101 protein-coding genes, 3 rRNA genes, 4 pseudogenes and 1 riboswitch (2 of these 109 running past the window's edge) are annotated in these 115,343 nt (G+C 70.5%); of the genes and pseudogenes, 83 read left to right on the top strand and 25 right to left on the bottom strand.

All coding sequences use genetic code 11. The features are described 5' to 3' along the window. The 8 genes from argB to rrf all read left to right on the top strand — a co-directional run. On the top strand, positions 1-2 hold a 2-nt sliver of the coding sequence (argB, locus tag EGX94_RS02000) for an acetylglutamate kinase (RefSeq protein ID WP_021796672.1). The gene continues 907 nt to the left of window position 1, outside the view; only 2 of the gene's 909 nt are visible here; the start codon falls outside the window, past its left edge; only part of the stop codon is in view: it crosses the left edge, with 2 bases visible at positions 1-2. Between the two features lie 80 nt (positions 3-82). Then, positions 83-1,237 carry an acetylornithine transaminase gene (locus EGX94_RS01995; protein WP_081707305.1) on the top strand — a complete coding sequence of 385 codons (1,155 nt, stop codon included), beginning with the start codon at positions 83-85 and terminating at the stop codon, positions 1,235-1,237. Positions 1,238-1,247: 10 nt separating this feature from the next. Continuing rightward, positions 1,248-1,769, top strand: coding sequence for an arginine repressor (locus EGX94_RS01990; RefSeq protein ID WP_021796670.1), 522 nt, complete (start codon positions 1,248-1,250; stop codon positions 1,767-1,769). 308 nt (positions 1,770-2,077) lie between these two features. Beyond that, complete coding sequence (gene argH, locus EGX94_RS01985) at positions 2,078-3,499, top strand: argininosuccinate lyase (RefSeq protein WP_123825825.1); 1,422 nt, start codon at positions 2,078-2,080, stop codon at positions 3,497-3,499. A gap of 72 nt (positions 3,500-3,571) precedes the next feature. Then, positions 3,572-4,837, top strand: coding sequence for a tyrosine--tRNA ligase (gene tyrS, locus EGX94_RS01980; protein ID WP_021797382.1), 1,266 nt, complete (start codon positions 3,572-3,574; stop codon positions 4,835-4,837). 568 nt (positions 4,838-5,405) lie between these two features. Further along, positions 5,406-6,925 (top strand): 16S ribosomal RNA (locus tag EGX94_RS01975). 276 nt (positions 6,926-7,201) lie between these two features. After that, positions 7,202-10,334 (top strand): 23S ribosomal RNA (locus tag EGX94_RS01970). A 124-nt stretch (positions 10,335-10,458) separates the two neighbouring features. After that, a 5S ribosomal RNA gene (rrf, locus tag EGX94_RS01965) occupies positions 10,459-10,575 on the top strand. Together the 16S, 23S and 5S rRNA genes form the textbook arrangement of a ribosomal RNA operon. 1,097 nt (positions 10,576-11,672) lie before the next feature. On the opposite strand, the gene EGX94_RS01960 is transcribed toward rrf, so the two are convergent. Continuing rightward, positions 11,673-11,984 carry a hypothetical protein gene (locus EGX94_RS01960; RefSeq protein WP_081707401.1) on the bottom strand — a complete coding sequence of 104 codons (312 nt, stop codon included), beginning with the start codon at positions 11,982-11,984 and terminating at the stop codon, positions 11,673-11,675. Between EGX94_RS01960 and EGX94_RS01955 the strand changes: the two genes are divergently transcribed. The 6 genes from EGX94_RS01955 to EGX94_RS13255 all read left to right on the top strand — a co-directional run bounded on the left by EGX94_RS01955 (position 11,976) and on the right by EGX94_RS13255 (position 16,470). Next, the gene (locus EGX94_RS01955) at positions 11,976-13,061 is read left to right on the top strand and encodes a tetratricopeptide repeat protein (protein WP_081660804.1); all 1,086 of its coding nucleotides are present in this window, start codon (positions 11,976-11,978) and stop codon (positions 13,059-13,061) included. The two genes, EGX94_RS01960 and EGX94_RS01955, sit on opposite strands and share 9 nt — an antisense overlap. After that, positions 13,058-14,071 carry an HAD-IIA family hydrolase gene (locus EGX94_RS01950; RefSeq protein ID WP_021797652.1) on the top strand — a complete coding sequence of 338 codons (1,014 nt, stop codon included), beginning with the start codon at positions 13,058-13,060 and terminating at the stop codon, positions 14,069-14,071. Before EGX94_RS01955 ends, EGX94_RS01950 begins: the two co-directional genes overlap by 4 nt. A gap of 233 nt (positions 14,072-14,304) precedes the next feature. Beyond that, positions 14,305-14,916: a biotin transporter BioY gene (locus EGX94_RS01945; RefSeq protein ID WP_021797657.1), complete on the top strand. Its 612-nt coding sequence runs from the start codon at positions 14,305-14,307 to the stop codon at positions 14,914-14,916. A gap of 7 nt (positions 14,917-14,923) precedes the next feature. Next, a complete protein-coding gene (locus EGX94_RS01940) occupies positions 14,924-15,658 on the top strand; it encodes an energy-coupling factor ABC transporter ATP-binding protein (protein ID WP_021797653.1) in 735 nt (244 codons plus the stop codon). Further along, positions 15,655-16,272, top strand: coding sequence for an energy-coupling factor transporter transmembrane component T (locus tag EGX94_RS01935; protein WP_021797655.1), 618 nt, complete (start codon positions 15,655-15,657; stop codon positions 16,270-16,272). The genes EGX94_RS01940 and EGX94_RS01935 overlap by 4 nt, the downstream gene beginning before the upstream one ends. A gap of 48 nt (positions 16,273-16,320) precedes the next feature. Continuing rightward, complete coding sequence (locus tag EGX94_RS13255; protein ID WP_155945087.1) at positions 16,321-16,470, top strand: hypothetical protein; 150 nt, start codon at positions 16,321-16,323, stop codon at positions 16,468-16,470. A gap of 130 nt (positions 16,471-16,600) precedes the next feature. Here EGX94_RS13255 and EGX94_RS01930 read toward each other — a convergent pair whose 3' ends face one another. The 3 genes from EGX94_RS01930 to EGX94_RS01920 are packed head-to-tail and all read right to left on the bottom strand — an operon-like array spanning position 16,601 to position 18,070. Next, complete coding sequence (locus tag EGX94_RS01930) at positions 16,601-17,032, bottom strand: hypothetical protein (protein ID WP_021797659.1); 432 nt, start codon at positions 17,030-17,032, stop codon at positions 16,601-16,603. A gap of 6 nt (positions 17,033-17,038) precedes the next feature. Next, on the bottom strand, positions 17,039-17,290 hold the full coding sequence (locus EGX94_RS01925; RefSeq protein ID WP_021797648.1) for a hypothetical protein: 252 nt from the start codon (positions 17,288-17,290) through the stop codon (positions 17,039-17,041). Between the two features lie 15 nt (positions 17,291-17,305). Continuing rightward, complete coding sequence (locus tag EGX94_RS01920) at positions 17,306-18,070, bottom strand: VWA domain-containing protein (protein ID WP_028707088.1); 765 nt, start codon at positions 18,068-18,070, stop codon at positions 17,306-17,308. Between the two features lie 476 nt (positions 18,071-18,546). On the opposite strand from EGX94_RS01920, the gene EGX94_RS01915 reads away from it, so the two are divergent. The 9 genes from EGX94_RS01915 (at position 18,547) to EGX94_RS01875 (ending at position 28,102) form a co-directional block, all read left to right on the top strand. After that, positions 18,547-19,737: a helix-turn-helix domain-containing protein gene (locus EGX94_RS01915; protein ID WP_021797649.1), complete on the top strand. Its 1,191-nt coding sequence runs from the start codon at positions 18,547-18,549 to the stop codon at positions 19,735-19,737. Between the two features lie 10 nt (positions 19,738-19,747). Beyond that, complete coding sequence (locus EGX94_RS01910; RefSeq protein WP_021797645.1) at positions 19,748-19,984, top strand: hypothetical protein; 237 nt, start codon at positions 19,748-19,750, stop codon at positions 19,982-19,984. After that, positions 19,981-20,721, top strand: a complete 741-nt coding sequence (locus tag EGX94_RS01905; RefSeq protein ID WP_021797650.1) for a TlyA family RNA methyltransferase — start codon at positions 19,981-19,983, stop codon at positions 20,719-20,721. The genes EGX94_RS01910 and EGX94_RS01905 overlap by 4 nt, the downstream gene beginning before the upstream one ends. Positions 20,722-20,759: 38 nt before the next feature. Next, on the top strand, positions 20,760-21,674 hold the full coding sequence (locus EGX94_RS01900) for an NAD kinase (RefSeq protein ID WP_021797651.1): 915 nt from the start codon (positions 20,760-20,762) through the stop codon (positions 21,672-21,674). Between the two features lies 1 nt (position 21,675). Continuing rightward, complete coding sequence (gene recN / locus EGX94_RS01895; protein WP_021797646.1) at positions 21,676-23,361, top strand: DNA repair protein RecN; 1,686 nt, start codon at positions 21,676-21,678, stop codon at positions 23,359-23,361. 212 nt (positions 23,362-23,573) lie between these two features. Then, on the top strand, positions 23,574-25,334 hold the full coding sequence (locus tag EGX94_RS01890) for a CTP synthase (RefSeq protein WP_021797647.1): 1,761 nt from the start codon (positions 23,574-23,576) through the stop codon (positions 25,332-25,334). Continuing rightward, a complete protein-coding gene (locus EGX94_RS01885; protein WP_028707085.1) occupies positions 25,331-25,993 on the top strand; it encodes an NUDIX domain-containing protein in 663 nt (220 codons plus the stop codon). Before EGX94_RS01890 ends, EGX94_RS01885 begins: the two co-directional genes overlap by 4 nt. Next, on the top strand, positions 25,986-26,930 hold the full coding sequence (locus tag EGX94_RS01880; RefSeq protein ID WP_377173071.1) for a tyrosine recombinase: 945 nt from the start codon (positions 25,986-25,988) through the stop codon (positions 26,928-26,930). Before EGX94_RS01885 ends, EGX94_RS01880 begins: the two co-directional genes overlap by 8 nt. A gap of 185 nt (positions 26,931-27,115) precedes the next feature. Continuing rightward, entirely contained in the window at positions 27,116-28,102 is a 987-nt protein-coding gene (locus EGX94_RS01875; protein ID WP_123825823.1) for an IS630 family transposase, read from the top strand. On the opposite strand, the gene EGX94_RS01870 is transcribed toward EGX94_RS01875, so the two are convergent. Beyond that, positions 28,048-28,413: a type I-G CRISPR-associated protein Cas7 gene (locus EGX94_RS01870; RefSeq protein ID WP_043120434.1), complete on the bottom strand. Its 366-nt coding sequence runs from the start codon at positions 28,411-28,413 to the stop codon at positions 28,048-28,050. The genes EGX94_RS01875 and EGX94_RS01870 overlap by 55 nt on opposite strands. Positions 28,414-28,668: 255 nt before the next feature. On the opposite strand from EGX94_RS01870, the gene EGX94_RS01865 reads away from it, so the two are divergent. Together EGX94_RS01865 and EGX94_RS01860 are read left to right on the top strand one after the other, a co-directional pair. After that, positions 28,669-30,111 (top strand): mannitol dehydrogenase family protein, encoded by a 1,443-nt coding sequence (locus tag EGX94_RS01865; RefSeq protein ID WP_028706948.1) that lies wholly within the window; start codon positions 28,669-28,671, stop codon positions 30,109-30,111. A gap of 40 nt (positions 30,112-30,151) precedes the next feature. Beyond that, entirely contained in the window at positions 30,152-31,183 is a 1,032-nt protein-coding gene (locus EGX94_RS01860; RefSeq protein WP_021798957.1) for a LacI family DNA-binding transcriptional regulator, read from the top strand. Between the two features lie 6 nt (positions 31,184-31,189). Here EGX94_RS01860 and EGX94_RS01855 read toward each other — a convergent pair whose 3' ends face one another. From EGX94_RS01855 to EGX94_RS01840, 4 genes are read right to left on the bottom strand one after another with little or no spacing between them, the layout of a single operon-like run. Then, entirely contained in the window at positions 31,190-32,362 is a 1,173-nt protein-coding gene (locus tag EGX94_RS01855; protein WP_192962675.1) for a glycoside hydrolase family 32 protein, read from the bottom strand. Positions 32,363-32,409: 47 nt separating this feature from the next. Further along, on the bottom strand, positions 32,410-33,249 hold the full coding sequence (locus EGX94_RS01850; RefSeq protein WP_043123605.1) for a carbohydrate ABC transporter permease: 840 nt from the start codon (positions 33,247-33,249) through the stop codon (positions 32,410-32,412). 9 nt (positions 33,250-33,258) lie between these two features. Continuing rightward, complete coding sequence (locus EGX94_RS01845) at positions 33,259-34,167, bottom strand: carbohydrate ABC transporter permease (RefSeq protein ID WP_043123617.1); 909 nt, start codon at positions 34,165-34,167, stop codon at positions 33,259-33,261. A 2-nt stretch (positions 34,168-34,169) separates the two neighbouring features. Continuing rightward, a complete protein-coding gene (locus EGX94_RS01840; RefSeq protein ID WP_021798955.1) occupies positions 34,170-35,549 on the bottom strand; it encodes an ABC transporter substrate-binding protein in 1,380 nt (459 codons plus the stop codon). 154 nt (positions 35,550-35,703) lie between these two features. Between EGX94_RS01840 and EGX94_RS01835 the strand changes: the two genes are divergently transcribed. Genes EGX94_RS01835 through EGX94_RS01810 form a run of 6 tightly spaced genes read left to right on the top strand, consistent with a single transcriptional unit; the run spans position 35,704 to position 40,364 of the window. Continuing rightward, complete coding sequence (locus tag EGX94_RS01835) at positions 35,704-36,591, top strand: ParA family protein (RefSeq protein WP_021798954.1); 888 nt, start codon at positions 35,704-35,706, stop codon at positions 36,589-36,591. After that, positions 36,576-36,911, top strand: a complete 336-nt coding sequence (locus EGX94_RS01830) for a hypothetical protein (RefSeq protein WP_021798966.1) — start codon at positions 36,576-36,578, stop codon at positions 36,909-36,911. Before EGX94_RS01835 ends, EGX94_RS01830 begins: the two co-directional genes overlap by 16 nt. 1 nt (position 36,912) lies before the next feature. Beyond that, positions 36,913-37,785 carry a segregation and condensation protein A gene (locus EGX94_RS01825; protein WP_021798949.1) on the top strand — a complete coding sequence of 291 codons (873 nt, stop codon included), beginning with the start codon at positions 36,913-36,915 and terminating at the stop codon, positions 37,783-37,785. Beyond that, positions 37,778-38,506, top strand: coding sequence for an SMC-Scp complex subunit ScpB (gene scpB, locus EGX94_RS01820; protein ID WP_021798950.1), 729 nt, complete (start codon positions 37,778-37,780; stop codon positions 38,504-38,506). The genes EGX94_RS01825 and scpB overlap by 8 nt, the downstream gene beginning before the upstream one ends. Further along, complete coding sequence (locus EGX94_RS01815; RefSeq protein WP_021798964.1) at positions 38,484-39,233, top strand: pseudouridine synthase; 750 nt, start codon at positions 38,484-38,486, stop codon at positions 39,231-39,233. Before scpB ends, EGX94_RS01815 begins: the two co-directional genes overlap by 23 nt. A gap of 60 nt (positions 39,234-39,293) precedes the next feature. Further along, complete coding sequence (locus EGX94_RS01810; RefSeq protein WP_021798963.1) at positions 39,294-40,364, top strand: FKBP-type peptidyl-prolyl cis-trans isomerase; 1,071 nt, start codon at positions 39,294-39,296, stop codon at positions 40,362-40,364. Positions 40,365-40,404: 40 nt separating this feature from the next. Here the strand turns inward: EGX94_RS01810 and gluQRS are convergent, their stop codons facing one another. Beyond that, a complete protein-coding gene (gene gluQRS / locus EGX94_RS01805; protein WP_021798951.1) occupies positions 40,405-41,343 on the bottom strand; it encodes a tRNA glutamyl-Q(34) synthetase GluQRS in 939 nt (312 codons plus the stop codon). Positions 41,344-41,380: 37 nt separating this feature from the next. Here gluQRS and EGX94_RS01800 point away from each other — a divergent pair, with 37 nt between their 5' ends. The 4 genes from EGX94_RS01800 (at position 41,381) to tatC (ending at position 44,655) form a co-directional block, all read left to right on the top strand. Further along, entirely contained in the window at positions 41,381-42,346 is a 966-nt protein-coding gene (locus tag EGX94_RS01800) for a helix-turn-helix transcriptional regulator (RefSeq protein ID WP_021798961.1), read from the top strand. After that, the gene (locus tag EGX94_RS01795; protein WP_021798958.1) at positions 42,343-43,356 is read left to right on the top strand and encodes a helix-turn-helix transcriptional regulator; all 1,014 of its coding nucleotides are present in this window, start codon (positions 42,343-42,345) and stop codon (positions 43,354-43,356) included. The genes EGX94_RS01800 and EGX94_RS01795 overlap by 4 nt, the downstream gene beginning before the upstream one ends. A 122-nt stretch (positions 43,357-43,478) precedes the next feature. Next, positions 43,479-43,754 (top strand): twin-arginine translocase TatA/TatE family subunit, encoded by a 276-nt coding sequence (locus EGX94_RS01790; protein WP_021798953.1) that lies wholly within the window; start codon positions 43,479-43,481, stop codon positions 43,752-43,754. Between the two features lie 16 nt (positions 43,755-43,770). Continuing rightward, the gene (gene tatC / locus EGX94_RS01785; RefSeq protein WP_021798962.1) at positions 43,771-44,655 is read left to right on the top strand and encodes a twin-arginine translocase subunit TatC; all 885 of its coding nucleotides are present in this window, start codon (positions 43,771-43,773) and stop codon (positions 44,653-44,655) included. A 16-nt stretch (positions 44,656-44,671) separates the two neighbouring features. Here tatC and EGX94_RS01780 read toward each other — a convergent pair whose 3' ends face one another. Further along, positions 44,672-45,544: an HAD-IIB family hydrolase gene (locus tag EGX94_RS01780; protein WP_123825821.1), complete on the bottom strand. Its 873-nt coding sequence runs from the start codon at positions 45,542-45,544 to the stop codon at positions 44,672-44,674. A gap of 208 nt (positions 45,545-45,752) precedes the next feature. Here EGX94_RS01780 and EGX94_RS01775 point away from each other — a divergent pair, with 208 nt between their 5' ends. From EGX94_RS01775 to ilvC, 7 genes are all read left to right on the top strand, one after another. Next, positions 45,753-48,494, top strand: a complete 2,742-nt coding sequence (locus tag EGX94_RS01775; protein ID WP_123826419.1) for a DEAD/DEAH box helicase — start codon at positions 45,753-45,755, stop codon at positions 48,492-48,494. 51 nt (positions 48,495-48,545) lie between these two features. After that, on the top strand, positions 48,546-48,875 hold the full coding sequence (locus tag EGX94_RS01770; protein WP_021798065.1) for a putative quinol monooxygenase: 330 nt from the start codon (positions 48,546-48,548) through the stop codon (positions 48,873-48,875). A 59-nt stretch (positions 48,876-48,934) separates the two neighbouring features. Then, positions 48,935-49,699, top strand: coding sequence for an imidazole glycerol phosphate synthase subunit HisF (gene hisF, locus EGX94_RS01765; RefSeq protein WP_043122317.1), 765 nt, complete (start codon positions 48,935-48,937; stop codon positions 49,697-49,699). A gap of 10 nt (positions 49,700-49,709) precedes the next feature. Then, on the top strand, positions 49,710-51,041 hold the full coding sequence (locus EGX94_RS01760; RefSeq protein ID WP_123825819.1) for a glycosyltransferase 87 family protein: 1,332 nt from the start codon (positions 49,710-49,712) through the stop codon (positions 51,039-51,041). A 241-nt stretch (positions 51,042-51,282) separates the two neighbouring features. Continuing rightward, positions 51,283-53,043, top strand: coding sequence for an acetolactate synthase large subunit (locus EGX94_RS01755; RefSeq protein WP_021796440.1), 1,761 nt, complete (start codon positions 51,283-51,285; stop codon positions 53,041-53,043). Continuing rightward, entirely contained in the window at positions 53,040-53,567 is a 528-nt protein-coding gene (gene ilvN, locus EGX94_RS01750) for an acetolactate synthase small subunit (protein WP_021796434.1), read from the top strand. Before EGX94_RS01755 ends, ilvN begins: the two co-directional genes overlap by 4 nt. Before the next feature lie 31 nt (positions 53,568-53,598). Next, the gene (ilvC, locus tag EGX94_RS01745) at positions 53,599-54,627 is read left to right on the top strand and encodes a ketol-acid reductoisomerase (protein WP_021796457.1); all 1,029 of its coding nucleotides are present in this window, start codon (positions 53,599-53,601) and stop codon (positions 54,625-54,627) included. A gap of 118 nt (positions 54,628-54,745) precedes the next feature. On the opposite strand, the gene EGX94_RS01740 is transcribed toward ilvC, so the two are convergent. Next, positions 54,746-55,693, bottom strand: coding sequence for a sugar-binding transcriptional regulator (locus tag EGX94_RS01740; RefSeq protein WP_043120244.1), 948 nt, complete (start codon positions 55,691-55,693; stop codon positions 54,746-54,748). Positions 55,694-55,981: 288 nt separating this feature from the next. Continuing rightward, a pseudogene (locus EGX94_RS01735) lies at positions 55,982-57,313 on the bottom strand (ISL3 family transposase). Positions 57,314-57,503: 190 nt separating this feature from the next. Here EGX94_RS01735 and EGX94_RS01730 point away from each other — a divergent pair. The 15 genes from EGX94_RS01730 (at position 57,504) to EGX94_RS01665 (ending at position 70,709) form a co-directional block, all read left to right on the top strand. Further along, the gene (locus EGX94_RS01730; RefSeq protein WP_021796444.1) at positions 57,504-58,874 is read left to right on the top strand and encodes an acyl-CoA reductase; all 1,371 of its coding nucleotides are present in this window, start codon (positions 57,504-57,506) and stop codon (positions 58,872-58,874) included. A gap of 126 nt (positions 58,875-59,000) precedes the next feature. After that, positions 59,001-59,732 (top strand): IS5/IS1182 family transposase, encoded by a 732-nt coding sequence (locus EGX94_RS01725; RefSeq protein ID WP_021797142.1) that lies wholly within the window; start codon positions 59,001-59,003, stop codon positions 59,730-59,732. Between the two features lie 10 nt (positions 59,733-59,742). After that, positions 59,743-59,916, top strand: coding sequence for a hypothetical protein (locus tag EGX94_RS13250; protein ID WP_155948304.1), 174 nt, complete (start codon positions 59,743-59,745; stop codon positions 59,914-59,916). Then, the gene (locus EGX94_RS01720; protein WP_021796439.1) at positions 59,913-61,013 is read left to right on the top strand and encodes a LuxE/PaaK family acyltransferase; all 1,101 of its coding nucleotides are present in this window, start codon (positions 59,913-59,915) and stop codon (positions 61,011-61,013) included. The genes EGX94_RS13250 and EGX94_RS01720 overlap by 4 nt, the downstream gene beginning before the upstream one ends. A 4-nt stretch (positions 61,014-61,017) precedes the next feature. Continuing rightward, entirely contained in the window at positions 61,018-61,962 is a 945-nt protein-coding gene (locus EGX94_RS01715; protein WP_021796441.1) for an ATP-binding cassette domain-containing protein, read from the top strand. Next, positions 61,959-62,747, top strand: a complete 789-nt coding sequence (locus EGX94_RS01710) for an ABC transporter permease (RefSeq protein ID WP_043120235.1) — start codon at positions 61,959-61,961, stop codon at positions 62,745-62,747. Before EGX94_RS01715 ends, EGX94_RS01710 begins: the two co-directional genes overlap by 4 nt. Before the next feature lie 295 nt (positions 62,748-63,042). Further along, positions 63,043-63,645 (top strand): alpha/beta fold hydrolase, encoded by a 603-nt coding sequence (locus EGX94_RS01705; RefSeq protein ID WP_123825817.1) that lies wholly within the window; start codon positions 63,043-63,045, stop codon positions 63,643-63,645. 10 nt (positions 63,646-63,655) lie between these two features. Further along, the gene (locus EGX94_RS01700) at positions 63,656-64,300 is read left to right on the top strand and encodes a transaldolase family protein (protein ID WP_021796437.1); all 645 of its coding nucleotides are present in this window, start codon (positions 63,656-63,658) and stop codon (positions 64,298-64,300) included. After that, a complete protein-coding gene (locus EGX94_RS01695) occupies positions 64,300-65,268 on the top strand; it encodes an NAD-dependent epimerase/dehydratase family protein (RefSeq protein WP_021796430.1) in 969 nt (322 codons plus the stop codon). The genes EGX94_RS01700 and EGX94_RS01695 overlap by 1 nt, the downstream gene beginning before the upstream one ends. Further along, positions 65,265-66,524 (top strand): UDP binding domain-containing protein, encoded by a 1,260-nt coding sequence (locus EGX94_RS01690; protein WP_021796438.1) that lies wholly within the window; start codon positions 65,265-65,267, stop codon positions 66,522-66,524. The genes EGX94_RS01695 and EGX94_RS01690 overlap by 4 nt, the downstream gene beginning before the upstream one ends. Continuing rightward, positions 66,422-67,537, top strand: a complete 1,116-nt coding sequence (locus EGX94_RS01685) for a Gfo/Idh/MocA family protein (protein ID WP_081707282.1) — start codon at positions 66,422-66,424, stop codon at positions 67,535-67,537. Before EGX94_RS01690 ends, EGX94_RS01685 begins: the two co-directional genes overlap by 103 nt. Beyond that, a complete protein-coding gene (locus EGX94_RS01680) occupies positions 67,537-68,481 on the top strand; it encodes an aminotransferase class IV (RefSeq protein WP_021796447.1) in 945 nt (314 codons plus the stop codon). Before EGX94_RS01685 ends, EGX94_RS01680 begins: the two co-directional genes overlap by 1 nt. Then, entirely contained in the window at positions 68,468-69,412 is a 945-nt protein-coding gene (locus EGX94_RS01675; protein ID WP_021796451.1) for a GHMP family kinase ATP-binding protein, read from the top strand. The genes EGX94_RS01680 and EGX94_RS01675 overlap by 14 nt, the downstream gene beginning before the upstream one ends. Continuing rightward, positions 69,409-69,999, top strand: coding sequence for an SIS domain-containing protein (locus EGX94_RS01670; protein ID WP_021796442.1), 591 nt, complete (start codon positions 69,409-69,411; stop codon positions 69,997-69,999). Before EGX94_RS01675 ends, EGX94_RS01670 begins: the two co-directional genes overlap by 4 nt. Before the next feature lie 2 nt (positions 70,000-70,001). Further along, entirely contained in the window at positions 70,002-70,709 is a 708-nt protein-coding gene (locus tag EGX94_RS01665) for a glycosyltransferase family protein (RefSeq protein WP_021796431.1), read from the top strand. Here the strand turns inward: EGX94_RS01665 and EGX94_RS01660 are convergent. Then, a complete protein-coding gene (locus EGX94_RS01660) occupies positions 70,706-72,049 on the bottom strand; it encodes a wax ester/triacylglycerol synthase domain-containing protein (protein WP_192962673.1) in 1,344 nt (447 codons plus the stop codon). The genes EGX94_RS01665 and EGX94_RS01660 overlap by 4 nt on opposite strands. A gap of 1,325 nt (positions 72,050-73,374) precedes the next feature. Next, positions 73,375-74,701, bottom strand: a pseudogene (locus EGX94_RS01655) (IS256 family transposase). Between the two features lie 65 nt (positions 74,702-74,766). Here EGX94_RS01655 and EGX94_RS01650 point away from each other — a divergent pair. After that, positions 74,767-75,222: pseudogene (locus tag EGX94_RS01650) on the top strand (IS30 family transposase); the annotation flags it as partial. Positions 75,223-75,717: 495 nt separating this feature from the next. Here the strand turns inward: EGX94_RS01650 and EGX94_RS01645 are convergent. Beyond that, complete coding sequence (locus EGX94_RS01645) at positions 75,718-75,945, bottom strand: hypothetical protein (RefSeq protein ID WP_021796433.1); 228 nt, start codon at positions 75,943-75,945, stop codon at positions 75,718-75,720. Positions 75,946-75,978: 33 nt separating this feature from the next. After that, positions 75,979-82,071, bottom strand: coding sequence for a DUF6531 domain-containing protein (locus EGX94_RS01640; RefSeq protein WP_123825815.1), 6,093 nt, complete (start codon positions 82,069-82,071; stop codon positions 75,979-75,981). Between the two features lie 1,001 nt (positions 82,072-83,072). Here EGX94_RS01640 and EGX94_RS01635 point away from each other — a divergent pair. The 9 genes from EGX94_RS01635 to EGX94_RS01595 all read left to right on the top strand — a co-directional run bounded on the left by EGX94_RS01635 (position 83,073) and on the right by EGX94_RS01595 (position 92,198). Further along, positions 83,073-84,065 (top strand): phosphotriesterase family protein, encoded by a 993-nt coding sequence (locus tag EGX94_RS01635; RefSeq protein ID WP_021796902.1) that lies wholly within the window; start codon positions 83,073-83,075, stop codon positions 84,063-84,065. 4 nt (positions 84,066-84,069) lie between these two features. Continuing rightward, entirely contained in the window at positions 84,070-84,726 is a 657-nt protein-coding gene (locus EGX94_RS01630) for a 3-dehydro-L-gulonate-6-phosphate decarboxylase (protein ID WP_021796903.1), read from the top strand. Beyond that, complete coding sequence (locus EGX94_RS01625) at positions 84,723-85,595, top strand: L-ribulose-5-phosphate 3-epimerase (RefSeq protein WP_043120651.1); 873 nt, start codon at positions 84,723-84,725, stop codon at positions 85,593-85,595. Before EGX94_RS01630 ends, EGX94_RS01625 begins: the two co-directional genes overlap by 4 nt. Before the next feature lie 136 nt (positions 85,596-85,731). Beyond that, positions 85,732-86,397 (top strand): L-ribulose-5-phosphate 4-epimerase, encoded by a 666-nt coding sequence (locus tag EGX94_RS01620; protein WP_021796904.1) that lies wholly within the window; start codon positions 85,732-85,734, stop codon positions 86,395-86,397. Continuing rightward, entirely contained in the window at positions 86,397-87,350 is a 954-nt protein-coding gene (locus EGX94_RS01615; protein WP_043120650.1) for a sugar kinase, read from the top strand. Before EGX94_RS01620 ends, EGX94_RS01615 begins: the two co-directional genes overlap by 1 nt. A gap of 80 nt (positions 87,351-87,430) precedes the next feature. Next, complete coding sequence (locus EGX94_RS01610; protein WP_021796905.1) at positions 87,431-88,786, top strand: MFS transporter; 1,356 nt, start codon at positions 87,431-87,433, stop codon at positions 88,784-88,786. 121 nt (positions 88,787-88,907) lie between these two features. Next, positions 88,908-89,450, top strand: coding sequence for an NfeD family protein (locus tag EGX94_RS13985; RefSeq protein ID WP_021796911.1), 543 nt, complete (start codon positions 88,908-88,910; stop codon positions 89,448-89,450). A gap of 94 nt (positions 89,451-89,544) precedes the next feature. Continuing rightward, positions 89,545-91,038: a flotillin family protein gene (locus EGX94_RS01600; protein ID WP_021796907.1), complete on the top strand. Its 1,494-nt coding sequence runs from the start codon at positions 89,545-89,547 to the stop codon at positions 91,036-91,038. Positions 91,039-91,241: 203 nt separating this feature from the next. Continuing rightward, positions 91,242-92,198, top strand: a complete 957-nt coding sequence (locus EGX94_RS01595) for a DUF3152 domain-containing protein (RefSeq protein WP_021796906.1) — start codon at positions 91,242-91,244, stop codon at positions 92,196-92,198. Here EGX94_RS01595 and EGX94_RS01590 read toward each other — a convergent pair. The 4 genes from EGX94_RS01590 to EGX94_RS01575 form a co-directional block, all read right to left on the bottom strand. Then, positions 92,189-92,812, bottom strand: coding sequence for an isochorismatase family protein (locus EGX94_RS01590; RefSeq protein WP_021796910.1), 624 nt, complete (start codon positions 92,810-92,812; stop codon positions 92,189-92,191). The two genes, EGX94_RS01595 and EGX94_RS01590, sit on opposite strands and share 10 nt — an antisense overlap. A 135-nt stretch (positions 92,813-92,947) precedes the next feature. After that, positions 92,948-94,186: an AMP-binding protein gene (locus tag EGX94_RS01585; RefSeq protein ID WP_123825813.1), complete on the bottom strand. Its 1,239-nt coding sequence runs from the start codon at positions 94,184-94,186 to the stop codon at positions 92,948-92,950. 13 nt (positions 94,187-94,199) lie between these two features. Further along, on the bottom strand, positions 94,200-95,207 hold the full coding sequence (locus EGX94_RS01580; RefSeq protein ID WP_021798549.1) for a 1,4-dihydroxy-2-naphthoyl-CoA synthase: 1,008 nt from the start codon (positions 95,205-95,207) through the stop codon (positions 94,200-94,202). Positions 95,208-95,255: 48 nt separating this feature from the next. After that, the gene (locus EGX94_RS01575; RefSeq protein WP_021798550.1) at positions 95,256-96,611 is read right to left on the bottom strand and encodes a nicotinate phosphoribosyltransferase; all 1,356 of its coding nucleotides are present in this window, start codon (positions 96,609-96,611) and stop codon (positions 95,256-95,258) included. A 157-nt stretch (positions 96,612-96,768) separates the two neighbouring features. Between EGX94_RS01575 and clpS the strand changes: the two genes are divergently transcribed. From clpS to EGX94_RS01505, 14 genes and pseudogenes are all read left to right on the top strand, one after another. After that, positions 96,769-97,077 (top strand): ATP-dependent Clp protease adapter ClpS, encoded by a 309-nt coding sequence (clpS, locus tag EGX94_RS01570; RefSeq protein ID WP_028706849.1) that lies wholly within the window; start codon positions 96,769-96,771, stop codon positions 97,075-97,077. Then, a complete protein-coding gene (locus tag EGX94_RS01565) occupies positions 97,077-97,664 on the top strand; it encodes a DUF2017 domain-containing protein (RefSeq protein ID WP_021798548.1) in 588 nt (195 codons plus the stop codon). Before clpS ends, EGX94_RS01565 begins: the two co-directional genes overlap by 1 nt. Before the next feature lie 260 nt (positions 97,665-97,924). Beyond that, positions 97,925-98,758 carry a glutamate racemase gene (gene murI / locus EGX94_RS01560; protein ID WP_043121332.1) on the top strand — a complete coding sequence of 278 codons (834 nt, stop codon included), beginning with the start codon at positions 97,925-97,927 and terminating at the stop codon, positions 98,756-98,758. A gap of 90 nt (positions 98,759-98,848) precedes the next feature. Then, complete coding sequence (rph, locus tag EGX94_RS01555; RefSeq protein WP_021797365.1) at positions 98,849-99,610, top strand: ribonuclease PH; 762 nt, start codon at positions 98,849-98,851, stop codon at positions 99,608-99,610. Further along, positions 99,607-100,227 (top strand): annotated as a pseudogene (gene rdgB, locus EGX94_RS01550) (RdgB/HAM1 family non-canonical purine NTP pyrophosphatase); the annotation flags it as partial. The gene rph and the pseudogene rdgB, both read left to right, overlap by 4 nt. Before the next feature lie 333 nt (positions 100,228-100,560). After that, the gene (locus EGX94_RS01545) at positions 100,561-101,373 is read left to right on the top strand and encodes a thymidylate synthase (RefSeq protein ID WP_021797368.1); all 813 of its coding nucleotides are present in this window, start codon (positions 100,561-100,563) and stop codon (positions 101,371-101,373) included. Beyond that, a complete protein-coding gene (locus tag EGX94_RS01540; protein WP_021797370.1) occupies positions 101,370-101,939 on the top strand; it encodes a dihydrofolate reductase in 570 nt (189 codons plus the stop codon). The genes EGX94_RS01545 and EGX94_RS01540 overlap by 4 nt, the downstream gene beginning before the upstream one ends. A 3-nt stretch (positions 101,940-101,942) precedes the next feature. After that, the gene (locus tag EGX94_RS01535; protein WP_081660729.1) at positions 101,943-103,409 is read left to right on the top strand and encodes a DNA polymerase IV; all 1,467 of its coding nucleotides are present in this window, start codon (positions 101,943-101,945) and stop codon (positions 103,407-103,409) included. A 121-nt stretch (positions 103,410-103,530) separates the two neighbouring features. Beyond that, positions 103,531-103,660, top strand: a riboswitch (cobalamin riboswitch). 29 nt (positions 103,661-103,689) lie between these two features. Continuing rightward, positions 103,690-104,487 (top strand): precorrin-2 C(20)-methyltransferase, encoded by a 798-nt coding sequence (gene cobI, locus EGX94_RS01530; protein WP_377173231.1) that lies wholly within the window; start codon positions 103,690-103,692, stop codon positions 104,485-104,487. Beyond that, the gene (gene cobM / locus EGX94_RS01525; RefSeq protein WP_021797320.1) at positions 104,484-105,491 is read left to right on the top strand and encodes a precorrin-4 C(11)-methyltransferase; all 1,008 of its coding nucleotides are present in this window, start codon (positions 104,484-104,486) and stop codon (positions 105,489-105,491) included. Before cobI ends, cobM begins: the two co-directional genes overlap by 4 nt. After that, on the top strand, positions 105,488-108,064 hold the full coding sequence (gene cobJ, locus EGX94_RS01520; protein WP_021797323.1) for a precorrin-3B C(17)-methyltransferase: 2,577 nt from the start codon (positions 105,488-105,490) through the stop codon (positions 108,062-108,064). Before cobM ends, cobJ begins: the two co-directional genes overlap by 4 nt. Before the next feature lie 2 nt (positions 108,065-108,066). Further along, entirely contained in the window at positions 108,067-109,311 is a 1,245-nt protein-coding gene (locus tag EGX94_RS01515; protein ID WP_021797324.1) for a CbiX/SirB N-terminal domain-containing protein, read from the top strand. Between the two features lie 312 nt (positions 109,312-109,623). Next, a complete protein-coding gene (locus EGX94_RS14210) occupies positions 109,624-109,989 on the top strand; it encodes a type II toxin-antitoxin system RelE/ParE family toxin (RefSeq protein WP_043121230.1) in 366 nt (121 codons plus the stop codon). Then, a complete protein-coding gene (locus EGX94_RS01505) occupies positions 109,986-110,297 on the top strand; it encodes a helix-turn-helix domain-containing protein (protein ID WP_021797318.1) in 312 nt (103 codons plus the stop codon). Before EGX94_RS14210 ends, EGX94_RS01505 begins: the two co-directional genes overlap by 4 nt. A gap of 378 nt (positions 110,298-110,675) precedes the next feature. Here EGX94_RS01505 and EGX94_RS01500 read toward each other — a convergent pair whose 3' ends face one another. Genes EGX94_RS01500 through EGX94_RS01485 form a run of 4 tightly spaced genes read right to left on the bottom strand, consistent with a single transcriptional unit; the run spans position 110,676 to position 114,120 of the window. Then, positions 110,676-112,049, bottom strand: coding sequence for a cobalt-precorrin-5B (C(1))-methyltransferase (locus tag EGX94_RS01500; RefSeq protein WP_123825809.1), 1,374 nt, complete (start codon positions 112,047-112,049; stop codon positions 110,676-110,678). Then, entirely contained in the window at positions 112,049-112,699 is a 651-nt protein-coding gene (locus tag EGX94_RS01495; RefSeq protein WP_021796104.1) for a precorrin-8X methylmutase, read from the bottom strand. The genes EGX94_RS01500 and EGX94_RS01495 overlap by 1 nt, the downstream gene beginning before the upstream one ends. Continuing rightward, positions 112,696-113,307 carry a precorrin-6Y C5,15-methyltransferase (decarboxylating) subunit CbiT gene (gene cbiT, locus EGX94_RS01490; RefSeq protein ID WP_021796101.1) on the bottom strand — a complete coding sequence of 204 codons (612 nt, stop codon included), beginning with the start codon at positions 113,305-113,307 and terminating at the stop codon, positions 112,696-112,698. The genes EGX94_RS01495 and cbiT overlap by 4 nt, the downstream gene beginning before the upstream one ends. Before the next feature lie 57 nt (positions 113,308-113,364). Beyond that, positions 113,365-114,120 (bottom strand): cobalt-precorrin-6A reductase, encoded by a 756-nt coding sequence (locus EGX94_RS01485; RefSeq protein ID WP_123825807.1) that lies wholly within the window; start codon positions 114,118-114,120, stop codon positions 113,365-113,367. A 454-nt stretch (positions 114,121-114,574) separates the two neighbouring features. On the opposite strand from EGX94_RS01485, the gene EGX94_RS01475 reads away from it, so the two are divergent. Both EGX94_RS01475 and EGX94_RS01470 read left to right on the top strand, forming a co-directional pair. Continuing rightward, positions 114,575-115,321, top strand: a complete 747-nt coding sequence (locus EGX94_RS01475; RefSeq protein WP_123825805.1) for an AlbA family DNA-binding domain-containing protein — start codon at positions 114,575-114,577, stop codon at positions 115,319-115,321. Beyond that, positions 115,282-115,343, top strand: partial view of an IS630 family transposase gene (locus EGX94_RS01470; RefSeq protein WP_081707440.1) — the start only. The gene runs 1,006 nt beyond the window's last position; the window shows 62 of its 1,068 coding nt (coding positions 1-62); its start codon is at positions 115,282-115,284; its stop codon lies beyond the right edge, outside the window. The genes EGX94_RS01475 and EGX94_RS01470 overlap by 40 nt, the downstream gene beginning before the upstream one ends.

Below are 115,343 nucleotides of genomic sequence, written 5' to 3'. Positions count from 1 at the left end.
GAACGATGAGGTCACCGGGAGGGGCTCCGACGCCCCGGCCACCAGCCAGCGGGCCTGGGGCGAGCGCTACGACAGGACCCTCATGAACACCTTCGGCCATCCCCGGCGCGTCTTCGTGCGCGGGCGGGGCGCCGACGTGTGGGACGCCGACGGCAGGCACTACACCGACCTGCTCGCCGGGCTCGCCGTGCACGCGCTCGGCCACGCCCACCCGGCCGTCCTCGAGGCGATCTCCGGGCAGGCCGCCACGCTCGGGCACATCTCGAACCTCTTCGCCTCCCCGCCCCAGATCGAGCTGGGGGAGCGGCTCGTCGGGCTGGCGACCCTCGATGCGCCCGGGACGCCCGCCCGCGTCTTCTTCGCGAACTCCGGCACCGAGGCCAACGAGGCGGCCTTCAAGCTGAGCCGCCGCACCGGCCGCGGCAGGATCGTCGCGATGGAGGGCTCCTTCCACGGGCGCACGATGGGCGCCCTGGCGATCACCCACAACGAGCACTACCGCGAGCCCTTCGAGCCACTGCCGGGCGAGATCGTCTGGGTCCCCTACGGCGACGTCCCCGCTCTCGAACGGGCCGTCGACGAGACGGTCGCCGCCGTCGTCCTCGAGCCCGTCCAGGGCGAGAACGGCGTCGTCGAGCCGGGCCCGGACTTCCTGCCCGCGGCCCGGCGCATCACGGCCGCCCACGGCGCCCTGCTGTGGATCGACGAGGTCCAGACGGGGCTGTGCCGCTGCGGCCGGTGGTTCGCCCACCAGCGCGCCGGCATCGCGCCCGACGTCATCACCGTCGCCAAGGGCCTCGCCAACGGCTACCCGATCGGCGCCTGCATCGCTCTCGGCGACGCGGCGGGCCTGTTCGGCCCGGGCCAGCACGGCACGACCTTCGGAGGCAACCCGATCGCCTGCGCGGTCGGGTGCGCCGTCCTCGGGGTCATGGCGGATGAGCGGCTCGCCGACCGGTCCGAGGAGCTGGGCGCCCACTTCGCCGGGGCGGTCATGGCCCTCGGCGATCCCCGCATCGACCTGGTGCGCGGACAGGGGCTGCTGCGCGGCATCGTCCTCAACCGGCCGATCGCCGCCGGGGCGGCCGATGCCGCCCTCGACGCCGGCTGGATCATCAACGCGCCGCGCCCCTCGGTGCTGCGCCTCGCCCCGCCGCTCATCGTCACCGCCGGGCAGCTGGACGCCTTCGTCGCCGCTCTGCCGGGTCTGCTCGACACGGTCCAGGAGCGCTCATGAGGGGGCGACCGTGAGCGCGAGCGCCTCGGAACGGGCGGGATCCAGCAGGGTCGCGCGCCAGGGCCTCATCCTGGAGCTGATCCAGGCCCATGAGATCGGCTCCCAGAACGAGCTGGCCGACATGCTGGCCGAGCACGGGATCAGGGTCAGCCAGGGCACCCTCAGCAAGGACCTGCTCGACATCGGCGCGGTGCGCGTCCGCTCGTCGGCGGGCGTCCTCGTGTACGCCCCGCCGGGCCTCGACGTCGCCTCGGACCGGACGCTGCGCGAGCAGCGGCTGGCCCGGGTCTGCGCCGAGGTGCTCGTCTCGGCGGAGGCCTCGGCCAATCTGCTCGTCATCAAGACGCCGCCGGGCGCCGCCCAGTACGTCGCCTCGGCCATCGACCGCGTGAGCCGGCCTGCGATCCTCGGCACCATCGCCGGGGACGACACCGTCGTGGTCGTCACCCGGAGCCCGGACGGCGGCCAGGCGGTCGCCCAGTACTTCCTCGCGATGGCCCGGACCGGCCGTCCGCCCGCGTACCGGGGGTGAGTCGTCGGCACCGACGACGCCCGCGCGCCGGGGCGGGCCGCCGGGCCGACGACGGGCGGCGCGCACCCGTGCCCGAAGGGGCTGCGGCCCGTCCGGGCACGGCGTTCCCACGGCGCCCGGTCGATGGCGCCGCCTCTTGGAGGAGCGCGTGCCTGCGGACGGGCGGTGCGGGCCCGGGCGGCGTCCTCGGACGTCCGCTCCGCCGGACCCGCCTCCGGGCGAGCGCGTGCGGGGCCGGGGCGCCGGCCCCGTAGAATCCACTGCGGTGCGACGGGACGCGCCGTACGACGAGCACGAGAGGCGAGGGCATGAGCGAGGGTCATCAGCAGGGTTTTCTGTGGGGCGGGCGTTTCTCCGGCGGTCCGGCCGAGGCGATGTTCGCCCTGTCGGTCTCCACCCGGTTCGACTGGCGCCTCGCCCCCGATGACATCGCCGGCTCCCGCGCCCATGCCCGCGCCCTGCACGCCGCCGGCCTGCTGACCGATGCCGAGCACGCCACGATGGACGCCGCCCTGGCGGGGATGGCCGAGGAGCTGGCCGACGGGCGGCTGCACCCGGCCCCCACCGACGAGGACGTCCACGGGGCCCTCGAGCGGATCCTCACCGAGCGGGTCGGGCCCGAGCTCGGCGGCCGGCTTCGGGCCGGCCGCAGCCGCAACGACCAGATCGCCACGCTCATCCGCAGCTACCTGCGCCGCGAGATCCGCTCCCTCGCCCTCGACGTCTGCGGGGTCGTCTCCGCCCTGTGCGCCCAGGCGCACGCCCATCCGTCGGCGATCATGCCGGGTCGCACCCACATGCAGACCGCCCAGCCCGTCCTGCTCGCCCACCAGCTGCTCGCCCACGCCTGGCCGCTGCTGCGCGACGTCGACCGTTTCCGGGACCTCGACCGCCGGTTGGCCGTCAGCCCCTACGGCTCCGCCGCCCTCGCCGGCAGCTCGCTCGGACTCGATCCCGAGCAGGTCGCCCACGACCTCGGCTTCGAGGACTCCGTGCTCAACTCCATCGACGGCACCTCGGCCCGCGACCTGGTGAGCGAGACCGCCTACGTCCTGGCGCAGATCGGCGTCGATCTCTCGCGCCTGTCCGAGGACGTCATCGCCTGGACGACCCCGGAGTTCGGCTTCGCCCGGCTCGACGACGCCTGGAGCACCGGCTCGAGCATCATGCCGCAGAAGAAGAACCCTGACGTGGCCGAACTGGCCAGGGGCAAGGCCGGCCGGCTGATCGGCAATCTCACCGGCCTCCTGGCCACCTTCAAGGGCCTCCCCACCGCTTACGACCGCGACCTCCAGGAGGACAAGGAGCCGTTGTTCGACGACATCGACCAGCTCCACGTCCTGCTCCCGGCCGTCGCCGGTCTGGTCGGCACCCTCGCCTTCGACGAGGGGCGTCTGGCGCTCGCCGCCCCGCGCGGCTTCTCCCTCGCCACCGACATGGCCGACTGGCTCGTCCGTCGCGGCGTCCCCTTCGCCCGCGCCCACGACATCACCGGTCGGGCCGTCCAGTTCTGCGAGGCTCACTCGTCGGAGCTGTCCGAGCTGAGCGACGAGCAGCTGGCCGGCATCGACCCGCACCTCGAGCCGTCCGTTCGCGACGTCCTGACGATCACCGGCTCGGTCGCCTCGCGCTCCGGCCGCGGCGGCACGGCCCCGCAGCGGGTCGCCGAGCAGCTCGCCGCCGTCGAGGACGCCGTCCGCGACGCCGCCGCATGGGGCGGGCGGGCCTGAGCCCCGCCCGGGCGGGGCTCAGGCCCGCCCGCCCCGTCCGCCCGGCCCGACGCCCTGGCATAGGCTGACCGGGTGAATGCGCTCCTCGACGACCTGGCATGGCGTGGCCTCATCTCGACGACCACGGACGAAGCGGCACTCGCCGCCCACCTCGACGAGGGGATGGTCACGAGTTATGTGGGCTTCGACCCCACCGCGCCGAGCCTGCACATCGGCCATCTCATGCAGCTCATCCTCGCCCGCCGGCTCCAGGAGGCCGGCCACCGCCCGCTCCTGCTCGTGGGCGGCGCCACCGGCCTCATCGGCGATCCCAAGATGACCGGCGAGCGCGTCATGAACACCAAGGAGACGGTGGCGGGCTGGGTCGAGTCGCTGCGCGACCAGGTGAGCCGCTACGTGAGCTTCGAGGGGGCCAACGCCGCCCAGATCGTCAACAACCTCGACTGGACGGCTGAGATGTCGGCCCTCGACTTCCTGCGCGACGTCGGCAAGCACTTCAGCGTCAACAGGATGCTGGCCCGCGACGTCGTGGCCCGCCGGCTCGACGAGGGCATCAGCTACACGGAGTTCAGCTACGTCCTGCTCCAGTCCCTCGACTACGCCGCCCTGCACGAGCGCTGCGGGTGCACCCTCCAGACCGGAGCCCAGGACCAGTGGGGCAACATCACCGCCGGCATCGACTACATCCGCCGCACCACCGGGGACGTCGTCCACGGCCTCGTGACGCCCCTTCTCACGAAGGCCGACGGCACCAAGTTCGGCAAGACCGAGAGTGGAGCCGTCTGGCTCGACCCCGAGCGAACCTCCCCGTACGCCTTCCACCAGTTCTGGCTGAACGCCGAGGACGCCAAGGTGGTCGACTACCTCAAGATCTTCTCCTCGCGCAGCCGCGACGAGATCGGCGAGCTCGAGGCGCTCACCCGGGAGGCGCCCTTCAAGAGGGCGGCCCAGCACGCCCTGGCCGACGACGTCACCGACCTGGTCCACGGCGTCCGGGCCCGCGAGGCCGCCGAGGCCGCCGCCGCGGCGCTCTTCGGCCGCGGCGAGCTGCGGGCCCTCGACGAGGGGACCCTCGCCATGGTCATGGCCGAGCTCGGGGCCGTCGAGCTCGGCCCGGTCGACGGCCGGCTGCCGCTCGTCACCGAGGCGCTCGCCGCCAGCGGAGTGGTGCCCTCGAGGTCCGCCGCCCGCCGGGCCGTCGCCGAGGGCGGCGCCTATCTGAACAACCGGCGGATCACCGACGTCGACGCGCGCCTGGACGAGGACGACCTGCTCGTCGGCAGGTACGTCCTGGTGCGCCGCGGCAAGCGCACCGTTGGGGGCCTCATCGTGCCCTGACAAGGCACGACGGATCCCTTCCGAGGTCCATGACCCATGGACTTGCACGGTGCCACGCTCGAGGGTATCATTCTCTCTCGCCCCTCGCGAGGCGGTCTTTCCCGAGACCCGCCGAGCAGGGGCCGTCCGACCGGATGACCGACGGCCATGAGTCATCGGTTCCGGTGGGGTGGGAGGTCGACAACGACATCCGAACTCCGTGCGGCCGACGGTGTCGGTCCCCGGGGCAGGAGTCGACTTGACTTCCACCGGTCGGTTCCCTAGAATTGATTGAGCTGCCGCAGGGCGGTGGTGTGAAGTGGGGATTCGGGTGGCCTGCTTTTTGGTGGGTTGTTCGGGCCGTGTGCGTGGCTGGGGCTTGTGTGGTTCTGGTTGTGTTGTGCGGTTGTTTCTTGATAACTCAACAGCGTGTTTTTCAGTCAGTGTTTTCTGTGTTGGCCTGTTGTGGGCCGGCATGGTTTTTCTTTGAGTGGACTTTTCTGTCCTGTCCGTTTTTCTGGATGGGGTCGGGGTTGTTCTCTTGTTGTTTTTGTCGGGCCGGGTTCTTCGTGGGTCTGGTCCGGTGGTTTTTACGGAGAGTTTGATCCTGGCTCAGGACGAACGCTGGCGGCGTGCTTAACACATGCAAGTCGAACGGTAAGGCGCTTTCGGGCGTACACGAGTGGCGAACGGGTGAGTAACACGTGAGGAACGTGCCCTTGACTTTGGTATAGCACTTGGAAACAGGTGGTAATCCCGAATATTCAGTTTCCCGGGCATCCGGGTTGTTGGAAAGCTTTTTGCGGTCAGGGATCGTCTCGCGGCCTATCAGCTTGTTGGTGGGGTAGTGGCCCACCAAGGCCTTGACGGGTAGCCGGCCTGAGAGGGCGACCGGCCACATTGGGACTGAGATACGGCCCAGACTCCTGCGGGAGGCAGCAGTGGGGAATATTGCACAATGGGCGGAAGCCTGATGCAGCAACGCCGCGTGCGGGATGACGGCCTTCGGGTTGTAAACCGCTTTCACCCATGACGAAGCGCGAGTGACGGTAGTGGGGGAAGAAGCACCGGCCAACTACGTGCCAGCAGCCGCGGTGATACGTAGGGTGCGAGCGTTGTCCGGAATTATTGGGCGTAAAGAGCTTGTAGGCGGTTGATCGCGTCGATAGTGAAATCCCGGGGCTCAACCTCGGGCTTGCTGTCGATACGGGTTGACTTGAGGAAGGTAGGGGAGAATGGAACTCCCGGTGGAGCGGTGGAATGCGCAGATATCGGGAAGAACACCGGTGGCGAAGGCGGTTCTCTGGACCTTTCCTGACGCTGAGAAGCGAAAGCGTGGGGAGCAAACAGGCTTAGATACCCTGGTAGTCCACGCTGTAAACGGTGGGTACTAGGTGTGGGTCGCATTCCACGTGATCCGTGCCGTAGCCAACGCATTAAGTACCCCGCCTGGGGAGTACGGCCGCAAGGCTAAAACTCAAAGGAATTGACGGGGCCCCGCACAAGCGGCGGAGCATGCGGATTAATTCGATGCAACGCGAAGAACCTTACCTGGGTTTGACATGTACTGGAAGCGCTCAGAGATGGGCGTGCCTTTTCGGCCGGTTCACAGGTGGTGCATGGCTGTCGTCAGCTCGTGTCGTGAGATGTTGGGTTAAGTCCCGCAACGAGCGCAACCCTCGTCCAATGTTGCCAGCAGTTCGGCTGGGGACTCGTTGGAGACCGCCGGGGTCAACTCGGAGGAAGGTGGGGATGAGGTCAAGTCATCATGCCCCTCATGTCCAGGGCTTCACGCATGCTACAATGGCCGGTACAAAGAGTTGCGAGCCTGTGAGGGTGAGCGAATCTCGGAAAGCCGGTCTCAGTTCGGATTGGGGTCTGCAACTCGACCCCATGAAGTCGGAGTCGCTAGTAATCGCAGATCAGCAACGCTGCGGTGAATACGTTCCCGGGGCTTGTACACACCGCCCGTCAAGTCATGAAAGTCGGTAACACCCGAAGCCGGTGGCCTGTCCCTTGTGGGGGGAGCCGTCGAAGGTGGGACTGGTGATTAGGACTAAGTCGTAACAAGGTAGCCGTACCGGAAGGTGCGGCTGGATCACCTCCTTTCTAAGGATGCCTGTCTTCTCGTGTCTGCTGGGGTTTCCTGGTGGGTGCGGGGCCCGTGCGCCGGCTCGTGCCGGTGGTGCGGGTCGGGCTTGTTTTTTTGTGGAGGGCTGGCTGGGGGCACGCTGTTGGGTTGTGAGGGAGCGGCCGTGCGGTGGCTTCTTCGTCGGCGGTCGTGTGTCGGGCGGGTTCGTCCCGTGCGGCGTGCGGTTCCGTGCGTGTGTTGAGAACTTCATAGTGGACGCGAGCATCTTTGTAGTTTCGATTGACATGTGTGTTCGACAAGCTACTGAGTGCGATCGGTGGATGCCTAGGCACCAAGAGCCGATGAAGGACGTTGTGACCTGCGATAAGCCCCGGGGAGCTGGTGGACGAGCTTTGATCCGGGGATTTCCGAATGGGGGAACCTCGAAGGTGACCGGTCGTGAGGCCGGCGACTGCTCCCTGAATGTATAGGGGGGTGTGAGGGAACGTGGGGAAGTGAAACATCTCAGTACCCACAGGAGAAGAAGACAACAGTGATTCCGTGAGTAGTGGCGAGCGAAAGCGGAGGAGGCCAAACCGTGCGTGTGTGGACAGCTGGCAGGCGTTGCACGTGCGGGGTTGTGGGAGTGTTCTTGCCCGAGCTGTCAGGAGGGCGGGGAGTGACAAAGCGGTGTTGAAGTGGAAGCGGCTGGGAAGCCGTACCGGAGTGGGTGACAGTCCCGTACACGTATGACATCGTCTTCCTTGGGCACGTCCCAAGTAGCGCGGGACCCCTGAAATTCCGCGTGAATCCGGCGGGACCACCCGTCAAGCCTAAATACTCCTTGGTGACCGATAGCGGACCAGTACCGTGAGGGAACGGTGAAAAGTACCCCGGGAGGGGAGTGAAATAGTACCTGAAACCGGTCGCATACAATCCGTCGGAGCCCTCTTCGTGGGGGTGACGGCGTGCCTTTTGAAGAATGAGCCTGCGAGTTAGTGGTGTGTGGCGAGGTTAACCTGTGTGGGGTAGCCGTAGCGAAAGCGAGTCCGAACAGGGCGGTCCAGTCGCATGCTCTAGACCCGAAGCGGTGTGATCTACCCATGGCCAGGGTGAAGCGACGGTAAGACGTCGTGGAGGCCCGAACCCACCAGGGTTGCAAACCTGGGGGATGAGCTGTGGGTAGGGGTGAAAGGCCAATCAAACACTGTGATAGCTGGTTCTCCCCGAAATGCATTTGGGTGCAGCGTCGTGTGTTCCTTGTCGGAGGTAGAGCACTGGATGGTCTAGGGGGCCCATCAGCTTACTGAAATCAGCCAAACTCCGAATGCCGGCAAGTTGGAGCACGGCAGTGAGACGGCGGGGGATAAGCTTCGTCGTCGAGAGGGAAACAGCCCAGACCATCAGCTAAGGCCCCCAAGGGGCGGCTAAGTGGAAAAGGATGTGGAGTTGCGGTGACAACCAGGAGGTTGGCTTGGAAGCAGCCATCCTTGAAAGAGTGCGTAATAGCTCACTGGTCAAGTGATTCCGCGCCGACAATTCAGCGGGGCTCAAGCCGTCCGCCGAAGCTGTGGCGTCCGCGCGTGTGCCGGGTGCCGGGCCTTGTGTCCGGTGCCGGGCGTGTGGATGGGTAGGGGAGCGTTGTGCGTGCCGTGAAGCGTCGGGGTGACCCGGCGTGGAGTGCGCGCGAGTGAGAATGCAGGCATGAGTAGCGTTTTGACGGGTGGGAAACCCGTCCGCCGAATATCCAAGGGTTCCGGGGTCAAGTTGATCTGCCCCGGGTGAGTCGGGTCCTAAGGCGAGGCCGACAGGCGTAGTCGATGGTTGACGGGTTGATATTCCCGTACCGGCCCAGCAACGGTCCTGTCGAATCGGGTGATGCTAAGCACGCGAGATGTCTCCGGCGCTTTCGGGTGCCGGTGGCGTCGAGTCTGTGAACCGAGTCTGTAGTAGACAAGCTGCGGAGGGACGCAGGAAGGTAGCTCGACAGCCGTCATGGTAAGGCTGTCAAGTCTGTAGGGTGACTGGTAGGCAAATCCGCTGGTCGTGTGCCTGAGAGATGATGAGAGGGGCCCTGTCAGCAGGGTCCGTGTTCGAGTGATCCTATGCTGCCTAGAAAAGCTTCGTGAGCGAGTTGTTGTGCCGCCCGTACCCCAAACCGACACTGGTGGATAGGTAGAGAATACCGAGGCGATCGAGATAATCGTGGTGAAGGAACTCGGCAAAATCCTCCCGTAACTTCGGGACAAGGGAGACTTGAGGCGTGAGGGGCCCGCGCGGCCCTCAGCGCCGGGAGTCGCAGTGAATTGACCCAAGCGACTGCTTACTAAAAGCACAGGTCCGTGCGAAGTCGTAAGACGATGTATACGGACTGACTCCTGCCCGGTGCTGGAAGGTCAAGGGGAACCGTCAGCCTCTCGGCGAAGCGGTGAACTTAAGCCCCAGTAAACGGCGGTGGTAACTATAACCATCCTAAGGTAGCGAAATTCCTTGTCGGGTAAGTTCCGACCTGCACGAATGGAGTAACGACTTGGGTACTGTCTCCACCACGAGCTCGGTGAAATTGCATTACGAGTAAAGATGCTCGTTACGCGCAGCAGGACGGAAAGACCCCGGGACCTTCACTACAGTTTGGTATTGGTGATCGGTGCGGCTTGTGTAGGATAGGTGGGAGACTGTGAAGCGGCCACGCCAGTGGCCGTGGAGTCGTCGTTGAAATACCACTCTGGTCGTTCTGGTTGTCTAACCTCGGACCGTGACCCGGTTCAGGGACAGTGCCTGACGGGTAGTTTGACTGGGGCGGTCGCCTCCCAAAGAGTAACGGAGGCGCCCAAAGGTCCCCTCAGCCTGGTCGGCAACCAGGTGTCGAGTGCAAGTGCACAAGGGGGCTTGACTGTGAGACGGACACGTCGAGCAGGGACGAGAGTCGGGACTAGTGATCTTCTGGTGGCGTGTGGAAGCGCCAGAACTCAACGGATAAAAGGTACCCCGGGGATAACAGGCTGATCTTGCCCGAGCGCTCACAGCGACGGCATGGTTTGGCACCTCGATGTCGGCTCGTCGCATCCTGGGGCTGGAGTCGGTCCCAAGGGTTGGGCTGTTCGCCCATTAAAGCGGCACGCGAGCTGGGTTAAGAACGTCGTGAGACAGTTCGGTCCCTATCCGCTGCGCGCGTAGGAATCTTGAGAAGGGCTGTCCTCAGTACGAGAGGACCGGGACGGACCAACCTCTGGTGTGCCAGTTGTTCCTCCAGGAGCATGGCTGGTTGGCCACGTTGGGAAGTGATAACCGCTGAAAGCATCTAAGTGGGAAGCACGCTTCAAGATGAGGATTCCCCAGCCTCGTGCTGGTAAGGCCCCCGGCAGACCACCGGGTTGATGGGTCGGACGTGGAAGCGCCGCGAGGCGTGGAGCTGACCGATCCCAAACGGCCGAGAGGCTTGCCACACACACCCGCCCCACGAAGAGGGGGTGGGCCCGTGACTGCTGGTGCTCGCGTCCACTGTGTTGTTCTGGACACACGGACAGGAAACCCCGGCCAGGGGGCTCCGCCGTCCGGTGTCAGAGACCGTGCCGGTGGCCATGGCGGAAGGGAAACACCCGGTCCCATACCGAACCCGGAAGTTAAGCCTTCCAGCGCCGATGGTACTGCACGCGGGAGCGTGTGGGAGAGTAGGAGACCGCCGGACCACACACCATCCCCCGCAGGGGGCCGGGAACCCCACCAAGGGCCCCCCACCCCCTGCGGGGGACAACCATTCAACAACCACACCAGCACCAGACACCCCACCAGACAACCGGGCAGCCGACCGGCAGGACCCCCACCCCCGACCGAACCACAGACAACACCACCCGACCAGACCCCGCACCAGCCACCCGAACACGACAACACCACCAACCACCAACCAAACCCACAGGCCGGACGGCGCCGATCCGCTCGTTCACCTGTGCTCTTCATCTCACTCGTCAATAGGGTCGCTTCGTAGCCGGGCAGGACGGAAACATGAACAGGTCATCGGATCATTCGAACGCTCGGGGGCCTCATCGTGACCGCGGTGACGGATGGGGCGGTTCCCAAGGCGGCTCCTCCGGTCGTCGTCGTTCCGGTGGTGGCGGTCCCGCCCGCGAGCGTGGCTTCGGCTCCTGGGGCGACCGTGACGGTTCCGCCCCGCGGGGCGACCGCGGTCGGAGTCGTGGCGGTCAGGAGCGCCGCGTGTACCGCGGCGGCCGGGGCTCCCGGCGGGACGACTCGCCCCGCGGCGACGGGGGCTGGGGCTCCCGGTACACCGGTGACCGCCGGGAGGGGCAGGATCGCCGTGACGGCGGGCCCTGGGCCGGTCGTGGACGGCGTCCCGATCCCGTCAGGGGCTCGGGAAGCTCCCGTGATCGTCGCTGGGGCGACGACCGGCGGAGCGCGGAGCGCGGAGCCCGGGACGATCGGCGAGGTCAGGGGCGCGGTCGCTGGGACGATCGCGGGGACCGGGCCCGCCGTGACGGCGGCCGCGGTCGCGGTGAGGATCGATACGAGTCCCGACGCGATGGGGGCCGTCGTGAGGGCCGTACCGGGGCCGGCCGTCATGATGACCGAGGGGGCCGAGGCGCACGCGACTGGCGCGACGAGCGGCGCACCGGTCACGGCCGGGATGACCGGTGGCGGACCGCCGGCTCCGAGCGCGAGGACCGCAACGGCCTCCGCCGGCCCAGGGACGCGGGGGCCGGTGGCGGCCGTGATGACCGCTGTCGGGGATCCTCGGGGCGTCCGGCGCGCGACGACCGCTGGGGCCGCTCAGGCGAGGGCCGTGGAGGTTCCCGCGGGTACTCCGCCGGGCGCGGCGGCGACCGTCGGGGTGGTCGTGACGGGTCCCGGTCCGGGCGCGCCGATCGCCCGGGGCGCCGGTCCTGGCAGGACGACCGCGGAGACCGGCGTCGTGACGACGATCGCGTCCGCCGTGACGAACGCGTCGCACCCCCCGGTCTGGAGCGTCCCGACGACGAGCCCGAGGTCGATCTCGACTTCGACGAACGGCTGCTGCCGCGGGCGGTGCGCGCCGAACTCCGCGGTCTTCCTCTCGACTTGGCCCGCGAGGTCATGGCCCACCTCATCGCCGCGGGCGAACTGATCGACGAGGATCCCGCGCTGGCGAACCGGCATGCCCGGGCCGCCCGTCGGCGCGCGGCCCGTCTGCCCGTGATCCGTGAGGCGTCCGCGGAGGCCGCCTACGCGGCGGAGGACTACGCCACAGCGCTCACCGAGTACCGGGCCGTGGCCCGCATGACCGGCAGCGACGAGTACCTGCCCGTCATCGCCGACTGCGAGCGCGCCATGGGCCGCCACGACCAGGCGTTGCGGACCATTCGTCAGGGCCATGCGGCCCCGCTGGGGGCGGCGCAGCACGTCGAACTGGTCCTCGTCGAGGCCGGCCTCCGGCACGACGTGGGTCAGGACGAGGAGGCCCTGCGCGTGCTTCGCAGGGCCATCGAGGCCAAGCTCGGCAGGCCCTCGTCGCAGGCCCGCCTGCGCTACGCCTATGCGGACATCCTCGCCCAGCGCGGTGACGTCCACCATGCCGTCACATGGTTCACGGCCGCCGGCAGGCTCGACGGGGAGCACGCCCTCGACGTCGCCGACCGTCTGGAGGCCCTGGGCGCAGAGGTGCCCGATGCCTTCCGGCCCCCGATCGACGAGACCGACGAGGATCTCTACGTCGAGGAGCAGGAGCCCGAGGACGTCCGACCCGAGGACGGGCGCACGACGGGTGCGGGCGATTCCGAACGGCCTTCCGAGGAGGCCCCCGACCCCCGCGAGGGCGACGAACCCGACGGCTCCCGACCGGTCGGTGCGGTGATCCCCGTCGATGCGACGGCCCTTGGTGGACCCGTCGTCGACGGTCCGGACGTCGCCGTTGCCGGCGGGGGCGGCGCTGCCGATCCGTCCGGGCGGGACGACGCCGGAGCCGGCCTCGGGGGAACCGGCCCGACCGACGAGGACGGCGCCGGGGCGCCGCGCCCAGACGAGGAGGACCGGCCCTGCGCGGGCGAGGTCGTGGAGGTCGCCGTTGCCGGCGGGGACGGTGCGGCCGATCCGTCCGGGCGGGACGACGCCGGAGCCGGTCCGAGCGACGAGGCGGCGTCCGAAGCGGTGGCCGATGATGGTGAGACCGAGGAGAATCGGTGAGCGAGAAGCTGTGCGCCCGGTACGACGCTGCGCTGTTCGACCTGGACGGTGTGATCTACCTCGGTCCACGGGCCGTCGAGGGAGCCCCCGAGGGGGTCGACGGTCTGCGCGCCGAGGGCGTCAGGGTCGGTTTCGTCACGAACAACGCCGCCCGCACCCCGCGAACGGTCGCCGAGCACCTCACGCGGATCGGCGTCCGTTGCGATGTCGCCGATGTTGTCACGAGCGCCCAGGCGTCGGCCAGGATGCTCGCCGAGACCCTGCCCGCGGGTTCCCGGGTCCTCATCAGCGGCACCAGCGCGCTCGCCGCCGAGATCGAGGCCGCCGGTCTGACCCCCGTGTGGTGCAGCCGCGACGAGCCAGCCGCCGTGATCCAGGGCTATGACCCCGAGATGACCTGGCCGCGCGTCACGGACGCTGCGCACGCAGTGCAGGCCGGTGCCCGCTGGTTCGCCACGAACCCCGACATGACCCGTCCCACCGACCTCGGCCTGGAGCCCGGTGTCGGCACTCAGATCGCCACCCTGCGGGTCTGCCTGGGTCCCGGTGCCGAGCCCGAGATGGCGGGGAAGCCGTACCCGCCGCTGCTGCGGGAGACCGTCCGCCGGCTGTCCGCCGAGCGCCCGATCTTCGTGGGGGACCGCCTCGACACCGACATCGAGGGCGCCCACAACGTCGACATGGACTCGCTCTTCGTCTTCACGGGGGCCCACGGCGTGCGCGATCTGCTCGCCGCCGACGCCCCCTGGCGGCCCACCCGCATCGGGTACGACATCCGTGCGCTGCTGGAACCGGTCCGCAGCGCCGAGGTTGTCGAGGACTCGGCGAGATGCGGCTCGTCGGTCGCCACCGTCGTCGACGGCAAGCTGTGGGTCGACGGCGTCGGGACCGACCGGCGGGGCCAGCTCGATGCGTTGTGGGCGGCACTGCAGCTGGCCTGGCGCGCAGCCGACGAGGGCGTCGTGGTCGACACCGAGGAGCTCGCCCGCGCGCTCGACCTACTGCACTGAGCCCAGCCCCGCCCGCCTCTGTCGGGGGTGCGGCTCGCAGCGGGCTCCTCCGCCGCGTCGAGGGGGCGCGGGGCGGTGCGGTGACGCGTGCTCGTCCGGGGCGGTGCCGTCCGGGCGCCGGCGCGGAGCGGGTGCCCACGGCACGAGCTGGTTGAACACTGTTCAGGAGTGTCTGTACGATGGGTGTGCGCCACCGCAGTGGGGCGCCCGGAACGACACACAGGAGCTCGCCGATGATCACCGAGGATGAGAAGAACACCGCGTCACGGAGCGGCCTCACCGCCTCCGACTTGGCCCTCATCGCGGTCTTCGCCGCCCTCATCGCGGTCTTCGCCCTCATTCCGGCCGTTTTCACGGTGGGGGCGGTTCCCTTCGCCTTCCACATGATCATCATCGTCCTCGCGCCCTTGGTGCTCGGCGCCTGGCGCTCGGTCTGCTCGGTGCTCCTGTACCTGCTCGTCGGGGTGGCCGGTCTGCCGGTCTTCAGCGGCGGCCGCTCGGGCCCGAGCATCTTCGTGAGCGCCAGCGGGGGCTATGTGATCGGCTGGGTCGTCGCCGTCCTCGTCGCGGGGGCCCTCCGCACCGCGCTGCTGCGCAGGCGCCCCCGCAAGGGCCTGCTCGCCGTCTGGCTGACCGTGGCAGGTGTCGTCTGCGTCGTCATCACCCATCTGTTCGGCGTCGCATGGTTCATGGTGGCGCCCAATCTGCACATGGGTCTCGGCGCGGCCCTGCTGACCACGGCCCCCTTCTTCCCGCTGGACCTCCTCAAGGTCGTCATCGCCGCTCTGCTCGCGGTGGCGGTGCTGTCGGCCTTCCCGCGGCTCATGCCCGCCAGGAAGGCGTGAACCGTCGATGATCGAGTACCGGCAGGCGGGTGTGGAGGTCGACGGTTACGACCTCGACGGACGCGCGGTGACGACGCGGATCCTGCGCGACGTCACGCTCAGCCTGCCGCAGCGGCGCATCGCCGTCATCGGCGCCAACGGCTCCGGCAAGTCGACACTCCTCAAGCTCGTCAACGGCCTGATCAGGGCGACCAGCGGGCAGGTGCTCGTCGAGGGGCTCGACCCCGCCCGTGAGGGCAGGGCCGTGCGCCGGAGAGTGGGCCATGTCTTCACCGATCCTGCCGCCCAGCTCGTCATGGCGACCCCGCTGGAGGAGATCGAGCTCAGCCTGCGCGCGAGCATCAGGAACCGGGTCGAGCGCCAGCGCCGGGCCCTGGAGGTGCTGGCCTCGCACGGCCTCGAGCATGTCGCCAATCGTTCCGTGCACACCCTCTCGGGTGGTGAGCGCCAGCTCGTCGCGCTGGCCGCGGTGCTGGCGGTGGGGCCCTCGATCGTCATCGCCGACGAGCCCACGACCCTGCTCGACCTGAGGAACAGGATCATCCTCGGCCGCGCCTTCGACGGGCTCGACCAGCAGCTCGTGTGCTCCACGCACGACCTGGAGCTGGCCGCCCGCATGGACCGGGTCCTCCTCGTCGATGCCGGGCGCGTCATGGGAGACGGCTCCCCCCAGGAGATCATCGCCCGGTACCGCGAGCAGATGGCCGTGCGAGCGGATGAACCCGCGGGCGGGCGTCGATGAGGCTCGAGAACTACCTGGGCGCCTACCGGGCCGGTGACTCGCTGATGCACCGGGCCCCGGTGGTGGTGAAGTACCTGCTGCTCGTCGTGCTGGGCGTGGTGCCCTTCTTCGCCGGGCGCTGGCCCGTCTCGGCGGCGACGCTCGTGCTCTCGGCGCTCGTGCTCGTCGTGGGCGCCCGGCGCAGCCCGCGCGAGCTCGACCCGATGCTCGGCGTGCTCGTCATGAGCGCGCTCATCCTCGTCTACGACTCCTTCTTCCTGAGCTGGCGCAACGGCGTCGTCTTCGTCTGCGGCACGCTCTCGTGCCTGTGGCTGGCCCGCGTGCTCACCTGCACGACGCCCGCCTCGGTGCTCATGGACGCCATCGCCTCGCTCGCCAGGCCCTTCAAACCGCTCGGGGCCAGTCCGGAGAGGTTCGCGCTGACGATCAACATCATGTGGAACTCGATCCCGGGTCTGCTGCTGAGCGTGCGCCAGGTGCGCGACGCCGCCCGGGCCCGCGGGATCGAGCGGGCCGGTTGGCGCTTCGTCGCGCCCGTGATCGTCGGCGCCGTCGGCCGTGCCCTCGAGATGGGCGAGGCCCTCCAGGCGCGGGGCCTGGCCGACAACGACTGAGTCGACCAGGCCCCGCGGCGCGCCCGTGCGTGGCAACGGCGTCGGCGCGTGGTGAACCAGATGCCGAGGCTGCCGCCGACGACGAGCAGGATGTGCTTCACCGACGTGGCGGAGGAGGGGCCCTTCGCGGTCGGGCCGGCGGTTGCGGTCGTCCTGCTGTCGGAGGGCGACGGGGTGGCCGTGAGGGACTCCTCGTAGGTCCGGTAGTTCGGCGGCGGCAGGATGTCGCCGACGGCCTGCACGTAGAGCCGGTAGCCGAACTCCGAGCCGGCGAGGGCCTCGTCGTCGGACATCGCGACGGTCACCGTGTGGTCGCCGGCCTGGTCGGTCAGCGCACTGCTCCCCGGGGCGTGGACGATGGGATCGGTGACCATGGGGTCTCCGTGTCGGAGCCCGTCTTGTCCACGGCGCGGCTGGTCACGCTGTGCGGTTCGCCGTCCGCCCCGATGAGGCTCGTGGCGATGCGGGGAAGGCTGTCGGTCTTGCGATTGAGCTTGCCCGCCTGGTCGTTCGTGACGGGCATGACGTTGATGCTGCTCGCGATGGACTGGCCCCAGCGGGCCGGCACGGTGAAGGTCTGCATCTCGCCGGGCACGATCGTGCTCTGGTAGAGCTTGTTCGTCTCGAGCCGGGGGCCGGAGGCCGGGGAGCTGCCGCCCTGGATCTGGGTTGTGGCGCCGCCGAACTTGCTCGTCGTGTCCTGGAAGTCGCCCTCGTCGGCGTTCTCGGCGGCGGCCCCCTGGGCGTCGGCGTCGGCCACCCGCGGCTACTCGCCGACCTTGAGCTGGAGCGAGCGGTTCGTGGTGAGGTCGAGGTCGCTCAGGTCGACCTTGAGGATCATCTGGTCGGCGTCGCGGCAGTCGGTCTGGTAGTCGTCCCTGATCGACATGGCACCGGCGGTGAGGTAGGGATCGTAGGAGGAGCCGCTGATGCTGTCCCAGCTCGAGCTGGCGCGGGAGTCGTTTCCCACCAGGAGCTCGGCCTTGACGATTCTTGCCCGATTCGGTCTCCTGCTCATGGGAGGTGCTGGGGATCAGCGCCGTGGCGGCGATGTCGGTCTGCTTGGCGCTGCGCTTGACGACGTAGTAGCGGGTGAGGGTGTCGGACTCGTTGCCGGTGGCGGGGATCGTGTCCTTCCAGTAGCCAGCCGGAGCCCACCGTGGGGGCGCTGCCCGCATTGGCGGTGCCGGTGACCTCGGCCCCGTCGTAGTCGAAGGGGCGCACGTCGCGGTCCTGGACGGCCTGCTGCAGCGCCTTGGTCAGGTCCCGGTGTCCCGTAGTACTTGCCCTTGTCGGCCACGCACTGGAGCTGCTGGCGCGTCGTCTCGTCGACTGACAGGCCCACGACGTCGATCGTGAGGTCGACGCCGGTGAAGGCCAGCGACTCGGCCGTGGGGCAGGGATCGCCGCAGGTCGACTCGCCGTCGGAGACGAGCACGTTGGAGCGCTTGCCGCTGCCGCCCCGGTCGGTGCCGGCCTGCTCGAGCGCCTTGGGGATCGGCGTCCAGCCGTTGGGGGAGTACTTGCCGATGGCCGAGATGAGCTGGGCCCGGTTGCCGGAGGCGATGTCGACGGTCCGCTGGGTGTCGTCGCAGGCCTCGGCGGGCATCGGGTCGGTGTTCACGGTGGCGCCGAGCACGCGCATGCCGACCTTCGCGTCGGTGGGCAGCGAGTTGACGAGCGAGGTGAGTGACTTGCGGGCGGCGTCGATCGTGGGCGTTCCAGTGCCGTCCTCGGAGGCCATCGAGCCCGAGGCGTCGAGGACGACCGCATCATCTTCGCCATGCCGCTCGTGCACGGCGGCTCCGCGTCGGGGCTGCTGCGCGACTACGGCTCGTTGCCGCAGGCCTGGGTGCTGCCGGCCATCGGCCAACTGCTCGAGGCCCTCCACGTCATCCACTCGGCAGGGCTCGTCCACTGCGACGGAAGCCCGCCGACATCCTGCTGCGCCCGGGCTGCGCGCCGGACATCGTCCTCTCGGACTCCGGCACGGCGGCACCCATCGCGGAGCCCCGGCTCGCGCGGGCGACCCGTCTTCTTGTCCCTGGAGCCCGGCTGCCAAGAAGCGGAGCCCCGGCTCGCGCGGGTGACCCAGGTGATCGGCACGCCCGACCACGTGTCCCCCGGGGCCAGGTACGGGGCGGACCCCGAACCCGCCCAGGACCTGTACGCGGTGGGCGTCGTCCTCATCGAGCTGCTCACGGGGCCCGCCCGGGCCAGGACGGCCCGGCCCTTGTCCCGGACCGGTTCGCGGGCACCCCGCTGGGGACCTTCATGGCGCATCTTCTGGCCGACGTCCCCCGGCGCACCGCCAGCGCGGCCCAGGCCTGGCAGGAGCTCGCCGCCGTCGTGCCGGCGCCCGCCGTCGACGAGCCCGTCGAGGTCTTCGACCAGATCGGACCCCTGCTGGGGGGGTCGGACGGGCTCCTGCCCGCGGGCAGGAGCGGCGCCGAGGAGCGCCACGTGCCAGTCCGGGCCGCCGACGGCGTCGTGACCGGGGTCAGCCCCCGGCCGGTCCTCGCGCAGACCAGCCCCTCGCCCGGCCCGTGGTCCGCAGCCCCCGGATGGGAGATCGGCGCCATGGCCCCGCCCGGGCACGCCTCGCCCGTCCCCGTCGTGGCCCATGCTCTCGCCGCGCCGGTCCAGGGCGGTCCCGCCGCGCCCGGTCGCGGTGCGTCGGCCCAGGCCGTCCCGGCCGCTCCGGTCCACGGCGCCTCAGGCGCGGGGCGGAACCGCGGGCGCGTGGCCTCCCCGCTGGTGGTCGGGGGCGGTGCGCTGTGCATCCTCGTGGCGGTCGTCCTGATCCTGGGAGGGGCACCGCCCGATGTCGAGACTTGCTGCAAATCGGCGTCGAGTGGCTCGCATGGTCGCTCCCGAGGAAGTCCGCATGCAGCAGACCGCTCTCTACGGGCCCCGCTGTCCGATGTGTTCAAGCGGTGCGGGCAGGCGCTGGGGCTGAACCAGTCCGAGCTGGCCCGCCTGCTCGGCATTTCGGCGCCCATGCTCTCCCAGCTCATCAACGCCCGCCGCATCAAGATCGCGAACCCCGTCGCCGCGGCTCGCCTGACCCGGATGGTCTCGCTCGCGGACGAGGTGAGGACGGGGCTGCTCACCGCCGCGGACGCCATCGGCCGCGAGGCCGACGGGGTCTCCGAGATCCCCGTCGCGACGCTCATCAGGAGCCTGCCGAGGACGACCGCGAGCCAGGTGCAGGAAGCTCTTCCGTGCGACGGCCGCAGCCCCGGACTACTTGCGCGCCGCCGAGCTCATCCGTCCGGTCAGCCCCGAGATCGCCGAACTGCTCCAGGTCTTCGGCGCGGAACGGCTCGACCGGGCGGAGGCCTTCGTCCGCGCCCGCGGGCTCGCCTGAGCGGCCGCCGCGGCGCCTGGAGCAGGCCGAGCGCTGCTCGCAGAACTCCTCGCCTGAGCGGCCGCCTCTTGGACCCCGCCCCGCCGGTGGCCTAGGCTCGGCGCCATGAGCGCATCCCCGCAGGACGACCCCGCCGAGCCCGAGGCCGTGCCCGGGCCGCGGGCCGGAGAGCCCCCGGTCACCGGGAACCGCCTCGTCGACGGGGTGCTCGCCGAGCTGGCCGGCGTCGACGCCCTGCCCGTCGGGGAACGGCTCGAACGCCTCACCGCGGCCCAGCAGGGCCTCGCCGAGATCCTCGACGGAACCCGCGCCGAGTCCCCCGATCCCGGCCGCCGCCCGTGACCCCGGGTCCCGGGCGCCGCCGGCTCGACCTCGAACTGCCCGCCAGGGGGCTGGCGCGTTCACGCTCCCATGCGCTCGAACTCATCAGATCGGGACGGGTGCGCGTCGCCGGCGACGTCGTCACGAGGGCGTCGACACCGGTCGGGCCCGACGACGCGCTCCTCGTCGAGACCGACCCGTGGGTCTCGCGCGCCGCTCACAAGCTCCTCGGCGCGCTCGACGAGTCCGGCGTGACGGTGCCCGCCAGGGTTCTCGACGCCGGGGCCTCCACCGGGGGATTCACCCAGGTGCTCCTGTCGCGCGGCGCCCGGCGGGTCTACGCCGTCGACGTCGGCCACGGACAGCTGGCCCCGCCGCTGCGCGCCGACCCGCGCGTGCGGAACCTGGAGGGGGTCAACCTGCGCGGGCTCGGCCTCGACCACGTGGACGGGGCGCCCGTCGACCTGGCCGTCGGCGACGTCTCGTTCATCTCGCTCCGCCTCGTCATGGCGCCCGTCCTCGGCGTCCTCGCTCCCGGAGCCACGGCGCTGCTCCTCGTCAAACCCCAGTTCGAGGTGGGGCGGCAGCGGCTGGGCGCCGGGGGAGTGGTGACCGATGAGACGGAGCGGGCTGGGGCCGTGGACCGGGTGCTCGACGAGGCCGCCCGGCTGGGCTGGGAGTGCTTCTGGCGGGCCCCGAGCCGGCTGCCCGGGCCGGCGGGCAACGTCGAGTTCTTCATCGGACTGCGCCGGGCCTGAGCAGGCCCGGCACGGCGGCGGCCGCTAGGCTTGCCGCCGTGGAAGAAACCCGTCGCGTCGCCGTCGTCATCCATCCGACCCGTCCGGAGGCGGTCACCGCCGCCGTCCGTTTCATCGACGGCATGCGGCGCCACACCATCGAGTGCGTGGTCGAGGCGAACCACGTCGATCAGGTGCGGGAGCAGCTGCCCGACGCCTACATCAGCCCGCTTGCCGTCGGCTCCCGGGTCGAGCTCATCGTCGTCTTCGGCGGCGACGGCTCCATGCTGCGCGCCTCCGAGTGGGCGCTGCCGCGCGGTATCCCGCTGCTCGGCGTCAACCTGGGCCACGTCGGCTTCCTCGCGGAACTGGAGGCCTCCGAGATCCGCGAGCTCATCGAGAAGGTCGCGGCGCGCGACTACACGATCGAGCGGCGCCTCACGCTCGGCGCGCACGTCTTCGACACCGACGGCACGACCCTGTGGAACTCCTTCGCGGTCAACGAGGTGAGCACCGAGAAGGCCTCGCGCCGCAGGATGGCCGACCTCATGGTCTCCATCGACGGGCGGCCGCTCTCGCGCTGGGCGTGCGACGGCGTGCTCGTCGCGTCCGCGTCCGGCTCCACCGCCTACGGATTCAGTGCCGGCGGGCCCGTCATCTGGCCGAACACCGAGGCCTTCGAGGTCGTCCCGATCGCCGCCCACGCCCTCTTCGCGCAGGCCTGCGTCGTCGCCCCCAGCTCCCAGGTGGAGCTCCAGCTCATGGGCGGCGATCTGGGGCCCGACGCCGTCGTGTGGTGCGACGGGCGGCGCAGCGCCGACCTGCGCTCCGGCTGCTCGATCGTCATCGAGCGCTACCCTCAGGACCTGCAGATCGCCCGCCTGTCCGAGCAGCCCTTCACCACCCGGCTCGTCAAGAAGTTCGGGCTCGACGTCGAGGGCTGGCGCGCCCCAAGGCGCAATCCGAGGTTCTGACGTGCTCACCGGCCTGCGCCTCTCCTCGCTGGGCGTCATCGGCTCCGCAGAGATCGAGCCCGCCGCCGGCCTCACCGCCGTCACGGGCGAGACCGGGGCGGGCAAGACGATGATCGTCACCGGCCTCGGCCTCCTGCTCGGCGGCCGCGCTGACGCCGGCGCCGTCCGTCGCGGCGCCGACCGCGCGCAGGTCGAGGGCGTCTTCACCGGCCTCGGCCCGGTCGCCGGACGTCTCGACGAGCTCGGCGCCGAGACCGACGACGGCGAGCTCATCGTCACCCGCCGGGTCCGCTCGACCGGAGGCTCCCGCGCCTGGCTCGGCGGAGTGCCCGTGCCGCTCGGAGTCCTGGGCCCGATCACCGGCGAGCTCGCCACCATCCACGGCCAGTCGGAGCAGATCCGTCTGGGCACCCCCGAGCGCCAGCGCGAGGTGCTCGACGCCGCGGGCGGGCCCGAGCTGGCCCGGGCCCTCGCCCGCTACCGCGTCGACTTCGAGGAGCGCCGGCGGGTCGTCGCCGAGCTCGACGAACGCACCCGGCACGCCCGCGAGCGCGCCCAGGAGCACGACATGCTCGCCCTCGGCCTCGAGGAGATCGCGGCGGTCGACCCGCAGCCCGGTGAGGACGCCCGGCTCGCCGTCCAGGCCGAGCGTCTCCAAGGGCTCGACGACCTGCGGATGCTCGCCGCGAGCGCCGGGCACGCCCTGTCGGGCGCCGATGACGGCGATGACGACGACCCCGGCGCGCTGGGCCTCATCGGGCGGGCGCGCACGCAGGTGCACCGCATGGCCGACACTGACGCCCAGGCGGGGCCCCTGGCGGCTCAGCTCGACCAGCTGGCGGCCCTCGTGCAGGACGCCGCCGTCGACCTGGCCGGCTACCTGGCGGACCTCGACGCAGACCCCGCCCTGCTGGAGACCGTCACCGGCCGTCGCGCGGCCCTGGCCGGACTCACCCGCAAGTACGGCGCCGACGTCGACGGGGTGCTCGCCTGGGCCCGAGACGCCGCCGAGCGCCTGCGCGACCTGTCCGGGGACGACGAGCGGATCGAGCAGCTGCGCGCCCGCCGCGCCGAGCTCGACGCGGCCCTGGCCGAGCGGGCCGGGCGCATCCACGCGCTGCGGGCGGCGGCCGCCGAGCGCCTCATGCGGGACGCCGGCGCCGAGCTCGCCGCCCTCGCCATGCCGAACGCGCGCCTGCTCCTCGAGCTCGAGCCGCTGCCCGAACCGGGCCCGTACGGCGCCGACCAGGTGCGCCTGCTGTTCAGCGCCAACCCGGGCCAGAGCCCCGCGCCGCTCTCCCGGGTCGCGTCCGGCGGTGAGCTCTCCCGCGTGCGTCTGGCCCTCGAGGTCGTCCTGGCCGGCGGCGAGGAGGGGCACACCTTCGTCTTCGACGAGGTCGACGCGGGCATCGGCGGCCAGGTGGCCCTCGAGGTCGGGCGGCGCCTCAAGCGCCTCGCCGCCCATGCGCAGGTCATCGTCGTCACCCATCTCGCGCAGGTGGCGGCCTTCGCCGACTCCCACCTCGTGGTGACCAAGTCGACGGACGGGCGGGTCACCAGCTCCGACGTGCGCCGCGTCGAGGGCGCCGAGCGCGAGGCCGAGATCGCCCGGCTCATGGCCGGGACGGCGTCGGAGGTGGCGCTGCGGCACGCCCGCGAGCTCCTGGCCCGGGCGGCGGAGGGGTGAGTGGGCCGGTCGGGTCGTGGGGCTCGCGGCCGGGGCGTTCCCCGTGTCGCGGTCATGGCGTCCTGTCCGTGGATGGTGCGCGGTTGACGTCCCAGGGCTGCATTCATCAGGGGCCGGCTGGACCAGCCGCCCGCGGTCTGATCCTGCTGATCCTGGCCCGGACGCCGCGGCCGCTCGCGTGCGGGGCCGCTCGTCCTCTATGCTGAAGGCCCGTGGGGAACGCCAAGCAGACAAAGCACATCTTCGTCACCGGAGGCGTTGCCTCCTCCCTCGGCAAGGGCCTGACGGCATCGAGCCTCGGCAGCCTCCTCGTCGCGCGCGGGCTGTCCGTGACGATGCAGAAGCTCGACCCGTATCTCAACGTCGACCCCGGGACGATGAACCCGTTCCAGCACGGCGAGGTCTTCGTCACCGACGACGGCGCCGAGACCGACCTCGACATCGGTCATTACGAGCGCTTCCTCGACCGCTCCCTGTCGGCCCGCGCCAATGTGACGACCGGTCAGGTCTACTCGACGGTCATCGCCAAGGAGCGCCGCGGCGACTACTTGGGCGAGTGCGTGCAGGTCATCCCGCACATCACCGACGAGATCAAGCAGCGCATGCTCGGCGTGGCCCAGCCGGGCGACGACATCGTCATCCACGAGATCGGCGGCACCGTCGGCGACATCGAGTCGCAGCCCTTCCTGGAGGCGGCCCGTCAGGTCCGCCACGACATCGGCCGCGACAACACCTTCTACATCCACGTCTCGCTCGTGCCCTACATCGGCCCCAGCCACGAGCTGAAGACCAAGCCGACCCAGCACTCCGTCGCGGCGCTGCGCAGCGTCGGCATCCAGCCCGACGCCCTCGTGTGCCGCTCGTCGATGGACCTGCCCGAGGCCATCAAGCGCAAGATCGCCTTCAGCTGCGACGTCGACGCCGAGGGCGTCGTGGCCTGCCCCGATGCCCCGAGCATCTACGCCATCCCCAAGGTGCTCCACCACGAGGGCCTCGACGCCTACGTCGTGCGCATGCTCAACCTGCCCTTCCACGACGTCGACTGGACCTCCTGGGACGACCTGCTCGCGCGTGTCAACCGGCCCCATGAGGAGATCACCATCGCCCTGGTCGGCAAGTACATCGACCTGCCCGACGCCTATCTGTCGGTCGTCGAGGCCATCCGCGCCGGCGGCTTCGCCAACTGGGCGCGCGTGCGCATCCGCTGGGTCGCCTCCGACGGCTGCGAGACCGACGAGGGCGCGGCCGACCAGCTCGGCGACGCCGACGGCGTCGTCGTGCCCGGCGGCTTCGGCATCCGCGGCGTCGAGGGCAAGCTCGGCGCCATCCGGTACGCCCGCGAGAACCGGATCCCGATCCTCGGCCTGTGCCTGGGCCTGCAGTGCATGGTCATCGAGGTGGCCCGCGACGTGGCCGGCATCGCCGACGCCGCCTCCAGCGAGTTCGAGCCCGACAGTCCTGACCCCGTCATCGCCACGATGGCCGAGCAGAAGTCCATCGTCTCCGGCGAGGGCGACATGGGCGGCTCGATGCGTCTCGGCGCCTATCCGGCCGAGCTCCGGCGCGGCTCGATCGTCGCCGGCCTGTACGGCCGGACGAGGGTCTCCGAGCGCCACCGGCACCGCTACGAGGTGAACAACGCCTACCGCGAGCGGCTCGAGGAGGCGGGCATCATCTTCTCCGGGCTGTCCCCGGACCGCAACCTCGTCGAGTTCCTCGAGCTGCCCGCCGACCAGCACCCGTTCTTCGTGGCCACCCAGGCGCACCCCGAGTTCACCTCCCGCCCGACCCGGGCGAACCCGCTGTTCCGCGGCCTCGTCGAGGCGGCCATCGAGCGCCACAAGGCCACCCACCGGCCGGTGCGCACCGGATCCGCCAGCAAGAAGACCGGCACCCGCCGCTCCCGCGCCACCAAGGCGCGGACGACGACCCGCCGCGCCGGCACCCGCCGCAGCGCTGGTGAGCAGCAGTGAGCGGGCCCGTCGACACCGTCGAGCACTGGCCGATCGTGCACCACGAGGTGGAGGCCGTCGGGAAGGTCTGCTCCTTCGTCGAGGACGAGGTGCGCCTGCCCGACGGCGGCACGATGCGGCGCCAGTGGGTCACCCATCCGGGGGCCGTCGCCATCATGGCCCTCGACGAGCGCGGCCGGGTCGCCGTCGTGGACCAGTACCGCCACCCGGTGGCCGCCCGGCTCGTCGAGCCGCCCGCCGGCCTGCTCGACGTCGCCGGCGAGGACCCGCTCGCCGCCGCCCGGCGCGAGCTGGCCGAGGAGGCCATGCTCGCGGCCGACGACTGGCGTGTGCTCGTCGACCCGTTCACCTCGCCCGGCGGCCTCCAGGAGGCCGTCCGCGTCTACCTGGCGCGCGGCCTCCACCGGGCCCCGCACCCCGACGGCTTCGTCGCCGAGGACGAGGAGGTCGACATGGGCGTCAGCTGGCGGCCCCTCGACGAGCTCGTCGAGGACGTCTACGCGGGCCGCCTCCACAACCCATCGATGGTCTCCGGGACCCTCGCACTGGCCCTGGCCATCGCGCAGGACCGGCTCGACTCGCTGCGCCCCGCCGATGCGCCGTGGCCGGCCCGCGCCAACCAGCTCGCCCGCGACGCGGAGCTCGATGGGCTTGGCTGAGCCGGATGCCCTGCGGGACTGGGTCGAGGGCTACCTCGACCACCTGAGCGTGGAGCGCGGACTGTCGGCCAACACCCTCGCCGCCTACCATCGCGACTTGGAGCGCTACACCGGCCATCTGCGCGCCCGCGGCATCACGGACCCGGCCCGGGTGGACCGGGCCGTGCTGGCCGACTACGAGCAGACCCTGGCCGCCGGTGACGAGGAGCACGGGCCGCTGGCCCCCGCGAGCGTGGCCCGCGCCGTCGTGGCCGTGCGCAGCCTGCACGCCTTCGCCGCCGCCGAGGGCCTCGCCCCCGACGACGCAGCGGCCTCCCTCCGTCCGCCCAGGCCCGGCCGGAGGCTGCCGCGCACCCTCACCGTCGACCAGGTGTCGACCCTCATCGACTCCGTCGAGCGCGAGACCCCCGTCGGGCTGCGCGACGGGGCGCTGCTGGAGCTGCTGTACGGCACCGGCGCGCGTATCAGCGAGGCGCTCGCCTGGGACGTCGACGACCTCACCCGCGTCCTGGACGATCCCGACGCCGGGCTGCGCGTCATCGGCAAGGGCAACAAGGAGCGCCTCGTCCCGCTCGGTGGCTACGCCCGGCGGGCCGTCGAGGCCTGGCTCGTGCGCGGGCGCCCCGTGTTCGCGGCCCGGGCCGCCGGGGCGACGCCGGCGCTGCTCCTCAACACCCGCGGGGCCAGGCTCAGCCGCCAGAGCGCCTGGGAGATTCTCCAGCGCCGCGCGCGGGCGGCCGGCATCACCGAGCGGATCGGCCCGCACAGCCTGCGCCACTCCTTCGCCACCCACCTGCTCGAGGGCGGCGCCGACGTGCGCGTCGTCCAGGAGCTGCTCGGCCACGCCTCCGTGACGACGACCCAGATCTACACCGAGGTCACCGTCGGCCACCTGCGGGAGGTGTATGCGAGCGCGCACCCGCGGGCGCGCGGCTGAGGGCGACGCGAAGAGAATTTTATTCATCCACAAAGCGATGGCTGACATGAAACGAAACCGTATTTTTCGTGGATTTCCTGTGCCGTTTCGGATATGATTGGAACATGTAGGTCGGGGTCACCCCGGAAGAAACCGCCGTCCTGATCAGGTGGAAGAAGCGTTCCGACAATCATGTGCTGGTCCGGATGAAAGCAGAAGCGATCCTGTACGCCTCTGAAGGAGTCGGAATCGACATCATCGCGAAGATGGTTGAGCGGGCCGAGAGGACAGTGCAGGAATGGCTGGCCGACTGGCAGGCCACCAGGATGTGCTCGGTCCTGACCGGCCATGCGGGGAACCAGAACGCGGCAAAACTCACCCGCGACCAGAAACAAGAACTCAAGAAAATCCTCGCCCAGCCGCCCTCCCAGACGGGCATCCACGCCGGGTTCTGGGACGTCCCAGCGATACGTGACGTCGTGAAGATCATGTTCGACGTGGAATACCAGTCGGACTCCTCGTACCAGCTGCTCCTGCGCTTCTGCGGGCCGAGCTTCGAACTGCCCGACCCGTTCGACAAGCACCGCAACGAGAAAGCCGTCACCAGACGCATGACCGAGGTGAAAACCCAAGTCAAAGTCCTATTGGACGCCGGCTGGGAGGTCTACACGGCAGACGAGGCCCGCTTGGAGCACGAGGCCTGGACCCGCCGCATGCAGCCCCCGAAAGGACAACGCACCAAACTGTCCGTGGACCGGCAGAGGACGTCCCAGTCCTTCTTCGGCGCCCTCTCGCTGACCAGCAAGAAGGTCAAACTGTACCCGATCGAGGGCAACCAGAACACCGAGCAGACGATCCTCGCGCTGGAACGACTCCAACGCGAAACCGAGACAGAGAAGATCGCGGTCGTCCTGGACAACGCCCGATTCCACCACGCGAAAGCGTTGACCGCCCTCTACGAGCCCGGCCGGCTGCTGGAGCGCATCACCCCTGTTTTCCTGCCGCCGTACGCGCCCGATCACAACCCGGTCGAGCACATCTGGAACGCGGCCAGGAACAACATCGCGAACATTCAGCACGAGACCCCCGAAGAAACCCTCGGCGCGTCCGCCTCATACATCGCCGGCCGAACATTCGACTACGACTTCGAGCACCTCCCACCCCGCGAAACCAGAAACGATTTTGTTTCATGACGGCCGTAGTCGACGCGCATGCGGGGCATCCTGCTCAGCGCGGGGTCGCCCTCGTGGACGGCCAGCGCGATGGCATCCTCCACGCGATTGAGCTGGCTGGCCTTGCCGTCGACGACAACCGCGCTCTGGGGCCGCCCGTCGATGAAACGCGTCTCGTAGGCGTAGGTTCCGTTCCGCCCCCGCGTGTACCGGGCCGGGGCGATCCCCGCATGCGGGCCCGCTGCGGGAGCGAGCTCGGTGACCGAGGTGAGCACGCTCGCCCCGCCGGCGTGGCAGGCGGAGACCAGATCTTCGTAGGTGAGGGCATCCATGGTGGTGGTTCCTTCCGACAGTGAGCTGTGTGAATCCTGATTCCGATCATGGCAGTCGGCACTGACATTTCCTGGATGACGGGGCTGGCCTCGGGTGAGAGTTCGCAGGGCAACGCATGGCACGGCATGGGCAGGCGGGGCCGGCGTGCGTCATCCTCGACTGGGGCCGCGGCATCGCCTGCCACGGCGGCCACGGCGGCCACCGGCCCGATGCGGTCGGGGGATCATGATGCGGTTCGGGAGGACGGGGACGCGATGGAACGACTCTCCAGGGCGACACTGACGAACGCGAACACCGAGGGCGTCACGCTGCCGCCCCCCGGCTGGGACGGCCAGCGCACCGGCATCGTCCACCTGGGCATCGGCGCCTTCCACCGCGCCCACCAGGCCGTCTACACCCAGGACGCCTTCGCCGCCACCGGCGACGACCGCTGGGGCATCTGCGGCGTCACGCAGCGCTCCGACCGCGTCAAGCGCCAGCTCGCCGACCAGGACGGCCTCTACGGCGTCCTCGAGCGGGCCGTCGACCACACCGGCGTGCGGGTCGTCGGACAGGTCCGCGAGGTGCTCTACCCGGCCGAGCAGAACGCCGAGCTCATGGCCCGCATCGCCGACCCGGCCACCCGGGTCGTCACCCTCACCGTCACCGAGAAGGGCTACCGCCGCGACGGCTCCGGCCGCCTCGACCTGGCCGACGAGGGCGTCGCCGCCGACCTCGCCGGCGGCGAGCCGGTCACCGCCGTCGGCCGTCTCGTCCGCGGCCTCCAGGCCCGCCAGCGCGCCGGCGCCGAGCCCGTCACCGTCGTGTGCTGCGACAACCTCACGAGCAACGGCCGCGTCCTCGAGCGCCTCGTCGGCGGCTTCTGCACCGCCCTCGGCGACGACGAACTCACCGGCTACCTCGCCTCGAACGTGTCCTTCCCGTGCACGATGGTCGACCGCATCGCGCCGGCCACCACCGACGCCGACCGCGCCCTGGGCCGGGAGATCCTCGGCCTGCGCGACGAGGGCCTCGTGACCGCCGAGCTCTTCACGCAGTGGGTCATCGAGGACCGCTTCAGCGCCGAACGACCCGCCTGGGAGCGCGCGGGCGCCCAGCTCACCGACGACGTCGAGCCCTTCGAGAACATGAAGCTGCGCATCCTCAACGGCACGCACTCCACGCTGGCCTACGCAGGCGCCCTGCGCGGCTACCCGACGATCACCCGCACCATGGCCGACCCCGAGCTGGCCGAGCTGGCCCGCGAGCTCATCACCGAGGACGTCATCCCGGTGCTCGCCTGCCCGCCCGGCGAGGACCTGGCCGCCTACGGCGCCGAGGTGCTCAAGCGCTTCTCCAACCCGGCGCTGGCCCACCGCACCACCCAGATCGCCATGGACGGCTCGCAGAAGATCCCGCTGCGCCTGCTCGGCACGATCCGCGACAACCTGGCCGCCGGCCGCACCCCCCGCCACGCCCTCGCCGGCGTCGCCGCCTGGATGGCCTATCTCGCCACCGGCGAGGCCCACGGCCTGGCCTTGCCCATCGACGACCCCATGGCCGACCGGCTGGCCGTCGTCCGCGGCTCGAAGGACGCCCGGGGCATCGTCGGAACCCTTCTGGGCATCGAGGAGGTCTTCGGCACCGACCTGCCCGGCAACGCCCTCGTGCACGACCTGCTCGTCGACGACGTCGCGGAGCTGCTCGCCCGGATCTGATGCCCCGTCGGCGCCCGGCGGCATGGCATCATGACAGGTGATGCGCACGACACCGGGAACCGGGCGGGCCGCGCCGACGAACCGCAGGATCACCTCCTACGACGTGGCCCGGGCCGCCGGCGTCTCGCGCAGCGCGGTCTCGCTCGTGCTCAACGGCAGGGCCGACGGCGTGATCTCCGCGGAGAACCAGCACGCGGTGCGGGCGGCCGCGAAGAGGCTGGGCTACCGGCCCAACCGGGTCGCCCGCAGCCTGCGCGACCGGCGGACCCATCTGCTCGGCGTCGTCACCGACGTGACCTCGGGCCCCTACGGCGGCGGCATGATCACGGGCGCGACGATCAGGGCCGCGGAATCGGACCACCTGCTGCTCGTCATGGACGCCCGGGGGCGCCAGCAGGACGAGGAGGCCATCGGGGCGCTGCTCGCACGGCAGGTCGACGGCCTCATCATCGCGCCGGGCAGCCTGTGCGAGTGGCGTCCGGGCGAGGCCTTCGGCCAGGTGCCCGGGATCCTGCTCGACGCGACCGACCCGGACGGGCGCGCCACGTGCGTCGTGAGCGACGAGGTCGGCGGCGGCCATGCGGCGACCCGCCTGCTGCTGGACGCCGGCCACCGCGACATCGCCCTGCTCACCGGCCTGCCCGCCCAGGTGGCGACCGGGCGCCGGCTGGCCGGTCACGAGCTGGCCATGAGCGAGGTCGGCGGGGCCTGCCGGGTCATCACCTGCGGCTGGGACATCGACGACGGGCTGCGCGAGGGCGCCCGCCTGCTGGACGGGCCGGACCGGCCCACGGGCATCGTCTGCGCCAACGACCGGGTGGCGGCCGGCGTCATGCTCGCCGCCGCGCGGGCCGGCGTCGACGTGCCCGGGGAGCTCTCCGTGGTCGGCTACGACGACGACCCGAGCATCGCCGCGCAGCTGGACCTCAGCACGATCGGCCTGCCGCACCGCGCGATGGGGGAGCGGGCCGTCGAGCTGCTCCTCGCCGCGATCGCCGGGCAGCGCCTCGAGCCGGGCGAGCTGCTCGTCCCCGCCCCGGTCGTCGAGCGCGGCTCCGTCCGGGCGCGCTGAGCGTTCTCAGCGCAGGGCCCGCGCCGAGACCGTCCCCCCGCCCAGGACCCGCCACGTCGAGGCCGCGGTGGGGTAGACGCGGGTCGTGCGGCAGTCGTCGTCCGAGAACACCTCGACCAGCGAGCCGTCGACGAGCACCTGCGCGCGGCCGGGCAGCTCGACCCGTCCGGGCCCCTCGGCCCCGGCGCAGACCAGGACCCCCGGCCCGCTGGTCGTCACGGCGAAGGCCGGCGCCTCGGCGACGGACCAGCTGCCGTCCAGGTGCTCGGCGCGATGCGCCAGGTACTCGGCCGCGGGGGCGCTCACGAGGCGCCCGTCGCGCAGGTGCAGCTCCCGGGGCGTCGTGAGCGTCCCCGCCCAGCCGTGCCCGGCGAGCCAGGCCTCGTCCCGGTCGAGTTCGCGCGCCCAGCCCCACATGAGGGCCCTCTCCCCGTCGACGAGCACCTGGGGGGCGTAGAAGGGCCACCCGGCGTCCACCGTCCCGCCCTCGTGCGGCACGAACCGGGGCGTCGGGCCGTCGGCGAGCTCGCCGCGCAGCCACCGCACGCCGGCGAGGAGCGCGCGGCCGCCGTCGGTGCGCAGGAGCGAGACGATCAGGACCCACTGCCCGTCGATGCGCACGAGGTTCGGGCACTCCCAGACGTCGGCCGGGGCGAGCTCGCGCGCCACGGGATCCCGCCCGTCGAGCAGGGTGCCGAGCAGCCGCCAGTCGGAGAGGTCGGTGGCGTCGTGGACGAGCACCCGCGCCGTGCGCCCGGGGCCGCCGTGGCCCTGCACGATGCAGCGGCGTCCTCCGATCCGGACGGCGAAGGGGTCGCGCGTGCACGCCCCCGGCGGGCCGATCCGCTCCGCGCTCGGTCGCCCGGCCCGCGTCCACGCGGACAGGTCGGCGCTGCCGGTGGCGGTGCGCCCGACGGCGTTCTCCGGCGCGTCGGGCACCGCCGTGTAGCAGATGGTCGGCGTCGTGCCGTCCATGACGAGGCAGCCGCTCCAGCAGCCGGCGGCGTCGAGCCCCCCGGGAACGGGCTCCATCGCGATCGGCTCCTCGCGCCAGTGGGCGAGGTCCGCCGAGCTCGCATGGCCCCAGGCGATGCGCTCGTGCCGGGGCGCGTGCGGGTTGTGCTGGAAGAACACGTGCCAGCGTCCGCCGGCCCGGCACAGCCCGTTGGGATCGTTCACCCAGCCGCGTGCCGGGCGGACGTGGAGGCCGGGGAGGGCGGGGTCGGTCACTTCACGGCCCCTGCGGTGAGACCCTCGCGCAGCGGACGCTGCCCGAGGACGAAGACGACGAGTGCGGGGACCATCGAGAGGACGACCCCGGCGAGCACGGTGGCCATCGAGCCGCTGCCCATCCGCCCCTGGAGGCTCACCAGCCCCAGCGGCAGGGTGAAGTTGTCCTCGCTGATCGTCATGATGAGCGGCCGGAAGAACTCGTTCCAGATCGCGTTGAACGCCAGGATCCCGACGATGGCCAGCCCCGGCGTCGCCAGCGGCAGGTAGATCCTGCTGAAGATCCGCCAGGGGGAGGCCCCGTCGACCTGGGCCGCCTCGCCGAGACTGTCCGGGATGCCCATGAAGTACTGCCGCATGAGGAAGGTGCCGAACGCGGTGGGCAGGGCGGGCAGGACGAGGGCCAGCAGCGTGTCCGCCAGCCCCATGCCGCGGATGAGCATGAACACCGGCACGATCGTCACCTGCATGGGGATCATCATGGTGGCGAGGATCACGCCGAACAGCAGGTTCGAGCCCCGGAAGCGCAGCCGCGCGAAGGCGTAGCCGGCCAGCGCCGCCGTGGCCATCTGGCCGAGGGCGCACAGCCCGGTGACCAGCGTGGAGTTCCAGAACAGGCGCAGGACGTCGACCTGGGAGAAGACGTCCCGGAAGGCCGCCAGGCCGAGGCGGCGGTGCCCGGTCTCGTCGAGGGGGGTGAGCGCCGTGACCAGGGTCCAGACGACCGGGCCGAGGGTGAGGACGAGGGCGACGCCGAGCACGGCCACCCGCGTCCCGAAGAGGACGCGTGCTCCGCGGCGGGCCTGACCACGGGTGCTGACGGATGCGGATGACATCGCGGATCCTCACATGTAGAAGACGAAACGGCGGGACAGGCGGAACTGGAGCCAGGTGGCGATCATGATGATGACCATGAGCAGGAGGCCGATGGCAGAGGCGAGGCCGAAGTGGAGCTCCTGGAACGCCGACTGGTAGATGACCATGACGGCGGTGCGGGTGGAGTCGCCCGGGCCTCCCCTCGTGAGCACATAGGGCTGGTCGAAGATCTGCAGTGCCGAGATGATCGCCATGACGCTGGCGACGAGCATCGTCGGGCTGATGAGGGGCAGCGTGATGCGGGTGAGCTGGCGCCAGCCGCTCGCCCCGTCGATGTCGGCGGCCTCGTAGACGTCCTTGGGTATCGAGGCCAGGCCGCCGACGAACAGCAGGAAGGTGAAGCCGAAGTTCTGCCAGACGTAGACGAGCACGGTGACGCACATGGCGCCCGTCGTCGTCGTGAGCCAGCCCACCGGGCCCAGCCCGACGAGGCCGAGGATCGCGTTGACGGTGCCGAAGTCCTCGTTGAACAGATAGCTCATGATGAGGGAGACCGAGGCGGCGGACAGGATGAGCGGGAAGAAGAAGGCCGACCGGAAGAAGGCGCGCAGCCAGCCCGGCATCCGCGTCTGCACGAGCACGGCGAGGACGAGCGCCACGAGGATCTGCAGGGCGACGGCGACGACGACGAAACCGAAGGTGTTGAGGAAGGACACCCGGATCGTCGGGTTCGTCGCCACGGACGCGAAGTTGTCGAGACCGACGAACTCCGGGGTCGAGACGATGTCCCAGTCGAAGAAGGCGAGGAGGATCGAGGCCGCCATGGGGAGGAGGGTGAAGAGCCCGACCCCGATCACGGTGGGGGCGAGGAGGCAGGCGGCGAGCCTGCCCTCCCCGCGGCGGGCGGCGGCGCGTGTGCTGGAGGAGACGTGGGCCATGATCACTCCCGGGCCAGTGCCAGTTCGAGGTCGCGCTGCAGGTTGCTCAGCGCCGTCCGCACGTTCTCCCGTGAACCGGTGACCGCGTTGAGGACGTTCTTGAGGAGGGCGGTCTCCACCGCCGCCTCCTGCGGAGGCGCCGGGATGGGGGCCGTCGTGGGGAACCGGTCGAGCGTGTCGTAGAAGACGCCCCAGTGCTCGGGCCCGGTCGGTGCGTACAGCTCCGCGTTGTACGAGCGGCGCGCGGAGCTGGAGTCCGGTTTCGTCTGGGCGATCCGCATGCCCCGGGGCGAGACGACGAACTTCAGCCACTCCCAGGCCGCGTCCTTGCGCTCGGACGACTTCATGATCGCGTAGCCCGAGGCCCCGAACTGGTGCTGCTGGGTCCGGTGACCGGGGAAGTAGGCGACGTCGTACTGGTCCTTGGCCATGCCGGCCTCCGAGAGGCCGTTGACCCAGTAACCCCCGGACGGGGTCATGCCGATGACGCCGGTGCTGAAGCGGCTCACGAGCTCGTTGCCCCCGCCCGAGGCGGGGGAGGAGCCGAGGTCCTCGGCGATGAGCTCCTGCATGAACTCGAAGGCCTCGAGCACCGCGGGGTCGTCGGCGTTCGGCTGCTCCCAGCGGTGGCCCCCGGACCGGTCGTGCTCGTCCGGGTAGAACTCCTGCCACAGCCAGTCGCCGCCGGCGAACCGCTCGGGCTTGAGGAAGCTCGTGCCGTTCGTGTACAGCCAGGGCACGATGCCGCCCCACATCCGGTTCGTCCAGAAGAAGGGCCGGAAGGTCCCCGTGGCCGCGGACCGCATGGCTCTCAGGAGCTCGCGGAAGTCGTCCCAGGTCCAGTCGTCGGCGGGGCGGTCCAGCCCGGCCGTCTCCAGGGCCTGTCGGGAGAAGAACATGTTCGCCGCGTTGAAGCTCAGCGGCAGTTGGAAGAGACTGCCCTGATACATGAAGGCCTCGATGAGCGAGGGGTGGACGTCGGCGAAGAACTCCCGCAGCTCGTCGCGGTCGCGCCTGACGTACTCGTCGAGCGGTTGGGCGAGCCGCTCGGCGAAGAGCTGGGTGCCCTCGGTGGCGACCATGACGACGTCGGGGGCCGTGCCGGCGGCCACGAGGGTGAGGATCTTCGCGAAGAAGTCGCTCCAGTCGGTGCCCTGGATGGGGGTGATGCGGACGGGGATGTCGGGGTGGACGTCCTGGAAGGCCCTGATCAGTCCTTCGTCGGCCGCGGCGTCCTGCGCGGTGCCGTTGAGGGCGATCGTCAGGGCGTCGGAGCGGCGCCCCTCGATGTCGAGCCCGGTGAGCCGCCGCCAGGAGAGCGCCGTGCCCAGTGCGGCGACGGCGCCCAGGCCCAGGGCCGCGCGACGCGACAGTTCTGGCATGTCAAGCCTCCTCGATGAAGCATAACACGTGTTATGTTAAGTGCTCCCGGCCCGACTGTCAATGGTTCCGACCGCCGCCCGGGCCGTTGTCGGCGTGCGGGTCGGACACAGGGGTGACTACGCTGGTCCCACCAACGTCGTGAGGAGCCCACTGATGACATCGGAGAATCTGCCCGGTCTCGGCGCGGACGCCCCGGCCGAGGAGCCCGACCCGATGGGTCGGCCCATGCCGGAGCTCGTCGTGCCGCCCCCGGCCGAGGGCCCCCGGCGGGCGGTGGTCATCGCCCTGTGCAACCAGAAGGGCGGCGTCGGCAAGACCACGACGACGATCAACCTCGGCGCCGCCCTGACCGAGCTCGGACGCCGGGTGCTCCTCGTGGACTTCGACCCCCAGGGATCGGCCTCCCTCGGCCTCGGAGTGCACCCGCACACCCTCGAGCGGAGCATCTACAACCTGCTGCTGAGCGCCGAGTACGACGTCGACGACGTCGTCCTGCCGACCGATGTGCCCGGCATGGACCTCATGCCGGCCAACATCGACCTGTCGGCCGCCGAGGTGCAGCTCGTCGGCGAGGTCGCCCGCGAGCAGACCCTCAAGCGCGTCCTCGACCCGCTGCGCGAGCGCTACGACTTCATCCTCATCGACTGCGCGCCCTCCCTCGGGCTGCTCACCATCAACGCGCTCACCGCCTCCGACCGCGTCATCATCCCGCTGGAGTGCGAGTACTTCGCGCTGCGCGGCGTCGCCCTGCTGTCCGACACGATCAACAAGGTCATCGACCGGCTCAACCCCGAGCTGCGCGTCCTCGGCGTGCTGGCCACCATGTTCGACGGCCGCACCGTGCACACCCGCGAGGTGCTCACCCGTGTGCTGGAGGTCTTCGGCGACGAGGTCTTCCACACCGTCGTGCGGCGCACCATCCGCTTCCCCGAGACCACCGTCGCCGGCGAGCCCATCACCACCTACGACTCCGGCTCCCCGGGCGCCGCGGCCTACCGCATGCTCGCCAAGGAGGTGCTGGTCCGGTGCCACGAAGGGTGAGCCTGCCCGGGGCGGAGGAGTTCTTCCGCCCCACGCAGGGCGCCGTCCCCGCCGACCCGCGGGCCGTCGCGCGGCAGGACGGTCCCGACGCCGGGCCCGTCGGCGCGACGAGCGGGCGGGTGCGCCACGACGAGAAGATCACGATCTACCTGTCCGGCGAGGAGCTGCTCGGGCTCGAACGGGCCCGTCTGGCCCTGCGCGCCCGGCACCGCGCCTCTGCCGACCGGGGCCGCATCGTCCGCGAGGCCATCGCCATCGCCCTGGCCGACCTCGCCGCCAACGGCGAGGCGTCCGAGCTGGTCAGGCGCCTGAGGGCCTGAGATGGCCGAGGACGGCGGCGCGCAGCCGGACCGGGTCGGGGCCGGCGGCGAGCACGGCTTCCACGTGAGCCTCGACAACTTCGACGGTCCGTTCGACCTGCTCCTCCAGCTCATCAACAAGCACCGGCTGGACATCACCGAGGTCGCCCTGTCGCGGGTGACCGACGAGTTCATCGCCCAGGTGAGGGCCGCCGGGGCGCGCTGGGACCTCGAGCGCACCAGCAGCTTCCTCGTCGTCGCGGCGACCCTCCTCGACCTGAAGGCGGCCCGGCTGCTGCCCAGCGGCGAGGTCGACGACCCCGAGGACCTGGCCCTGCTCGAGGCCCGCGACCTGCTGTTCGCCCGGCTGCTCCAGTACCGCGCCTTCAAGCGGGTCTCGGTGCAGTTCGCCACCCTCATGGACGCCGAGGCCCGCCGCTTCGCCCGGCCCGGCGGTCTCGAGGACGAGTTCCGCGGGCTGCTGCCCGAGGTGACGATCCCCGGCGGCGCGGAGCGTCTGGCTCGGCTGGCCGTGCGCGCCCTCTCGCCGCCCGACGTCGTGACGATGCCCCTGGAGCAGCTGCACGTCGTCACCGTCAACGTCGGCGAGCAGGCCAGGGTCCTCGTCGACCGGCTGCGCGACTGCGGCCGGGCCAGCTTCCGTGCGCTGACCGCCGGCGCCGACAGGATGACCGTCGTCGCCCGCTTCCTGGCCCTGCTGGAGCTCTTCCGCCAGGCCGCTGTGTCCTTCGAGCAGCTCTCCCCGCTGGGCGAGCTCACCGTGCGCTGGACCGGGCGGGCCGACGGCGAGCTGTCCATCAGCGACGAGTTCGACGTGCCGGCCGGTCAGGAGCCGACCGGGCCCGACGAGCAGACAGGAGAGCGCCATGAGTGACGAGGAGCGGCCCGTGCCCGCCGACGACGACCGGCAGGACGCCGAGGAGCGGCCCGTGCCCACCGCCGAGGAGATCTCCGGCCTCCTCGAGGCCCTGCTCCTCATGAGCGAGGAGCCGGCCGACGAGACGATGCTCGCCGAGGCGGCCGGGGCGCCCGTCGGGATCGTGCGCGAGGCCCTCGACGGGCTCGTCCGCCACTACGACGAGGGCGGGCACGGCTTCGAGCTGCGCCGCGTCGGCGGGGGCTGGCGCTACCACACCCGCCCCGAGCACCACGACCGGATCGCCGCCTGGGTGCGCGCCGGCGGCAGGAACCGGCTCTCCCAGGCCGCCATGGAGACCCTCGCCGTCATCGCCTATCTCCAGCCGGTGCCGCGGTCGCGGGTCTCGGCGGTGCGGGGCGTCAACGTCGACGGCGTCGTGCGCACCCTGCTCGCCCGGGACCTCGTCGACGAGCAGGGCGCCGACGCGTCCACCGGGGCCGGCCTGCTCGTGACCACCGACCACTTCCTCGCGCGGCTAGGCTTGGACAGCCTGAGCGGGCTGCCCGACATCGCGCCGCTGCTGCCGGACGCCTCCGCCCTCGAGGCGGAGCTCTCCCGGCTCGCCCGTCCCGCCGAGGACGCCGACGCCGAGGCGCAGGACGCCGACGAGACCGCCGGGCGGCGCGCGGACGAGGACGAGGGACAGGAGCACGATGAGCCGGACCAGCGACCGTGAGGAGACCGAGGGCATCCGCCTGCAGAAGGCGCTCTCCCAGGCCGGCGTGGCATCGCGCCGGGCCGCCGAGGCCATGATCGAGGAGGGCCGCGTCGAGGTGAACGGGCGCGTCGTCACGACCCAGGGCCTGCGCGTGGACCCCGGGCGCGACACGATCCGCGTCGACGGCGCCCGCATCCCGGCCCCGCGCCGCCACACGTACCTGCTGCTCAACAAGCCCCGCGGCGTCGTGGCGACCATGGACGCCCCCGAGGGCCGGGAGACGCTCGCCCAGTACGTGCCGCGCCACCAGCGGCTCTACCACGTGGGGCGCCTCGACACCGACACCGAGGGTCTCATCATCCTCACGAACGACGGCGAGTTCGCCCACCGCCTGGCCCATCCCAGCTACGAGGTGCGCAAGACCTACCTCGTCGACGCCGAGGGCCTCATCGACGACCGGGTCCTGCACCGACTCGAGAAGGGGCTGCGCCTGGAGGACGGGCCGATCCGGCCCGACCGGGTCAGGCTCGTCTCGCGCGGGCCCTCCCGCACCCTCGTGCGGATCACCCTGCACTCGGGGCGCAACCGCATCGTGCGGCGCATGATGGACTCGGTCGGGCACCCGGTCCGCCGGCTGGCCCGCATCGGGATCGGGCCGGTCAGGCTCGGCGACCTGGCCAGCGGCGGGACCCGCGAACTGACCCGTGAGGAGCTCGGCACCCTGCTCGACCTCGTGGGCATGTGAGTCGGCCGGTCCCGTGCGCTGCTGCCCGGTCGTGGGGCCGGCGACGGGTAGCATGACCGCGTGCCAGTTCATTCCAGTGGATCCGTCCCCGCCGCCCGCGCGCTGTCCCGTCGGCGCGTCGCCGCGGCCCTGCTCGTCCCGGTCGTGCTGCTCGGCGCGGCCGGGTGCGGCAAGAGCGAGGCCTCGTCGGACCAGTCGTCGTCCGCCTCCGCCCCGAGCAGCGCGAGCCCCGAGGCGAGCGAGTCGACCAGCCAGGCCCCGGCGACGATCATCGACAACCTCGACCAGATCGACGTCGAGGGCGAGCCCGGGCAGGCGCCGACGGTCAGCGCCTCCTGGCCGCTCGGCGTGAACGAGACGATGAGCAAGGTCCTCGTGCCCGGCGACGGCGCCGAGGTCACCGAGGGCGGCTCCGTCGAGGTCAACTACCACGGCGTCGACGGGCGCACCGGCGACGTCTTCGACGAGAGCTACAGCTCCGGCAAGACCGCCACCTTCTCGCTCGGCCAGGTCATCGCCGGCTTCTCCAAGGGACTGACCGGCAAGCACGTGGGCGACCGCGTGCTCCTCGGCGTCACCGGCGCCGACGGCTACGACTCCTCCGGCGGCGCGTCGAGCGCGGGCATCGAGGTGGGCGACTCGCTCTTCTTCGTCGTCGACATCGTCTCGACGACGCTGACCGCCCCGTCCGGCGACACCGTCCCCGTCGACGACCCGAACCTGCCCGCCGTCACCTGGGACAACGGCGTCAACAACCCGTCGGTGTCGATCCCGTCCGGCGTCGACGCCCCGGGCGAGCTCAAGGTGCAGCCCCTCATCAAGGGCAACGGCGCGCAGATCGCCGACGCCGGCGCGACGGTCACCGTCAACTACCTCGAGGTGGCCTACTCCGACGGGCACGTCATCGACTCGACCTACGGCGACGGCAACCCGACCCCGCAGAGCGGCGCCCTCGGCTCGCTCATCGACGGCTGGCAGCAGGGCCTCGTCGGCCAGACCGTCGGCAGCCGGGTGCTGCTCGTCGTGCCCGGCTCGCTGGCCTATCCGAACGGCAACGCGAGCCCCGCGATCGACCCGAACGCGACCCTCGTCTTCGTCGTCGACATCCTGTACCAGCAGACCTCCTCCTGAGCCGGGGTCCGCGCGCGGCCGGTCGGGCGGTGCGCACGGGTCAGCCCACGACCGACGGGGGAGGGGTCCACGGCCTCGCCAGCGCCCCGTCGTGGAGCGGCCCGGCGCCCCCGTCCCCGGCGTCCAGCAGCTGCGCCAGCAGGGCGCGGGGGCTCTCGGCGGGAGGCAGGCCGCACGAGTCCGACAGGAGCCGGAAGACCCGCCCGGCGTCCGTGCCGGCCGCCTCCAGACGCCCGAGCGTCACCGCCCCGTCGCGCTTGGCCAGGCGCCGGCCCTCGCTGTTCACGACGAGACCGACGTGGGCGTACTCCGGCGCCCGGGCGCCGAGGCGCTCGGCGAGCCAGGCCTGACGAGGGGCCGAGGGGAGCAGATCGGCGCCCCTCGTCACCTGGGTGACGCCCTGGAGCGCGTCGTCGACGACGACCGCCAGGTTGTAGGCGGGCGTCCCGTCGTTGCGCTGCAGGACGAAGTCGTCCACCTCGGCGGTGACCTCGCCCGCGAAACGGTCGTGGATCGTCCGGACCGCCCCGCCCGCCCTGACCCGCAGGGCCGCCGGACGAACCGCACGCCGGGCCGCGCGCTCGACCCCGGACAGCCCCGCGCAGGTGCCGGGGTAGGGGCGCCACTGCCCGTGCGGGGCGCTGGAGGCCTCGGCGATCTCGCGGCGCGTGCAGTAGCACTCGTAGCGGTCCAGCCCGGACGTCGCGTCCCGGTACAGGTCCAGTCGCTCGCTCTGGCGCACGACCGGCCCGTCCCAGTCCAGGCCGATGGCCTCCAGATCGCGCAGCTGCCGGTCGGCGACCCCCGGGGCGGCCGCGGCCCGGGCACGGTCGAGGTCCTCGATGCGCACGATGAAGTCCAGCCCGTCCGCGCGGGCGAACAGCCACGCCAGCAGGGCGGTGCGTAGATTGCCCAGGTGCAGGTCGGAGGTCGGCGAGGGGGCGAAACGGCCCGCCCCGCCGCGGCGGGATGCGTCCACCCGTTCATCGTGGCACGACGCTGGTAGCGTTCGGACCGTGGCGCAACGAACATCCGAGAGGCTCCTCAACCTGACGATCGCCCTGCTCAGCGCCCGTCACTGGGTGACCAAGGGGCAGCTGCGCGAGCTCGTCACCGACTACCGCCGGATGAGCCCGGTCAACTTCAACCGCACCTTCGAGCGCGACAAGGAGGCCCTCCGCGCCCTCGGCGTGCCGATAGCGACGGGCAGCGACGAGGCCTTCTTCGAGGACGAGCCCGGCTACCGGATCACCCGCCGCGACTTCGAGCTGCCCCCGGTCGACTTCGACGCGGACGAGCTGTCCGCCCTGGCGCTCGCCTCCCGCGTCTGGCGCGAGGCGAGCGCCGCGGACGACACGATCAGCGCCATCGCGAAGCTCCGCGCCGCCGGCGCCCAGGTCGACTCGCGGCGCTTCGAGGCCCTCGCCCCGCGCATCAGCGCGAGCGAACCGGCCTTCGACGTGTGCTGGCAGGCCACCCTCGACCGCACCCGCATCGCCTTCCGCTACCGGGGGGCCGACGAGCTGCGCACCGTCCAGCCGTGGCGCCTCGTCTGGCGGCGCGGCAGCTGGTACCTGCTCGGCCTGGACGAGGGCAGGGACGCCCCGCGCATGTTCAAGCTCGGCCGCATCAGCTCCGGGCCCACGACGGTCGGCGCCCCCGGCGCCTTCACCGTCCCCGCCGACGTCGACCTGGGCGGGCTCTCGCGCTCCTTGGAGCCCGCCGGCCCCGACGCCAGCGCCCTCGTCGCCGTGCGCGCCGGCTTCCAGCCCGCGCTGACCAGGCGCGGAAACCCCGCCGCCGGGCCCGGGGGCCTCGCCCTGCCCGAGGACTTCGCCTGCTGGCGGATCGAGTACTCGTCCCGTGAGGACATCGCCGCGCAGCTCGCCGCCGCCGGGCCCGACGCCGTCGTCCTCGAGCCCGCCGAGCTGCGCGTCGAGGTCGTGCGCCTGCTCCGGATCAGCGCGAGGAGGCCGGCATGAGCACGAGTGCGGAGCAGGTCCAGCGCATGCTCGTCGAGGTCCCCTACCTCATGACCAACCCCGGCATCGGCGTCGACGAGGCCGCCGAGGCCTTCGGCATCACCCCCGCGCAGCTCGGCAGGGACCTCCAGGCCCTGTGGATGTGCGGTCTGCCCGGCCAGGGCGGGGGAGACCTCATCGAGATCGACATGGACGCCGTCGAGGACAGCGGCGTCATCCGACTGGGCAACGCCGACTACCTCTCCCGCCCCATGCGCTTCACCCCCGACGAGGCGACGAGCCTCGTCGTCGCCCTCGAGGCCGTCGCCGAGCTCGCCACCGGGGAGCTGTCCGAGGCCGCGACCCGGGCCCGGCGCACCCTCGAGGACCTCGTTGCCGGCGCACCGGCCGACCGCGTCGAGCTGCGCCTCTCCACGGGCGACGACGCCGTGCGCGCCGGCCTCCGCCGGGCCATCGGGACGGGCTCGCGGGTGCGCCTCGTCTACGACAACGCCAGCCGCGGCAGGACGACGCGCCCGCTCGTCGACCCGGCCGTCATCGAGACGCGCGGGGGCATCGCCTACCTCCACGCGTGGTCGTCCGGCCGGGAGACGGACGGGGACGCCCCCGGGGGCACGGGCGGCGCCCGGCCCGGCTGGCGCACCTACCGGCTCGACCGCATCACCGGGGTCGAGGAGACCGGCGAACCGGCCGCCGACCACGGCGAGGCGCCCGTCCAGCGGCCATGGTTCGACGACGCCCAGCAGACCGTCACCCTCGACCTGGCCGCCCCGGCCCGCTGGATCGTCGAGTACTGCCCCACGACGAGCGTCACCGAGCTGGCGGACGGGGCCGTGCGGGTCGTCCTGCCGGTCGGAGACCCGGGCTGGGTGAGTGGGCTGCTACTGCGCCTGGGCGACCGGGTGCTCGCCGTCGAGCCCGCCGCGGCGGCCGAGGGGGCGCGCGAGCGCGCCCTGGCCGGGCTGGAGCTGAACCGAGAGCTCTTTGGTGAATCCGCGTACTCTGGCTGACAGGCACTGCGGGCGGCTGGGCGCCGCCCGGACCGGTGCCGATGACACGAGCGGCGTCGACGTCGGCGACCGCACAGCACCCGTCGGCGCCGCCGGCGGTCCCTCTTCAAGGAGACACGACAATGAATCTCGGCTGGCAGGAACTCCTCATCCTCCTGGGAATCGTCATCCTGCTCTTCGGCGGCACCAGGCTGGCCGGTCTCGGTCGGGCCTCCGGCAAGGCCATCCGCGAGTTCAAGGAGGAGACCGAGGGGCTCAACGCCACGAAGGGGCCCGGGGGCGCGGCCGCCGTGACGCCGGCCCCCGACGAGGAGCAGCCGGCCCGGCCCGCCGAGCAGTCCTCGCCGCCCGAGACCCCCGAGGGCGAGGCCACGAACCGGGCCGCAGAGGGCGCCTGAGGCCCCCGGGCGCGACATGGCCACCACGATCGACCAGGGGCGGGCCGACTCCGGGCGCGCCGGGCGTCGGCGGCGCCACATCCTGCCCGAGTCCTGGCGCCCCCCTGAGATCTCCGAGGACGGCTCGATGGAGCTCGTCGACCATCTCCGCGAGCTGCGCTACCGCATCCTCGTGTCGATCGTCGCCGTCGTCGTCGCCGCCCTGGCCTGCTTCATCTTCTTCGACCCCCTCGTCGCGGTCTTCTTCCACCCGATCAACACCGCGATCGACGCCTACCGGGCGAGCAACCCCGACGCTCAGGTGGCCATCACCACCTCGAACATCACCGGCGGCTTCACGCTGTGGATGAAGATCCCCGTCGTCGCCGGGTTCATCCTCTCGTGCCCGGTGTGGCTCTACCAGCTGTGGCGCTTCATCGCCCCAGGCCTGCTCGCCAACGAGCGCCGGGCCGCGCTGAGCTTCCTCGGACCGTCCATCCCGCTGTTCCTCGCCGGGGTCGTGCTCGGCTACTGGATCTGCCCCAAGGGATTCACCGTCCTGCTGCAGTTCAACCCCTCGGGCGTCACCAACCTCAACGACGCCAACGAGTTCCTCACCTTCGAGATGACCCTGCTGCTCGTCTTCGGCCTGAGCTTCCTGCTGCCGGTCGTGCTCGTCATGCTCGACCGCCTCGGCATCATCACCGGCGCCGGGCTGGCCAAGTACCGCACCGTCGCCGTCTTCGGTTGCTTCCTCTTCGCGGCCGTGGCGACGCCCTCGACGGACCCGATCTCGATGTCCGTCCTCGCGCTGCCCATGTCGGCCCTCTACGTCATCGCCGAGATCCTCTGCAAGCGCAACGACCGGCGCCGGGCCGCGCGGCTCGACGCAGCAGGGGACGCCGGCCCCTCGGGGGGCTGAGCCCGGCCCGCAGGTCTCAGCCGGTCTCCCGGTCCAGGTCGAACCAGCTGCTCGTGAACCGGGCGAAACCGTCCTCGGCGTTCGACGGGGCGATCCAGTCCGCGACCCGGCGCGTGTCGGCGCAGCCGTTGCCCATCGCCACGCCCACGCCGGCGCGCTCGACCATCCCCGTGTCGTTCTCCGCGTCGCCGAAGGCCATGACGGCCCCCGTCCCGAGCCCGAGGGCCTCCGCCAGGCGGTCCAGGCCGAGGGTCTTGTCGACGCCGGGGGCCATGAACTCGATGAGATTCGGTCCGGTCCTGACGCCGACCACCCGCGGGTCCTCCCAGCGGGCCGTGCGCTCGACGAGCAGGTCCATCCGGGCCGGGTCGCAGAAGATGTGGAGCTTGGCCTGCGGGACGTCGAGGAGGCGCCCGAAGTCGGGCTCCTCGCGGACCGTCACGCGCGCCCAGGCGACCATCTCGTCCATGAGCCCGGTGACCTCCGGGGTCAGGAAGACACCGTCCTCGACGATCGAGAAGGCCACGGGCAGGTCGGCGAAGAAGGCCATGACCTCGCGGAACAGCCCCGCCTCGACGAAGTGGCCGCGGCGCACCCGGCCGGTGCGCAGGTCCTGGAACTCCGAGCCGTTCATGCCCGAGACGAAGTCGACGAGCTCCGTGATGCCCCACTGCGCCATGAGGCGCCCGATCGAGACGAGGTCGCGGCCCGAGGCGATGCAGAAGGGGACGCCCGCCGCGTGCAGGGCCTCCAGCGCGGCGCGGGTGCGCTCGCTCACCCAGGACGTCGGGTCGAGCAGGGTGCCGTCCAGATCGGACATGACGGCGCGGATCGCGCCGCGCTCGACGGCCGGCGGCAGGCCGCCCGGGGAGAACTCCACTGCGCTCACCACCCGATCCTCTCACGGCCCGACTCCCGGGGAGCCCGGACGGCACCCGGGTTCCCGGGACGGCCCGGCGCGCCCGGGGACCCGGCCGGCGGCGCGCCGCCCGCCGTGCCGCGGGCCGCCGACGGCGCCCTCTACGCTGGGTGCCGTGAGTGACGAGCGGACCAGCCGACCCCGGAGCCCCGGCCGCAGCGAGCGCCTCGACGCGTTCATGGCCGGCTACGACTTCGACTTCGACCCGTTCCAGCTCGAGGCCTGCGCCGCCCTCGACGCCGGACACGGCGTGCTCGTCGCCGCGCCCACGGGCTCCGGCAAGACGGTCGTCGGCGAGTACGCCTGCCACGCCGCCCTCGCCGAGGGCCGCCGCTGCTTCTACACCACGCCCATCAAGGCCCTGAGCAACCAGAAGTACCACGACCTGGTGGCCCGCCACGGCGCCGGGAGCGTCGGCCTGCTCACCGGCGACGTCTCCGTCAACGGCGACGCACCCCTCGTCGTCATGACCACCGAGGTGCTGCGCAACATGCTCTACGCGGACTCGCGCTCCCTCGACGCCCTCGGCCACGTCGTCCTCGACGAGGTGCACTACCTGTCGGACCGCTTCCGGGGCGCCGTCTGGGAGGAGGTCATCCTCGGCCTGGCGCCGTCGGTCCAGATCGTCTCGCTGTCGGCCACCGTGAGCAACGCCGAGGAGTTCGGGCAGTGGCTCGACACTGTCCGGGGGCACGTCGACGTCATCGTCTGGGAGCGGCGGCCGGTGCCGCTGCAGCAGCACGTCATGGCCGGACGCGAGATCCACGACCTCTTCGACGGCGACCACCGGGTCAACCCGCGTCTGGTGCAGCTGGCCCGGGACGAGGCCCGTCAGATGCGCGATGACTCGCGCCGGCCCCGCGGACGCTCCGGCCGCGGCAGGCGGCGCGTCGCCTACGGCTCCGGCCGGTTCGGCGGGGGCGCCAGCGGCGAGTACGTCGCCCGGCACTCCCGCCGGGGATCCCCGACGCCCAGCCGCTCGGCGGTCGTCGTCGCGCTCCAGCGCGCCGGGCTGCTGCCCGCCATCTGCTTCGTCTTCAGCCGCTCCGGTTGCGACGCCGCCGTGCGCCAGCTGGTCCGTTCCGGCATCCGCCTCACGAGCCGCGAGGAGGCCGCCGAGCTCGAGCGCATCGCCCGCCGCCGCGGCGCCGGGCTGGACGGGGACGACCGCCGCGCCCTCGGCTGGGACGGCTTCGTCGAGGCCCTGCGCCGCGGCGTCGCGGCCCACCACGCCGGCCTCCTGCCGGTCCTCAAGGAGATCGTCGAGGAGGCCTTCACCCGGGGGCTGCTCAAAGTCGTCTTCGCCACCGAGACGCTCGCGCTGGGCATCAACATGCCCGCCCGCACCGTCGTCCTCGAGCGCCTCGTCAAGTACAACGGTCAGACCCACGCCGACATCACGCCGGGGGAGTACACCCAGCTCACCGGCCGCGCGGGCCGTCGCGGCATCGACACCCAGGGCCACGCCGTCGTGCTGTGGCAGCCGGGCATGGACCCGCGCGCCGTCGCCGGCCTGGCCAGCACGCGCACCTACCCGCTGCGCTCCAGCTTCGCGCCGAACTACAACATGGCCGTCAACCTCGTGCACGGCGTCGGCAGGGCCCGGGCCCGCGCCCTGCTCGAGCAGAGCTTCGCCCAGTTCCAGACCGATCGGCGCGTCGTGGAGCTCTCGCGCCGCGACGACGACGTCACCGAGCAGATCGGGCGCGCCTGGGCCGAAGCGGCCTGCGACAGGGGCGACATCGCCGAGTACGCCCGCATGCGCGAACGCGTGGGCGGGCTGGAGAAGGAGATCTCGCGCACCCGCAGGCGGGACCGGCGCGCCGAGATCGACGACTCCCTCGAACGCCTCGCCCCCGGCGACCTCTGCTGGTCCCACGGCGAACGCCACGACGGCTGGATCCTCGTCGTCGCCCCGGGCGGCCGCGGCCCCGACGGGCCGGGCCCGCTCGTCATGACGGCCGGGCACCGGCTCGTGCGGCTGCGCGCCCGCGACGTCGCCGCGCCGCTCGTCGCCACGAGCAGGGTGCGCGTGCCCAGACGCTTCAACCGCCACAGCGCCGCGGACCGCCGGGCGCTGGCCCGCTCCTTCGACGCCCGCACCGCCGAGCTCGACGAACGGCCCCGTGCCGCGTCCGCGCCTCGGCCCGATGCCGAGCTGACGGCCGAGGTCGAGCGGCTGCGCGCCGGGCTCGCGGGCCACCCGTGCCACGACTGCCCCGACCGCGAACTGCACGCCCGGGCCGCCGAGCGGGCGCTGCGCCTGGAGCGCTCCGTCGCGGGGGCCGGCCGGCGCGCCGGCGAGGCCCGCAGCTCCATCGCCGCCCGCTTCGACCGCATCTGCGCCGTCCTCGACTCGCTCGGCTACCTCGACCCCGGGCACCCCGACGAGATCACGCCCGCCGGCGCCCTGCTCTCCCGCATCTACGGCGAGCTCGACCTCGTGATCGCCGAGGCCGTCCGGGCCGGCGCGCTGGCCGACCTGCCGGTCCCCGCGCTGGCCGCCGTGCTCAGCACCCTCGTCCACGAGCCCCGCCCGGGTTCGGGCCGGCCGGCGCGCAGGATGCCCGACGAGGCCTCCGAGAACGCCCAGCGCGCGCTGCGCGACGTCTGGCGTCGGGTGGGCCTGGTCGAGCGCGACAACCGCGTCGAACGGTCCCGCCCCCTCGACATGGGCTTCGCCGAACCGGTCTTCGAGTGGGCCCGCGGCGCCGGCCTGGCGGAGGTGCTCGACGGGGCCGAGCTGACGGCCGGCGACTTCGTGCGCTGGACCCGCCAGGTCATCGACCTGGCCGACCAGCTCGCGAACGCCCCGGGCGTCGGCGCGCTCGGCCCGGCCGGGCTCGTCGCCTCCTGCCGGGGCGTGGTCGGCGCGCTGCGCCGCGACATCGTCGACGTCGACCGGAGCGGCCTGGGCTGACGGGGCCCCGCGGGGCTGGCAGGAGCCGGCCCGGCGGGCCAGAATGGGCCCATGATCGCGATCACTGTCAAGTGGGACGTCAAGCCCGAGTATTCCGCCGACTTCATGGAGCTGACCAGGGAGTTCACCGAGGCCTGCCGTGCCGAGCCCGGCTGCCTGTGGTTCGAGTGGGCCAGGTCCGTCGAGACCCCCGACCAGTACATCCTCGTCGAGGCCTACCGGGACGCGGCGGCCGGCAAGGAGCACGTCGAGTCCGAGCACTTCCGCACGGCCATGGCCACCCAGGGCCAGTACGCGGCCCGCCGCCCGCAGGTCGTCTCCGTCTCCACCGAGCAGCAGGGATGGGCCCCGCTCGGCGAGATCATCATGCCGGACCAGTGAGCCCCGGGGCCGGCGGCCGGGCGCGCCGCGCCCGTCCACGGCCCCGCTAGGCTGTGCCCATGACCGTGGCAATCCGAGTGATCCCCTGCCTCGACGTCACCGACGGGCGCGTGGTCAAGGGCGTGAACTTCACCGATCTGCGCGACGCCGGCGATCCCGTCGAGCTGGCCGGGGTCTACAGTGCCGCCGGCGCCGACGAGCTCACCTTCCTCGACATCTCGGCCAGCTCGCGGGGCCGCGCGACGACGCGCGGGATGGTCACCCGGTGCGCCTCGACGGTCTTCATCCCGCTCACCGTCGGCGGGGGGGTGCGCGGCGTCGACGACGTCGACGCTCTCCTGCGCTGCGGCGCCGACAAGGTGAGCATCAACACCGGGGCCATCGCCAGGCCCGAGGTGATCGACGAGATCACCGGGCGCTTCGGCGACCAGGTGCTCGTCCTGAGCCTCGACGCCCGCCGCGAGGTCGGCATGCCGTCCGGCTACGGCGTCACCACCCACGGCGGACGGCACTCGGCCGGTCTGGACGCCATCGAGTGGGCGAGGGAGGCCGTCGCCCGCGGCTGCGGCGAGGTGCTCCTCAACTCGATGGACGCCGACGGCACCCGGGACGGCTTCGACACCGAGATGACCTCCGCCGTCCGGGAGGCCGTCGACGTGCCGCTCATCGCCTCCGGCGGAGCCGGCCGGGCCTCCGACTTCGTCGAGGCGGTGCGCGCCGGCGCCGACGCCGTTCTGGCCGCCTCCGTCTTCCACTACGGCGTGCTCACCATCGAGCAGGTCAAGCAGGAGCTCGATCGGGCCGGTTTCCCCGTCCGCCTGTGAGCCGGCTCCGATGAGTCCGCACCGCCCGCGCCGGGTCCGGCGCCTGCCCGGCGCGCTGCGACTGGTGGTCCGCGCCCTGCCCGCCTGGCTGCTCGGCCTGCTCCTCGTGCCTCGCCTCGGGCACGGATCGACGAGCCCCTGGGACGCGCCGATGGGCTACGGGCACGCCCTGTGGTTCGGCGCGCACGCCCTGCTGCGCTTCGCCGAGACCTACGAGACGGTCGACCCGGTCTCGGGCATGGTCTTCCCGCTGACCGGGGTGGGGGCGGCCCTCGGCACCGTCATGGGTCTGGGCTCGTGGTTCGGATGGCAGATCCTGCTCATCGGCGTCGATGCCGTCGCCGTGACCTGGCTGGTCCAGCGGGCGTTCGGGCTCCTCTCCGGCGGGCCCTTCGACGACGGGCGCCGCGCCGACGGCGGGGCGGTCTGCCTCGTCGCCCTCGCCGCCACGGCGCTGCTCTCCCCGGTGCGGACCGCTCTCGTCCAGGGAAGCCCCGATCCGCTCTGCCTCGCCCTGGTCGTCTCGGCACTGCAGCCCGCCGTCCCACGCGGACGCTCCGATGCCGAGCCCTCGGGGCGCCCCCGCACGGAGCTCCTGAGGAGCTCCCGCGCCTGGGCCGCGGCGCGGCTCGGGGTGGCGGCGGCCGTCTGGCTGTGGCCCCTCGTACTGGGCGTGCCGCCGACCGTCGCGCGCGTCGTGCGCCGCCGCGCCCACCGGGGAGGGCAGTGGGCCCTCGCCCCCGCCGAACGGCTGGGGGCCGTCTCGCTCGCCTGCTTCGCGCTTCTGACCGCCTGCGGCTTCCTCGTCCTGCCCTGGGACAGCACCGACTTCTGGGCGATGCTCGTGAGGGGTCGTATCGGCGGCGCCCTGCTCGACCCGTCCTGCGGGGGCGCGCTGGGGACGGCCGGCCGGATCCTCGGCGTCACCGCGGGCCTCGTCGCCTGCGCGCTCGCCGCGGACCGGCTTCGCCGGCGCGACCCGGTCATGGCGCTGGCCTGGACGCTCGCCGGGCTGGTCCTCGCCGTCCCCGGCCATTGGGCCGGGCAGGGTCTCCCCGCCCTCGCCGCAGGGATCTGCGCGGCGGCCGCCCTGCGCGCCCGCTCGTCGGCCGGGACGCCGGCCTGCGCCGCCGTGCTCTGTTGGGCCGGGTGGATCGCGCTGTGGCCCCTCGGGCCGGACGCCGGGGCCGTCGGCGCGCTCCTCGGCCCGCTCCTCGGCCTCGCGGCGGTCGCGACCGGGGCGTTCACCGTCCGGCGGGGCGCCGGGCCCCAGCCGGGCGCGCCCCCGCGACGGTCATTGCGTGGACGGCGCGTGTCAGCAGGCGGACGGATCGTGCAATAATGACCGCGTGCCCGGACGTCGAATTCTCGTACTCGCCTAGCGCTTCGTTCATCCCGACGGAGCGCTCCCTCGTGTGCCAGCAGGCAGCGGGGGTTTTTTGTTAGTCCGAATCCGCGCCACGCCCCGCGCCCACGGTCGGGGCGAAGGGCACCGCCCGGTGGGCCGCCGGCCCGCCGAACGAGAACCCGCACTGGAAGCACGGGGTGGGCCGAGAGACCCACGGGCCGAGAAGGAGGACGCCATGGCAGGCGAACCGAAACCGCGCGAGACGCACGCGGTTGAGCTCACCGGCGCGCAAGCGCTGCTGAAGTCCCTTGAGAGGCTCGGGGTCGACACGGTGTTCGGGCTTCCCGGCGGGGCGATCCTGCCCCTGTACGATCCGCTGTTCGACTCCGACATCCGCCACGTGCTGGTCCGGCACGAGCAGGCGGCCGGCCACGCGGCCGAGGGCTACGCCGTCGCGACCGGCAGGGTCGGCGTCTGCATCGCGACCTCCGGCCCCGGCGCCACGAACCTCGTGACCCCCATCGGCGACGCCTACATGGACTCGGTCCCGCTCATCGCCATCACCGGTCAGGTGAAGTCGACCTCCATCGGCACCGACGCCTTCCAGGAGGCCGACATCCGGGGCATCACGACCCCGATCACCAAGCACAACTACCTCATCACGTGCGCCGAGGAGATCCCCGCCGCGCTGGCCGAGGCCTACCACATTGCACGCACGGGCCGCCCCGGTCCGGTGCTCGTCGACGTCGCCGGCGATGCGCTGCGCGAGGTCGTGCCCTTCGTGTGGCCCGAGAAGGTCGTGCTGCCCGGCTACAAGCCCACCGTGACCCCCCACGCCCGGCAGATGGCGTCCGCGGCGCACGTGCTCGCCAAGGCGGAGCGCCCCGTGCTCGTCGCCGGCGGCGGCATCATCCGCGCGAAGGCCGCCAAGGAGCTCGCCGCCTTCGTCCGGGCCACCGGGATCCCGGTCGCCACGACGCTCACCGCCAAGGGCGTCCTCCCGAGCGGCGATCCGCTCAACCTGGGCATGCCCGGCATGCACGGCACCGTCGCAGCGGTCGGGGCCATCCAGCGGGCGGACGTCGTGCTCGCCGTCGGCATGCGCTTCGACGACCGCGTCACGGGCGAGCTGACGACCTTCGCGCCGCACGCCACCGTGATCCACGCCGACATCGACCCGGCGGAGATCGGCAAGAACGTCGACGCCGACGTGCCGATCGTCGGCGACGCCCGGAAGGTGCTCGCCGGCCTCACCGCCCGGCTGGAGGACAAGAAGCTCCAGGACCTCACCCCGTGGCACGACTACCTGCAGGGTCTGAAGGACCGCTACCAGGTGGGCAGGGAGCGCTCGGCCGACGGCGTGCTCGCCCCCCAGTGGGTGGTCAGGCGCATCGGCGAGCAGTTCGGCCCCGAGGCCATCTACACCACCGGCGTCGGGCAGCACCAGATGTGGGCCGCCCATCTGCTGCCGATCGACCAGCCCAACCACTTCCTGACCAGCGGAGGCGCCGGCACGATGGGCTACTGCGTGCCCGCCGCGATGGGCGCCCAGGTGGGCCGCCCCGGCGCCGTCGTCGTCGGCGTCGACGGCGACGGGAGCTTCCAGATGACCAACCAGGAGATCGTCACCTGCGCCCTGAACCACATCCCGGTGAAGATCGCTGTGATCAACAACAACACGCTCGGCATGGTGCGTCAGTGGCAGTCGCTGTTCTACAACGAGCGCTACTCCAACACCGATCTGCACTCGGACCAGCTGCCGGACATCCCGGAGCTGGCCGAGGCCATGGGCGCGGTCGGTCTGCGGGCCACCACCGAGGACGAGGTCGACGAGGTCCTCGCCCGGGCGGCCGAGATCAATGACAGGCCCGTCGTCATGGAGTTCGTCTGCGAGAAGGACGCCATGGTCTGGCCGATGGTCCCTGCCGGCACGAGCAACGACGACATCAGGATCGCGCGCGACATGGCGCCGAACTGGGGAGAGGACGAGCTGTGAGGACCCATACGCTCAGTGTTCTGGTGAGCAACAAGCCCGGCGTGCTCGCGCGCGTCTCGGGCCTCATCTCCAGGCGCGGATTCAACATCGACTCCCTGGCCGTGGGCACCACCGAGCGCCCCGAGGTCTCCCGCATGACGATCGTCATGGCCGTCGACGACGAGCGCGTCATCGAGCAGGTCGTCAAGCAGCTGAACAAGCTCATCGAGGTCTACAAGATCGTCGAGCTCGAGGACAACGCGGTGAACCTCGAGATGCTGCTGGTCAAGGTCAGCTGCACCGACTCGAACCGCGCGTCCGTGATCGACATCACCAATCTGTTCCGCGGACACATCATCGACGTGAGCCCGGAGTCTGTGACCATTGAGGTCACCGGGGGGCAGCAGAAGATCGCCTCCTTCAGCACGATGGTCAGTCCCTACGGCATCATCGAGATGGTGCAGTCGGGCCAGGTCGCCCTGAGCCGTGGGAACAAGAGCATCAACGAGAAGAAGCGTCCCGCCTTGGCCAGGCACAACGGCTGACCGCGGGGAATCACAGGAATCAGGAGTAACAATGGCAGAAATGTTCCATGAGGACGACGCCGATCTGGCGGTGATCCAGTCGAAGACCGTGGCGGTCATCGGATACGGCTCGCAGGGCCACGCCCACGCGCTCAACCTGCGCGACTCGGGCGTCAACGTCGTCGTCGGCCTGCGCGAGGGCTCGAAGTCCGTCGCCAAGGCCGAGGAGGCCGGCCTCACCGTCAAGTCGGTCGAGGACGCCGTCAAGGAGGGCGACGTCGTCGTCATCCTCGCCCCCGACCAGGTGCAGGCGACGCTCTACAAGGAGCAGATCGAGCCGAACCTCAGGCCCGGTGCCGCTCTGCTGTTCGCGCACGGTTTCAACATCCACTACGGCTACATCAAGCCCGCCGCCGACCACGACGTCATCATGGTCGCCCCCAAGGGCCCCGGTCACACCGTGCGCCGCGAGTTCGAGGCGGGGCGCGGCGTCCCGGTCCTCGTGTGCGTCGAGCAGGACGCCTCCGGCCAGGCCTGGCCGCTCGTCCTGTCGTACGCCAAGGCCATCGGCGGGCTGCGCGCCGGCGCCATCAAGACGACCTTCCGCGAGGAGACCGAGACCGACCTGTTCGGCGAGCAGGACGTGCTGTGCGGCGGCCTGTCCAAGCTGATCCAGACCGGTTTCGAGGTGCTCGTCGAGGCCGGTTACCAGCCTGAGATGGCCTACTTCGAGGTCTGCCACGAGATGAAGCTCATCGTCGACCTCATCAACGAGGGCGGCATCTCCAAGCAGCGCTGGTCGTGCTCCGACACCGCCGAGTACGGCGACTACGTCTCGGGCCCGCGCGTCATTGGCCCCGAGGTCAAGGAGCACATGAAGGAGGTCCTCAAGGACATCCAGGACGGCACCTTCGCCAAGCGCTTCATGGACGACCAGGCCGCCGGCGCACCGGAGTTCAAGAAGCTCCGCGCCGAGGGCGAGGCCCACCCGATCGAGGCCGTCGGCAAGCAGATCCGCTCGCTCTTCAGCTGGAGTGAGGAGGTCGACAAGGACTACACCGAGGGTTCCGTCGCGCGCTGAGGCTCGCGCCGCCCATCGACGGGAGGGGGCCGCACCCGAGTGGGTGCGGCCCCCTCCCGCATCGTCGGCTCCGCCCTCGGACGGCATCGTCGGCGCCGGCGTGGTCGTGGGCCGCGGCTCAGGCGCCGTCCAGGGCGAGGACGGCCTGGGCCGTGGGCACGTCCGTCACGAGGGCCGACACGAGCCCGCCGCGCAGACAGCCCAGGATCGCCGGGGCCTTGCCGCGCCCCCAGGCCACCGCGATGACGGTCGGGATGCCCTTCAGCCGTTCGAAGGGCACGGCGAGCAGCCGTTGGCAGAAGCGCGAGTCCACGTGGTGGCCCCGCCCGTCGACGTGGTGCCCGCAGATGTGGCCCACCGCGCCGGCCCGCAACAGCCCGTCGTGCTCGGCGGGCGTGATGCAGTTGTCGAAGATGACGCCGTCGTCTGTGCGCGTCGTGGCGCCGATGCCGGTGAGCATGACGTCGGCGTGCCCGGCCATGGCCAGCGTCATCGACACCGCCTCCTCGCGCCGCAGCGCTGCGGCGACCCTGGGTGAGCGGACGACCAGTGGCGCCGGGAGCAGCCGGTAGGACGCCCCGAGGTGCTGGGCGAGTTCGCGGCAGATCTCGGGGGAGTCCACCGAGTTGTTCTCGCGGGCGATCGTGCCGATGGACTGGACGATGGTCGCGTTCGGCCGGTGCAGTGGGCTCATCGCGTGCACGACGGCGGGCACCGAATGCCCGTTCGTCATGCCGAGCACGCAGTCGGAGCCGATGGCCTCGCCGAGCAGGCCTGCGGCCAGGCGGGCCGCGTCGGAGGCGTCCTGCTCGGCGTCCTCGACCGAGATGCGCACCTGGGCGAGCCCGAACGAGTCGGTGAGCGCCCGCTCGAGCTCGAAGGCCCGTTCGAGCGGGTGCCCGACGGAGAACTTGATGACGCCGAGCTCGCGCGCCTGCTTGAGCAGCCGGGAGACCATCGAGCGGGAGTAGCCGATCTCGGCGGCGATGTCGGCCTGACTGCGGTCGTCGACCCAGTAGGCGCGGGCCACCTGCAGCAGCAGGGGGAGCTGATCCCGGTCGATCATCGTCTCCTCGCGAACGCGCACCCATGGCGGATGGGCTCTGTTGGAAGGCTGTTCTCAGCGGCCAAGTCTAGGCGGTGCGGGCCGCGACGTCGTGGACGCTCCCATCCCCGGTTCTTCTCGTGACGTCGCCTCCACGGATCCGGCCCCACGATCCGGCGCCGCCGGTGGTGCTGGGAGGCTGGCTCCTCGGGCACGGCCGGCCGCGGATCGCATCACCCCTGCCCGATCGCCGCCGTACGGGTCCGACCCACGGTCCCACCGAACATCACCGAGAACCCGTCCGGTTCTTCACAATCGAGGGTGTAGGTGGGGTTTGAATCCGCGGCTTCGAGCAGGCTTCGGGTGATGTAGCCGGTGAGGTTGCGCAAGGCCGAGGGCGGATCCGCGCAGGTGCTCGAGGCGGCCGTTGACGGCTTCTGTGGGTCCGTTGCTGGTGCCGGGCCGGTCGAAGTGGGCCAGGACGTCGGCGGCGCGTTTCTTGAGGGTCCGGCCAAGTGTGAGGACCTCGCTCAGCGCGGCCGGGACGCCGTGGCTGACGGAGTCGATCAGTCGTTGCACCGGCTGTCGGCCTCGGGTCCGGTCGGGTTCTTGGTAGGCGGCGATCATCCGTTGGTAGATCCCCCAGGTCGCCTCGACCTCCACGTGGTCGTCAGTGGCGAACAGCGCCTCGAGGCGGCCCTGCTGGCGGGGGTGAGCAGGTCGGCGCCGGTGTGCAGGGTCCGCCGCGCGCGGTAGAGCGGGTCGTCCTTGCGGCCGCGGTGACCGCGGGTGTGTCGCTGGACTCGGCGGCGGCGCTGGTCGAGGGCGTCGCCGGCCAGCCGGACCACGTGGAAGGGGTCCATCACCGCGACCGCGTCGGGCAGCTCCTCGGTGGTGGCGGTCCTGAAGCCGGTGAACCCGCCCCGTCGCGACGGCCTCGACCGTCTCGCGCCAGGCCTGCGGCCGGTCGGCCGACCACGTCTTGAACGCCTGCTTGGAGCGGCCCGGGGCTATGTCCAGGAGGCGGGCCGGCCCGGTGCCTTCACGGACCGGGGTCAGGTCGACGATGACGGTCACGTACTTGTCGCCGGCGCGGGTGTGGCGCCAGGCGTGCTCGTCGACGCCGACGACCTCAACGCCGTCGAACCGGCCCGGGTCGTCGATGAGGACCCGCTTGCTCTCGGCCAGCACGGCGTCATTGGCGGTGTTCCACGACACCGCCAGACCCTCAGCGACGCGGGCGACGGTCAGGTGCTGGCACACGATCCCCTCCAGCGCCCACCGCAGACCGCGGCGCGAGAGCCTCGCCCGCGGCTCGGCGGCCTTGCTCATGTCCTGGCGCCACACGTGCCCGCACCCGGCGCAGCGGTAGCGACGGATCGTGACCAACAGTGTGGCAGGCCGCCAGCCGAACGGCTCGTGTGCCAGCAGCCTACTCACCGTGTTCCGTGCAGTGCTCTGACAGCCGCAGCGGCGACACCGCTGGTCGGGCTCAACGACACGGCAGGCGAGCACGGCCTTGTCAGGTTCGAGCCGTTGGCCAGTCACCACCAGTCCAAGTTCGTCGAGGCGGCAGAAGGTGGTCAGGTCAGCGCGGTCGAACCCAGCATCTGGGGTCGCCACAGTGGTAGCGTCAGGCACGTCGAGGTCTTTCCGGTGGAAGGTGTAGGAACCTCCATCCTTGGGAGACCTTGACACCTACCCAAGCAACGACACGCCGACGACCTCAGCGAGGACCTACACCCTCAACTGGGAAGAGCCACTTTGCCGACCCCTGTCGGACATGCAAGACTGTTACCCGTAACAGTCGTCGTGACCCTAGGAGCCCCGGTTGTCTGCGAAAGAGTTCGCGCTACCAATCATCGTCAATGGCCGCCTCCTCTACCCCCACGAGCTGCCGGCCGAGGAAGTGCTCACGCTGCGCTACGAGAGCGGTGCGCAGTTGAGTATTCCACGGTTCACCCGCGAGCACTTGGCTGAGATGCGACGTGAAGCGGCCGAGATTGATGCTGAGCTGGCTGAAATCCCGGTCCGGGATGTCATCTCGTTCTTAGGCCGCGTGGGAGACCGATGGGACAGGCGCGATCTTGAAGGACGCATGATCGTGCGGCGTCACGCCCACCAAGTCACGAAGTTCTCTGAACTCATCCTGGAGAGCGACTATTCGACGATCGACCACTTCCTAGCTCAGCGGTTCCACCTGTACGACCAGATCGAGTCCGAGTTCGGCGATCAACGGATCTTTGACGAGTGGATCCCCGTTCAGATGGGATACCGCAGGGCTTTCCCGCGCGGCCTCGCCCTGCACTATTTGGTAGGCAACCTGCCGCTGGCGTCCTGTTACTCGCTGATCCGCAGCATGGTCTCAAAGAATCGGACCATCGCCAAGCTGCCATCGCGCGACCCTGTCACTCCCATCGGATTGGCCATGGCTGTCATTGAGGTTGACCCGGCGCACCCCGTCAGCCGATCCTTGTCTTTGGCGTACTGGCCTCGTGACGACGAAGTTGGCCTAGAGTGTATGATCGAGGCCGACACCGCATGCGTGTGGGGCGGCGATGCTGCTCTAGCCGCCGTCAAGCGCGCCATCAGCCCAGGTGTGCCGCTGGCTGAGTATGGTCCCAAGTGGAGTGCCTCCGTCATCGACTTGGACCAAGTTGCCGCTCAGGACGCCGCCATGCGGGTTGTTGACGACGCGTACTTCTATGATCAGGAAGCCTGCTTCAACACACAGCGCGTATTCGTCAAGGGCAATGTCCAGGACTTCCTGCCCGCCCTTCAGGAGTCCTGCGAGCGCTTCGTAAAGAACGTCCCCTACCTATCGCACAACGCCGACATTATGGCTCACCGCTCCATGACACTGCGCGAGGCGATGTTCATGGGATACCAGGTTCTCCAAGGGGACGACTGGGGCATCGTCGTCCTCCCCTTGGATTCGCCCCTGCGCCACCCCTTGGCCCGAACAATCTTCGTGCACCAAGTCGATGACGTGGCAGACGTGGCAAAGTGCCTTGACCGGCGCAATAGTCAGACGCTCAGCGTATACCCGTGGTCTCTCACGCACGAGCATCGGGATGCCTGGGCCCGTGCTGGCGCAGACCGGATCGTCGAACTGGGCTGGTCCAAGCAGCCGCGTGAAGGCTTTACGCATGACGGCACTCTTGGAGGGTTATGCAAAACTCCTGATTTTAATCTTCGGTGATTCCCGCTCCCGGGCGTGTCGGAACAGACAATGAGGACCTGCCCTGAGACAATAAAGCAACCAATGGCCGAAAATCTCAAAACAGGTCCTCACGTGTATCATACAACAGGTTTCTCCGCGGCCGCAATGGCAGCCTTGTGCACGATCCTCATCGAGACCCACCCTCGTCCCCCGCAGAGAACAGGCAGGCCCCGGGCGCTGACCACCGAACAGGAAATCAGACTCACCCTCGTCTATCACCGACGTAACCGCACCCAGGCCGAGCTCGCCGAGTCCTTCGACGTGGACCAGTCCTCCGTCTCCCGGGCCATCTGCCGGTGGACGCCCCGCTTGGCCGAAGCCCTCGAGGACTTCATCCCCACCGTGGACGACCTCGACTCGTCCCGGACCCTGCTCGTCGACGGCACCCTCGTGCCGTGCTGGAACTGGCGGGACCAGTCCGGCCTGTACTCGGGCAAGCACCACCGCACCGGCCTGAACCTCCAGGTCGCCTGCGACCTGGACGGTCGGCTGGTCTGGGTGTCCGACCCGGCCCCGGGCTCCACCCACGACGCGAAAGCCATCCGGCACACCGGCCTGCTCGACCACTTCCCCGACCCCCCGCCGATGGCCGACAAGGGCTACACCGGGCTGGGCATGATCACCCCGGAACGAAAACCTGCCGGCGGTGAACTCACAGAAACCCAGAAACAGTACAACAAGGCCATCAACACGCTACGCGCCCCGGTTGAACGAGCAATCGCCAACCTCAAAACCTGGCGGACACTCCACACCGGCTACCGAAGACCCCTGCACACCTTCCCCGAAACCATCACGGCCATCATCGCCCTAGAATTCTTCAAAAACAGTTTTGCATAACCCTCTTGGCATGCAATCCTTGGTCCGGCTCGTGTCGGTTGATCGGCCTTGGACGGATATGGGCCGGTACTACTCTTTGCGTCCGAACCTTCCAGAGCACTTCTTCATCGAACGCTTCTCCCACATGCAGAAGGTGCTTGACAACGACAACCTCGCAGATCAGCCGCAGGAGAACCAGCGATGACCACGACCAGCGTGCCGTACACGCACGGCACAGACACGCTCGACGCCTGGATGGCCTCCAAGGGCGTCTTTACCTCTGCCGTCGACTCCTCCAAGAAGGGGCTTGTCGAGGCACTCAAAATCGCGTTGCGCCATCATTGCGACACCAATCCGTACTACCGCGCTTACTGCAAGGCTTTGGCTTTCGATATCGATACGCTGTCGGTGGAAACTCTTGACACGATTCCGTTCATGCCGAACGCCGTGTTCAAAAATTCTCCGGAGGTGCTGCGCCCCGCTGGTGGGGATGTTGTCGCGACGACCAGCAGCGGAACCCAGGGCACCGTGTCGGTCATCTACCGGGACAACCTCACCCTCCAGAGGTTTTTTGCAACGGTACAGGCGGGCGTGGAAGAGGTGCTCGGACTCGACGGGGGCGAGATCACATCGCGCAACGTCGGCCCGACATTGGCAGACTCGCGACACTTGTGGCTCGCCTACGTAATGTCCGGTGTCTCGGTCTTTCACGACACCCAGTTCTACGTCCGCGAGGATGGGTTGCATGCCGAGGAGCTGATCTCCGACCTGCGCTTGGACCCAGTGGAATCCCAAGTGGCCGTCATCGGGCCACCGCCGCTCCTGCTTGAGGTAGCACTCAAGCTGGCCACGGAGCCGTTGCCGCTGTCTGCCGAGCGGAAGGTTATCGCGATGGGCGGCTGGAAGCGACGCGACAACCAGCGCATCTCCTCTGAGGAGTTCGATGCCGCCGTCACCAGAGGTTTCGGCCTGCGGGACAGCACCCAGGTGCGTGACTCGTTCAACATGGTGGAGCTCAACACCGTGATGTTCGAGTGCGGACATCGTCGCAAGCACTGCCCGCCGTGGCTCCACATCGCGGTGCTGGAACCGCAGTCGCTGGCCGCCGTCGCGGAGGGAGAGATGGGCATTTTGGCCTACGCCGATCCGACGCCGACGAGCTTTCCGGGGATGATCTTGAGCGACGATTTCGGCCATGTCGAGCGTGGGTGCGAGTGCCCCTGCGGCATCACCAGCGATGTCCTGACAATCGATCGGCGTATCAACCGCGTGGAGAACCGCGGCTGCGCTATGAAGATCTAGAGCCATGACGTCACAGTCTGCGATCACAGCGCAGGACATTCGCAAATCCTTCGGCTCTGGCCGCGGTCTCAACGGCGTGTCGCTCGCCGTGGGCAAAGGAGAGATTGTCTGCGTCCTAGGTCCAAACGGGGCCGGTAAGACTACCCTGGTGCGGGTTCTTACCACGGCCTTGAGCCTGCAGTCCGGGGCCGCGTGGGTGCAGGGTATAGATGTCTGCGAGGAGCCTTCCCGCGTCCGACGTGTCATCGGCGTCTCAGGGCAGTTCTCGGCCATCGATGATCTGCTCACCGCGCGGGAGAACCTTGAGGTGGTGAGCAGGTTCAGCGGTCTCAGCCGGCACCGGGCGCGGGCTCGCGCTGGCGACCTCCTAACGACCTTCGATCTCGTGGACTATGAGGACACCCGGGCGAAAGCTATGAGCGGCGGCGTGCGGCGTCGTCTGGACATCGCATGCTCGCTCGTGTCGGAGCCCGAGGTGCTGTTCCTCGACGAGCCTACAACCGGCCTTGACCCGTTCAGCCGACTGAAGATGTGGGACCTCGTGCGTGATCTCGCCTCGCAAGGGATGGCCGTCCTCCTGACGACCCAGTACTTGGAGGAGGCCGAGTACCTTGCTGACCGTGTGCTGTTCATGCGCAATGGCGTGGTGGTGGCCGACGGCACCGTGGTCGATCTCAAGGCCGCTGCAGGCAGCAGTACCGTCACTATCCAGCTAGGCTCTGACAGCGAGAGCGACTTGGCCGCCGAACGGTTGCGACGATCACGGTACGCGCGCAGGGTGAGCGTGCCCGGCTCGCGGACAGTGACGGTGGAACTGCCAGGCGGCAAGATCGAGGCCGTCGCGGTCATCAACGACCTGCTTGCCCAAGGGCTTATCGTCTCTGACTTCTCGATCGATCAGCCGTCCTTGGACGACGTCTTCTTCCAGCTGAGCAAGGCGGGCGTATGAGAACGATCCCAAGCTTCCTCGACAATGTGTCTACGTCGACGCGGCGGTATTTTTTGCGCGCGCGGCGAACGCCGGAGACGGTGTTCTTTTCCACCATCCAGCCGATCCTGTTCGTGTTGCTTTTCGTCTATGTCCTGGGCAGCGCTATCGACGTGCGGGGAGTTTCGTACAGAGAATACCTGCTCGCCGGGGTCTTCTGTCAGGTGACCGTCTTCGGGTCTGCGCTGACCGGAATCGGTCGCGCCACGGACAAGGCGACAGGCATGAGCCAGCGACTCAGGACCTTGCCCATCTCCCCGTTATCGACGATCATTGGCCGCACCACCATGGACTTGCTCACCAACATCCTCGTGGTAGCGATCATGATGGCGGTCGGCCTAGCCGTCGGGTGGAGGACCCATACATCCCCCACCAAGGTGCTGCTTGGGCTCCTAGTCCTGCTGTTATTCTGCTACTCAATGTCGTGGGTTTCGGCCGCGGTCGGTCTGAGCGCCAGATCGGTGGAGGTAGTCCAGACCGCAGGAGTCCTTTGGCTGTACCCGCTCACCTTCGTCTCCAACGTCTTCGTCCCTATCGAGGGGCTTGTCGCTCCCCTGCGGGTGTTTGCTGAGTGGAATCCCGTGAGCGTGGTTACGCAGGCGCAGCGTGAGCTGTATGGCAACCTGCCTGGAGCGGTCCCGACGGCGTGGCCGCTCCGACATGCGGTGCCGCTATCGTTCGCCTACTGCGCGATGATCCTCGCAATCTTTATGCCTCTGTCCGCGTGGCTCTTCCGACGCGAGTGACGCAGGCGATGCCAAGGATCGGAGTCGTCTGATCGGAGTGCCTCTTGCCCAAGACCGCCGGCATGCGTCACCCGCCAGGCCCCGCACCCGCCCCTCTGCCGAATCTCGAATGAAGGTGTCAACCATGAACCCAACTCGTCGCCCTCCCACGATGTACGCATCCGCCCATGCGCTGAACGCGCCCGATGGCCGCCGTCTCGTCTGCTGCTGTGACCTGCCCGACGGACCCATCCAACCCGGCGGGCAGGTGGCCCTCGTCCCGGGCGCGGGAATGTCGGCACATACGCTCGTATACATGTCGTTCCTGCTCGCGTCCAACGGTTTCAGTGTCGTGCGGATCGACGGCCGTGACAACGTTGGGCTCGGCGAAGGAATGGTCGAGGACTGGCGAATATCGACTGTGGAACAGGATCTTCGCCTGGTTCTCGAAGAACACCCCAGCTCGCGGGTGGTCGCCCTGGGGACTGCGTTCTGGCCAACCGTGCGGTGCCTTGCCGAGACACCCGGCCACAGCGCCGTGCTGGTCTCACCCGAGCTTGACGCGAGGGAGGACGGCGCGACCGGTCAGGATCTGCATGAGCTCGTTGAACGGGTCAGCGTGCCCGTGACGATGGTGGTCGGGGAGCACGATCCCGCCAGCCAAGCCGACAGCATGTCGCGAGTTCGGGACTTCGTTGGCGGCCAGGCTACCGTTATCTCGGTGCCCGGCGCCCTCGCCGCGTTCAGCCGCCACGCCGGCATGACCCAGCAGCTAGTCGCGGCTGTCGTCGCAGCGCTGGCTTCTACTCAGACCGATGCCGTCGCGGGCTTCGACGTGCTGTCCTTCGATGACTGCATCCGCGCCATGAGCGAGGCGCTGCCTCGCCGCAATGAGATCGTTTTCGACTACCGAGCATAGGAAGACCATCATGAAGTTCTTCGTCGACAGCGCCGACCTCGGCCAAATTCAACGCTGGGTAGGCTGTGGCGTCGCCAGCGGTGTGACGACCAATCCCACCATCTTGGCCAAGCACGGAGTCAAGGACATCATCGGGCACGTGGGACAGATCATCGAGGCGGTGGAAGGCTTGCCGGTTTCGATCCAGGTGTCCCCAGCAACACCGGAATCGATCTTGTCCACGGCGCAGAAGTATCGCGCGCTCGGTGAGTCGGTGGTGATCAAGGTACCGGTGGTCCGTCCAGACGGTGAACCCATGCTGGCCTCCATTCATGAGCTCACCGACCGAGGTGTTCCCGTGAACGCAACCTGCTGCATGTCGGCTGTGCAGGGCATCATGGCGGCTTCGGCCGGTGCCCGTTACGTCTCCCTGATGGGTGACCGTATCGCCGACGAGGGCAGCGATCTCGCCCAGCAGGTGTTGCTGCTGCGAGAGTGGATCGAGGACACCGAGCTGGACACCGAGGTCATCATCGGAAGCGTCCGATCGCCTGGCACCGTATACCGCTCGTTGGCGGCGCGCCCCCACATTTACACCGTGCCGCCTGAAGTCCTTGCCAAGTGCGCCGACCACTCATACGCGCGTCGCACCGTCGCTGAGATGGAGAGCACATAATGGTCGGCGATCGAGCCCTGGTCACGGGCGGATGCGGCTTCATCGGGTCGCACCTTGTGGAGCGCCTCCTAGCGACTGGCATCGGCGTGACGATCCTGGACGACATGTCCAACCCGTTCCCGGGGACGCCAGAACTCATCAACCGCCCCGGGGTACGCCTGGTGGCGGGGTCCGTCCTGGACGCCACGGCAGCAGGCGAGGCGGTGGCCGATGCCAACATGGTCTGGCACCTTGCCGCTAACTCCAAGATCGAGCGGGGCCAAGAGGACCCAGCGCTGGACCTGCGCACCTCGGTAATGGGGACTCAGACGATGCTGGAGTCCATGCGACAGCACAATGTCTCGCACATGGTGTTCGCCAGCTCCGGGGCGGTATACGGAGATCTCGGAAGTGGGCTCTGCAACGAGAAAGCGGGCCCCCTGCTACCGGTGTCACTCTATGGCGCCGGCAAGCTTGGCGCGGAGGCTGCCATCGCCGCCTACGCGAGCACTTTTGGTATACGCGCTCATATCTTCCGTTTCGGCAATGTCCTCGGCACGCGCATGTCCCGGGGAGCGATCCATGACTTCATAGAACGGCTGCTCGCCAATCCTGACTACCTTAAGGTCTGGGGCGACGGTCGGCAAACGAAGAGCTACTTCCTAGTCGAGGATTGTCTCGACGGCATGGCCTGGGCCTGCCAGCACGTCCGATTGACCGAGGAGGAGCCCGTCCAGGTCCTCAACCTGGGCAGTTCTGGAGGCACCTCAGTGGCGCAGATCGCGCAAGAGGTGCTCGCCGCGGTCGGCCGGCCCGACCTCCCAGTGCGCTACACCGGTGGGGCACGAGCGTTCGCTGGAGATCAGCCCGTCGTCCATCTGGATGTCAGTCGGATGGACGAGTTGGGTTGGCGTGCCCGGATGTCCAGCGACGACGCCGTGCGCACGGCCGTGGCGCGCATCGTCGAGTCGAGGGGGGCTCACCGATGAGTCCGCGAGAGGTGGGCGTGCTTGGGCTGTGGCACCTTGGCCTCGTAACGTGCGCAGGCCTTCTGGAACGTGGCCACAGGATCGTCGCCGCTGACCCGGACCATGCGCTTGTGTCCGATCTCAAGGCGGGGCGGCTGCCCGTGGCCGAGCCGGGGTTGGCAGAGGCCTGGGCTCGAGGACTCGCAGATGGGAAGCTCACCGTCACGGCCTCACTTGAGGCGCTCAGCGCCGTAGAAGTGGCTTGGCTCACCGTCGACACGCGGCTCCGTCCCGATGGTGGCCCGGACATTGAGGACCTCGATCAGACGGTGAACGGCGTGCCAGGCTGGCCGCGGGTGCTCCTGGTGAGTTCTCAGGTCCCTGTCGGGTACTGCGGTGCGCTTCTGGCGAGACTGCGCCCGCGGGGCTGCTCCGACATCGGCTACGTGCCGGAGAATCTCCGGCTCGGACACGCGCTGGCCGACTTCGCAACACCTGACCTGCTCACGGTGGGATGCAGCGCTCCCAAGGTGGCTGAGACGGTGGAGGGTCTCATCGGAGCCCCAATGCACGCATGCAAACTCGAGACTGCAGAGCTCACCAAGCATGCGGTGAATTCTCTGCTCGCGACGCTCATCACCTTTGGCAACGGCCTCGGTGACGTCGCTGAGGAGGTAGGCGCTGACGGGCGCGAAGTAGCAGACCTGCTTCGACGTGATCGCCGCTTTTCCCCAAACCTCCCGCTGCTCCCTGGCCCTGCCTTTTTCGGCGGCACGCTGGCCCGGGATCTTGTAGCGCTGCGAGATGTGGCGGGCGAGCACGGGGTCCACTTACCGCTGCTCGACAGCGTGGTGCTGTCCAACGTGCAGCGAACCGGGGCACTGGTGGACCGGCTCAGCCGATCAGTGCCGCTAGAGGGGGCCACCGTTGTCCTTCTAGGGTATGTGTACAAAGATGGGACCGATGCCATGCGTGACGCGCCAGGCGCCCAGTTTGAGCACGAGCTGACAGAGCGAGGAGCCACCGTGCGCGTGTTCGAGCCCGCCGTCGCCCCTGGCAATCGCCCTCAAGCGTGGTACGGCACGTGGCAAGCAGCTGCCTCTGGCGCGGACGCGATGATCATGGTCCGGCCCAGGGTCCTCACTGAGACCGAAATTACCGAACTGGTCCTGGCATGCCCCGACGCGATACTGCTCGACCTATGGGCAGAGATGCGCGGCGATCTCAGCCATGTCATTGTGCCGGGCGTGGGCGCGGAGCTAGGGAGCCAGATATGAGGGTCGGTGTGATCGGGTCCGGGCTTCAGGCCAGCCGCCGTCTCCCGGCAATCGCTGCACACCTACGTACCTGCGGGGTCGTGATCGCCGGCGAAGAACCGGCCTCCGTGGAGCTGCTCGCTTCGGCACACGCTGCCGTCATCGTACCGACCTGGCACCATGTGATCGATGACCCGAGCATCGACATCGTGGTGGTATGTACACCGCCTGGCGCGCACCGGGAGATCGTCGAGGCCAGCATCCGTGCACACAAGCACGTTCTCTGCGAGAAGCCCCTGACCCGGCGATCTGCCGACGCGCTCGCCCTAGCCCAATTAGCCGAGGACAATGGAGTTCTGCTCAAGTGCGGGTTCAATCACCGATTTCACCCGGCAGTCCTGCGTGCCAAGCAAGAGATTGATGCAGGCCGCATCGGGCGCCCGCTGCTGATGCGAGGATTATACGGGATCGGGGGTCGCCCCGGTATCGAGCGCGAGTGGCGCAGCGACGCGAACGTCGCCGCAGGCGGACAGCTCATGGAGCAGGGGATCCATCTGGTGGACCTGATCCGGTGGTTCGGCGGGGAAGCCGTCGAGGCACTCGGCATGACGGCCACGGAGCTCTTCCCTATCCACCCCCTTGAGGAATCCGGCATGGCCGTGCTTCGGGGCGAGAGCGGTTATCTCGCCACCGTCACCTCCACTCTTCTCCAGTGGCGTAATACCTTCGAACTGACGGTGCAAGGCGAAGATGGATACTTGGAGATCCGAGGACTCGGCGGAAGCTATGGCGACGAGACGCTGACCGTAGGTGCCCGCGACGATGTCGCACCGTTCAACGAACACCTGACCTATTTTCGCGACAAAGACAAGTCTTGGGTGAAGGAGTGGGACCACCTTGTCGCAGCCGTCAATGGTGAGGTGCCACTGATGAGCGACGCTCGCGACGGCGCCCAAGCGATGCTCATCGTTGAGGAGGCCTGCAGATCTCAGACCCGGGCCCACCCCATCCGGCACCTGACGAAGGGGATCTGATGAACGCACGTCCACCCGTCCTGTGGCTGGACGGCGCCGTCGTGCCATGGGCCGACGGTACCGTCCACCTGTGGTCGGAAGTCGCCACGCGCGGAACGAACGTTTTCGAGGGTATCCGAGTCTATGAGCACGCCGATGGCTCACTCCACATGCTGTGTCTGGCTGAGCACATGGCTCGCTTAGAGGCATCTTGTCGACTGCTGCGCCTCCCGTCGCCGGTCCACACCGACGAACTCACTAGCGGGATGATGGAGCTGCTTCAACACTTCCGAGGTGTCGGATCGCTCTACGTCCGTCCGACCATCTACCTCGTCGAGGGGCGCTATGCCGAAAATCTGGCCGACTGTCAAGCTGGTTCGTACGTGGTTGCGGTCCCGGTGGCTCAGTCAGCGCATATCGAGACTGGGATTGGATGTCTAGTCAGCCGGTACCACAAGGCACCCGATCTGACCCTGTCGCCGCTGATCAAGACTGGCTCTGCTTACGGCATGTACCGATTACCCATGCTGGAGGCGCGAGATGCAGGACTGCAGGATGCGATCCTGCTCAACTCACGAGATGAAGTCGCAGAGGCGACTGGCGCCTCTGTCTTTGCAGTAAAGGATGGTGCGATCACAACCCCGCCACTGTCCGCAGGCATCCTAGACAGCATAACCCGACGCAACCTCATCATGTTGGCCCGAGATGATCTGGGTTTGCAGGTGGGCGAGGCCGCCATGACCCCATCGATGCTGATGCAGGCCGACGAGGTTTTTTTCGCCGGGACGCTCGCCGAGGTGGTTCCGGTCGTGCGGCTGGGCACCTCTATCGTCGGGACAGGTGAGCCTGGCCCCGTGACGCGCGCTGTCCACCGTCATTATCTCGACGTATGTGAAGGTCGCCGACCAGACGCCCGGGGCTGGCTGACCGCTGTGGTCGGAGGGCGGGGCAATGAAGCGCGTTGACGCGGTCGCGCCGCTGCGGGTCCCCCTAGCCGGCGGCGGCACAGATCTTCCCGAGTGGTACAAGGTTCGCGGCGCTCACCTCTTGAGCGCCGCGATCGACAGGCGGCTGCGGCTGCAAGTTGAGCTGGGGCCGCAGTCGCCGACGCAGGCTTTGGACCCGTTGGCCCGGCATTTCCTCTCCCTGCACCCGGGCTGGGGCCTAACTACCACTTGCGACGTGCCTCCTCGAGTTGGCTTGGGCGGCAGTGGCTGCCTCGCGGTGTGCCTTGTGGCAGCCCACGCCGCAATCGAACGCCTAGACCTCACGCCTCAGCAGATCGGGTGGGAGGCCTACCGGTGGGAGCGAGAAATCATCGGATCCCCGGTCGGCTTCCAGGATCAGATAGCCGCCGCCGTCGGCGGCGCGGTTATCATGTCGGCCAGCCCCGGTGGCGAGGTTACGGCGGCGCAGGACCGGCCGCTATGTGACGCCCTCAACGATCTGTTCGCGACCAGCCTCGTTGTGGCGCAGACGCCGCTGCGTCACCGAGCAAGCACCCACCTGGTGACGTTGGCACGATCCTTCGGACAGCCCAGCTCGGCTAAGACCTTTCAGCCCGCCACCGTGGAGGCAATGAGAGCAGCGATTCTGGCACGCGACGGCGTCGCGGTCGGACAGCTCCTGCGAGCCCACTGGGAGGCCAAACGTGCCAACTCACCCGACATGACCAATCCAACCATCGACGCTGCTATGGATGCGGCGCTGTCGGCGGGAGCGGTGGGTGGCAAGCTGATGGGTGCCGGCGGAGGCGGGTTCCTACTGCTGAGTGGTTCCCCCGCGGTGCGCTCCCGCATCATCGCGGCTGTCGAAGAGGCAGGGTGCATACATCACGAGATTCGCTGCCAGAGCCAAGGAGTTCAGGTAATGGAGCATGAAGGGAAGACGAGATGACCTCGACCGCTACGATGATCCGTGCGCATGAGGCGACGCTGGGGGCGTTGGCCGCTGTAGACCTTGACGAGATAGGCCGAGCCGTGTCGTTGCTAGAGAAGACCTACCATTGTGGTGGTGCCGTTTTCTGCGTTGGCAACGGAGGATCCGCCGCCACGGCATCTCATTTCGCCGCCGACCTCGGTAAGTACGCCACCGGCGGAGCGCTCGGGTTCCGGGCGATGGATCTGGTCGGCAACTACGCCTCACATACCGCGTGGACCAATGATGAGTCCTGGGAGGCGACTTGGACAGAGATGCTAAGGCCATGGGTGCGCAAGGGCGATGTAGTGGTCGCCTTCTCGGTCCACGGTGGCAGCGGGTGGTCCAGCAATCTCGTGCGCGCGCTCACCTACGCGCGGGAGACGGGAGCCGCCACGCTAGGGTTCTCCGGCGACGGGGGAGGCATGTTCGGCGAGCTGTGCGACGTCTCCGTCGTCGTGCCAACCTCCGAGGCGACGCTGGTGACGCCGATCACCGAAGGTTTACACTCGGTGATCGCGCACCTGGTCGTCGCCGAGTTGCGTCGCCGGATCCCAGCGGCGTAGCCGTGCAGATCGTCATTGCTGCTGGGGGCTGCGGCACCCGCATGAAGAAAGTGCTGGATGAGGTGCCGAAGATCTTGGCTCCCATCGATGGCGTCCCGTTCCTAACGCTGGTGCTGCGGACGTGGCTCGGGTTTTCGCCTGGCATCTCAGTTCACCTGCTACTGGGTCATGCGGCCGGCTTGGTGCTGGCCGAAGTGAATCGTTGCTTCCCAGGCGATGGCAGGATCACCGCCTCGGTCGAACCCCGGCCACTGGGTGTCGTCGGCGCCCTCCGCCATGCCAGTCACCAGCTCAGCGACACGCTTCTGCTTACCTATGGCGATGTCTTTCCGACCACCAATCCGGTCCTGCTGTCTGGGGCGATGACTGACGGTGCGGAGGCCGTGATGCTTGTCTGCCCGAGAGCCGAAACTCCGGAACCACCCAACTGCCGGGTGAGCGAAGGCCGCGTATTGAGCTACCGCAAGAGGGACGCCGCAGCCACGCACGTGGATGCTGGTATGCTGCTGCTCCGGCGGCCGATCGTGGAAAACCTGCCCGAGGACACGGTTCTGTCCGAGCAGGATCTGTTTCCAAGGCTTGCGGCCTCAGGACGGATGCTTGCTGTCGAACAGAGATGGCCCTCGGTGCATGTCGGAGATCCGGACGCGTATGCCACTGCCTGTCAGTTCCTTACACGCACAACCAGCGCCGGCCGGGGGCTCGACTAGTTGTCGGCGGCAGTTGCTCGCTGATCGTCAGCCTCCCTCACAGCCACAGAGAGCCGGTCTCGGAGGCTGGCGACTAGCGGACCCAGGGACTCTTCAGCAGTTATCGACACCCTGAGTTGCTTGGGCGTGCGAATGAGCACGGCCATCCAGCTCAGGCGGGCCTCAATGGGCGCGCAGCACCAAATGTTGTCAGGCTCTTGCCCGCCCACGGTGAGTTCGTTGGGATCCAGCCGCAGGGTGGAGACCAGTGTGTTTGCGACTGTGTTCTCTGCCCGCGCGACGCGGCGCAGAATCGGCGCAGGTAGGTATTCGCTGATCTGAGTGGTCAGGGCGCCGACGCGTTCCACCTCTTGGTCGTCCTTGGCGGCTACGACGGCAGGTAACACGGCCAGAAGGCCCTGAGCATCGCGCAGGCTCTCGTCAAGGACCACGAGCCTCAGACTGGTCCCCGTGCTACCGACCATGTCGTCGCTGCTACGACGCACAACGGGGATCCATACCTTGTAGCCATTGATTCCGACGCCCTGCTTCCTTGCCTCGGAGAGGATGGCTGAGCAGACGGCTGCAACTGCCACGTCGTTGATGGTGCAACCCTGCCACCTGGCGACGGCTTCTACGGCACCGAATGGCAGCGTCACGCTGGCCATAGATCGACCCGGTGACAACTCAGCAAGGTTCCAGGCGCAATCTTGAGCTGGGCGGTTGATGCGGGCGGCGGCGCTCTTGAGACTCCGCAGGTGGGGCGTACGCAGGGCGCCTAGGCGTGCCAGCTGGCGTGTCCGCGTTACCGCTGCCTTGGGCATGCCGACGAGGGTGTCACGGAGCTGGAGCGCCCCCAGCCATGCCGAGCCGGTGGCCCGACGCCACCCGACCGACTCCCCGAGCGGCTTGCCACCCAAGAGTTGAGCACAGGCGTCAGTGCCGCCGCCCCCGTCGAAGAGCACATGGTGGAAGCGCAACGCGATCACGAACCCTCCCTCTTCGAGCACTAGGCCGTGGCACTGCCATAGCGGCTGGGCGAAGTCACTGGGCACAGAGTTAAGACGACATAATGTGGACTCGGTCTCGGCCTCGCTCACTGTCTGGACGGTCGGAGTCGGAAGATCTGACCCCGTCACCAGCAGCGGACGAGCTAAGGGTCCCCATGGAGTTCTCAGCACACTGGCCAAGTGGCGCAGGCTGGCGGCGCGCGTCCGCAGTGCCGCCAACTCTTCTCGCAACTCGCGCTCAGAGCCCGGATAGCGGAAGGCGAGAATAAAAGTTCTCGGCTGATTGGCGGAGTCCTGGCATCGGTATATGTAGTCATGTCCGCCGATATGGCGATAGCGCAATTCGTGCACGCTTCTCCTCGCGTGGGGGTGGGCGGTGTCAACTGGTGAGTGCCTCGTGGAGTGAATTATGTTTCTCGGACAGTGGTGAGCGTCTGGTTCAGGCTGTCTGGTTGTGGCGTCTGGGTTCGGTGTCGACTTCGTTGGGTGTGCGGTAGTCGATCGCTGAGCGGGGGTCGTTTGTGATTGTATCTCAGTTCGATCCAGGATGTCACGTCTCGGATCGCGTGGGCTCTGGTCGGGTGGACCTTGCGATTCACGGGTCCTTGTTTTCAGGGTGCCGTTGATAGGGGTCGGCTGCCGTGTTGTGTGTGGCAGATACCGGTCCTTCCCACTGACGGGGAGGATCCCGTGGTCGGCCGCGGGTTTCGCGTACCCGGTCCGGGGTGGTGCTGGGATCCTCGGTCGGGGTGGGGACACTGTGTGGTGCCCCTGGGCCGGCGGGCAGACCCTGGTTGCCATGGGCGGGGGCTTCGCTGATCAGCCCGGTACGGCGTGTGACCGGCCACGGGTGTGGCCGGTGATCCTTTTTGCCAGATGCAGTCCCGTGACCGTGGCCAGATGAGGCGAACCCCTTTGCCGTGTCGGGGTGCAGGGTGGTGTCGCCGACCCATGTCACTGCCGGCGCGTTGGCGGCGTGGTTCCTGCGGGGGTCTGCCCCGGCCGGTCCGGAAGGTCTGCGGCCTGGACGGTGGTACGGGCTTTCTTCCTGGGCCTGCAAGGGGGTCATGTCGTTGGAGGTCATGATCTTCTGGACGCTCTGGCGTGCTGGTTTGGATTCCGTGGCGGGCGGGGCCCGGCCCGGATGCGGCCGGTGGTCGTAGGGTCTGGCCGGGGGTCGGCGAAGAACCTGGCGCCGATGACGGCCGGGGTCCTGTCTTCTTCTGGCTGTTGCTGAGCCGGGACGGTCGCGCCAGGCGTAGTAGCCGGGTCTGGGGTGCTTCCATCCCACCGGGCGCACGGGGCCGGGCAGGGGGTGGTTTGCCTTCTTCGCTGCGGATGAATCCGTCCTTGGTGCTCACCCGGGGGCTCCTGGGGCGGGTGAGGGCCGCCGCTTTCTTCTAGGGGCTCGGCTTCCATGCGGGCCTCGCGGAGCTCGGCCTTCAATCGTCATGGCCTCCGGCGTTCCCTTGCGTTCGATGAATTCTCGACCCCGGGTTCTGGGTGCTCTGTGCGCCGTCCCGCGACCCGGCCGCCCACGGTCTGCAGGGGCCAGCCCGTAGGACCTCGCGACCTCGGCCACCGGGCGGGATCGTTGAATGATCTCGGGGAACGACTTGTTCGGTGAACTCGGCACTGTATTTGAGCCTGTCAATGTTTTTGTGTATGTGGGTTTGTCAGAGGTAGGGGTTGATGCGGTCGGGGTGGGCGGTGGCGAGCTGGGCGAGGGCCTGCTTCCAGTTGTTGGTGACTTGTTCTTGGACGAGGCGGCCCTTGGCCTTTCTCTTGTTCGCGGGGGCGCCGGTCTCCTTGGCTCTCTCGGTGGCGCGATGGTCCTCGATGTTGCAGATCGCCAGCCACAACAGCTTGATGGCCGCGACATCGTTGGGGAAGTGACCGCGGTTCTTGGTGACCTTGCGCAGCTGATAGTTCAGCGACTCGGTCGAGTTGGTGGTGTAGATGACGCGGCGCAGTGCCGGCGGGAACGCCAGGAACGGGATGAACCTCTCCCAGGCCCGCTCCCACACCCCCACCGTGTCGGGGTAGCGCACCCCCAGGGGCGAGGACGCGAGGTCGGACAGGGCCGCCGGCGGCTTCCTCGTTGGCGGCCGTGTGGATGGGCTTGAGGGCGGCGGCGACCTTCTTGCGGTCCTGGTAGGACACGAACCTCATCGAGGAGCGGATCAGGTGGACCACGCAGGTCTGGACCATGGAGTCGGGCCAGGTCGCCTCGATCGCCTCGGGCAGGCCCGTCAGCCCGTCGCAGCACACGATCAGCACGTCAGCGACGCCGCGGTTGGCGAGTTCGGCGCACACGCGAGCCCAGAAGGAGGCGCCCTCGTCGGCCTGCACCCGGATCCCCAGGACGTGCTTGACGCCCTCCATGTCGACTCCGACGGCGATGTGGGCCGCCTTGTTGGACACCCGCCCGCCGTCGCGGATCTTGACACGGATCGCGTCGAGGTGGATCACCGGGTAGAACTCCTCCAGCGGGCGACTCTGCCACTGCAGGACGGCGTCGGCGACGGCGTCGGTGATGTTGCTGATCGTCCCCGCGTTCAGCTCTGCCCCCAGGGTGGAGTCCAGGTGGTGGCGGATCTCGCGCACCGTCATCCCGCCGGCGTACAGGCTGATGATCATGCCGTCCAGCCCGTCCATGCGCCGCTGGCCCTTGCGCACCAGGCGGGGCGTGAACGTGCCGGCGCGGTCGCGGGGAACCTCGATCTCGAACGAGCCGACCTCGGAGCTGATGGTCTTGGCCGTGGTGCCGTTGCGCGCGTTGCCACGGGCCACCGCGGTGGGCTCGCCCTTCTCATAGCCAAGGTGCTCGGTCAGCTCGGCGGCCAACCCGCGCTCGAGGGTCTCCTTGAGCAGCGCCGGCAACAGCCCGTCGCTGCCCGTCAGCTCCACCTGGCCGGAATCGATCCGCTCAAACAGCTCATCCAGGCCACCAGAAGCAGCAAGGTCCTCGACCACGCTGCGCCCACCAGAGCGACCAGTCATCTCATCAGTCACAGTCATCAGTATCAGTCCTTCAACGAAGGCTTACACAGACCACTGAACACGCCCTCCTGGTCCACCTGCCCAGGCTGGAAGGCCACGGTGAACAGCCCCGGACCAAGAACGGTCCGTCGTTGGCAGGCTACGGCGCCGAAGCGATGAACACCGCTCTGACCGCCTCGATCACCACCCTGCCCCAGCAGTTGCGCAAGACCATCACCTGGGACCGTGGCAAGGAACTGTCCGCGCACGCTGCGTTCACTCTCGCCACGGGCACCAAGGTCTACTCCGCCGATCCCCACAGCCCCTGGCAACGCCCCACCAACGAGAACAACAACGGCCTGTCACGCCAGTACTTCCCCAAGGGCACTGACCTGTCACGCTGGAGCGCCACAGACCTCGAAGCCATCGCCCACACACTGAACAACCGGCCCCGCAAGAGCCTCAACTGGAAGACCCCAGCCGAAGTCCTCAACGAACAACTACAATCACCCGAACAAGCCAGCGTTGCAACGACCAGTTGAACCCACCCAGTACCGCTCCACCCGCTATGGGCAGGCCCTGGCCGACTGCCAAGCGGTGGCCTCGGTGGGGTCCAAGGGAGACTCCTACGACAACGCCCTGGCGGAAGCCCTGAACTCCTTGTACAAGGCCGAGCTCATCCGCAACAAGGGCCCCTGGACGTGCATCGACGATGTCGAGCTCGCCACCGCAGAGTGGGCCCCGCTGGTACAACACCGTGCGACCTCTACTCCGCGATCGGGATGCTCACCCCCGTCGAGCACGAGCACGCCCACCACGCCGGAACCGGGGCCGAGGTCGAGGGCCTCGATGCCGTTGACCGACCCCTACCCGAGACCACCACAACCAGATAAACGAGCCTCCACAAAACCCGGGGCTTGACAGTCTTCCTTCTGGGCGCGGGTGAGTTTCGCCGCGTTCTGGTTCCCCGCATGCCCGGTGAAGACCGAGCACATCCTGGTGTCCCGCCAGCCGGCCGGCCATTCCAGTCATAAGCCTCATTGACTCCAGGAAATGACCCACTTTGTTTCAGTGAAGACTTCTTTCAGGTCTTCCATGGTAGCTACCCAAACATCATGATTCTCATTGTTTCGTGAGGTAAATATGTAATATCCCCCGGTATCTTCTGGATCATATTCAATACGTATTTTCCATCCAGTTTTTATTCCTTCCATGATTACGCCATCGACGCCAAGTCGAACATCCGTGCTGTTTACATTTCCCATATGTGCGCCTTACGGACTGATCGGATTGCACCATCATCCAGGAATGATTGGTATGTGGTTATTGACGATCGGATATTTCCCGCCATTGAAAAGCTCAAGATGGACGTGTGGAACCCCAGGGGGGTGCGATCCGCTCAGAGAGCCGGAATCCATTCTAAATTGTCGCGCTCCATCTGTGCTTCTGAACACCCCCGGACCGAGTTCATTATAAGTGTCGCCAAGCCACTGTTCCCCGGCGTCAAGGGCCTCACTTTCTGTGATTGTGTACTGGCTTGTGATATCACCTGTTCCTTGTTGGGTTTCTTGGATGACTTTGTCGACTGTGCAGCTGTTGTGGACTGTTGTCCATGTGTTGCCTGTGTGGACGTGGTAGGTGTGGAGTCCTTCGATTTCGAGGTTGTGGACGGTGCGTGTGTGTCCGGTGGTCTGGACCGCGGTGACGGTGATCCAGGTGTTGTCGGGGGTGTGGAGCTGGTCGCCTGGTTTGAGGTGTCCTGCCGGTGTCCAGCCGTGGTCTCTGGTGAGGAAGGGGTGGGTGGCGGTGGTCTCGACCTGGCCGCCGTCGGCGAGCTTGACCACGAGTGTCTCGACCTGTTCGTGCACGTACGTGCCGGTGACGGTGCGGGTCTGTGTGGTGTCGGTGTCGGGGTCCCAGGCGGTGACCTGGTCGCCGACCTGGACGTCCTGGATGGGTTTCGAGCTGCCGTCGGCCATGAGGACGGGGGTGTCGCCGGTGAAGCAGGCGGCCCCGTTGCAGGCGTCGTGCGCAACTCGGGCAGTGTCGTCGCCGAGGTTCTCGGCGGCGTCTGTGCTGATGGTGGACAGTTCGTGTTCGCCGGTGGTGCGGGCGGCTTGTTCGGCTGTTTCGCGTCCGGTGGTCTCGGCCACTTCGCGTCCGGTGGTTTCGAGGGCTTCGCGGCCGGCTGTTTCGGCTGCTTCGCGTCCGGCCGCGGCTCCTCCGCCGCCGGGGATGGGGATGGCGCCGATGGCGGCGTCGACACCGACCTGGGCCCAGTCCACGGACCCGTTGGTGGCTTTCTGGGTGGCGATGCTGATCCCGCCCGAGGTGAGGGCCCCGGACAGGCTCATGAGCGCGACCCCGGCGGGCCCGCCGACGCCGGTGCACATGAGGGCGACACCGGCCACGACTGCGGCCCCGGCTGCGATGTATTCCCAGTTGTCGCTGAGCCAGTCCCCGGCGGCCGCGAGGCCGGTCTTGTGCTGGTCCTTCCACTGGTCGAACTCGGTGTCGGTGAGGGGGTGCAGGCCGGACGGGTCGGTGAAGGCGACCGGGTTGTTGGCGGCGTACGCGTAGGGGTTGCCGGCCCAGCCGGCCCCGGTCGTGGGGTTCTGGGGGTCGGGGCTGAGGAAGGCCCGGGTGGCGGGGTCGTAGACGCGGGCGCCCAGCAGCTCGAGGCCTCCGGGCAGGGCCAGTTCCCCGGCCGCGCCCAGCAGCATCCCGCCCCCGGCGGCCGGCCCGCCGACACCGTCGAGTGGGGCGCCGGCGCCAGCGGCCCACGGGTCCGTGCCGGTGGTGCGGGTGGTGCGCCAGCCGGGGGCCTGCCAGCCGCCGCCGGTGGTGGCGGTGAACCCCGGCACGCTGATCATGCTGGTGCCGGCGGCTGACAGCAGGGACGGGAACCCGGCGGCACTGTCCCAGTCCAGGGGCCGGCCGTCGAGGGCGGCGAGTTCACCGAGCGCGTCGGTGAACAGGCTCGTGCGGGCCTGTTCCAGGGCGCCGGTGACGGTGACGGTCTCGAGGCGGGCCAGGGGCCCCCACCCGTAGGTGCGGATGGTGCCGTCGGCGTGTTCCTCGCGGACCCTGCGGCCGGCCGCGTCATAGGAGAACCACGCCGACAGGCCCTCCCCGCCGCCGCCGGCATCCCGGCCGGCGTCCCGGCCGGTGGTGTCCACTCGGGTGAGTTGGCCGGCCGTGTCCCAGGTGTACCGGCGGGTGGCCCCGTCGGGGGTGGTTTCGGTGGCGAGTCGGCCGGCCGGGTCCCAGGTGTAGGTGGTGGTGCCGCCGTCGCCGGTGGTGGCGGTGAGCTGGTTCGCCCCGTCGTAGGTGTAGGCGGTGTGGGCCCCGTCCCGGCTGGTCCATGCGACCCGGCCTTGTTCGTCGCGGCCCACCGCCGTGTGGGACACCACACCGCCCTGGCGGACGAGGTGGCCGGTGACGAACCCGTCCGCATGCTCCCACTCCTGGCGGGTGCCGCCGGCGGTCGCGGCGACCATCCGCCCGGACGGGCCGTACTCGTAGACCACCCGCCCGAACGCTGAACTGGTGACCTGGGTGAGTCTGCCGGCCGGATCGTAGGCGTAGTCGGTGCGGGCGCCGTCGGGGGTGCGCATCCACGCCCTGCGCCCGTCGGCGTCATAGCCCCAGGACACGGCCCGGCCGTCCCGGGCCCGTTCGACGAGCCGGCCCGCATGATCCCACCGGACCGTGTGCTCGTGGCCGCTGGTCTCGGTCACCCGCATCAAGCGGTTCACGAAGTCGCGGGCGACCGTGTGGTGCACGACCCCGTCCCAGGACAGGGCCTCGAACCGGCCCGTGCGGTCATAGGACCAGCCGGTCACATGCCCGTCCGGGCCGGTCTGGGACGTCTGCCGGCCCGCCGCGTCGTACTCGCCGACCGTGACCCTGCCCAACGGGTCCGTCGCCTTGACCACCCGGCCGAGCTCGTCGCGTTCGTACCGGGTCACCCCGCCGGTCGGGTCGGTGACCGTGACAAGCGCACCGAGCCGGTCGTAGCCGTACCGGGTGACCGCGCCCGTCCCGGAGACGGCCTCGACGAGGTTCCCGGCCCGGTCGTACCGGAACCGGCGCCGCCCGCACACCGGATCGACAAGACCCACGACCCGGCCCGATCCGTCATACCGGTACCTGGTCGTGCCGTACCCGGGGGCGTGCTTCACGGTCACCCGCCCGCACTCGTCGTAGGACCACCAGGCCCGCTCCCCACCAGGCCGGACCTCCTCCACAAGCCTCGAATCCGCGTCATAGCCGAACCGGGTCAGGGCCCCGTCCGGGTCGGTCACCCGCGCGAGCCGGCCGCACCCGTCATAGTCATACCGGGTGGCCGCCCCCGACGGGCGCACCAACTCCACAACCCGCCCGGCCGGGTCCCGTACCAGCCGGGTCAGGGCCCCGTCCGGGTCCACACGCTCCACCGGACGCCCGCACCGGTCGTACCGGGTCACCCGGTCGGCCCCGTCATCGCCGGTCGTCACGGTGACCCGGCCCAGCCCGTCCGTCCGTACCGCCCCCGACGCGGCCCCGTCCGACACCGTCCGGACCCGCCCCCGGTTGCTCGTGACCCAGTCCACACGCACCCCGGTCGGGTCCACCGTCGCGGCAACCATGCCATTGACGTCGTACTCGCGGCGCCACAGGCCACCGGCCGGGTCCACCGTCGCCACCAACCGGGACAGCCCGTCATGCACATACCGCCACCGGGCCCCGTCCGGCATCACCGTCTCGGCCAGATTCCCCAGATCATCCCACCGGGACGTCACAACCTCGCCCAACGGATCCGTGAATGTCTCCCGCTCCCCGTGCCCGCCGTATCCGTACCGCCTGCAACACCCGTCCGGGTCCACTACCGCGGACAGTCTGCCGCCGGTCGTGTGTTCGTACCGCCAGAGCGCCCCGTCCGGGTCCTGGCGGGAGGCGAGCCGGCCGGCCCCGTCGTAGCGGTACTCGGTGCGGTGTCCCAGCGGGGTGATCGCCGCGACGACCCGGCCCGTCTCGTCACGGGCCAGTCGGGCCGTGTCCCCGTCCGCGTTCATGGCCGACACGAGGTCGCCGTGCCCGTCGTAACCCAGCCGCACCCGCACCCCGGCCGGATCCACCACCTCGGTCAGCAGGTTCTGGTCCCAGACCAGGCGGGTCACCCCGCCTTCGGGGTCCGTCACGGTCGACGGATTCCGGCCGGCCCCCTCGTACTCGTACGAAGTGACCGCCCGCCCGCTCTGGCTCTCACCGCCGGTAGCGACCGCAGACCCCGCCCGGCCGCTGGTGTTCCCATTGCTGCCGTCGGCGTCGGCGCTGCTGGTGGTGTCGGTGACGGTGACCTGGACGACCCGGTCCAGGCCGTCCCATTCGTAGTCGGTGCGGGCGCCGGACGCCTCCTGGCGTGTGATCAGTCTGCTTCGCGTGTCGTACCGGTAGACGGTGGTCTGGCCGTCGCGGCCGGTGATCTGGACTCGGTTGCCCCACTGGTCCCAGCCGATGGACTGGCGGTTCCCGTCCGCGTCCACCATCCCCACCAGGCGGCCGGTCTGGTCGTGGATCCAGGTGTTCGCCCGGCTCCCGTCCTCGTCGGCGACCTGTGTCACACCGCCGGGCAGGTAGGTGTAGTGGGAGAGGCGGCCGAACCGGGACCGCTGCGATGTCACCTGGCCGTGCTCGTTGTAGGTGTTGGCGGCCTCGACCACACCATCCGGGTCCGTGACAGTGGCGATGAGGCCGGCCTCGTTCCACCCGTAGCGGCGGGCCCCGCCGGCAGAAGCGGCTTCTGTGAGTCTGCCGGCCGGGTCGTAGGTGTAGTCGACGCGGCGTCCGTCGTTGGCGGTCAGGGCGGTGATCCGCGTGTGGTGGTCGTTCCATTCGATGGTGACGGCCCGGCCCCGCTCGTGCGCCAGGCCGACCAGCCGGTCCCCGTCCCACCGATAATCCACCCTGGTGCCTGGGCCCCGGCTGACCGAGACGGGCCTGCCGGCCCGATCAAAACACCACCGGCCACCGGCATTGTCCGACACCACGAACACCCCGGCACCACCAGCGGCTCCGGTGGTGGGGGCGTCGCCGGTGGAGGCATCGCCGGTGGCGCCAGGGGCGCCCGCGGCGGCATCGGCACCATCAACGGCAGTGGCGAGGGCAGCGTCGCCGGCGCTGGCGGCAGTGTTCCTACCGGTGGCGTCTGCGGCAGCAGCGGCATCAGCGGCGGCAGGGTCCGCGGCGCCACCAGCGTCGTCGGTGGTGGTGTGGTGGAGCCAGTAGGTGTCGTTGTGGGCCCGGTCCCAGCCGCCACCGAGTCTCGGGAACAGGATGTGGCGGCCGGAGGGCTGGATCCAGGTTGCGCCGTCGTCGTCGAGGAGTAGTCGTTGGTCGGCGGTGGAGGCCCAGCCGGGCCCGAACGCCCCGATGCCGGCCGACAGGGAGTTGTACATGCGGTCGAACCCGAGGGACGCGGCCCCGCCGTCGAAGGACAGGTCGGTCTCCGGCTCCACGAAGTTCCCGGTGGTGGTGTTGACCGGGTCGTCCGCGTAGCCCGAGGTCTGGGGGTCGCCCTGGATGGTGGGGGCGGTGACGTCGACCGGCTGGCGGGTCTGGGTCACGCCGGCGGCCTGGAGGGAGGCGTCGAGGGCCGCGTCGGAGACCGTGGAGATGGCGCCGGAGGCGCCGGCGGCCTCGAACGCGGCCGCGACCGTGTCGACCCAGCGGGTCTCGTTCGTGTTGTTCGCCCCGAATGTGGCCAGGGCGGTCGTGATGCCGGACGTGTCGATGCTGCACCAGGAGCACTTCGCCGTGAACTCGGTGATGGCCCCCTCCAGGGTGCCCTTCTGGGTGGTGACGGTGTCGTTGGCGCCGGTCACGTTCGACGAGTACGTCCGCAGGTCATCGGGCCGGGCCGAGCTCGTGGCCCCGGACCCGCCCGGGGCAGGTTCGGACCAGGGTGTGGTCGTGACCTCGTGGGGCTGTGGGAGTGGTACCTGGGCGGGTCCTGCGGGGGGCTTGTCGCCGTTGGACACCCAGTCCCAGCCCTTCTTGAAGATGTTCTCCTTGTCCTGCCGGTCGGCCCACTCCTTGGCCTGCTTCCTCCGCTCGCGTTCGGCCTGGGCGGCTTCTTTCAATGCCTGTACCTCGGTTGCGAGGTCGTCGAGGGCCGAGGCGATGTTCGTGCAGTCCGTCGAGGCTGTTTTCGCGTTCGTGTCGAACACGTCCGCGTAGTGGCCCTCGAAGTCGGTCGACGCGGTCGTCGCCCATGACGTTCTCGAGGCGGCCTGGCTCGTCAGGGTGGCCGACAGGGTCGTCGCCGCCGACTTCAGGGTGTCGGCCGTGGCGTCGTCGAACGCCACCGGCTCGTCATAGGCTCCCAGCTTGTCCGAGTACTCGGCCACGACATGATCCTTCCCACACAGGTACAGACAGGCCGGACCGGGGGCGGGCGGCCACACCCCACCGACGCTAAACCCGGACACCATCCGGACGCCACCGGCCGAACACCATCCGGACGCGCACCCGCACCATGATCAGGGAGAAGATCAGGGACAACCCCGAGACGAGGCCCGTGGGGTTCGATTCCTTCCGATGGGTCATGACGTTGCGAGTCGCCCCGGTGGCCCGCTCGCAGGTCCGGTGCGACGCCAACAAGGCCACGTCGGCATGGTCGCCTCGGTGGTCCGCTCACGGACGGGTCCGGCGGTGTTCGCAGCGGTCCCGCTGAGGCCGGTTGTCTCGGCATGCTGGTCGGAAAGCGCATGGGGAAGAGCCGCGGCCGGTTGGCGCGTCTCACGGAAGCCGGTGGCTCGGCGCGCCGGCCGGAGGGCGCCCGACTCGGGGCGCGCCGCAGAGTGAGACATGGTCGGGGCGTCCGTGGAGAGTGCTCCGGCCGGGGACGACTCTCGCGGCCGGGCCCCTGCGGACACGTCCTGGTGCGTGTCGCCGAACGGGGCCGGTTCCCGGTCGGTGGGGCCGCCGCCCGTGATGGTCGGGGCGTGTGGCGCCGGAGGCGGGGCGGTTCCGGCCTGCCGTGAGGGACCGTGTTCGGCGTGCGCCGTTCTGGCCGTGGGTCGTCCACGCGTCGACCGCCACCTCGACGGCGGTGTACTCGGCGTGCGCCGTCCGAGAGGGGGCGCACCCTGGCGGGATGTCTCATCTGTGTTCACAGATGTGCAGCTTCATGGCTGTTGAGAGCGCCCAAACCGTTGAAATCTAGCATGATTCATCATCGTCTTGTGCGAGTCGTTCTCTGTCATGATTCACATATGTGATCAATCGGTGTTGCTCACGCGGTTCCTCCGGGGCGATAAAGAGGGTGCGGCCACGGCCCGTGGGCAGCCTCGCGGGGCGGCGGGCGGCCGCAGTCGTCATTCCACGAAGAAGAGGAAGGAACCCCGTCATGGCCATCGTCCGTACGATCACCGGCGACGTCGCGCCCGAGACCCTCGGCGTCGTGAACGCCCACGACCACCTCATCCGCGTCGGCGCGGGCGAGGTCTACATCGACCCCGATCACCTGCTCGACGACGTCGACAAGGCGGCCCAGGAGGCCCGCTACTTCGTCGAGGCCGCCAAGCGCTGGTCGCCCGATGCGACCGTCATCGACATGTGCCCGGCCTCCAGCGGCCGCGGCGTCCTCAAGACCCTCGAGGTCGTCGAGAAGGTCCCCGGCCTCCACGTCGTCCAGGCCACCGGCTTCCACCAGCAGAAGGTCTACCTCGAGTGGCGTCAGAGCTGGGTCAACCAGTACACCGTCAACCAGATCGCCGACCTGCTCATCGCCGACATCGTCGAGGGCATCGACCGCTTCGACTACATGGGCCCGATCGTCGAGCGCACCTCCGTCAAGGCGGGCGTCATCAAGTGGGCCACCGCCTACGGCAGGATCACCGAGTGGGAGCGCAAGTCGGGCAGGGCCGTCGCCATTGCCTCCAAGGAGACCGGCGCGCCGATCAACACCCACGTCACCGCCGGCACCTGCGGCCCCGAGCAGGCCCGCTTCCTGCTGGACGAGGGCGTCGACCCCGCCAAGATCGCCATTGGCCACATCCAGCGCAACTGGGACCCGTGGGTCCAGGAGCAGATCGTCAAGCTCGGCTGCTACGTGGAGCTCGACGGCACCAACCGCATCAAGTACGTGCCCGACAACGCCCGCGTCAACCTGCTCACAGTGCTCGGTGAGAAGGGCTACGGCAAGCAGATCCTGCTCGGCACCGACTCCGGCAAGGCCTCCTACCAGAAGGTCTACGGCTCGGTCTCGGGCATCGACTACGACCCGGCCGTCTTCTGCCCGCGTCTGCTCGACGACGAGGGCTTCGACCCGGCCTACGTCGAGGACCTGCTGATCAACAACGCGCGGGCCTTCTTCGCCTTCGATCCGGTGAGGGGCTGAGCGCATGACGACCCCGCGTCTTCAGATCGCCCTGGACACCCTCGACCTGCCGGCCGCCCTCGGCCCGCTGCAGAAGGCGGCCGGGCACGTCGACGTCATCGAGTGCGGCACCATCCTGGTGCTCTGCGAGGGCTATCACGCGGTACGGGCCATCCGCGCCCTGTTCCCCGACAAGCGGATCCTCGCCGATGTGCGCATTGCCGAGGCGGGCGCCAAGATCTCCCGGCTGGCCTTCGAGGCCGGCGCCGACCTGGTCTCCTGCGTGGCCGGCGCCTCGCTCACGACGATCCAGCAGGTGTGCCGGGTGGCCGCCGAGTTCGGGACCGAGGTGCAGGTCGAGCTGGCCGACGAGTGGTACGACGTCGAGCGCGCCAGGGCCTGGCGCGCCGCCGGCGTCCAGCACGTCATCGTCAAGCGCTCCCGCGACCGCGAGGCCGCCGGGGACCTGAGCTGGAAGCCCGACGACCTCGCCAGGATCGACGAGCTCGCCTCGCTCGGCTTCACCGTGACCATCACTGGCGGCATCTCGCCGAAGGACCTGCCGACCTTCGCCGGGCACCCGGTGGGCATCGTCATCGCCGGTCGCTCCATCGTCGAGGCCGACGACCCGGCCGCGGCGGCCCGCGAGCTCAAGGACACCATCGAGCGGGTGTGGTCATGAGCGGGCTCGTCGACGGCATCACGCTGGGCATCTATGAGAAGGCGCTCGTCGGGAACCCTCTGGCCACAGGCGACGACTGGCGGCGCTTCCTCGAACAGGTGCCGGCAGCGGGCTTCGGCTACCTCGACCTCTCGGTCGACGAGAGCCCCGAGCGCGAGGCCAGGCTCGAGTGGGGTCGGGACACGCGGCTCATGGTCCGCCGCGCCGTCGAGACGGTGGGCACCATGATCGGCGGCATCTGCCTGTCGGTGCACCGGCGGATCGGCCCCGGCTCGGCCGACCCGGAGGTCCGCGAGAGGGCCCGGCAGGTCATGACCCAGGGCCTGCGGCTCTGCCACGACCTGGGCGTCGGGGTCCTCCAGGTGGCCGGCTACTACTGCTACTACGAGGACCCGAACCCCGACGCCGAACGCCACTACGGGCAGCTGCTGGCCGACGCGGTCCCGCTGGCCGCCAGGTTGGGCGTCATCATGGGCATCGAGAACGGCGACGGCACCGACGTGACCTCGGTGCGCAAGGCGATGCAGTTCGTCGAGGCGGTCGACTCCCCGTACCTGCAGGTCTACCCGGACCTCGGCAACATCGCCGAGCAGGGGCTGGACCCCGACGTGGAGCTGGCGGCCGGACGCGGCCACATGGTGGCCCTGCACGCCAAGGACGTGCGCCGGGGGGAGCCCCGACGCGTGGACATGGGCACCGGCATCGTCGACTGGGACCACAGCTTCGAGCTGCTCAGGGCCCAGGGCTGGGCCGGCCGCATGATGATCGAGATGTGGAACGACGACGCCCCGGACTCGGTCGAGCGTTCCGGCCGGGCCCGCGAGTTCATCACCGAGCACCTCGTCAAGGCCGGCATCCCGGTCCTGTGAGGGCGCGCGCCGCGCGCCCCGACCACGTCCGCGCCGCCCCCGGCGGCCGTGTCCGTGAATCCGCGCCCGCCGTCGGCGGACGCTTCCGCAACCAACAGCCACAACACCGCACCGACGTTCGAGGAGGAACGTTCTCATGCTGGAAGCACTCAAGGAAGAGGTGTGCGAGGGCAACATGGCCCTGCCGCGCCACGGTCTGGTCATCTGGACCGGCGGGAACCTGTCGGCCCGCGACCCGCAGACCGGACTCGTCGTCATCAAGCCCTCGGGCGTGCTGTACGACCACATGACCCCCGACGACATGGTCGTCGTCGACCTCGACGGGAAGGTCGTCGAGGGCGACCACGGCCCGTCCTCGGACACGGCCTCGCACCTGTACGTCTACCGGCACCGCGACGACGTGCGCTCGGTCATCCACACGCACTCGACCTTCGCCACCGCCTGGGCCGCCACCGGCCAGCCCATCCCCTGCTGCCTCACCGCCGTCGCCGACGAGTTCGGCGGCCCCGTCCCGTGCGGCGGCTACGCGAACATCGGCACCGAGGAGATCGGCGAGCAGATCATGGCCCACATCGGCGACTCGCCCGCCATCCTGCTCAAGCAGCACGGCGTCTTCACCATCGGGGCCACCATCGAGAAGGCCGTCAAGGCCGCCGTGATGGTCGAGGACGTGGCCCGTACCATCACCTACGCCAAGATCGTCGGCCGGATCGAGGACCTCCCCCCGGAGGCCATCGCCGCCAACCACGACCGCTACATGAACCGCTACGGCACCGCCGCCGCGTCGACGGGGGTGAAGTGATGAGCAAGTACGAGATCTCCACCATCGGCGAGGGCCAGATCCGTCTGACCTGCTTCAAGGGCGAGCGCCTCATGAGCGCCCACCAGCTGCGCATGACCGCGGCCTGCTCCGAGGCGAACGTCGCCGGCCTGCTCAGCCAGCTCGGCCGCCGGGCCGCATGGGCCTCCGTGATGCCCCGCGGCGAGCTCGCCGACCGCGTCATCAACGAGTTCCGCGGCGTGGGCGTCGACGTCTCCAACGTCGTCATCAAGCCCGACGGCCGTGTCGCGCTCTACTTCATGGAGCCCGGCGAGTACCCGATGCCGGCGAAGGTGGTCTACGACCGCGAGCACACGCCCTTCCGCTCGGTGACGAGCGCCGACCTGAACTGGGACGACATGCTCGACACCGAGCTGGTGTTCGTCACCGGCATCACCGCCGCCCTGACCACGAACACCGCCGAGGTCGTCACCGAGTTCGTCGACCGGGCCGCGGACCGGGGCGTGCGCATCGCCCTCGACGTGAACCACCGCTCGCTGCTGTGGGACACCGGTCGTGCGCGCGAGGTGCTCGAGCCGATCGCCCGCAAGTCGAGCATCGTGTTCTGCTCCCGCCGCGACGGCGAGGCCGTCTTCGGCGTGCGGGCCCGGGGTCAGGGCGCCTGCTCCGCGCTGCGCGAGCTGTTCGGCGTGCCCACGGTCGTCTCCACCGACCAGGTCGACGGCGTCTACCTGTCCGACGAGACCCGGGGCGACCGGACCTTCGAGGTCACCCGGGTTCCGGTCCTCGACCGGCCCGGCGCCGGGGACTCGTTCGTCGCGGGCACCCTGCACGGATTCCTGGCAGGGGACGTCGCGCAGGGCATCCGCTACGGGCAGCGCACCAGCGCCTTCGCCCTGACCCACTACGGCGACCTGACGCGCCTGTCGCCGAGCGAGCTCGACATCCCGACCACCACCGACATCGTCCGCTGAGCCGGCGCCCGCGGCCGCTCCCGGGGCCGTGCCCCGGGGGCGGGACGTCATTCCCCGCCGAAGCACAGAAAGGATCGACCATGAGTGCTGAGAATGCGGAGCAGAGCGCTCTGCAGCAGATCGACTCCCGGCCGTTGACCGGCCATCAGAAAAGCCTCATCGGGCTCGCCATCGTCGGGAACATCTCCGAGTTCTTCGACATGTTCCTCATCGGATTCGTCGTCTCCCTGCTCACCAAGCCCTGGAAGCTGACCGGCACCGAGACGGGCGTCATCCTCGCCTGCTCGGGTCTGGGCACCGTCGTGGGCGCGATCATGTGGGGCCGCCTGGCCGACAAGATCGGTCGGCGGCGCACCTTCTTCCGGTGCGTCCTGCTGTTCGTCGTGTTCACCATCGTCTCGGCCTTCACCCCCGACCGGGGGTGGATCATGCTCGCCGTGCTGCGCGTCGGCGTCGGCATCGGCGTCGGAGGGCTGAACATCACCTCGATCCCGTACGTGCAGGAGTTCGTGCCGGCCAGGCAGCGCGGCCTGCTGTCCGGGCTGGCCTCGGTGTTCATCCCGTTCGGCCTGTTCCTCGGCTCCCTGGCCCAGAAGGCCTTCCACGAGAACTGGCGCCTGCTCATCGCCCTCGGCGCGCTGCCGGTGTTCCTGCTCATCTGGATCCGCGCGGTGCCCGAGTCCCCGCGCTTCCTCCAGACGAAGGGGCGCACGGAGGAGGCGCGCGCCTCGCTCGCCTGGGCGCTGGAGATCCCCGTCGAGCAGCTGGGCTCCCTGCCCGAGCTGGCCGAGAGGACCTCGGCCTCGTACCCGACGCTGTTCCGCAAGCACCTCAAGGCGCTCGTCATCGTGACGCTCGGCTCGTTCTGCTTCATCCTCGGCTCCTTCACCGTGCAGTCCTGGGGCCAGACACTGCTCCAGACCGGCTACGCCAAGAGCGCGAGCACGGTGGGCACGCTGTTCATGTTCGTCTCCCTCGTCGACCTGCTGGGCCGGCTCGGCTCGGCATGGCTCGCCGACCTCATCGGCCGTCGCCGGACGATGTTCCTCTACGGCCTGCTCGGCGCGGCCGGCTCGCTCGTCGTGGCCTTCTCGGCGCACCTGCAGGCGAGCTGGGTGATCTTCTTCATCGGGATCCTCATGACGATGGGCTTCGGCGACGGCGCCTTCGGCATCCTCAACGCCTTCGGCGGCGAGCAGTTCCCCAACGACGTGCGCTCCACCGGCCTCGGCCTGGGCTACGGCATCGGCTCGAGCGCCAAGATCTTCGGGCCCGCCCTCATGGGCGCGATGATCGGTGGCGACGCGGTGCAGCAGAACGTCACGCTCGACGCGGTGTTCCCGGCCTTCGTGCTGTTCGCCGTGCTGCTGCTGCTCGGCGGCATCATCTACCTGTTCGCCAAGGAGACGAAGGGGGTCGCCCTGGAGGAGATCTGAGCGAGCGCTCCCCGAACCGGGGCCGGGCCCGTCGTCTGTCCCTCCCGCGGCGTCCGGTTCCCGGGCGGACGCCGCTGCGGAGCGGGGGACCCCTAGGCTGTGGGCGGAAGGACGATCCCACATGACGACTTTTCTCATCATCGGTGCCGTGGGCGTGGCCCTGCTGCTCGCCGCGCTCGTCATCGGCGACGTGCTCGACGGCCTCCTCGGCTCGGCCGAGGGCGTCTTCGACTCCGACGTCTTCTCCACGGCGGGCCTGGCCGGCCTCGTGGGGGGCTTCGGCTTCGGCGGCGCCATCGGCCTGGGCACGAGCGGCCTCGTGCCGGTCGGCGTCCTGACGGGTCTCGTGCTCGGCGTCGCCCTGGCCTACGGCTCCACGCGGCTCACCCGGGTGCTGCGCCGCCAGGGCAGCTCCAACACGGTGCGCACCGACTCGCTCGTCGGCGCCGAGGCGAGCGTCATCACCGCGATCCCCGCCGACGGCTACGGCCGGATCCGGCTCTCCCACAACGGGCATCTGCTCACCGTCTCGGCCCGAGCGACGACGGACATCGCGGCGGGGGAGCGCGTGTGGATCAGCGAGGTCCTCACCCCGACCGCCGTCGGCGTGCGCCCGATCGACGCTCTGCCGGCCCCCGACGCGGGCGGCGGCGCGGACCGGTGACTGCTCCGGAGGACACCGGGCTCTGGACGCCTCTGGCGTGTCGCCGTCCCGTTCCGCTAGTGTGCTTCGGTTCGTCAACCCTCAAGGAGAACAGTTGAACAGCATCATTCTCGCGATCATCGGCGTGATCGTGCTCCTCATACTCATCGGTCTGCTCATCGCGAGCCGCTACCGCGTCGCCGGCCCCAACGAGGCCTTCATCGTCACGGGCCGTCGCGGCAAGGAGGTCATCAACCCCGAGACCGGCATCGTGTCCACAGACCTGTCCGGTCAGAAGGTCGTCATGGGCGGCGGGGTCTTCGTCATCCCCTTCGTCCAGCACCTGTACGTCATGGACCTGTCCAGCCGCCGCATCATGGTCCAGATCCGGGGCGCCGTCTCCGGCCAGGGCATCAAGCTCAACCTCGACGGCGTGGCCATCGTCAAGGTGGGCGGCAACGAGGACTCGATCCGGGCCGCCGCCCAGCGCTTCCTCGCCCAGCAGGACGAGATCGAGTCCTTCACCCAGGAGACCCTCGCCGGCTCGCTGCGCTCCATCGTCGGCGGCCTCACCGTCGAGCAGATCATCCGCGACCGCGCGGCCTTCGCCCAGCGCGTCGCCGACGAGTCCGAGGCCTCCCTCACCGGCCAGGGCCTGGTGCTGGACACCTTCCAGATCCAGGACATCACCGACGACGGTACCTACCTCACCGATCTCGGCCGTCCCGAGGCCGCCAAGGTGCAGCAGCTCGCCGCCGTCGCCGAGGCCTCCTCCCGGCAGGAGGCCGAGCAGGCCCGCATCGCCGCTCAGCAGGAGATCGCCGTCTCCGAGCGCGCGCTCATGCTGAAGCAGGCCGAGATCAAGGCCGAGACCGATGCGGCCGCCGCCCAGGCGGCGGCCGCCGGGCCGCTCGCGCAGGCCGACCGCGACCAGGCCATCCTGACCGAGCAGGAGAAGGTGGCCGTGCGCCAGGCGGCCCTCAAGGACCGCCAGCTCGACACCGAGGTCCGCAAGCCTGCCGACGCCGAGCGCTACCGCATGGAGACCGAGGCCGAGGGCCGCAAGAACGCCGAGATCTTCGAGGCCGAGGCCGCCAAGGCCGCCGCCATCGCCGCCGCCGAGGCCGACGCCGAGAAGGCGCGCCTCGTCGGCGTCGGCGACAAGTCCCGCCGCACTGCCCTCGCCGAGGCGGCCGCCATCGAGGGCGCCAGGCAGGGCGAGGCCGAGAAGGCCCTCCGCCTCGCCGCCGCCGAGGCCGTCCGCGCCGAGGGCGAGGCCCAGGCCGCGTCCATCCTCGCCACCGGCCAGGCGGAGGCCGAGGCCATGAACAAGAAGGCCGACGCCTACGCCCGCTACAACGACGCCGCCGTCGTCGAGATGCTCGTCAACGCGCTGCCGCAGGTGGCCGAGAAGATCGCCGCCCCCATGAGCGGCATCGACAAGTACACGGTCATCAGCGCCGATGGCGCCGGGTCCGGCCCCAAGCAGGTCACCGGCACCGTCGTCGAGACTCTCGAGATGGTCAAGAACGCCACCGGCATCGACCTCCAGGAGCTCGTCGCGCGCTACGTCGACAGGCGCGGCGGGGACGACCAGCAGGCCCAGTGACAACGGCGCCCCGGCCGCCCGACGGGAGCGGCCGGGGCGGCGCCGCCGTCGGTGGAGGGGCCCGCCGGGCCCCTCCACGGGTCCGTGACGGCCCGGCGATGGACCGTCCCCGCTCCCCGTCATCCGTCCCATCATCCGTCGTCGCGGGCCCGAGCCGCCCCTCGCGGGGGCCGGCGGGCCCGTCGGGTTCGTAAGATGGTTCCGTGACTTCCCCGCACGAGCCCCGACGCCGCGCCGCGCAGCGGCCCCGGAGGGCCCTCGACCGGAGCGCGGCTCCGGCCGAATCGCTGCGCGCCCAGTGGTCGCGGCGGCCGTGGTACCGCGCCGTGGTCGCAGCGGCAGTGCTCGTCCTCGTCATCGTTCTCGTCGTCGTCCGCTGCACCGGCCCTCACGGCGGCCCGGAGCCGCCGGCCGCGGGCCCCACCGGCACGGGTACGACCAGTGGTACGGACGTCGCCAGTTTGAGCGCGGGTACCGCGGTGAGCATCGGCGGTTCGGCGGGAGCCGGTGACGCCCCGCTGCCGACCGCCGTGACCGGCGATCCGACGACCGCGACGGTCATCGTCGACGGCGTGACCCTCAAGGCCTCCCGCGACGACCTGGGGTACTGGCACTCGAACATCACCTCGACCGGGCAGTGGCAGGTGGCCGACCTGGACGTCGCCCCCTCCCAACGGACCGCCACCGTGCACAGCTACTCGGTGAAGGTCGAGCAGGGCCTGCCCCTGGACGTCGAGGCCACCGCCACCCAGATCTCCTCGATCCTCAACGACGAGCGGGGCTGGACAGGCTACCAGGACAACAGCTTCCAACTCGTCTCGGACCCCGACCAGGCGGACTTCACGATCTACGTCGGCAGCGCCGGCACCGTCGACGAGCTGTGCCAGCCCGACGACACGCGGGGCCTGGTGGACTGCCGCAACGGCAACAGGGTGGCGCTCAACGTCGACCGCTGGCTGTTCGCCGCGCCGCCCTACGCCGGCCAGACCGTCGACGCCTACCGCACCTACCTGGTCAACCACGAGGTCGGCCACTACATCGGCTTCGGGCACGTGCCCTGCCCCGGGGCGGGGCAGCCGGCCCCGATCATGCTGCAGCAGACCATCGACCTGCAGGGCTGCGTGCCGGCCTGGTGGCCGGCCGAGGTGGGCTACGACTGATCGTCCGGTCGGGCGTCGGCGGCGGGCCGAGCGCCCGACCCGGTGAGTTCGATCCCGGCCGCCGCCATGGCGTCCCGGGCGGCCCGCCCCTGTTCGGGGGTGACCGGCTCGGTGAGGTCGGTCAGCACGCGCACCCGGTAGCCGCGCGCCGCCGCGTCGAGGGCGGTGTCCTTGACGCAGTGCGACTCGGCGAGGCCGACGACGTCGACGTCGGTGATCCGGCGGGAGCGGAGCACCTCGTCCAGACCGGTACCGTCATCGGTGACGCCCTCGAAGCCGGAGTAGGCAGCGGCGTACTGGCCCTTGCGCACCCGGGCGTCCGGGCGGAGCCCCGCCAGGGCCGGGTGGAGCTCGGCCTCCTCGCTCCCTGCGATGCCGTGGGGAGGCCAGCTGTCGACGAAGTCGGGGGTCGGGGAGAAGTGCGCCCCCGGATCGACGTGCCAGTCCTGGGTGGTGACCACCAGGGCGTAGTCGCCGCGGCGGGAGAGGGCGTACTCGGCGATGCGCCCCGCGACGGCGTCGCCCCCGGGAACGGCCAGGGCGCCGCCCTCGCAGAAGGTCGGCTGGACGTCGACGACGAGAAGGGCGCGGGGATTCTGCTGCGTGACGCTCATGAGGGGAGTCTATCCGTCTGACGCGCAGACGGTCGGGGCTGTGGGGCGCCACCGGGCTCGTCGGGGGATCATCCGCGCAGGCGGCCCCGATCGGAAGATGCCCCGACTGGCCCGAGCCCTGCGGACGGGCCCGTCTCAGCCGCGCTCCCAGGCTGTGCCGTCCACGCGGGCCCCCGACAGGAGGGCCCTGATCGCCGCCCGGTCGGGTTTGCCCGAGGCGAGCATCGGCAGCTCGTCGAACCGTCCGATGACCCGCGGCGCGCGCTCGCGCCCGATCGCCCGGCCGACCGCGTCGCGCAGCCCGGCGGCGTCGAGGCCCCCGGGTGCGACGACGGCGGCGGCGACGAGACGACCCCAGCGCTCGTCGTCGAGTCCGACGACGACGCAGCGGCTCACGAGCCCGGTGCCCAGGACCGCCTCCGCCACGGCGGGAGCGCTGATCTTGAGACCTCCGCTCACGATGACGTCGTCGACGCGCCCGTCGACCGCGAGCCTCCCTCCGGACATCGAGCCGAGATCGCTCGTGGCCAGCCACCGCCCCCCGCCCAGGACGCGCACGCCGGGCTCCCCGTCGAGGTAGTCGCTCATCACCATCGGCCCGCTGAGCCAGACCCGGCCCCCGGGGCGCCCGTCCGGCCCGTCCCCGCCGTCGGGCGGGCCGAACGCCACCCGCACCCCGGGCAGCGGGAGCCCGTCGTGGACGCAGCCGCCGCAGGTCTCGCTCATGCCGTAGCTCAGGCGCAGCGTCAGCCCGGCGTCCCGGGACGCCGCGACGAGCGGGGCCGGCGTCGTCGCCCCGCCGACGAGCACGGACGCCGCCCCGGTCAGGGCCCCGACCGCCGCGTCGTCGGCGAGCGCATCGGCGAGCTGGGTGGGTACGAGCGAGACGTGGACGCGCCCGTGCGGGTCGCGCCGGGCCGCCTCCCCGACGGCCCGGGCGATGCGCTCCGGCGTGGCCCGATGCTCGACGACGACCGGCTCGCGGCCCGCCAGTACCGACCGTACGATCACCTGGAGCCCGGCGATGTGGTGCGGCGGCAGCGCCAGCACCCAGGTGCCGGGCCCGCCCAGGGACTCGTCGGTGGCGGCGGCCGAGGCGCGCAGCTGCGCGCCCGACAGACCGACGAGCCGGCCGCTGCCGCTCGTCGAGCCGGAGGTGCGCATCACCAGGCGCGCCCCGTCCGGCCGGCGGACGGTCCGCGCGGCGGCGTCGACGGCCAGCGCGGCGGCGTCCTCGTCGGGGCCGGCGGGCAGCAGGAGCGGGCCGTCCTCGCCGGCCAGGAGCGGTTCCAGCGCCCGCGCGAGCGCCCGCGCCGAGGCTCCGGTGCGCGCCGCGACGAGGACGCGGGGCGATGCTGCGGGGGAGCCGGGCATCAGGGGAGGGGCATCAGAAGTAGTACGGGTACGGCGACCAGTCCGGCGCGCGGTGCTGGAGGAAGGCGTCGCGGCCCTCCTGGGCCTCGGCGGTCATGTAGGCGAGCCGGGTCGCCTCGCCGGCGAAGGCCTGCTGGCCGGCGATGCCGTCGTCGATCATGTTGAACGCGTACTTGAGCATGCGGATCGACTGCGGCGACTTGGTGGCGACCGTCAGGCCCCATCCGATCGCGGTCTCCTCGAGCTCGGCGTGCGGCACCACCGCGTTGACGACGCCCCAGGCCTCGGCCTCGGTCGGGGTGTAGGGCTCGGCGAGGTAGAAGATCCGCCGGGCGCGCTTGTCCCCGATCTGTCGGGCCAGCAGGCCGGCGCCGTAGCCGGCGTCGAAGGAGCCGACGTCGGCGTCCACCTGCTTGAAGATCGCGTGCTCGGCGCTGGCGACGGCCAGGTCGCAGACGACCATGAGCGAGTGCCCGCCGCCGGTCGTCCAGCCGCCGACCGCCGCGATGATGGGTTTCGGGGTGGACCGCATGAGGCGCTGCACCTCGAGGATGTGCATGCGGGCGCGCCGGCCCCGGTCGATGCGCGCGGCCCGCTGGGGCGTCATGCCCTGCTCGAGCCCCTCGTGGCCGGCGCCGTGCGGGGTCTCGTCGGGCTGGTACTGGTAGCCGTCGGCGCCGCGCTGCAACTGGTTCCCGCCCGAGGAGAAGGCGTGCCCGCCGTCCCTGGAGGAGGGGCCGTTGCCGGTGAGGATGATGGCCGCGACGTCGGGCGTGGAGCGGGCGTCGTCGATGCACCGGTACAGCTCGTCGACGGTCTGCGGGCCGAAGGCGTTGCGCAGCTCCGGGCGGTCGAAGGCGATGCGCACCACCGGAAGGTCGTGGCCGGCCGGGGCGCCGTCGACCTCGCCGCGCGAGACGAGGCGGTGGTAGGTGGTCTCGCGCAGCGGGACGTCATCGGGCCGGGCCTCGCGCCAGCGCGCTGCGTCGAAGGTGTCGGAAACGCCGGGAAGACTGCTCATGGGCCGAAGCTATCACCCGCCCCGCCGGAGGCCGGGCCCGATGGGCCGTCAGACGTTCTCCGCCGGCCGGCCCGCGGCGTAGACGTTGTCGAGCTCGCGGCCCTGCTCGTCGAGGATGATCGTCGGGACGGCCGGCTCGGCGTTCGAGATGCGCTGGGCGTCGATCGGCAGCTCGGCGCGGGCGGCCTCGTGCCGGTCGCGGGCGTCCTGCAGGGGCTCGGCGCCGACGGCCTCGCCGTTGCGCACGAGGTCGACGAGCAGCGTGCGGTCGCCCGAGTCGGCGCGTGGGGCGGCGTTGACGCCGATCACCTCGGCCTGGGCCTTCCCCCGCTCGTCGATGGAGCGCAGCGCGAACTTGCGGCCGCCGATCGTCCTCTTGTTCGCCGACTTCTTCGCCACGTCGATGAGCGGCGCGTCGGGGGAGTCGGCGGTGGCGCGGGCGACGAGCTTGTAGACGAAGCCGCACGTGGGATGCCCCGAGCCGGTGACCAGGGAGGTGCCGACGCCGAAGCCGTCGACGGGGGCGCCGCGCAGGGCGGCGATCTGGTACTCGTCGAGGTCGTTCGTCACGATGATCCGCGTGCTCGTCGCGCCGAGCCGGTCGAGCAGCTCGCGCACGTGGGTGACCTCGGTGAACAGATCGCCCGAGTCGATGCGCACGCCGCCGAGGGCGCCGCCGGTCAGCTCGACGGCCTTCTCGATCGCGGCGTCGATGTCGTAGGTGTCGACGAGCAGCGTCGTGTCCTCGCCGAGCCACTCGAGCTGGGCGCCGAAGGCCTCGGCCTCGGAGTCGAAGAGCATCGTGAACGCGTGGGCCGCGGTGCCCGACACGGGGATGCCCCAGGTGCGGCCCGCCTCGAGGTCGGAGGTGGAGCTGAAGCCGGCGATCCAGGCGGCGCGGGCGGCCGCGACGGCTGAGGCCTCGTGAGTGCGCCGGGCGCCGAACTCGGCGATCGGGCGGCCCTGGGCGGCCATCGTCATGCGGGAGGCGGCCGCGGCGATCGCGCAGTCGTGGTTGTAGATCGACAGCAGCAGCGTCTCGAGGAGCACGACCTCGGCGAACGAGCCCTCGACCTGCAGCAGGGGGGAGCCGCCGAAGTAGAGCTCGCCCTCGGGGTAGCCGACGATGTCGCCGTGGAAGCGGTAGCCGGCCAGGTACTCGGCGAGGGCGTCGTCGGCGACGCCCTCGCGCAGCAGGTAGTCGATCTCCTCGTCGCCGAAGCGGAAGTCGGCGAGGGCCGCGAGGGCGCGCCCGACCCCGGCCACGACGCCGTACGAGCGGCCCTGGGGCAGGCGGCGGGGGAACAGCTCGAAGAGCACGTGGCGGTTGGCCCGGCTCGCGTGGAGGGCGGCTTTGACCATCGTGAGCTCGTACATGTCGGTGAGCAGTGACGTTGTGGGCATGGGGCCACCCTACGGCGCGGCGCCCGGCGTCCGACGCCGATGTCGATCCATGGTCGGAAAGCAGTGCCGGGCCGGCCCGTTCCCCGTGGCCACGGGGCCGGACCGTCCCCCCGGCCGGGGCGCCGGCCCCGGTTGACTCGTGAGACAGAATGGAACCATGATGGAAGCTCCCCCTCAGGCGCCCAGCGGCGGTACCGCCCTCGTCGAGCGTCCTGCCGAGGAGGCCGTGGGCAATCGCAGCTGGGTGACGATCGTCTGGGACGACCCCGTGAACCTCATGAGCTACGTCACCCATGTCTTCTGCACCTACTTCCACTACTCGCGCGACCGCGCCGAGCGCCTCATGATGCAGGTGCACATGGAGGGCAGGGCGGTCGTCAGCTCCGGGAGCCGCGAGCGGATGGAGCGCGACGTCAACGCCATGCACGGCTTCGGCCTGTGGGCCACCGTCGGCAGGGGCGAGTAGTGCACTCCTTCCGCCGCCGCCGCGGGCAGCTCACCTGCACCTTCGAGGCCGCCGAGCTCAGCGTCATGACGAGCCTCGTCGACCAGTTCATGGAACTGCTCACCGGCGACGACATGCCCCCCAGGACGACGAACGGGTTGGGGGAGCAGGACCTCTTCGCCGAGCTCGAGCGCGAGCTCAACGACCCGCCGACCGACGACTTCCGCCGCAACCCCGACGTCGACCCGGCCCTGCGGCGGCTCTTCCCCGACGCCTACCAGAACGATCCGCAGGCCTCGTCCGAGTTCCGCCGCTTCAGTCTCGCCGAGCAGCGCGACGCCAAGCTCGACGCCGCCGTGGCGATGCTCTCCGATCTCAACCAGGTGGGCGGCGACATGCGCTGCGCCGTGCCGGACGAGCACATCGACGCCTGGCTCAAGACCCTCACCGCCGTGCGCCTGGCCCTGTCGGTGCGTCTGGGCATCCTCACCGCCGACGACGCCGACCGGCTCGCCGAGCTGCCCGAGGACGACCCGATGGCCGCCGTCTTCTCGGTCTACGAATGGCTCGGCTGGGTGCAGGAGTCCCTCCTCGACTGCCTCCACTGACCCCCCACCGGGCAGGGGGCCGGGCCCGTGCCATGGACCGTCGGCGGCGGGGACCCGACTCCCGGGCCGGTCGGGGACCGGCCCGCCGCCATGGCCGACGATGCGGGCCCGCCGGTACGGGACGCGGATCCGGGGTGCGATGCGCGCGGCCCGCCGTCGCCGGCCCGGGGCCCGCACGGGCTCCGCGGCGCGGGGCGGCCGGGGCGGAGACTAGGATCGGAGGCGTGCTCAACCCGGAACTCGACACGACGGACTCACCGGTGACCGACGACGCGCCCGCCGCGGCGGGCGACGCGAACGCGCCGATCGGCGTCTTCGACTCCGGCTTCGGTGGCCTGACGGTGGCCCGCTCGGTCGTCGACCTGCTGCCGCACGAGGACATCCTCTACCTGGGCGACACGGCCCGCGCCCCCTACGGCCCGCGCCCGATCGCCCAGGTGCGCGGCTTCGTCCTGGAGGCCCTCGACGATCTCGTCCATCGGGGCGTGAAGGCCCTCGTCATCGCCTGCAACACGGGCTCGGCGGCAGCCCTGCGCGACGCCCGCGAGCGCTACGACGTGCCGGTCGTCGAGGTGGTCGTGCCGGCCGCCCGCAAGGCCGCCGCGATCACCCGCAACGGCCGCATCGGCGTCATCAGCACGCAGGCCACCGCGAGCTCGCTCGCCTACGACGACGCCCTCGGCGCCTCGCCCGTCCAGCTGTTCACGCAGGTGTGCCCGAAGTTCGTCGAGTACGTCGAGACGGGCGTCACGACCGGCCCCCGTATCCTCGCGACCGCCCGCGAGTACCTCGCCCCGCTCCAGGAGGCCGACGTCGACACGCTCATCCTCGGCTGCACGCACTACCCGCTCCTGTCGGGCGTCATCAGCTACGTCATGGGCGAACGCGTCACTCTCGTCTCCAGCTCCGACGAGTGCGCCCGCACCGTCTTCGCCGAGCTGACCCGCCTGGACCTGCTGCGCGACGATCTCGACCACGAGCCGACCCGCCGCTTCCTCACCACCGGCGACGCCGAGCACTTCCAGGGCCTGGGTCGGCGCCTCATGGGGGGCTTCGTGAGCCAGGTGGAGTCGGCCAGCATCGACGGGCGTTGAGCCCGCCCTCCGGGGTCGTCTGGGCTCTGCCCGACCCTCCCGGGGTCGACACGGTGCGGTGCGCCGCCCGGCGCGGGTATCTTGGCACTCGTGTCCGACTCCGTGAAGACGACGGTGCGCGCCGACGGCCGCGCGCTCGATGAACTGCGTCCCGTGACCATCACCCGTGGCTGGCTCGACCATGCCGAGGGCTCCTGCCTCATCGAGTGCGGCAGGACCCGCGTGCTCGTCGCCGCGTCGGTCACCGAAGGCGTCCCGCGCTGGCGCCGGGGCTCCGGGCTCGGCTGGGTGACCAGCGAGTACGAGATGCTCCCGCGCTCCACGAGCACCCGTTCCGACCGCGAGTCGCGGCGGGGCCGGGTCGGCGGGCGCACCCACGAGATCAGCCGCCTCATCGGCCGCAGCCTGCGCGGCGTCCTCGACGACCGGGCCCTCGGCGAGAACACGATCGTCATCGACTGCGACGTCCTCCAGGCCGACGGCGGCACTCGCACCGCCTCCATCACCGGTGCCTACGTCGCCCTGCACGACGCCGTCGAGTGGCTGCGCGCCCGTGGCGCGCTGGCCGGCGAGCCGCTGACCGGCTCGGTCGCGGCGATCAGCGTCGGCGTCGTCGACGGCGTCCCGATGACCGACCTCGCCTACGCCGAGGACTCCCGCGCCGACGTCGACATGAACATCGTGTGCACCGGCGACGGGGACTTCGTCGAGGTGCAGGGCACCGGCGAGGGCGCCGCCTTCGGCCGGGAGACGCTCGGCGCGCTGCTCGACCTCGGACAGGCCGGCTGCGCCCGGCTCAGCGGGCTCCAGTCCAGGGCGCTCGCCGACCCCGAGGGGAGGGCTGCCCTGTGACCCGGCGCGTGCTCCTGGCCACCGGCAATGCGAAGAAGCTCACCGAGCTGCGCCGCATCATCGCCGACTGCGGCATGGACCTGGAGGTCGTGAGCCTCAAGGACATCGACCCCTACCCCGACCCCGAGGAGTCCGAGTGGACCTTCGAGGGCAACGCCCTCATCAAGGCGCGCGAGGGTATGGTCCACTCGGGGCTGCCGGCGCTCGCCGACGACTCCGGCATCTGCGTCGACGCGCTGGGCGGCATGCCCGGCGTGCGCAGCTCCCGCTGGAACGGCCCCGAGCAGGAGGACATCGCCAACCTCGAGCTCGTCCTGCGCCAGATCGAAGACGTCCCGCGGGGGCGCCGGCAGGCCCAGTTCGTCGCGGTCATGGCGCTCGTCATGCCCGACGGCCGCGAGTTCACGACCCGTGGCGAGATGGCCGGCCACCTCACGAACCGTCCCAAGGGCTCGCGCGGTTTCGGCTACGACCCGATCTTCGTGCCCGACGAGCAACTGCCCGACGCCGAGGGGCGGCTGCGCACCGCCGCCGAGATGGCCGCCGGCGAGAAGGACGCGATCAGCCACCGCGGCCGTGCCGTGCGGGCGATGCTGCCGATTGTCGCCCGCGAGCTCGGCCTGCCGGTCCCCGAGGGCCTGCACGTCGAGCCGGACACGGTGCCGGGCGCCGACCGGGAGGGCCCGGCCCCGACGCTGCCCGCCAGCGAGTGGACCGCCCAGATCCCCGCCGTGCAGCGCCCGGAGTCCCAGCCCGCGGCCCGGCCCACCCGCGCCGCCGGGCCGACGAGCGGCGTGACCCCGCTGGAGCCCTGAGCCGAACGGATCGGACGGGGAACCGTCCGCTCCGGGGTGTGGTCGGCGGTCCTGTCGGCGCCGGAGCATAGCCTGGTTCCCGTCCACCGAATCCGACGCGCCGGTCCTGGTCGGCGCACGAGACCGAGGAGGCCCATGCAGCAGTACCTCGACCTGCTCGAGCGCGTCATGACCACCGGCGTCGACCGCTCCGACCGCACCGGCACGGGCACGCGCAGCATCTTCGGTCACCAGATGCGCTTCCACCTCGACGACGGCTTCCCGCTCGTCACGACGAAGAAGGTGTACACGCGCGGCGTCTTCGGCGAGCTGCTGTGGTTCCTGCGCGGCGACACGAACATCGCGTGGCTGCACGGGAACGACATCCACATCTGGGACGAGTGGGCCGACGAGAGCGGCGACCTCGGCCCCATCTACGGCCACCAGTGGCGCAGCTGGCCCGACTACGACGGCGGCGCCATCGACCAGCTGGCGCAGGTGATCGACCTGATCCGGATGAATCCCGACTCGCGGCGCCTCGTCGTCTCGGCCTGGAACGTCGCCGAGGTGCCGGGCATGGCGTTGCCGCCGTGCCATCTGCTCTTCCAGTTCTACGTGGCCCCCGCCTCCGACGACGGTCCCGCCCGGTTGAGCTGCGGCCTCTACCAGCGCTCGTGCGACCTGTTCCTCGGGGTGCCCTTCAACATCGCCTCGTACGCCCTGCTCACCCACATGGTGGCGCAGGTCTGCGGGCTGCGCGTCGGCGACTTCGTCCACACCCTGGGCGATGCGCACGTCTACAGCAATCATGTCGAGCAGGTGCGCGAGCAGCTGTCGCGCACCCCGCGCCCCCTGCCGAGGCTGCGGCTCAATCCCGAGGTGACGAGCATCGACGGTTTCGAGCTGGGCGACATCGAGCTCATCGGCTACGACCCGTACCCGTCGATCAAGGCTCCGGTGGCGGTGTGAGCGGGCCCTCGGGCGGCGCCGGGCCCGCTCCCCGGGTCATTGCCATCGCCCTCGTCGCCGCGAACGGCGTCATCGGCGACGGCGTCGACCAGCCCTTCAGGTTCCGCGAGGACTGGCGCCGCTTCAAGGCGACGACGTTCGGACACCCCCTCATCCTCGGACACGCCACGCACCGCACCATGGGCCTGCTCGCCGGGCGCACGAGCATCGTCATCAGCCGAGACCCGGCGTCGGTGCGCTTCCCGGAGGACCCGCCGGCCGGGGCGCGCGGCATCGCCGTGGCGAGCCTCGACGAAGCCCTGGACGTCGCCGCCGGCCTCGACCGCGAGAAGGTCTTCATCTGCGGCGGCGGCGAGGTCTACCGGGCCGCCATGGGGCGGGTCGACGAGCTCGACATCACCGCCGTGCACGCCGACGCCGCCGGCGCGGTCACCTTCCCGCCGATCGACCCGGCCCGCTGGCGCGAGACCGAGCGCATCGTCGGCGAGCGGTTCGACGTCGTCCGCTACGAGCGCATCCGCCCCCAGGCCGGAGGCGACGACGGGCTGGACGGCGCGAAGGGCTGAGTCATGCGAGCGTCCGCCTCCGTGCTGCACCTCGACCTCGACGCCTTCTTCGCGTCCGTCGAGCAGCGCGACAAGCCCTCGCTGGCCGGAAGGCCGGTCGTCGTCGGGGGCGTCGGAGGGCGCGGGGTCGTCGCGACCGCCAGCTACGAGGCCCGCGCACTGGGCGTCCACTCGGCCATGGGCACCGGCCAGGCCCGGCACCTGGCCCCGCACGCCGCCTACCTGGCCACCCGCTTCGAGGCCTACCGCGAGTCCAGCCGCATCGTCATGGCTCTGCTCGGCGAGCTCAGCCCCCTCGTCGAGCCCCTCAGCATCGACGAGGCCTTCGTCGACCTGGCCGCCGGCGGGCGCGACACCTCGCCGGAGGCGCTCGCCGCGCTCGTCGAGGGCCTGCGCCGCGAGATCACGGAGCGCACAGAGGGCCTCCACGCCTCGGTCGGCGTCGGCTCCAGCAAGTTCATCGCCAAGCTCGCCTCCGAGTCCGCCAAGCCCGACGGGAGCCGCATCATCGCCCCCGGCCGGGAGCCCGACTTCATCGCGCCGATGAGCGTGCGGGCCATCCCCGGCATCGGCCCGGCCACCACTGAGAAGCTCAGCCGACTCGGGATCCGCACGGTCGCCGAGCTGCGCGAGGCGAGCCCCCGCGAGCTCGTCCGCGAACTCGGCCGGGCCGTGGGGGAGTACGTCCACGGCATCGCCTTCGCGCAGGACGACCGGCCGGTGGCGCCGCGAGGGGAGGCCAAGTCGATCTCGGTCGAGGACACCTTCGAGCAGGACATCACCGAGTCGGCCGCGGTCGCCGAGGTCATCGCCGCCGACGCCAGGCTCGTCGCCGTCCGGCTCGCCAGGGCGGGCCTGTTCGCCCGCACCGTCACCGTCAAGGCCCGCATGGCCGACTTCAGCACGGTGAGCCGCTCACGCACCCTGCTCGGCGCCACCGACCATCCCGAGCGCATCGCCGCCGTCGCCCAGGGCCTGGCCGGGGCGATCGACCCCCGCGGCGGCGTACGGCTCCTCGGCGTGGGCGTCTCGAACTTCACGCAGGCCGCCCAGGAGGAGCTCTTCGAGGTCGACGACGCGGAGCCGGCCGCCGGCCGGCTCGTGCGCCACGACGAGGCGGCCCCGTCGGTCACGGTGCGCCATCCGGAAGCCGGCTTCCCGCCCGGCATGGACGTCGAGCACGACGAATGGGGCCGCGGCTGGGTGTGGGGCTCGGGGCACGGCATCGTGACGGTGCGCTTCGAGCACCGCGGCGGGCCCGTCGGCCCGGTCCGCTCCCTGCGCGCCGACGACCCCCTGCTGCACCGCGCCGGGCTCCTCCCGCTGGCGGCCGCTGTGCCCGAGGACGACGAGGACGACGGGCACGGGCCGGGCTGGGCGCGCCGGATGCGCGACCTGGGCGCCGCGCGGGTGCCGTCCGAGGACGCCCGGCCGTCGCCCGGGGAGAGCGCCCGCACGGTTCACAACTGACCTGCCGTCCGAGGGCGCCCGGCCGTCGCGGGCCCGGGCCGCGGGGCCGTGCCGGCCCGCCGCCGGTCCGCCGCGCGGGGCCCTGCGGCGCCCGAGGCTGGGGGCGGGGGCTTCGGGCGTGTGACACACTGTGCAGTGCAGTTCCGACGAGGAATCCGGTGCCCGGCCGAGCCGGTGGTCCGGAGCGGTCCCGCCACTGTGATCCGGCTCCGGCCGGTCAGCCAGACACTCGCGGCGCTGCACGGCGAGAACCATTGGGCGAGGCACCTGAGGAGGCCATGTGAGCGAGAGCGCGCGCCCCGACATCGGATCCGGCGGCCCCGGTCGCGGCGGCGGCCGGCGGCGCTTCATCGGGGTCGGGGTGGGCCCCGGCGATCCCGAACTGGTCACCTTCAAGGCGGCGAGGGTGCTGCGGACGGCCGGCGTCATCCTCGTCCCCGCCACCGAGGCCTCCGCCGACGGCCCCGGGCGCGCCGAGCGGATCATCGCCGACGTCGTCCCCGACGGCGCGGCCCGCATCAGGCGCATCCCCTTCTCGATGGCCCAGCGCCGCGGCGTCGGCGCCCGCCGCGCCGACAGCTGGCGGGCCAGCGCCGACGCCGCCGTCGAGGCCTTCGGGTCCGGCTGCCGCACCGTCGCCTTCGCCACCGTCGGCGACCCGGCCGTCTTCTCCACCTTCAGCTATCTGCGCGCCACGCTCGCCCGGCGCATGCCCGACGTCGACTACGAGCTCGTGCCCGGCATCACCGCCATGCAGGCCCTGGCCGCCGCGAGCACCACCCCGCTGGCCGAGGGCCGCGAGATCCTCGCCCTCGTGCCGGCCACCGTCGGGCCCGACAGGCTCGGGCGGCTGCTCGACGTCGCCGATTCGGCCGCCATCTACAAGGGAGGACGCACGCTGCCCGAGGTGCTGCGGGCCCTGCGCGAGCGCGGCCGCCGGGCGGTCATCGGCACCGACGTCTCCCTGCCCGACCAGCGGCTCGTCGACCTCGACGAGATCGACGCCGACGAGACGCTGCCCTACTTCTCGGCCGTCCTCACGACGCCCGAGCGCACCATCACAGGAGGCCGGATATGAGCGAGCGGCCCGCAGGAGCCGAGCCCGCGGACGACGAGCCCGACGTCGACGCGATCGACCATGCGCGGATCGACGCGCCGCCGGTCCCCGCCCCCGGGCACGACCGCCCGCGCGGCCTCGTCGTCTTCGTCGGGGCGGGCCCCGGCGCCCCCGACCTGGTGAGCGTGCGCGGCGCCCGCGTCATCGCCGAGGCCGACATCGTCATCTGGGCGTCCAGCCTCGTCCACCCCGACATGGTGGCGAACCGCCGGCCGGACGCCGAGCTCGTCGACTCCGCGTCGATCCCCTTGGAGGACCTCGTCCCGCTGTACACCCGCGCCCGCGACGAGCACCTCCTCGTGGCCCGCGTGCACACCGGCGACCCGTCCCTCTACGGGGCCACCGCCGAGCAGCGCGACCTGTGTCGGCGCCTCGGCGTCGACGTCGAGACCGTGCCGGGCATCTCGGCCTTCAGCGCCACCGCCGCCCGCATGGACGTCGAGATCACCGTGCCCGAGGTCAGCCAGTCGCTCGTCATCACCCGCCTGGAGGGGGGCCGCACCCCGATGCCGGACGGGGAGACCATCGCCTCGTTCGCCGCGCACGGCGCCACCATGGCCGTCTACCTGTCGGCGGCCCGCCACCGCGCCCTCCAGGACGCCCTCCTCGCCGGCGGCTACCCGCCCGGCACCCCGTGCATCATCGGCTACTCGGTGACCTGGCCGCAGGAGATGATGTTCCGCTGCGAGCTGTCCCGGCTGTCCGAGACGATGCGGGCCCACCGGCTGTGGAAGCACACCATCGTGCTCGTCGGCCCCGCCCTCGCCGAGGGGCCCATCACCGCGCGCAGCCACCTGTACCACCCCGGCTTCCGCCACGGGTACCGCGCCGCCGACGCGCGGGCCCGGCAGGAGCTGCGCGCCCACGGCGCCCGCGCCCTCGACGACGCCGTTCCCGGTGACGCCGGGTCCGGAGACGACGCCCCCGACGGGACCCGGGGCGGGATGACGGAGGAGAAGGCATGATCCGCGTCCACGGATACCTCGGCCGCATCGACGAGCGGCTGCGCCGCGAGGCCGCCGCCGCCGACCTGGTCGTCGGCGGGCGCCGCCATCTCGACGCCTTGGCGGTGCCCGAGGACAGGCGCCTGGTGCTGGGCCCCATCGGGCCGGCCGTCGAGGCCATGAGGGCCCTGCCCGGCGACGCCCGGGTCGTCGTCGTGGCCTCGGGCGACCCGCTGTTCTTCGGCGTCGTGCGCCGCCTGCGCGCTGCGGGGCTGGCCGTCGAGGTCGTCCCCGAGATCACGAGCGTGCAGGCCGCCTTCGCCGCCGTCGCCGTGCCCTGGGACGACGCCCAGATCGTCAACGCCCACTCCCGCGGCATCGACGCCGCCGTGCGCGTGGCCCGGAACCATCCGAAGGTCGCCGTCCTCACCGCCCCCGGCCGCGGCGTGCGCGAGATCGCCGAGGCCCTGCGCGGGGCCGGCAAGACCTACGTCGTGGCCGCCCGCATGGGCGAGCCCGACGAGCGGGTCGACGTCCTCAGCGAGGACCGGGCCCTCGCCCTCGGCGCCGGCGAGGTGCCCGGCCTGCACGTCGTGCTCGTGCTCGACCACCGCCCCGACGAGGCGGCCGTGCTCGGCGTGACCCCGGAGATCGCCGGCGACGCCGCCGAGCCCGCCGACGACGAGCAGCGCCCCGGTCGGAACCGGGCCGCCGACGGCTCGGACCGCGAGCCGATCATCGGCCAGGTCTGCACGACCGGACGCGCCCGCGCGAACGCCGACCGCATCGACGAGGCCCTGTCCGTCGTGTCGAAGCGCTACGTCGGCGGCGCGGCGGCCGGGCTGGCCGCCGCGTGGGGCGAGTGCGATCTCATCGTCTCGCACCTGGCCCTCGGCGCCACGGCCCGCATGATCGCCCCGTTCCTGGCCGACAAGCGGACCGACCCGGGCGTCGTCGTCGTGGACGAGGCGGGCCGGTTCGCGATCCCGCTGGTCGGCGGGCACATCGGCGGGGCCAACGAGCTGGCCCGCCGGATCGCCGACGGGATCGGCGCCACCGCCGTCGTCTCCACCGCCACCGACTCGCTCGGCCTGCCGGCCCTCGACCAGCTCGGCTGGGCCGTCAGCGGCGACGTGGCGGCCGTCACCGGCGCCCTCCTCGAGGGCAGGCCGGTCGACTGGGTGCGCGAGCGCCTGTGGCGGGTGCCGCCGCTGCCCGACACCGTGCGCGTCACCGGCCCCCGCGAGGCGCCCGCCGCCGCTGACGGCCTCGACGCCTCCGACGGTCCGGAGGGGGCCGACGGCAGGCCGCCGGCCGTGGCCCGCGTCGTCGTGACCGACGGGCTCGAGGTGCCCGCCTCCGGGCTGCCCACCGTCGTCCTGCGGCCCGACAGCCTCGTCGTGGGCATGGGCTGCAACAGGGGCACCGACGTCGAGGAGCTGCGCGGCCTGCTCGAGGAGACCCTCGCCGACGCCGGCCTGGCCGTCGAGTCGGTCGCCGCCCTGTGCAGCGCCGACGTCAAGGTGGGCGAGAGGGGCCTCATCCGGCTGGCCGCCGAGCTCGGCGTCCCCTACCGGGTCTTCGACGCCGCGACCCTCGACGCCCAGGACGCCCCGACCGTCTCCGAGGTCGTGCGGGCCGAGGTCGGCACCGGCTCGGTGTCCGAGGCCTCTGTGCTGGCCGCCGGGGCGCGGCTCGTCGTGCCCAAGCGCAAGAGCCGCAACGCGACCTGCGCCCTCGGACGCATCCCGGCCCGCGGCGTGCTGCACGTCGTCGGCCTGGGCCCGGGCTCCCGCGATCTGCTCACCCCGAGGGCGCGCGACGCGGTGCGGAACGCGAACCTGGTGGTCGGCTACGGCCCGTACGTGCGCCAGATCCGCGACCTGGTGAGCCCGAACGCCGACGTCCTGGCCACGAGGATGGGCACCGAGGAGCAGCGCACCGCTGCGGCCATCGACGCCGCCCGCCGCGGCCTCGACGTCGCCTTCGTCTGCGGCGGCGACCCGGCGATCTACGCCATGGCCAGCCCGACCCTCGAGATGGGCACCGACGGCATCGACGTCGACATCGTCCCGGGCGTCACCGCCGAGCTGGCCGTCTCGGGCATCCTGGGCGCCCCGCTGGGCCACGACCACGCGACGATCAGCCTGTCGGACCTGCACACCGACTGGGAGCTCATCTGCAAGCGGGTGCGCGCCGCCGCCGAGGGCGACTTCGTCATCACCTTCTACAACCCGCGCTCGCGCACGCGCACCCACCACCTGCCCGACGCGCTGGCGATCATCGCGCAGCACCGCGGGCCGGACACCCCGGTCGCCTGCGTCGCGCAGGCCGAGCGGCCCCAACAGAAGGTGACGATGTCGACGCTGGCCGAGTTCAGGCCGGAGTGGGTGGACATGAACACGATGGTGATCGTCGGCTCCGACACCACCAGGTTCGTCACCAGCGGTGACGGTCGACGGATGATCGTCACCCCGCGCGACTACCACTGGATGGAGGGGCGGGTGAGCGGCGAGAACCGCCTCAACTACCGCCACCAGGACCGTCCGAGGATGTCGCGCGCCGAATACCGGGGCCGGACCGAGGAGAAGTGACAATGACCCGTCAACCCCCGCTCGTCGTCGCCGCCCACGGCACCCGCCAGGCCGAGGGCCTGGCCAGCTGCCGGGCGCTCGTCGACCGCGTCGCCGGCCGGCTGCCCGACGTGCACGTCGGCATCGGCTTCGTCGAGCTCGCCGAGCCCGACATCGCCGCCGCCGTCGGCGACGCCCTCGAGGCGGTGCCGCCCCAGGCCGGCGGCGAGGACCCGGACGCCGTCGTCGTGCCGCTGCTGCTGCACACCGGCGGCCACGTCCGCGCCGACATCCCCGACGCCATCGAGGCCGGCCGCGGCGACGCCCGCGTGGCCTACGCCGGCCCGCTCATGCCCGACCCGCGCGTCCGCTTCGCCCTGCAGCGCCGCATCGACGAGGCCCTGACCCCCGCCGGCGGCGAGGCCTGGCGACCCGGCGACACGGCCGTCGTGCTCGTGGGCCGCGGCGCCCTCGTGCCCGACGCCAACGCCGAGCACTACCGCATCGCGCGTCTGGTGTGGGACGAGATGGGCCTGCGGCAGGTGCTGCCCGCCTTCATCCAGGTGAACCGACCGAGCGTGCCCGACGCCCTGTCGGCGGCGGCCGCGTCCGGACTCACCCGCATCGTCGTGGCGCCCGTCTTCCTGTTCACCGGCAAGCTGTCGGAATGGCTGGCCGAGCAGGTGGGCGCCTGGGTCGAGTCCCACCCCGGAGTCGAGGTGCGCATCGCGCACGTCATCGACGACTGCGACGAGATCGCCGATGTCGTGATCGACCGCTACCGCCGCCGGCTCGGCTCCGAGGGGGCCGGTCAGGGGGCCCCGGTGTACCTGTCCGGCCTGCGGCTACAGGGCCGTCGGGTGCTCGTGGTGGGCGCCGGTCATGTGGCCGAGCGCCGCATCCCGCAGCTGCTGGAGGCCGGAGCCAGGGTGCGCGTCGTCGCACCGAGCGCCGGCATCAAGGTCTCGGGCTTGGCGGCCCGCGGTCAGGTCGAGCTCGTCGGGCGCGGCTTCCGGCCGTCCGACGTGGACGACGCCTGGTACGTCGTGGCGGCGGCCAATGACGCCGCGGTGAACCGGCAGGTCGCCGAGGCGGCCGAGGCGCGGCACATCTTCTGCGTCCGCTCCGACCGCGCCACCGGGGGCAGCGCCTACACCCCCGCGACCGAGCAGGCGGGCGGCATCTCCGTCGCCGTCGTCGGCGACCGCAACCCGCGCCGCAGCGTGAAGGTGCGCGAGGAGCTGCTGCGCGCCCTGCAGGGCGTCTGAGCGGGGCCCGGGGCGGGCCCCGTCCCGCAGCTCGGCCGTGTTCTGCGGTTGTCTGGGCGGCTGACCGCACGCCGAACAGCACGGGGCGGGCCCGGGCCAGGGCCCGCCCCTTTTTTGGCGGTTTCAGCTGTTGCCTCCAGAAGATCCACCACGCGTAGCGGTGCACGACGATGAAGTTTGTTCACAGCACGCAGGAGGAAAACCTGACAAGGGAGAACGCTCCTGTGGACGACTCCTGTGAATAAGCCTCGATGACCAGAGCATCGGATATCCTATTGACATGATATCTTCTCAAGGGTATACTTGTTCTGCATGAGGTGGACCGTTGAGTTCTCCGACGAGGTGCGCTCTTGGTACCTGGGTCTGAGCCCAGCGGGGAGGGCAACGGCAGACCGGATTCTTGAGCGGTTGGCCTCTCAGGGAAACATGCGGCGCATGCCGCATTCCCGCTCATTGGGCGGTGGGTTGTACGAGCTGCGGTTCGCATGCGAAAACGTCAGTCAGCGCATCACGTACGTCTTCGAGCTGGATCGTAGGGCGGTGACCTTGACAGCGTTCCGAAAGCAGCGTCAGAACGAGCGTGGTGAGATCCTGCGGGCCAGGCGGGCGCAGGCAGCGCGCCAAGCGGCGGATGCCACCAGGAAGGATGCCACCAAGAAGAGGGGAGGGGGACGATGAGCACCAGCGCTGCGACGACCTCGTGGGAGCAGGTCCGGGAGGAATCTCTGGCCGCCATGACCGAGGCGGAGCGAGCCGAGTACGACGCCGCGTCGATCGAAGCCGAGGCGCGGCTGCAACTCGCTGAATTGGTCTACAACGCGCGCACAGCAGCCGGGCTGTCTCAGACTGAGCTCGCTCGAAGGGCTCATACTCGTCAGGCGGTCATCTCCGCCATTGAGAGCGGTGCTCAGGCTCCTGGTGGCATCATGCTCGCACGCATCGCTCACGCTCTGGGCGGGACTCTCAGCATCCACGTCGCAGCGTGAAGGTGCGCGAGGAGCTGCTGCGCGCCCTGCAGGGCGTCTGAGCGGAGCCCGGGGGCCCGGGCTCGGGCCCGCCCCGCGGCTGTGGCCTTCGCCGATCGGCTCTCCCGGTCGGTTCTGCGTCCCTTTCTGCGGTTGTGGTGCCTCTGGCGTGCGTCATCCGCGGGTGGTTCCTGTGGGTTGCGTTCGGGGACGGCCGTGGCGCGCCGGGCCGTGCTGGTGTTCGGTTGGTCTGTCGGGTTGGGTGGCTGATCGGCGTCCCTTTCTGCGGCTGTGGTGCGTCAGGTGTGCGTCATCCGCGGGTGGTTGCTGTGGGTTGCGTTCGGGGACGGCTGTGGCGCGGCGGGCCGTTGCCGGAGGTGGTTCTGCCTGCTTCTCGCCTCAGTCGGTTCCGGTGAAGCCGGCGCGTCCGACGACGGCGCCCCCGCGGTCGGTGCAGATGACCTGCACGTCGACCCGGGGGTTGTCGATGACGGCCTGCGCCTCGGCCTTGGCGGCGGCGGCGACTGCGTCGCCGAGGGGCACACCGGCTTCCGCGCAGAGGGCCTGCGCCCCGGCGGCGGTGGGGGACTGGCGCACCCGGTCGACGAGCTCCGGTCCGGCTCCGGCGCGGGCGGCGAGCTCGGCGAGGTGCTCGTGGTCGACCTGGGTGCGGTGCGAGTGCAGGTCGAGGTAGCCGTTGGCGAGCTTCGACATCTTCGCGAAGCCTCCGCACAGGGTGATCCGCGCGATGGGGTGGTCGTGCAAGTACTTGAGGACGGCCCCGGCGAAGTCGCCCATGTCGAGCAGTTCGATGCCGGGGTAGAGCCTCTCGACCGTCGCCGTGGACGACGACCCGGTGGTGCCCGCGGCGTGCTGCACCCCGGTCGCCCGGGCCACGTCGATGCCTTCGTGGATGCTGGCGATCCAGGCGGCGCACGAGTAGGGCACGACGACGCCGGTGGTGCCGAGCACCGACAGCCCGCCGAGGATGCCGATGCGCGGGTTCCAGGTGCGCCGGGCGATCGTCTCTCCGTCGTCGATCGACACGGTGACGAGTACGTCGGGTTCGCCGCTGCCGCCTGCCTCGCGGTCGGCGGCGGCGATGTTCGCGGCGATGTAGTGCCGCGGCACCGGGTTGATGGCCGGCTCCCCGATCGCCAGTGGAAGGCCCGCCCGGGTGACGGCGCCGACGCCCTCGCCGGCGCGGAAGACGATGCCGCTGCCCGGTTCGCCGCGGCGCAGCGTGGCGCGGACGACGGCGCCCTGGGTGACGTCGGGGTCGTCACCGGCGTTCTTGGTGACGGCGGCCATCGTCCAGCCCTCGCCCAGCTGCTCCTGGGTGAGGGCGAAGGCCGGTCGGCGCCCGTGCGGCAGGTCGATCTCGACGGGGTCGGGGAAGACGCCGGTGAGCAGCGCCGTCCAGGCGGCCCGGCCGGCGGCGGCCGCGCAGGCCCCGGTCGTCCAGCCGGGACGCAGCCCCGAGCGGTCGAGCTGGGCCTCGCGTCCCGTGCCGCGACTGGTCTGCCCGCGGCCGGTCGACCCGCGGCCGTTCGGCGTCGTCCCGTCCCCGGCTTCGCGGTCCGACGGCGTCGGCCCGCTGCCGCTCGTCCCGCGCTTCGCCCGGCCGGAGTCGGGCCCGCGGCCGGTCAGGTCGTGCCGGCCCTGCTCGGCGAGGGCCGGGTCGTTGCCCGGGCCGGCGGGGGAGTCGGCGGCGGTGACGTCCCTCGGCGGTTCGCCGGGGCCGGTGCGCACGGGCTCTGCGGGATCGGTCATCAGGCGTGCTCGTTGGTGAGTTCGGCCCGGGAGGCGAGGGCGTTCACCGCGGCGACGGCGATGGCGGAGCCGCCGCGGCGGCCCAGCAGGGTGATGTACTCCAGGCCGAGGTCGTCGTCCACGAGGGCCTGCTTCGACTCGGGGGCACCGACGAAGCCCACCGGGATGCCGATGATGCCGGCGGGGCGGGCGCCGGTGGCGTGGCACAGTTCGAGCACCCGGTACAGGGCGGTGGGGGCGTTGCCGATGGCGACGACGGCGCCGTCCAGCAGGTCCTGCTCGGCCCAGCGGTCGACGGCGGCATGGGTCTTCGTGACACCCTTGGCGCGCGCCTCGTCGGCGAGCGAGGGGTCCTTGATGTGGCAGACGACCTCGTTGTCGCGCGGCAGGCGCGAGCGGATGACGCCCGAGGCGGTCATCGACGAGTCGCACAGGATCGGTGCGCCGTCCGCGAGGGCCGTCTTGCAGCCGGCCGAGATGCCGGGCGTGAAGGCGATGTCGGCTGCGATGGCCGGGTCCGCGGCCGCATGGATCATGCGCACGACGACCGGCTCGACGTCGGCGGGGAAGCGGCTCAGGTCGGCCTCGGCGCGGATGATGCGGAAGGACTCGCCGTAGATGTCCGAGCCGTTGTTGAGGTAGTCGCTCATTGTTCTCCTGCTCGGTCGGCCTGCCGGGTCCAGTTCCAGCAGGTGATGGTGCGGGCGGGCCGCCAGCCACGCAGGCGGCCGATGCGGTCGGCGGTCTCGATGCCCAGGCGGAACAGCTCGCCGCCGTGGGCGCCGTGCAGGTCGGCGATGACGACCTCGGCCTCCATCGTCACGGCGTGGACGACGAGGCGTCCGCCCGGCGGCAGCACCTCCATGCACCGCTCGGCGAGCCGGGCGGTGAGGCCGCCGCCGATGAAGACGGCGTCGGGGGCGGGCAGGGCGTCGATGAGCTCGTCGATCGGGCCCTCGCGCACCTCGAACTGGCCGGGGAGGGTGAGATTGTCGGCGTTGGCGCGGGCGTTGGCTGCGCGTTCGGGTCGGCGCTCGACGCCGACGGCCCGGCAGGCCGGGTCGGTGCGGCACCAGTCGACGGCGATCGAGCCGGCGCCGGTGCCGAGATCCCACAGCAGCTCGCCGGGGGCGGGCCGCAGCGCCGCGAGCGCGACGGCGCGCACGGGGTGCTTGGTGATGAGCCCGTCGTGGACGAAGTGCTCCTCGGGCAGGCCCGGGGTGCGGCCGAGCCCGGTGGCGTTGCGGTCGGTGGTCACGCCCGCCAGACTATCCCGGCCGGGGCGTCCTGACCGGTCGGGAAGCGGCGGGGCCTCTCAGCTGTCGGCATGCAGGCGGGCGGCGACCCATTCGGCGGCCTGCTGCGGGGTGCTCACGCGATCCCCGTAGTCGGGGGCCGGTGGACGCGAGACCATGACGACGGCGGCGCCGATCTCGGCCGCCACGAGGAGCTTCGGGTCGAGGCGGGCGCCGCCGGAGTCCTTCGTGACGAGCGTGGCGACCGTGTGGGCCGGGTCGGCCATGAGCGCGCGCTCGCCGTCGCGGCTGAAGGGGCCGCGCCGGGTCAGGAGGGTCCAGCCGGCGGGGAGCGTCTCGTCGGGGGCGTCGATGACGCGGTGGGTGATGTCGCGGGCGCCGAGCGTCAAGTAGTGGGCGGTCTCCTGGCGGCCGATGGTGAGCAGCACCGGGTCGGGCAGGCGTCGGACGGCCCGGACGGCCTCGTCGTGGTCGGCGACCCAGGTCCAGTCGGCGGAGGCGGGCTGGGCGCGCCAGCTGGGCGCCTCGAGGCGGGCCAGGGCGGTGCCGGCGCGCCGGCAGGCGGCCGCGGCGCTGGCGCTCATGGCGGCGGCGAAGGGGTGGACGGCGTTGACGACGCAGCCCGGCCGGTTCTCGACCAGCCAGGCGGCCAGCCCGTCGGGGCCGCCGAAGCCGCCGATGCGCACCGCGCCGGGGACGGCGCGCGGCGCCTTCGTGCGTCCGGCCAGCGAGGTGGTGACGTCGAGGCCCTGCTCGACGAGCAGCCCGGCGAGGGTGCGGGCGAGGGCCGTGCCCCCGAGGATCAGCACGTCCATGCGGCAAGTCAAGCGCGGGCGGGGGAGCGGGGCAAGCGGCCCGGGAGCGCCCGGGCCGGTGGAGGAAGAACTGTCGTTCTTGCTTGTGCGCGGCATGCGGTCCATGCGTGCTCGGTGGTTCCGTCCCGGAGGTCCATGATGAGCCGGGAAAACCAGCGATCTCCCTCTTCACAAGGGATCATGGTATTTGTTATGACTTCTGGCATGGTGACTGATCTCGCACGGGTTGCGCGTGAGACGGATGAGGCAACGCGGAAGGCGCGTGCTCGTCTCGTGGCGGCTGTTCGGGAGGCTTCGGCCGCTAGCCAGTCCCAGGCTGAGATCGCCCGTAAGATCGGTCGTAGCCAGCCCGAGGTGTCCCGTCTTCTCCATTTCCATGGCACGGCGCCGCTGGCTCGTCGGCTCCGTACTCACCGTCAACCGGGAAGAGCCGACGATCGTGTATCATTTTTGCATGGCTGTTGACTTCGATCCGAACAGATTGCCCGGGAAAGTCGAGGTTCTTGAGGACCTCGTCAACGCCATTGGCGAGGCGGGCGATTCTGAGGGCGAGCGATCGTGGCTGGAGTGGAAGTCTGTACTGGACCTGAAGAGAGCGGAGGGTCGCTTCAAACTTGCGAAGGAAATTCTTGCATTCGCGAATCGTGACGTTCAGGAGGCTCAGCGGTTCTGCCATGGCTGGGCGTATGTGGTGGTGGGTGCCAGTGAGGAGGGAATCAATGGTATACGAGAGATCAGGACCCAAGAGGTGGAGCAGGCTCTTGCTTCCTACTTGGGGAGGGGGCGTGAAGCACCTCGTTGGGAACCCGTCTTCATTTCACCGGACTCGCAGCACAACGTCCTCGTCGTCAAAGTTGCACCACCCCAGGATGGCGATCCCATCTACTCTCTCAAAAAAGATTTTGCTGGATGTGGACAGGGGACGGTGTTCGTGCGCGGGGTCGAAGAATCGAGGCCCGCCGATCCCGGTCAGCTGCGCACGCTTCAGAGACGCCTGCTCGCTGGGAGTCTGCGGGACAGAGTCATGGAGAGGATGTCTCTGGTCTGCACCAGTCTCCATGTGGATGTGAATTTTTCCCCACTTCTACCCGCGTATGGCCGTCATGAAACGAAACCGTATTTTTCGTGGATTTCCTGTGCTGTTTCGGATATGATTGGGACATGCAGGTTGAGGTCACCGGGGAAGAAACCGCCGTCCTGATCAGGTGGAAGAAGCGCGCGGA

The sequence above is a fragment of the Propionibacterium acidifaciens genome, assembly GCF_003798325.1.
Taxonomy (GTDB): Bacteria; Actinomycetota; Actinomycetes; order Propionibacteriales; family Propionibacteriaceae; genus Propionibacterium; species Propionibacterium acidifaciens.
The sequence above is the reverse complement of the archived record's forward strand: the minus strand, read 5'-3'. Positions and strand labels throughout refer to the sequence as shown.

Coding starts and splice junctions, on each gene's coding strand:
- EGX94_RS01705 (WP_123825817.1), top strand. CDS start 63,043: ATGTCGTTCCTGCTCGCGTCCAACGGTTTCAGTGTCGTGCGGATCGAC.
- EGX94_RS01725 (WP_021797142.1), top strand. CDS start 59,001: ATGGCAGCCTTGTGCACGATCCTCATCGAGACCCACCCTCGTCCCCCG.
- EGX94_RS01995 (WP_081707305.1), top strand. CDS start 83: ATGAACACCTTCGGCCATCCCCGGCGCGTCTTCGTGCGCGGGCGGGGC.
- EGX94_RS01860 (WP_021798957.1), top strand. CDS start 30,152: ATGCGCACGACACCGGGAACCGGGCGGGCCGCGCCGACGAACCGCAGG.
- EGX94_RS01850 (WP_043123605.1), bottom strand. CDS start 33,249: ATGTCATCCGCATCCGTCAGCACCCGTGGTCAGGCCCGCCGCGGAGCA.
- EGX94_RS01475 (WP_123825805.1), top strand. CDS start 114,575: ATGGCTGTTGACTTCGATCCGAACAGATTGCCCGGGAAAGTCGAGGTT.
- EGX94_RS01945 (WP_021797657.1), top strand. CDS start 14,305: ATGATCACCGAGGATGAGAAGAACACCGCGTCACGGAGCGGCCTCACC.
- EGX94_RS01680 (WP_021796447.1), top strand. CDS start 67,537: ATGAACGCACGTCCACCCGTCCTGTGGCTGGACGGCGCCGTCGTGCCA.
- EGX94_RS01505 (WP_021797318.1), top strand. CDS start 109,986: ATGAGCACCAGCGCTGCGACGACCTCGTGGGAGCAGGTCCGGGAGGAA.
- EGX94_RS01915 (WP_021797649.1), top strand. CDS start 18,547: ATGGCGCATCTTCTGGCCGACGTCCCCCGGCGCACCGCCAGCGCGGCC.
- EGX94_RS01775 (WP_123826419.1), top strand. CDS start 45,753: ATGGCCGGCTACGACTTCGACTTCGACCCGTTCCAGCTCGAGGCCTGC.
- EGX94_RS01940 (WP_021797653.1), top strand. CDS start 14,924: ATGATCGAGTACCGGCAGGCGGGTGTGGAGGTCGACGGTTACGACCTC.
- EGX94_RS01610 (WP_021796905.1), top strand. CDS start 87,431: ATGAGTGCTGAGAATGCGGAGCAGAGCGCTCTGCAGCAGATCGACTCC.
- EGX94_RS14210 (WP_043121230.1), top strand. CDS start 109,624: ATGAGGTGGACCGTTGAGTTCTCCGACGAGGTGCGCTCTTGGTACCTG.
- EGX94_RS01740 (WP_043120244.1), bottom strand. CDS start 55,693: ATGATCGACCGGGATCAGCTCCCCCTGCTGCTGCAGGTGGCCCGCGCC.
- EGX94_RS01495 (WP_021796104.1), bottom strand. CDS start 112,699: ATGAGCGACTACCTCAACAACGGCTCGGACATCTACGGCGAGTCCTTC.
- EGX94_RS01790 (WP_021798953.1), top strand. CDS start 43,479: ATGAATCTCGGCTGGCAGGAACTCCTCATCCTCCTGGGAATCGTCATC.
- EGX94_RS01770 (WP_021798065.1), top strand. CDS start 48,546: ATGATCGCGATCACTGTCAAGTGGGACGTCAAGCCCGAGTATTCCGCC.
- cobJ (WP_021797323.1), top strand. CDS start 105,488: ATGATCCGCGTCCACGGATACCTCGGCCGCATCGACGAGCGGCTGCGC.
- EGX94_RS01700 (WP_021796437.1), top strand. CDS start 63,656: ATGAAGTTCTTCGTCGACAGCGCCGACCTCGGCCAAATTCAACGCTGG.
- EGX94_RS01620 (WP_021796904.1), top strand. CDS start 85,732: ATGCTGGAAGCACTCAAGGAAGAGGTGTGCGAGGGCAACATGGCCCTG.
- EGX94_RS01935 (WP_021797655.1), top strand. CDS start 15,655: ATGAGGCTCGAGAACTACCTGGGCGCCTACCGGGCCGGTGACTCGCTG.
- EGX94_RS01500 (WP_123825809.1), bottom strand. CDS start 112,049: ATGACCGATCCCGCAGAGCCCGTGCGCACCGGCCCCGGCGAACCGCCG.
- EGX94_RS01615 (WP_043120650.1), top strand. CDS start 86,397: ATGAGCAAGTACGAGATCTCCACCATCGGCGAGGGCCAGATCCGTCTG.
- EGX94_RS01925 (WP_021797648.1), bottom strand. CDS start 17,290: ATGAGCAGGAGACCGAATCGGGCAAGAATCGTCAAGGCCGAGCTCCTG.
- EGX94_RS01580 (WP_021798549.1), bottom strand. CDS start 95,207: ATGAGCAGTCTTCCCGGCGTTTCCGACACCTTCGACGCAGCGCGCTGG.
- EGX94_RS01720 (WP_021796439.1), top strand. CDS start 59,913: ATGACCACGACCAGCGTGCCGTACACGCACGGCACAGACACGCTCGAC.
- EGX94_RS01910 (WP_021797645.1), top strand. CDS start 19,748: ATGAGCGCATCCCCGCAGGACGACCCCGCCGAGCCCGAGGCCGTGCCC.
- EGX94_RS01585 (WP_123825813.1), bottom strand. CDS start 94,186: ATGCCCGGCTCCCCCGCAGCATCGCCCCGCGTCCTCGTCGCGGCGCGC.
- EGX94_RS01840 (WP_021798955.1), bottom strand. CDS start 35,549: ATGCCAGAACTGTCGCGTCGCGCGGCCCTGGGCCTGGGCGCCGTCGCC.
- clpS (WP_028706849.1), top strand. CDS start 96,769: ATGATGGAAGCTCCCCCTCAGGCGCCCAGCGGCGGTACCGCCCTCGTC.
- EGX94_RS01685 (WP_081707282.1), top strand. CDS start 66,422: ATGCCCCGACGCGATACTGCTCGACCTATGGGCAGAGATGCGCGGCGA.
- ilvC (WP_021796457.1), top strand. CDS start 53,599: ATGGCAGAAATGTTCCATGAGGACGACGCCGATCTGGCGGTGATCCAG.
- EGX94_RS01865 (WP_028706948.1), top strand. CDS start 28,669: ATGGAACGACTCTCCAGGGCGACACTGACGAACGCGAACACCGAGGGC.
- EGX94_RS01575 (WP_021798550.1), bottom strand. CDS start 96,611: ATGCCCACAACGTCACTGCTCACCGACATGTACGAGCTCACGATGGTC.
- EGX94_RS13985 (WP_021796911.1), top strand. CDS start 88,908: ATGACGACTTTTCTCATCATCGGTGCCGTGGGCGTGGCCCTGCTGCTC.
- EGX94_RS01815 (WP_021798964.1), top strand. CDS start 38,484: ATGAGCCGGACCAGCGACCGTGAGGAGACCGAGGGCATCCGCCTGCAG.
- cobM (WP_021797320.1), top strand. CDS start 104,484: ATGAGCGAGCGGCCCGCAGGAGCCGAGCCCGCGGACGACGAGCCCGAC.
- EGX94_RS01695 (WP_021796430.1), top strand. CDS start 64,300: ATGGTCGGCGATCGAGCCCTGGTCACGGGCGGATGCGGCTTCATCGGG.
- EGX94_RS01535 (WP_081660729.1), top strand. CDS start 101,943: ATGCGAGCGTCCGCCTCCGTGCTGCACCTCGACCTCGACGCCTTCTTC.
- EGX94_RS01835 (WP_021798954.1), top strand. CDS start 35,704: ATGACATCGGAGAATCTGCCCGGTCTCGGCGCGGACGCCCCGGCCGAG.
- EGX94_RS01870 (WP_043120434.1), bottom strand. CDS start 28,413: ATGGATGCCCTCACCTACGAAGATCTGGTCTCCGCCTGCCACGCCGGC.
- argH (WP_123825825.1), top strand. CDS start 2,078: ATGAGCGAGGGTCATCAGCAGGGTTTTCTGTGGGGCGGGCGTTTCTCC.
- EGX94_RS01795 (WP_021798958.1), top strand. CDS start 42,343: ATGAGCACGAGTGCGGAGCAGGTCCAGCGCATGCTCGTCGAGGTCCCC.
- EGX94_RS01590 (WP_021796910.1), bottom strand. CDS start 92,812: ATGAGCGTCACGCAGCAGAATCCCCGCGCCCTTCTCGTCGTCGACGTC.
- EGX94_RS01625 (WP_043120651.1), top strand. CDS start 84,723: ATGAGCGGGCTCGTCGACGGCATCACGCTGGGCATCTATGAGAAGGCG.
- EGX94_RS01875 (WP_123825823.1), top strand. CDS start 27,116: ATGAAAGCAGAAGCGATCCTGTACGCCTCTGAAGGAGTCGGAATCGAC.
- EGX94_RS01675 (WP_021796451.1), top strand. CDS start 68,468: ATGAAGCGCGTTGACGCGGTCGCGCCGCTGCGGGTCCCCCTAGCCGGC.
- scpB (WP_021798950.1), top strand. CDS start 37,778: ATGAGTGACGAGGAGCGGCCCGTGCCCGCCGACGACGACCGGCAGGAC.
- EGX94_RS01715 (WP_021796441.1), top strand. CDS start 61,018: ATGACGTCACAGTCTGCGATCACAGCGCAGGACATTCGCAAATCCTTC.
- EGX94_RS01710 (WP_043120235.1), top strand. CDS start 61,959: ATGAGAACGATCCCAAGCTTCCTCGACAATGTGTCTACGTCGACGCGG.
- EGX94_RS13250 (WP_155948304.1), top strand. CDS start 59,743: ATGCAATCCTTGGTCCGGCTCGTGTCGGTTGATCGGCCTTGGACGGAT.
- hisF (WP_043122317.1), top strand. CDS start 48,935: ATGACCGTGGCAATCCGAGTGATCCCCTGCCTCGACGTCACCGACGGG.
- EGX94_RS01485 (WP_123825807.1), bottom strand. CDS start 114,120: ATGGACGTGCTGATCCTCGGGGGCACGGCCCTCGCCCGCACCCTCGCC.
- EGX94_RS01845 (WP_043123617.1), bottom strand. CDS start 34,167: ATGGCCCACGTCTCCTCCAGCACACGCGCCGCCGCCCGCCGCGGGGAG.
- EGX94_RS01635 (WP_021796902.1), top strand. CDS start 83,073: ATGGCCATCGTCCGTACGATCACCGGCGACGTCGCGCCCGAGACCCTC.
- EGX94_RS01755 (WP_021796440.1), top strand. CDS start 51,283: ATGGCAGGCGAACCGAAACCGCGCGAGACGCACGCGGTTGAGCTCACC.
- EGX94_RS01955 (WP_081660804.1), top strand. CDS start 11,976: ATGGCCCACCTCATCGCCGCGGGCGAACTGATCGACGAGGATCCCGCG.
- EGX94_RS01825 (WP_021798949.1), top strand. CDS start 36,913: ATGGCCGAGGACGGCGGCGCGCAGCCGGACCGGGTCGGGGCCGGCGGC.
- EGX94_RS01645 (WP_021796433.1), bottom strand. CDS start 75,945: ATGGGAAATGTAAACAGCACGGATGTTCGACTTGGCGTCGATGGCGTA.
- EGX94_RS01670 (WP_021796442.1), top strand. CDS start 69,409: ATGACCTCGACCGCTACGATGATCCGTGCGCATGAGGCGACGCTGGGG.
- EGX94_RS01630 (WP_021796903.1), top strand. CDS start 84,070: ATGACGACCCCGCGTCTTCAGATCGCCCTGGACACCCTCGACCTGCCG.
- tatC (WP_021798962.1), top strand. CDS start 43,771: ATGGCCACCACGATCGACCAGGGGCGGGCCGACTCCGGGCGCGCCGGG.
- EGX94_RS01690 (WP_021796438.1), top strand. CDS start 65,265: ATGAGTCCGCGAGAGGTGGGCGTGCTTGGGCTGTGGCACCTTGGCCTC.
- EGX94_RS01760 (WP_123825819.1), top strand. CDS start 49,710: ATGAGTCCGCACCGCCCGCGCCGGGTCCGGCGCCTGCCCGGCGCGCTG.
- EGX94_RS01515 (WP_021797324.1), top strand. CDS start 108,067: ATGACCCGTCAACCCCCGCTCGTCGTCGCCGCCCACGGCACCCGCCAG.
- EGX94_RS01545 (WP_021797368.1), top strand. CDS start 100,561: ATGCAGCAGTACCTCGACCTGCTCGAGCGCGTCATGACCACCGGCGTC.